Here is a 96719-nt window from a genome sequence, read left to right as displayed (position 1 = left end):
CGCGGCGCGCGCGCGCGCAATTGCGTGCGCAGCGACTCGTTCGCCGCCGTGTCGTCGAGCAGATGCACCGCAGCGGCGATGTAGCCGTCCTCATCAACGGCAATACCGTGTGGCAGATCGAGCAAACGCAGCATGCCTGCGGTTTGGCGCGACCGCAGGAACTCGCCTTCCCAGGTCACCACCGGAGCACCGACATGGCAGGTGTCCAGACTGGTCGCACCGCCGCAGAACCATGGCGTGTCGAGGATCAGGTCGGCGGCGGCCACCTGATCCAGGTAGTCCGCGTAGTGCGTACGCGGCCGCAGCTGCAGATGGCGCTGCGGATCCAGTCCATTGGCCGCGAACGCCGCGCCGACCCGCGCAAGAAAACGCCGCTCCAGCGGCTGCACGCCCGCTGGCCCGGTAAAGAGACCGATGCAGGCGCCGGTTTCGCGCGCGAGCCGTGCGAGCGTGACATCGAAGGAGGGAATCAGCTTGGTCAGGCTCTGCAGGCACAACAGCTGGGGCGGCTTACCCGATGCGCGCGGAGTCCAGCGCGAGCGGGCCTGCAGCGATGGCTGCCGCGGCAGCGCGCCGAGACCGGGTAAGCGCAGCAATGGTTCGTGATAGTGGGTATCGGCTTGCGGCGATTCCAGTGCCGCGCTGCTCAGGAATCCGCTGAAGCCATCGAGGCCGCTGCTGACCGGATGGCCGTAGGCGAGATATTGGCGCGGCGCCAGCGGCAGCGCGGCCAGCACATGCATCGCCGGATCCATGCCGACGTCGAGCAGCACGACGACATCGAGCGCGGCAGCGCGAATCTGCGCGGCCACGGCTAGCGGTGCGAGCGGCACGTGACGGTACTGCTCGACGCTGCGCGCAATCCGCGCCGTGGTGCCGTCGCTGATGTTGCCGCAGTGAAACGCCCAGCGCTCGAATCGCTGTGGGTCGAGTTCTTCGAGCCAGCGGCCGAAATACCGCGTGATGGTGTGTTCGCGCAGCTCTGCGCTGACGAAGCCCACGCGGATGCGGTCGACTACCGCGCGCGTCGCCGGCGGCTCGGCGAGTTCGCCGCCGGCCGCACAGACGATGCGCTGCACGAGTTCGCCAAAGCGGCGGCCGAGCGCGCGGTTGTCGCGTGGCTGGTAATGCAGCGGAAACGGCAGTACACGACCTATCGCGGCATGCGCCGACGCGATCTGTTCTGCCGTATCCAGGCGCAGTTCTGCATGGATACGTTCCAGTTGCACGCTGAAGCGCTCGCGCGCGGCATCGATCGCATCGTCGCTGCCCATCAGCGCAGGCAAGGCCAGTGCACCCAGCCAGTCTATGGTGCGCTGCTGCGTGTCCGGCATCACGGCAGCGCGGCGCAACGTGGAAACACCGGTATCGAAATCGCCCGCTTCGATCTGCGCCTGGCCGAGATCGGCGACAAGGCCGGCGCGCTGCGGAGTCAAGGCGACCGCGCGCTCGAGCGCAGGCAGCGCCGTAGCAAGGTCGCGACGCTGACGTGCCGCGCGCGCCAACGTACGCAACGCGGCCGCATGCACAGGATCGCGTCGCACCGCCGCCTGCGCCAGTTCCTGCGCGCCTGCGGCATCGCCGCCGGACAGCGCCAGATCGGCTGCGCCGACATAGAGGTCGATCTCGCCGGGCCGCAGCGCGATCAGCCGCTGCAGCAAGATCAATGCTGCCGCGTTGTCCCCGCCGCGCGCGAGCAGACCGGAAAAATTGCGCAATGCATCCGCATGACTCGGATCCAGTTCAAGCACGCGCCCGTAAGTGCCGGCCGCAGCACCGCGATCGCCGTCGATTTCCTGCAGGTAGGCCAGATGAAACAGCACCGCGACGTCGGCCGGCCAGCGCTGCGCTGCCGTCTGGAGCAGCTGCCGTGCGAGCTCTGCCTGTCCTGCCTGAAATGCGGTAACCGCGGTCTGCAGCCATAGACCTGGCTGCTGCGGCTGCCACTGCAGGCACTGCCGCAGCGGCGCCAGGGCCGCCGCGGCATCGTTGCGCTGCAGTGCTGACTGAGCCTGCTGCCAGGCCGCATCAAAGGCCGCGCGCGTACCGCTCATGCGTCCGGCAAGCGGCGCGGCAGGTGCTGCATCAGGCTGCCACCAGCAACGCGTTGACACGCCGTACAAAGCCGGCTGGATCGTCGAGCTGGGCGCCGTCCATGAGCTGGGCCTGTTCGAACAGTAGCTGGCTGAACTCACCCGCACGCGTCGGGTCGGCTTCGGCTTCGATGCGCTGGACCAGCACATGCTGCGGATTGATCTCGAGGATCGGCTTGCTGGCCGGCGCATCGTGCCCCGCTTCGCGCATCAGGCGCTGCATGTGCGAGGCCATGTCGTATTCGTCGAGTACCAGGCAGGACGGCGAGTCGGTCAGACGCTGGCTCACGCGCACATCGCGCACGCGCTCGCCGAGAAGCTCCTTGAGCTTGGCGATCACCGGCTCGGCGGCCTTGGCCGCGTCTTCACGCGCCTGCTTGTCGCCGCCGCCTTCGAGCGCGTCAAGATCGAGATCGCCCTTGGCCACGTTGCGCAGCTTCTTGCCACCGTATTCGCTGAGATAGCCGAGCATCCATTCATCGATGCGGTCGAACATCAGCAACACTTCCACATTGCGAGCGCGCAGCGCTTCGATCTGCGGGCTGCCCTTGGCCGCGCCGTAGCCGTCGGCGCTGATGTAGTAGATCGCTTCCTGGCCGACCGGCATGCGCGCGATGTAGTCGTCGAGCGAGACGGTGCGCGCCTGCCCTTCGGACGCGGTGGAGGCGAAGCGCAGCAGTTTCGCAATGCGCTCACGATTGGCGCCGTCTTCAGCGATGCCTTCCTTGAGCACGTTACCGAAGCTGTCTACGAAGGTCTGGAACTTTTCCTTGTCGTCGGCGGCGAGCTTTTCCAGCATGTCGAGCGTGCGCTTGACGCACGCGGCACGGATCTGCGCGACGAGGCGGTTGTCCTGCAGGATCTCACGACTCACGTTCAGCGGCAGGTCGTCCGAGTCGACCACGCCACGCATGAAACGCAGATAGGACGGCAGCAGCTGCTCGCTGGCGTCCATGATGAACACGCGGCGGATGTAGAGCTTGAGGCCCTTCCGCTCGTCGCGTCCGCTGAACATCGCGTCGAACGGCGGTTTGGACGGCAAATACAGAAGCAGGGTATAGCTCTGCGAACCTTCGACGCGGTTGTGCGTCCAGGTGGCCGCGTCGCTGAAATCGTGCGACAGCGACTTGTAGAAGCCCTGGTAGTCCTCGTCCTTGAGCTCGGACTTGGAGCGAGTCCACAGCGCCGCGGCGTGGTTGACGGTTTCAAACTCGTCGGTGGACTTGCCGTCCTTCTGCACTGGCAGGCGGATCGGGAAAGCGATGTGGTCGGAATACTTCGAGATCAGGTCGCGCAGCTTCCAGGCCCCGAGGAATTCGTTTTCGCCTTCCTTCAGGTGCAGGATGACGCTGGTGCCGCGCGGAGCTTCGATCGCGTCGATGGTGTATTCGCCGCTGCCGTCTGACTCCCAGCGCACGCCTTCGGCGGCCGGACTGCCGGCGCGACGCGTGATCAGGGTGACCTTGTCGGCGACGATGAATGCGGAATAGAAGCCGACACCGAACTGGCCGATGAGCTGGGTGTCCTTACGAGCGTCGCCGGACAGTGATTCGAGGAAGCGTCGCGTACCCGAGCGCGCGATAGTGCCGATGTTCTCGATGACTTCGTCGCGGCCCATGCCGATGCCATTGTCGCGCAGGGTCAACGTGCGCGCATCGGCGTCAAAATGGATATCGATACGAAGCTCCGCATCGCCTTCGGTCAGCGCCGGGTTGGCAAGCGCCTCGAAGCGCAGCTTGTCGCAGGCGTCCGACGCGTTGGAGATGAGTTCGCGCAGGAAGATTTCCTTGTGCGAATACAGCGAATGCGTGACCAGGTGCAATACCTGGGCGACTTCGGCCTCGAATTTGCGGGTTTGTGCAGTGGTCTCAGTCATGGTCTCTATCGTGTGTGAAGTGGACGTAGCCGCGTGTTTGGGGGCGCGGTCAGCAGTTTCAACGGCCAGGAAGGCCTAAATCCACAACGCAAAAAGCCGCCCGGGGGCGGCTTTTTGCTGATGACGCGGAGCAGACTACTCGGACTTCTCAGATTTCCCGGATTTGACAGGCTTGCCCAGGTCTTCCTGGATACGGGCAGCCTTGCCTTCCAGGCCGCGCAGGTAGTACAGCTTGGCGCCACGCACTTTGCCACGACGCTTGACCGACACCGAGTCGATCACTGCGCTGTGGGTCTGGAATACACGTTCCACGCCGGTGCCGTGGGAAATCTTGCGCACGGTGAAGGCGGAGTTGAGGCCGGCATTCTTCTTGGCAATGCAAACGCCCTCGTAAGCCTGCACGCGCTCGCGATTGCCTTCCTTGACCTTGACATTGACGACGACGGTATCGCCGGGGCCGAAATCCGGCAGGGAACGCTTGATCTGGGCGGCTTCGAACTGCTGAAGGAGGTTGCTCATGACACTCACCAATCTGGTCTGAATTATCTTTCCGGCGCCGGGCCGGCCCTTGGCTCTTGGTGCGGCGCAACCGTAGGCGGTTCCGCCGTACCGGCCGCGAGCCACTCGCGGCGAAATTCTTGCAGTAACTCGCGTGCCTGTTTGTCCAGCACAACCCGCGCGAGCAGATCGGGACGGCGCAACCAGGTCCGACCCAGCGATTGTTTCAGGCGCCAACGCCGGATCATCGCATGGTTTCCCGATTGCAGCACGGCGGGCACATCGCCCAGTTCGTGCTGCATCGGTCGCGTGTAGTGCGGGCAGTCGAGCAGTCCGTTCGAAAACGAATCCTGTTCGGCCGACGCCGCGTCGTTCAGCGCGCCTTGCTGTAGCCGGCCAACCGCATCGATCAGCACGGCCGCCGCCAACTCGCCACCGGACAGCACGTAGTCGCCGATGGATATTTCCTCGTCGACCTCATGCGCCAGCAAGCGCTCGTCCACCCCTTCGTAGCGACCGCAGAGCAGAATCAGTCGTTCCTGCCGCGCGAATTCCACTACTTTCGCCTGAGTCAGCCGCGTACCCTGCGGGCTCAGGTAGATCGTCCTTGCCGCTCCCGCTGCCGCCTGCCTTGCGGCAGCCAGCGCCGCACGCAGCGGCTGGATCAGCATCACCATCCCCGGACCGCCACCACAGGTGCGCCCATCGACAGTGCGGTAATTGTCAGTGGCGTAGTCGCGCGGATTCCACGCTTCGACGCCCAGCAGGCCGCGCTCCTGCGCCCGGCCGATGACACCGACCGCCGCGCATTGCCGCACAAACTCGGGGAACAGCGTGATGACGTCGATGCGCACCGCGCTGCCCTCGCTCAGAAATCCGGATCCCAGTCGACGACGATGCGCCGCGAATCCAGATCGACCTGCTTGATGTACTGCTCAAGTACGAACGGAATCATCCGCTCGCGCTCGCCGTCGCGAGCCACCAGCACATCGTTGGCTCCGGTCGCGAACAGATGTGAGACACGACCGAACGAAACGCCTTCCACGGTTACCACGTCCAGGCCTTCGAGATCGGTCCAGTAGTACTCGCCGTCTTTCGGCTTGGGCAGCGACGAACGCAGAACCCAGACTTCGGTACCGATCAGCGCCGCGGCCTGGTCACGGTCATCGACCCCAGGCAGCGTGGCCACCATGCCTTTGCCCTGTTCGCGCCCGCGGCACCCACGAATTTCCCGCTCGGCAACCGCGGATTTCAGAATCCATGGCTGATACCGGAATATCTGCAGGCGCGGGTCGGTCCAGGACTCGAGCTTTACCGCTCCAGTCGTTCCCGACACCCCGACTATCCGGCCGACGAGAACGCGGCGTTCGACTTCCGCGCTCATGCGTCGTGCCGCTTAGGCAGCCGCCGCAGCGACCTGCTTGGAAGCGCGTTTGAGCAACGCACGGACCTTTTCGGTCGGCTGCGCGCCCTTGGCGATCCATTCGTTCGCACGAGCGACATTGAGTTCCAGAGGAACTTCCTTGCCAGCGGCGATCGGGTTGAAGTAACCCAGGCGTTCGATGCTGCGGCCATCACGGGCATAGCGCTCGTCGGCAACCACGATGTGATAGAACGGACGCCCTTTGGCGCCGCCGCGGGACAGGCGAATCTTGACCATTGCTTGATCTTCTCTATGAGAATGGGCCAGTCGCGGACGCAACGAGCCCCAGGAAACGCGGCATTCTATGCGAAGGTCCGCGAAATTCAAAGCGGGGTCGCCAAGAATACCCCATCCAACGCGACCGGCCCAGCGCAACCTGCACGCCGGGGCCGGCGATCCCCGCTCAGCGCATCATGCCGCCGCCGGGAAAACCACCGCCACCCATGCCCTTCATGGCACCGGACATCTGGCGCATAAGGCCCTTGATACCGCCGCCGGCGAGCTTGGACATCATCTTTTCCATCTGCTGATACTGCTTGAGCAGCTTGTTCACGTCCGAAGGCTGCATACCGGAGCCGCGGGCCACGCGCGCCTTACGCGAGCCGTTGAGCAGGTCCGGATGGCGGCGCTCTTTTTTTGTCATCGAGTTGATGATGGCGATCATGCGGTGCACTTCGCGGTCGTTGGCCTTGGCCTTGACATGGTCCGGCAGGCTCGACACGCCGGGGAGCTTATCCATGAGCGAGCCCAGGCCCCCCATGCTCAACATCTGCTGCAACTGGTCGCGCATGTCGTTGAGGTCGAAGCGCTTGCCCTTCATGACCTTCTCGGCCAGCTTCTGCGCTTTTTCCTGGTCGACCTTCTGCTCGACCTGCTCGACCAGCGACAGCACATCGCCCATGCCGAGGATGCGCTGGGCAAGGCGATCCGGATGGAATGGCTCCAACGCCTCGGTCTTCTCGCCGGCACCGATGAACTTGATCGGCCGGCCCGTGATGTAACGCACCGACAGCGCGGCGCCGCCGCGCGCATCACCGTCGGTCTTGGTCAGGACGACGCCCGTGAGCGGCAGGGCTTCGGCAAAGGCCTTGGCGGTGTTCGCTGCGTCCTGGCCGGTCATCGCGTCGACGACGAACAGGGTCTCGATCGGCTTGAGTTCGGCGTGGAGCGCCTTGATCTCAGCCATCATGTCGGCATCGACATGCAGGCGGCCGGCGGTGTCGACCAGCAGCACGTCGGCGAAATTCCGCTTGGCCGCATCAAGCGCGCTGCGTGCGATCGCGACCGGGCTCTGATCGCCGCTCGACGGGTGGAACAGCACCTCGACCTGCTCGGCCAGCACGCGCAACTGCTCGATCGCCGCCGGACGGTAGACGTCGCAGCTGACGACCATGACTTTCTTCTTCCTGCGTTCCTTGAGGAAGCGCGCGAGCTTGGCCGTGGTGGTGGTCTTGCCGGCACCCTGCAGACCGGCCATCAGTACGACGGCGGGCGGCTGGGCAGCGAGATTGAGGTCGGTGTTGACCGTGCCCATGACTGCGGTGAGCTCGTCGCGGACCACGCGTATCAGGGCCTGTCCCGGCGTCAGACTCTTGAGCACGTCCTGGCCAACCGCGCGCACCTTTACGCGCTCGATCAGCGCCTGCACCACCGGCAGCGCCACGTCGGCTTCGAGCAGCGCAATACGCACTTCGCGCATCGACTCGCGGATATTTTCCTCGGTGAGGCGGGCGCGGCCGCGCAGGCGTTCGATGGTAGTGGACAGGCGCTGGCTCAGGGACTCGAACATGTGCGGCTTCAGTGCTGGGCAAAAGGACGGCGATTATAGCAGCGCGCTGCCGGCACGTTGGCGCGAGCGGCTTACATGGCGCGAAACAGCACGCGCGGCCGCCCATGCCTGTGCGAAACTCGCCCGATGCTGATCTCCGTACTGGCGGCCGTCGCGGTCGCCGCCTACCTGGCCGCCACCCTGCTCGTCGCGGTTCCGACCCTGCGCGGCACGCGCCTGCCGCGGTCGCTGGGCGTGGCTGTCGCCGCGGCTGGCGTGCTCGCCCACGCGGGCTACCTGCTGGCGGCGCATCGCGGCGGACTGGATCTGCATTTTTTCGCCGCACTCAGCGTTGTCGCCATGCTGATTGCGGGCACGACGCTGCTGGTCAATCTGGCCCGGCCGGTCGATGCGCTTGGCGTTCTGGTGTTTCCGCTCGCCGCAGCGCTGCTGGCAGTGGATGCCTGGATCGCGCCGCCGACCCAGCCCAACGCCATGGGCTGGCAGATCAAGCTGCACGTCATCGTCGCCCTGCTCGGCTACGCGCTGCTCAGTGTCTCCGCACTGCTGGCGTTGCTGCTGCTCGCGCAGGAGCGCGCGTTACGCAATCGCGACGTGGCCAGCCATTGGCTGCGGGTGCTGCCGCCGCTGACGCTGACGGAAAGCCTGATGTTCCGCCTCGTCGGCGTCGGCTTCGTTCTGCTGAGCGCCACCCTGCTCAGCGGCGTACTGTTCGTCGAAAACCTGTTTGCCCAGCATCTGGTGCACAAGACCAGCCTGTCCATCATCGCCTGGGTAGTGTTCGGCACCTTGCTCGCGGGCCGCTGGCGCTTCGGCTGGCGTGGACGCCGCGCCGTTCGCCTGCTGCTCATCGGCATGGCGGTGTTGCTGCTGGCCTTCTTCGGCAGCAAATTCGTGCTGGAACTGCTGCTTTCGCGCACGCCCTGAGCCGGTTTGTCGCGAGGCTTGCTGTCGATCGCACCGCAAGGGCAGAATCCCCCGGCCAGCATGCACTTATGCGATTGACTTGAGGCACTTTCCCCAGCCATGAAGTCCGATCCCGCCGCGGAACGCCGCCGCTTCACGCGCTTTACGTTCGAAGGCACGGTGCGCCTGTACTCGGGCACTGCCATGTGGGAAACCAAGCTCGTCGACGTCTCGCTCAAGGGTGTGCTGATCGAGCGACCCGTGCAGTGGTCGGGCAAGATCGGCGGCGGCTACCGCATGGATCTGCGCATCAACAACAGCGTGATCATCAGCATGGGGGTGTCGATCGCCCACATCATGCCGCATCGCCTGGGTTGCCGATGGGAAAAGATCGACCTGGACAGTTTTGCCCAACTCAAGCGCCTGATCGAGCTCAACCTGGGCGACCCGGCGCTGCTCAACCGGGAACTCTCCGCGCTGGGCAACTGAATCTATTGCCAGCCCTCGTCCGTCCAGCCAGCGCGTCGCCAATCCCAACAGGCTGAATGGAAAAGCAGCCTCGACCGTGGCTTTAGGTGCCGTGCTCCAGTAGGCTCCGGCATGTTGCACCGCATGAAAACGTCCGCCAGTCGTACCGAGCCCATGAGCACCTACCGGTCCCGCCGCCCGCCCGAACGCCTGCGTTTTGGCGCCGCAAACGACGCACCCGTGCCGAATGGCGAGCTGTTGGCCAGTCGCGATGGCACGCCGCTACTCATTCGCCCCATCCATACCGACGATGTTGCTGCGTTGCAGCGCGGTTTCTCGCGTCTGCAGCCCGAAGAAGTGCGCATGCGCTTCCTGCATACCTTGACGGAGCTGCCCGACCAACTCGCCCAGCGACTGTGTCGTCTCGATCCCGAGCAGGAACTGGCCTACGTACTGGTCGATCCGGCCGAGAGCGCGGAACCTGAAATCTACGGTGTGGCGCGCGCCTACATCGACCCCAATACCGATGGCGCCGAATTCGCGCTGATCGTGCAGCGTCGCTTCACCGGCCAGGGCTTCGGCAGCCTGCTGCTGAACCGCGTCATCGATGCCTGCCGCGTCCGCGGCGTGCAGGAAATCTGGGGCGATGTGCTGACCGAGAACCACGCCATGCTGGATCTCTGCGACGAGTTTGGTTTCCGGCGCGAAAGCGTGTTCCACGACGCGTCCCTGACCCGCGTCCGCCTGCATCTCTGAGCCCCGCAGTGGGCACCGCTGGCCCGGCGCTCTCCCTGCGCAAGCGGGCAACGCGCTAAGCTACGCGGTCCTGCCGCCGGCCGCCTTGGCCGGCGACGCCTATCTGTGCCGCGATGACTCCGACCCTGCTCCGCCCGCCGCTACCCAAATCCGCCAAGGTCCGCCGCTTCTGGGAGAGCCCGCCGGGCTCCAGCCTCGCACTGGTGCTCGAGGAAACCGGACGTCATCACGCAGGCCTGGTCGTGGCGGTCACGCGCGACACCCATTCGGCCCATGCTCTGGAAACGGAGTTGGCCAGCTTCACCAGCGGCAGCACCGAAGTACTGCACTTTCCCGACTGGGAAACCTTGCCTTACGACCTGTTCGCGCCGCACCCGGAAATCGTGTCGCAGCGCATCGCGACGCTCTACCGTTTGCCCGCGCTGACCCGCGGCCTGCTGGTGGTGCCGGTCGCGACGCTGATGCAGCGCCTGGCGCCGCGCAGCTACATCGGCGGCACGGGGCTTGCGCTGCAGGTGGGCCAGAAGCTCGAGCTCGGCGCGGAGCAGCGCCGCCTCGAGGCGGCCGGCTACCGCCATGTAACGCAGGTGCTGGAGCCGGGCGATTTCGCCGTGCGCGGCGCTCTGATCGACATCTACCCCATGGGTTCGGCCGAACCCTATCGCATCGAGCTGTTCGACGAGGAAATCGAATCGATCCGCAATTTCGATGCGGAAACCCAGCGGTCGCTGCACAAAGTCGACTCGGTGCGCCTGCTGCCTGGGCGCGAATTCCCCCTGACCGACGAATCGGCCAAGAGTTTCCGCACGCGGCTGCGCGAACGCTTTCCGATCGATATCCGACGCTGCCCGCTGTACCAGGACATCCGGGAAGGAACGACACCGGCCGGTATTGACTACTACCTGCCGCTGTTCTTCGCGCAGACCGAAACCCTGTTCGACTATTTCGCCGTCGATGCACTTTTCGTGCTCGGCGATGGCGTGCTCGAGGCCGCCGAGCAGTTCTGGCGCCAGACCGCCGACCGCTACGACCAGCGCGCGCACGACATCGAGCGTCCAGTGCTGCCACCAGCCGAGTTGTACCTCTCGCCCGAACAGTTACGCGAGCGGCTCAACCGTGAGCTGCGCGTAGACCTCGTCGCACGCGGCAGCAATGAACATGTCCAGGCGCTGGGCCTGCAGCCGGCGCCGGACCTGCCGATCAACCGCAAGGGTGAACAACCGGCCGAAGACCTGTCGCGCTTCCTGGCCGCCTACCCGGGGCGCGTGCTGATCGCCGCCGAATCGGCTGGCCGGCGCGAAGCCCTCATCGAACAGTTGCAGGCCGCCCACCTGCGCCCGCAGACCTTGGCCTCGTGGCAGGAATTCGCGCGCGGCGACGCGCGCTTCGCGATCGCGGTTGCGTCGCTGCAGGCGGGTTTCGCGCTGACCGAACCGGCGCTGGTCGTGCTCACCGAGCGTGAGCTTTTCGGCGAGCGCGTGCAGCAGCAGCGCCGGCGCAAACGCGCGGCGCGCGACCCCGAAACCATCATCCGGGATTTGACCGAGCTGGGCCTGGGCTCGCCGATCGTCCATGTCGACCACGGCGTCGGCCGCTACCAGGGACTGATCAAGCTTGACGTCGGCGGCAGCGCGAACGAATTCCTCGCGATCGAATACGCCAAGGGCGACAAGCTGTACGTACCGGTCGCCCAGCTCAATCTCGTATCGCGCTATTCCGGTACTTCCCCGGAACTCGCGCCGCTGCATTCGCTCGGCGGCGATGCCTGGGAACGCGCCAAGCGCAGGGCCGCGGAAAAAGTGCGCGACGTTGCCGCCGAACTGCTCGCGATCTACGCCCAGCGCGAAGCACGCCAGGGCACTGCGCTGGCGGTAGACCGCGTCGCCTACGAGCAGTTCGCCGCGACCTTCCCATTTGAGGAAACCCCCGACCAGCTCAGCGCAATCGACGCGGTCATCGACGATCTGGCCTCGAAGAAGCCCATGGACCGCGTGGTCTGCGGCGACGTCGGCTTCGGCAAGACCGAGGTCGCGCTGCGTGCCGCGTTCGTCACCGCCATGGCCGGCAAGCAGGTCGCCGTGCTCGTGCTGACCACGCTGCTGGCGCAGCAGCACTTTCAGAATTTCAGTGACCGCTACGCCGACTGGCCGATCCGCGTCGACGTACTGAGCCGCTTCAAGAGCAAAAAAGAAGTCGAGCAGGCCATGGTCAAGCTCGCCGAGGGCCAGATCGACGTGATGATCGGCACGCACCGGCTGCTGCAGCAGGACGTGAAGTTCAAGCAGCTCGGCCTCGTCATCGTCGACGAGGAGCACCGTTTCGGCGTGCGTCAGAAGGAACAACTGAAGAAGTTGCGCGCAGAAGTCGACATGCTCACGCTGACCGCGACGCCGATCCCGCGCACGCTGAACATGGCCATGGCGGGCATGCGCGACCTGTCGATCATCGCCACGCCGCCGGCACATCGCATCGCGGTCAAGACCTTCATTGCACCGTGGGACCCGGCGCAGCTGCGCGAGGCGTTCCAGCGCGAACTGCAGCGCGGCGGCCAGGTGTATTTCCTGCACAACGAAGTCGACACCATCGAGAAGATGGAGCGCGACCTGCATGCGCTGGTGCCCGAAGCGCGCATCCGCATTGCCCACGGCCAGATGCCGGAGAAAGAGCTCGAACAGGTCATGATGGATTTCCACCGTCAGCGCTTCAATGTGCTGCTGTGCACGACCATCATCGAGTCGGGCATCGACATTCCGAGCGCCAACACCATCATCGTCAATCGCGCCGATCGCTTCGGCCTGGCCCAGCTTCATCAGCTGCGCGGCCGGGTGGGGCGCTCGCACCATCGCGCCTATGCCTATCTGGTCGTGCCCGACCGGCGCCAGATGACGGCCGATGCGGAGAAGCGGCTGGAAGCACTCGCGTCGATGGAGGAACTCGGCGCCGGCTTCACCCTCGCGACCCACGACCTGGAAATCCGCGGTGCCGGCGAACTGCTCGGCGACGAGCAGAGCGGGCAGATGCAGGAAATCGGCTTCTCGCTGTATACCGACCTGCTGGAGCGCGCGGTCAAGGCGCTGCGCAGCGGCAAGGTGCCGGATTTCGAACTCGTCAGTGCGCACGAGGCCGAGGTCGAGCTACATCTGCCGGCCCTGATTCCGGACGACTACCTGCCCGACGTGCATGCGCGCCTGACCTTGTACAAGCGCATCGCGAGTGCACGTGATGGCGAACGGCTGCGCGAACTGCAGGTGGAAATGGTCGATCGCTTCGGGTTGCTGCCGGATCCGGTCAAGCACCTGTTCGCGGTTACCGAGATCAAGCTGCGCGCGACCGAGCTGGGCGTGCGCAAGATCGATTTCGGCGCGCAGGGCGGCCGCATCGTTTTCACGCCGCAGCCGAACATCGATCCGGTCGCCGTGATCCGGCTGATTCAGAGCCAGCCGCGCGTCTTCACACTGGATGGTCAGGACAAGCTCAAGGTGCGTCTGGAAATGCCCGGTGCGACCGAACGCCTGCGCTCGGCCAACGACCTGCTGACCGCGCTGGGCCAGCGCAAAGCCGCCTAGCGGGCTGTTGAAAAACAGCCTGCCAGTGCGATCCAGAATGGATCGCGCGAGCGTCGATCGCGTAAGCGATTGACGCTCGGAGAACGTGGGCAAGCTCGGCTTGCACCGTTCGATTGAGAAAGGCGCTTTGGCCCTTTCTCAAACAAGCTGTAGTTGTTCAGCGCCTTCGCGCGAACCGGCGCCACCACGAGACGGAGTTGATACCCATCCATGCATACCCGAGCCGAAGACCTGATACGCGCGTTGCGGCTGGAGCCGCATATCGAAGGTGGCCACTACCGGCGCATCTACGAGTCCTCGACACGCGTCGTCTACGGCGACAGCGCGCAGCGCGCCGTCGCGACCTCGATCTATTTCCTGCTCGCCGACGGTGAACTCAGCCGCTGGCACCGCGTCGACGCGGACGAGGTATGGCACTTCTACGAAGGCCAGCCACTGGAGCTGCTGCGCTACGACCCGGTCGAAGGCGCGCTGGTCACGCATACACTGGGTCCGGCCTCGCGCGATTCCGCGCCGGTGTTCGTCGTGCCCGCCGGCATGTGGCAGGCGGCGCGTCCGCGCGGCGCGTATACGCTGGTCGGCTGCACCGTCGCGCCGGGTTACGAATACCGGGGTTTCGCCCTGCTCGATCAGGCGCCCGAGGTCGCGCGCCGCCTCGGCGAGATCGACGACAACCTGCTCGATCTGGCTTGACACCATGGCCCTGAACGCGACGATCTACAAAGTGGAACTGCAGGTCAGCGACATCGACCACCACTACTACGCCACCCATGCGCTGACGCTCGCGCGACATCCGTCCGAAACCGAAGAGCGCCTGATGCTGCGCGTGCTCGCCTTCGCGCTGAACGCGCATGAAGCGCTGAGCTTCGGCAAGGGACTCAGCGACACCGACGAGCCCGACCTGTGGCGCAAGGACCTGACCGGCACGATCGAGCAGTGGATAGAGCTCGGCCAGCCCGACGAACAACGCCTGCGCCAGGCCAGCGGCCGCGCCCAGGGGGTGCGCGTCTACGGCTATGGCCGCGCGGCGGCCATCTGGTGGGACAAGAATGCCACGGCACTCAAGCGCATCCGCAACCTGCAGGTATTCGAAGTGGGTGCGGCGACCTGCGCCGCGCTGTGCGAAATCGCGGCGCGCAAGCTCGAACTGCAGTGCCTGGTGCAGGACGGCACGATGCAGCTCATGGGGGTTCAGCGCAGCATCGATGTGGAACTGCTGCAGCGTATGCCCTGAGGCCGGGCGACCGGCTGGTGTCGTGATTCAGTAGTTCGTTGAACAAAGAATTCGGATGGATTGACGCCGAATTCGTTCGATGAACTACGGAATCACCACACTAGTATTCCGTCACCGCCTCGCCGCCGGACAGGCGCAGGGTGAGCTCGCCCTGGCCTGTGTCGCGTACGCGTTCCAGCGACACGACGGCACGGTCCTCGGGCTTCAGGTCCGCCCGTACGAACACAGCACCGTTGCCGCGCAGCGCGGCGGTGTAGTGTTCGAACACCCGCTGCTTCAGCGCACCGACCAGGTCCAGTTCGCACTCGGCGCTGTCGGCCCAGGCGAAGTAGCGTTCTTCGCCACTATCCTCGTCCTGCTGCACCTCGAAGAAATCGACGAGTCGCTGACGCGCTCGGCGACCCGGACACGCCGTCGGATGCTCGGGCACGATCAGGTAAACGTCTTCGGGAAACAGCGCCGCGACCTGGTCAAGCTTCCACGCGCGCGACAGGCGCTGGCGCGCCGGCTGCAACTCCGACGCAAAGATGCGGAAACGGTCGAGGACGTCGTGGTCGCGCGTGCTCAGGTCGCTGCGCCGATCGAGGTCCGCCACGCCCTGCAACGCCTGCATCGTCCAGCTGTCGACACTGACGAACTGCGCTGGCGCGTAGAGCGCCACGGCCGGATAGCGCTCACCGGCAGCGCCGAGCGCGAACGGGCCAAACGTGCGCAATGCCTCGCGATAGGACTGCGGCAACTTGCGACCGAGTTGTTTTTCGAATGCGTCCAGGGTGTCCGCGGCTGGTGCGGCCGAACTGCGCAACTCCGCCCGCGCATCCAGCGGCGTCGTTGCGCGCGCGAGGGCGATAGCCTGGCGATATGCGGGCAGCAGCCCGTGCGCCTCCACCGCTGCCTGGAATTGTGCCTCGACGCCTTGCGGCGTGACGACGACGGCGCCGCGACCGCGCAATGCGCGAGTTGCGCCGGACAACATCCGCGCCTCGCCGCGCAGTTCGTAGGGGTGAATGCCCGGAGTGAGCTCGAGTGAAACCTGGCCGCGGTGACTGCGCGGCGTCGCGCGATCGAGATCGAGCACCGCCGCCTGACGTCCACCTATCCACAGTTCGCTATGTTCCGATACCTGGTCGGTACCGAGTTCGGTCGCGAGCACGAACGCGGCGGCGCCGGCCTTGACCGCGGCGCTCGGCGCGGGCGGCTCGCGCTCGCGATCCAACGCAACCGGCAGCAGGGTTTCATCGTCGCTGCCGGCATCGAAGCCGCCGACGCTCGCACCGTTCGTCCCCCAGCCAAGCACGCTGCCGTCGGCCAGACGCGCGAACGCGTTGTAGTCGCCGGCAAACAGAGCGGTGACGGGCTTCCCGTCCAGCGCGCCGACGCGGCGCAGATCGCCTTCCAGCTCGTCGCCGCCATCGCCGAGCGTGCCATAGACGTTGCCGCCACGCGCCCAGACGCTGCCGTCGCGCTTGAGCGCCAGCGTGTAGTCGTCGCCGGCGGCGATCGCGGCAACACTGTCGAGCCCATGCAGCAGCTGCGGCGCGCGCGCGACGAGATCCATCGCTGGTGTCGCGAGTTGAGCCGATTCGTTGACGCCCCAGCCCCAGACCCTGCCCTCGACGTCCAGCGCGAGACCGTGGAAGCGGCCAAGGCTGATCGCGGTGATGTGCTCGAGCCCGGCGATGCGCAGTGGCTGCGGCTGCGGTGGATCGGAGAAATCCAGCGGCCGCCAGCGGCCCGCCTCGCCGAGCAGTCCCCAGCGCGCGCTTCCCATGCCCCACACTGTACCGTCAGCGCGCAGCACGAGGCTGGTATCGCCCTGGGCAGCGACCGCGACTGGATCGGCGATGGTTTCAATGAGACGTGGCAGCCGCGCCTGCATGCGCGATTCGTTACGCAGCGGACCGCTGCCGAGCTGCCCCAGTTCGTTGCTGCCCGCACTGCGCAGCTTGCCGTCGCGGCCGATCGCAATGAGGTGCTGCTGGCCCAGGGCAACCGCACGGACGCGGCCCAGCGCTTCAAAGCGCCGCGGCACATGCGCCGGCATCTTGCACTGCTCGGTCGTGCAGGCGAGTTCGGCGAGATTGCCCCAGAGCCACAGTGCACCGTCCGCATCGATCGCCGCGGCGGAGTCCGAGGAGTCGTGATTGATCGCGATGCTGACGATGCGCTCGAGCCCGACGATGCGCCGGAACGACTTGCGTGGCCGCGAATCGTCGTCGCCGCGCACGCTTTCCGCATCGCCGCTGGCCCAGACCGTTCCATCGGGCTGCAGCCAAAGCACCTGGCTGCCGGCGACGATCTGCGCTGGCGTGGCAGCGGCGCTCACCGCGGGCAGACAGAGCAGCAGACGCGCGAGGATCCTGTACATGGCGTGATTCTTCCTGAATTGCGCCCAGTATAGGACAGCACGCCGAACGACCCGACCGACGCCGCAGGCCGGAACGGGCACCGCCGCATGATCGCGCGCCGCCCTGCCTGAACCAGCCCGGATTTCCGGGCTAATCCCGCTGGAGGTCCTGCAGGCGCGCGTCCTTGTCCTGCCACAGTCCGTTGAGCCAGTCCTGGAAGCGCGCGCGGAACGCGGCATCGTTCTGATAGTCGCCGGACAACAGGTCAGCCGGTATGGGCCGCGTACGTATGTGCACGCGAACCTCACGCACGCGTCCGGCGAGCAGGCCGTACAGCGTCGGCCGCCCGGCCGGGTAGACCACGCTGACATCGACCAGCGCCTGCAGCATCGGCCCCATCGCCTGCAGCACGAATGCGGTGCCCCCGGCACGCGGCAGCAACAGATGCCGGTACGGCGACTGCTGCAGCGCATGCTTGGTCGGCGTGAACCGCGTGCCTTCGACGAAATTCATGATCGAGACGGGCAGGTCGCGGAATTTTTCGCAGGCGCGCTGGGTCGCCTCGAGATCCTTGCCACGCCATTCCGGATGCTTCTCCAGCTGCGCGCGCGAATAGCGGCGCATGAACGGGAAATCCAGCGCCCACCAGGCCAGGCCGAGCACCGGCACCCAGATCAGCTGACGTTTCAGGAAAAACTTGAGCAGCGGGATGCGCGTGTTGAAGACCTGCTGCAGCACCGGAATGTCGACCCAGCTCTGGTGATTGCACACGACCAGATACCACCCGTTGCGCTGCAGATCCTCGCCGCCCTGCACGCGAATGCGCGTACCGACGAGGTGCTCGATCAACCAGCTGTTGACCGCTATCCAGCGGTGCGCCAACGCATTCAGCACGCCCGTGATGCGCCGGCGCAACGCGGGCCAGACCAGCGGCTTGCACAGGGCGAGCAGCAGCAGAGGGGTCGCATGCAGCACGGTGTTCAGCGCTATCGCAACCGACGACAGTCCAACGCGCAATAGCTCGGCGACGATCGAGAACATGGAAGGCATGGACGACGGCAACGGCCGGGGCCTGCAGCATACGCGACGGTGTCGCCGAACCACCAGAAACACGCTCCGCGCTCGACGGCGTAGGTGGACGGCAATGTGACAGGCTCTTCGACACTCCGCTCCCGCAACGGCACGGCATCACTCGCCGTCGGGCATCCGCTCACGCGGCTCCGCGAAGGCTCATTTGTCGATATCGGCAAAAATGCGGTCGGAAGCACCGCTCAGCTCTGCGAGTACGGCGACGTTCGTCTTGAGGATTGCGCCGCCCATGGCCTGCGCGTTCACGCCCATGTTGGCCGGCGTATCCGTGCTGCGGTGATAGTGCGGATAGCTCGCCCAGTCCGATTCGATCGCGAGTACGGTTTCCTTGTTCGCGTCCAGGTACGGCATGTGGTCGGAACCGAATGGGTTGGTGCTGATGGTCACGTTCAACGCCGGCACATAGGCCGCCGCCGCGGCACCGAAGCGGTTGAGGTAGGACAAGTAGGCCGACTTGCTTTCGTACAGCGCATCGAGCTGGTTGTCGGCGCTGTAGCCGATCATGTCCATGATTACGACCGACTTGACCTTGGCAAGATCGCCGCTGCTCTGCAGCGCCTGCACATGCCGCGTACTGCCGTACAGGCCTTGCTCCTCGCCCGCATAACACATGAACAGGATCGAGCGCCGCGGCTTGAACGGCAGCAAGGCGCGGGCGAGTTCGATGACGCCGGCGCAGCCGCTGGCATTGTCCTCGGCGCCTGGCGTGTTGGTCACGCTACTGCCGCTGCTGTTGCGCGAATCGTAGTGCGCTCCGACGACGATCCACTCGTTCGGCATCGAAGTACCGGTCCATGTGCCGATCACGTTCTGCCGCGTGATGCTGCCGCTGCCCGCACCGGGCATGCTGAAGCCCGGCGTGGTGACGGCAAGGCCAAGGCCCTGCATGCGTACGCCGATCCAGTCGCGCGAGGCATTCAGGCTCGTGGTGCCATAGCTGGACCGATCCCAGCTTGCGAGCTGGGTGACGTCGCCGAACCAGCGTGCAGCATCGATCTGATCGACGAGAGGAAGTACCAGCGGATCCGGCATCGCACCCAGCGGCGCATCGAGCCGGTACTGGCGTGCCAGGACATCGTTGTCGCCGAGGCGCCGCCAGGTTTCGTGGCCCGGTTGCGAAGGTGGCAGTTCCATGCCGGGCGGCAGACGACGCAACTGCCAGCGGCCACTCTGCACCAGCAACTGTCCGGGCGCCTCTTCATGCAGCGCGCAGCCGACTGTGCGCAGGGCCAGGTCGTGCTTGTCGATCGCTTCGATTTCGCCGAGCCGGGAGCCCCGCACGGCGAGCGTGCGCAGCGATGCAGCCTCGCCACCGACGACGAGCCGCGTACCCAGTTCCACCCACCAGCGCACGCCGACGCCGTGCTTGAACTGTTCGACATCCACTGCGCTGGCCGTCCGGATGTCGAGGACGACGGCGTGGTCCTGCGGCGCGGCGGCCGGCAGCGCGAGCAGCAAGCCAAGGACAGGCAGCATGGCGGTCTCCGAGGAAATCAAACGAGTCTAGCAGCGCGGCCAGGCACGATTGCGGCGACGCTCGCAGGCCCGGCCCCGCATCGCATCCAGCCGCAGTGTCGCGCGTGGGCCGTTGCAATGCCGCGCGGGCGCTGCCTGACCTTGGTCATGGTTTTGCCGGATCCGGCGAATTGGCTGGCCGTCGCGCAAAATTTCGCGGCCACATTGCTATACAGCGCTGCAGGCGCCGCCCGATGCCGGCCGCGCACGTCACCCAACACCTGGATACGAGCATGTTGCGAAAACTGCGTACATCGATACTTGTCATCGGCTTCATTGTTTTGCTTCCGACGACGTCGCTCGCACGCAATGTCAGCGATGACGCACAAGCCGGGGTCGACGCGCTGCTTGCCGCGGATCGCGCGTTTGCGGCAGCGAGCGCCAAGTCCGATCCGGTCACGGGACTCAGCGCGATGTTCGCCGACGACGTGGTCATGCCCGTGCCGGGCAATCGCTTCGCGCGCGGCCTGACCGAAGCGCGCGAGTACCTGCGCAGCACGCCGGACTATCAGAAGTCGCGCCTGGAGTGGACGCCACAGCGCGGCGGCATTTCGGCCGACGGGCAGCACGGCTTCACATTCGGGTACATGTCGCTGCGCAAGCCCGACCAGAGCGTGCAGCCTCTGAAGTACCTCGCCTACTGGGTGCGCCGGGACGATCGCTGGCGTGTGCTGGTCTACAAACGCAGCGGCAGCAAGTCGGCGCCGGAAACGGTCATGCCGATGCCGGCTGCACTGCCGGCGCAGCTCGTGTCAGATCGCAATGATCCGACGCGTACGCAGGAATACGCGCGCAGTCTCGACCAGGCCGAACGCGCCTTCTCCGACGAGGCACAGCGCATCGGTCTCGGGCCGGCCTTCGCCAAGTACGGCAGCAGCGATGCGATCAATCTGGGCGGACCGGACGACGCGCACGTCGTCGTCGGCGCGGACAGGATCGCCGTTGCGGTTTCCGCCGGCACCACACCCGGCACGAGTCCCGTGACCTGGGCGCCCGACGAAGTCATCGTCGCCGGCAGCGGCGATCTCGGCATCACGATCGGGTTCCTGCAGCCGACTGCTGCAGGCCCCGACGGCAACCGCAAGCCGATCCCGTTCTTCACGATCTGGCGCCGCCCCGACGCCAGCGCCGCCTGGCGCTACGTCGCCGAATAGCGCTACGGCGCACAGCACGCAAGCAGTGCGTGCCGGCTTCCATTGCCGTGCTGGACAACGGACGAAGCAAAAGCGGCATCGCATCCCGCACCCGTGTCACGAGGAGAAGCAAGGCGCGCCGACCAGCCCGGGCTAGCCTGCCTTTCTCACACCCGTTCGTAGCGAGACCGTCGAGACGCGTCCTGATGCGCGCCGCGGACTTCAGAGACGGCGAAGACATGGTCGACACTACGTCGAGCCGACACGAGGGCGCAGCGCGCGACGAGGTGAGCGCATCGGCGACCGCAGTAGAAGGAGTGTGAGAAAGGCGGGCTAGACTACGCGCGCTGCAGCCCGCAGCGCTCGTCTGCAGGACCGCATGCGCAGTCGCGCCGTCGCCGCTTCCGTCTGGCTGCTTTGCGCGGCCGCCGCCTCCGTATACGCCCTCGCGTTCTATCCCGGCTGGCTGTCGTTCGACAGCAGTTATCAGTGGTGGCAGGCGCGCAGCGGCGAGATCTCGAATATCAACGGCATCGGGATCGTACTGCTCTGGCGCGTCACGCTATTGTTGCAAGACGGCCCGGCACCGATGCTGTTGCTGCAGTTGATGCTGTTCTGGACCGGCGTCGCCTGGATCGCGTTGGCGCTGCCGGCCCGCCCTGTGTTCCGTCTCAGCCTCATCGCCGTGCTCGCGCTTGCGCCGGCGAGTTGGCTGCTCGCGCAAATCTGGTCCGATACGGCACTGCTCGCACTACTCGTGCTCGCGACAGGCGCGATCCTGCGTTATCGCGCGACGGGCTCGCGTGTCTTTGTCGCCATGGCGGTGTTCGCGCTCGCACTGGCCATGAGCCAGCGCCACAACGCCATGTTCGCAGTCGTGCCCCTGCTGCTGTGGCTGTGCGGCGCGGATGGTGCCATGCGCTGGCGCCGGATCGCCATCGCCGCGTCGTTGACGGCAGTGCTGCTCGTCGGCGTACAGCTGACGACACGCCTGCTGACGCGACAGTGGTTTCCCGTGCTGCCCTCGCTGACGCTGTGGGACCTGAGCGGCATGTCGGTGCACGAAAACCGAATGCTGCTGCCTGACTACGCGGTGGCGCCGCAGAGCAGCGTCGCCGACCTGGCCTCGGCGTACGTCCCCTGGAGCAACACGCCGCTGTTCGCAAGCCCGCGCGCCGGCGTGCGCTATCCATTCCAGCCCTGGCCCGAGGAAGAGCAGCGGCGCCTGACCCACGACTGGCTGACGACGGTCGCGCGGCACCCCAGTGCTTACCTCGCTCATCGGGGCGCGTTGCTGGCCGACTTGTTCGGCACGCGTGCACGCGAGCTACCGGCCGAGCTGACCTTTGTGCCGGGGCCGGTGCAATACCGTGACAACCCCGTGGTCGCGATGCACGACAGCGCGCCGCGCCGGCTGGCGCGGCACGCGTTGGACCGGCTGCGCGATACCGTCGCGTTCGCAGCCTGGCCGTACCTGCTGATCGGCGCGGTCGCGGCATTGCACGCCCTGCGCCGCCGCGATTCGCGCAGCGCGCCGGCGCTATGGCTCTGCGCCAGCGCCTGGGCCTATGCCCTGCCCTACGCGGTGCTCGCGCCGGCGGCGGAATTCCGCTATCTGCTGTGGAGCTGCATCGCCAGTCTGATCGCGGCGTGGATTCGCATCTGCGGTCACGCGTCGGACACGCGCGCCGCCGCTGACGCCGGCACGCATTGAAACACCCGGCTGCCGAATATGGATCGACTGCGGAGCCGGCAGCGTCCAATGCGTCGCCCACAGAGTCCACAAAAAATAGGGCAAACCTATTCCCACCTCATCGAGCGGGTACGGGCATCGGATGACGGCAAGGATTTCGCTCCGCCCGGAGCCGCACCGGTGCAAGCGCACCGATCAAAGCCGCACCAGTCCCTTGCGCACGGCATGCATGGCCGCCTGGGTACGGTCGGTGATGCCCATCTTTTGCAGGATCTGGCTGACGTAACCCTTGACCGTGCCCTCGGTCAGTGACAGCTCTCGCGCGATCGCCTTGTTGCTCAGGCCCTGCGCGATCAGCTGCAACACCGAATGCTCGCGCGCGGTCAGCGCAATGTCCTCTCCGGCCGGTGCGCGCAACCGCGCGACGAGCTGCCGCTGTACCGTCGCATCGAGCCACGGCACGCCCCCGGCGACCTGGCGCACGGCGGCGGCGAGATCACCGCTGAGCGCATCCTTGAGCAGATACCCGGTCGCGCCCGCCGCAAGCACCTCTCGCACGACGCTGTCCTCGGCAAAGCTCGTGAACACGAGGATTTCCAGCGATGGCCAGGCGGCGCGCAGGCCGCGGATGTTCTGCACCGGATCGCCAGCCGGCATCTTGAGATCGAGCACGGCCACGCGCGGCCTCAACGCCGCGACCGCGGCGATCGCGTCGCGCGCATTGGCGAAGTCGGCAACGACGTCGAGATCGTCTTCCTCCTCGAGCACCGCACGCAGGCCTTCGCGCACGACGGCGTGGTCGTCGATCAGTATCACGGCGATGCGATCGCTCATGGCGATGCTCCAGCGCTCCCCGTGCGATCACGCCGCGGCAGGCGCACGCGAACTTCGGTGCCGCGCGGCACGCGCGCGCCGATGACCGCTTCGCCGGACAGCGCCGCGGCGCGCTCGCGCATGCTGCGGAAACCCATGCCCGGCACATGCGCCGGCGCGATGCCGCCGCCGTCGTCTGCGACGGTCAGTTCGCAATAGCTGTCGCGCACGGCCGCGGCGATCCACAGCCGCTTGCCGCGCGAATGCCGCACCGCGTTGGAAACGGCTTCCTGGCAGCAGCGCAACAGTGCAGCCTCGGTTTCGATCTGCTGCGGTTCGTACTGGGCGAAATCCATGCACAGCTCCAGGTTCTCGGGAACCATTGCCGACAGCAGCTGGTTCAGCGCACCGGGCAGCGCGTATTGGCGCAGCTGTTCGACGCAGATCACGGCACGGCCACGGCGCGAACGCGTCACGGCCGGCGGCTCCGGCGGCTGCAGTTCGCGCAGCAGGTTGCGCATCTCCGCATGCGCCGTGCGCGCGAGCTCGTGCAGCCGTTCCACACGGCGCTGGCCTTCGGCCGCGTCGCGCTGCCAGACCGCCGACAAGGTCTGCGTGAGCAGGCCGATCGCTGAAAGGACCTGGGTAACGTTGTCGTGCAGCTCTCGCCCCAGGTGCTGGCGCTCGCGCAGTATCGCGTTGTCACGCGAGGCCGTGGCCAACCGCAGATTGTGCACGGCGACGGCAAGGATGTCGGCGATGATCTCCAGACTGCTCAGGTCCAGCTCGTCGAATCGCTGGCTGCCTTCGACATTGAGCACACCGATCACCTCGCCGCCGACCAGCAGCGGTACCGCCAGCTCCGCCAGCGGCAGGCACATGCCCGGCGGCGTGATGTAGCGCGGGTCGGCGGCGACATCGTTGACGAGCTGGCTGCGCTGCTCGCGCACCGCCGCGCCCATGATGCCGCGCGTGATCGGTACGCGGTCCTCGCCGCGGATCTGCCGTTTGTAGTCACCGCCGCGGATGCGGATCACGAGCACATCGCGCTGCTTTTCGTCGAGCAGCGGAATATCCACATTTTCAAAACCAAGCAACTCGTGGATCGCGTCGGCGCTGCGCTGCAGCAGCGCATCGACGTCGGCTTCGGCCTGGATGATGCCGGCGACATGCGCGATGAGACGGAACCGGTCGGTGCGACGGCGCTCGCTCTGATAGCGCCGCGCGTTGGTGATCGCGATCGCGGCGTGGCGGGCGAACAGTTCCAGTGCCGCGACGTCTTCGCGCTTGAAGCGCCGCGGTGGTGCTGCGCCGATGCCAAAGAAGCCGATGAGACGGCCGGACCAGCGGATAGGGATACCGACGACCTGATTGTCGGCCAGCTCCGGCAAGGTCATCGAGTCGAGATCGCCGTAACGCAACAGGGCGGTACGACCGCTCGCGAGCACGTGTCCCGCAAGGCCGACGCCGCGCGGCATGGTCGCGCCGAGTTCGCCCTCGGGCATGCGATAGACCGCTACGGTGCGGATCCAGTCGTGCTCCGCTTCGTACAGGCCGATCGTGCCGTCATCGGCACCGATGAGCTGGCAGGCACCCGCGACGATGCGCGTCAGCAGCGGCTCCAGCGCAAGCTCGGAGGAAATATCCTCGACGACCCGCCAGAGCAGGCCGAGCTGACGCGACTGACCTTGCACATCGGCGGCGAGCACAGTCATGCGACGAAACCGAAGGAGTGAACGTCCGTTGCTTCAGGCGACCGCGGCGGACTGCGGTCGATCTACCGGGGTGAACGCCCGCGATAGTACGCCTGTTGCGCGCGTCGCAGCCGACCTGCCGCAAGTCCGCGACGAAGCACCGCAGCAAATCCATCGCCGGCCCGCCGGCTCCACCGACCAGGCGCGTTCGCGTCAGGCCGGGTCACGACCTCGATCAGGGAGTTGCCATGAATAACGACGCAAACAATCGCCTCGACGCCAGCGAATCGGCCGCCATCGGTGCTGCCGCAAATCCCGCGTTCTCCACATCTCGGCTCCGCAACGGCGCTGCCGCGCACCGTCTGCTCGTGCTGGGTGCTTTCAGCCTCGCCGCCGCACTGAGCCTGAGCACGGCCCACGCGCAGCCCCCCCTCAAGCAAAAGACCACCGGCAGCAACATCGTGCGCAGCGTCGAGAAGAACGCCGGTGACGACGTGCGGCTGGAGCCGGTCGAAGTGATGCTCGGTGCTGTGCTCGATGCGCGCGGAGCCGCACGTGAGGCGGATGACGAACCCTCTGCCCTGCCCGATCTGCCCGTGCTCAGCGGCGATGCCTTCCTCGATGATGCGGCACTGGCCGCGACTCAACCGAAGCGCTGAGATGCGCCAGCGATCGAAGGGCACCGGGTGCGCGATTGCCCGGTGCGCGATCGCGGGGTTGCTCGCGCTGGCGGCATTCGCGCCGCCAGCGCGAGCACAACCGCAGATCGCGGCACTCGAACACGACGGCGCGCGCTACGGCAGCGTGGTGTTCGAGCGTTATGTCGAAAGCAGCCAGATACATACGCGCGAAACTGCGCGCCTGGGCATCAGCGCACTCAACGCGCGCGAATGGCGCAGCTATGAACAACGCAGCAGCGAAAGCAGCGACGGGCGCCCACTGACCCTGTCGCGACGCAGCCAGTCCGGCCCGGCGACATTGCAGGCCAGTGCGCGCATCGTCGGCAGCGAAATCCGGATCGAGCGTCGCGAAGGCGCGCAGGCGCGCCGCGCGGTATTGCCCGTGCCGGCGGATCTGCTCGTCGATGCCGGCCTGGTACGACGCATCGCCGCGCAGCCAACCGACACGGCGTGGGCCTTCGTCTACAGCGAGATCGATCTGTCCGCCGCGCGTGTCGTGCGCGTTCGGCTGAGCAGTGCCGGGCGCCACGATGGCGAACGGCTGGAACTGCTGCGCGAGACCGGCGACGGCGACGAAACCGTGCGCCGGCGCCTGTACTGGTCAACGACCCAGCAACGCCTGCTGCCGAGCTGGGACCTCGCCGGCGCGCGCTTCGACAGCCACGCCTGCGGCCAGGACTGCGACGATGCGGGAACACGCTACTACGACCTCATGGCCGGCCTTACGCTGGCCTCCCCGTATCGCATTCCGGCGGCGTCGCGACGCAAGACGCTGCGCTACGTATTCGAGAGCGCCGACGGCATTGCTCCGGAGCTGCCGGCGACGGGCGAGCAGTCGGTGAGGCAGCGCGGCGCGCGCAGCGTCGTCACCGTCTGCCCCGAGTGCGGCGACGAGGCCGCACCGGATGCCGGGACCGTCGCGCGCTATCGCGACGCCAACGCCTGGGTACAGAGCGACCACCCCACCCTGCGCGCACTGGCGCGAAGCGCTCGCGCAAACGGTTCGATCGACGGACGCATGCACCGGCTCGTGCGTTTCGTGCAGAAACACATGGACGGTGGCCGCCAGTCGCTGGGCTATGCCAGCGCGCTGCAGGCGGCGACGACCCGCAGCGGCGATTGCACCGAGTTCGCGGTCCTGCTGGCCGCGCTCGCGCGCGCCAGCCATATTCCCGCGCGGGTAGTCGGCGGCCTGGTGTATTCGAGCCAGTTCACCGGCAAGGGCAACGTGTTCAGCCCGCATGCCTGGGTGCAGGTCTGGAATGGCTCACGCTGGGTAAGCTTCGATGCCGGCATGGGCGAATTCGATTCGACCCACATCGTGCTGGCAATCGGTGACGGCTCTGTCGACGACTACGCCGGCCTGCTCGCCCGCGTGCGCGCGCTGCGGCTGGTCGATGCGGGACAGATCGCCGCGACGGCACCGTAACGGTGGTCGCGTCAGGCGGCCAGTCCGAACGGATCGTCGATGGAATGCGCCGGACGCGTGAACCAGCGCGGCCCGTGCGGCGTAAGGTAGAAATGGTCTTCGTGGCGAATGCCGAATTCTCCCGGCACGCAGATCATGGGCTCGTTGCTGAAGCACATGCCCGGTTCCAGCGGCGTCGTGTCGCCGCCCACCAGGTAAGGCCATTCGTGGATGTCCAGGCCGATGCCATGCCCGGTGCGGTGCGGCAACCCTGGCAGTGCATAGCCGGGGCCCAGGCCATGGCTTTCCAGGCAGGCACGCGCGGCGGCGTCGACCTCCTCGCAGGCGACCCCGAGACGCGCCGCGGCGAACGCGGCCGCCTGCGCCGCTTTCTCCACATTCCAGATTTCGCGCTGGCGCGCGCTCGGCGTGCCGAAGACATAGCTGCGCGTGATGTCGGACATGTAGCCGTGTACGAGGCAACCGGTATCGATCAACACCATGTCATCGCGCTGCAAAGGCTTCGGATGTTTGACGCCGTGCGGGAATGCGCTGTCGGCTCCGAACAGAACAATGCAGAAATACGAACCCGCCGCGCCGACGCGGCGATGCGCGTCATCGATGAACGCCTCGACCTCCGCCGCGGTGATGCCTTCGTGCAGCATGCTCGCGGTGGCCCGGTGCACGGCCAGGGTCATGTCGTGCGCGCACTGCATCAGCGCGATCTCGCTGTCCGACTTGCGCATGCGGCACGCGGACGTGACCGGCCTGGCGTTGACGAGCTGCCAATCGCCGGCAACCTCGCGCAGGCCATCGACGATGAAGAACGGCGTGCTTTCGCACAGCCCCAGCCGCCGCCCGTCCGCGCGATCGAGCGCATCGAGGCGCTGCCGCAACAGCCGGTACGGGCTTTCATGTTCGTGCCAGGTATGGATCACGCCGGGCAGCACCTGATAATCGCGCACCGTGCCTTCCTCGAACGCCGGCGCAAGATATTCCACGTCGCCGCGGGCCGGCAGCAGTGCACCGACGAGGCGCTCGCTCGAGCGCCAGACCAGTCCGGTGAAATAGCGCAGGCTGGTACCCGCATGCAGGTAGATCGCAGCCAGCCCTTGCTCGCGCATAAGCGCCTGCGCGCGGGCGATGCGCTCGCGATACTCGGCCGGTTGTATGGGTACTGCACCCTCGATCGACGGCCGCAGACTGGCCAGAGCGGCCTCGCGACCGGTTCCACCGATACCCAGGCTCATTGGAATTCCTTGCCGGGCGCCACGCGCCGAATGGTGGAAAATTAAGTCTGACTAAAATTGAAGTCAAGCCGAAATTGAGGTCTGGCAAAGCATCAGATCTGGCCAAACCGCGGCTTTTGCTCCGGCCAAGCGCCACACCCAGACCTGGCCTGGCGTCCGGATCCCGCCTGACTCCGGATTCCGCCTGACGCTAGAGATACCGACCGAATTCAGATCCCAATTCACCTCATATTTCGCCCAACTTCAGGTCTGGTCCAACCTCAGGCCACCCTCAACTTGAGGTCTCACCTAAGAACTCCCGACCTCGCCTGGCTTCCGGGCAATCCAGCCACGATCCCTGTCCGCCAGAATTGGCCGATGCACCGCCAGCGGCGAAGTCGCGCCGCTTCGGTCGCCACCGGTCCCGATGCCACATCCGTCCAGCGTTCCGGCAATCGGGCCGGTCCGTCGGGCTGCCGCCGCTGGCGGCCAGAGACGAGCGCGACTACCTTAGGCGCGGTACGGGAAGTGTCAGACGGGAGGCACCATGGAGCGTATCGGCGAACGCCTGCGCCACTATCGGCGCGAGGCGCGCAAGACCTTGCTCGATGTCGCGAGCGAGGCCGGTCTGTCGGTCGGATTCCTGTCACAGGCCGAACGCAATCTGTCAGGCGTGTCGATTTCCTCGCTGGCCAACATCGCCAAGGCGCTCAACGTCCCGCTGCGCCTGCTCATCGACCAGCCCGAACAGCGCTCCGCCGACTCGCACGCAGGGCAACGCCAGCGCTATTCCACGATCGGTCGCGGCCAGACTTACGAGCGGCTTTCCAGCAGCTTCCCGGGAAGCCAGATCAACGCGACGAAGATGTGCCTGCCGGTCGGCTACGAGTCCGAGACCGTCGCGCATGACGGCGACGAATTCGTCTACGTGCTCAGCGGCAGTGTGCGCTACAACGTCGGCGGCACCGACTATCTGCTGCAGCCGGGTGACTCGCTGCATTTCGACGGCCGCCAATACCACTGCCTGGCAACGGTCGGTGCGGTCGGCGCGGAAGTGGTTTCGGTTGGCACCCTGCCCATCTTCGACGACGCGCCGGCCGGGGACGCAACGATCGACAAGGACCGCTGAGCCACCCCGATCGAGTGCACATATGCACACGTGAACGCAACCATCGCGGATTCCGTTGCGCACTGCAGAAGGGGCCCGTGCGCCGTACCACACGCGCCGGGCCCGGCGTCACACAAACATGCTCCGCCAGCGGCTCGACACGCCATCGGCTCGCCAGACGCCTACGATGTCTGCCAACCTGTAGCCTCCGACCCTATCTGCCACTCTGCCGCGATGAACCCTACCCTGTTGCGCCGCCATCCCTCGGCCCTGCTGCTTGCCGCTCAGCTCATCAGCCTCGTGCTGTATCCACTGACCGCCGAAAACGAGGAAGGTCGCGTCCTGTTCGGCGCAATCGGACTGATCGCGGTGTCGCTGTCGGTATGGGTGGTGGATCGCAGCCCGTCGCGCACCTGGATTGCGCTGCTGCTCGCGGTGCCAGCCGTCGTGCTGACCGTCTCAGCCATCATCGTCGACAGCCGTACACTGCTGGTGTATTCGGCGCTGCTCGAATCCACGCTGTACTTCTATGCCGCCGGCAGCCTGATCGCATACATGATGCATGACCACCGGGTCACCAGCGACGAATACTTCGCTGCTGGCGCGACCTTCACTTTGCTGGCCTGGGGATTCGCCTACGCGTTCTTCGTCTGCCAGTCGTGGTATCCCGACAGCTTCACCGGACTGCGCGCGCCGACCGAACCGCGACGCTGGATGGAACTGCTTTTCCTGAGCTTCACCACCTTGTCCGGCGTGGGTATCGGTGACGTGATCCCGCTGGGCATGCCGGCGCGTGCATTGGTCATGCTCGAACAGTTTGCCGGCATCGGCTACATCGCTGTCGTCGTGTCGCGGCTGATCGGGCTCGGCATGCTGCGCGCCGCGCGCAGCAAGCTGCAGGACTGAGCGACACGATCCTTCCGTCTCAGACCAGCCTTCCGGCAATGCTCGCGTAGAAACCGAACAGCATCAGCAGCCAGAGCAAGCCGCCGAGGATAATCCACGCGATGTTCGCCCAAGTCAGTGCGCGGTTGCTCGCGCCGGAACTGTCGCCTTCGGCGCGGTTGGCCGCGTGCTGCGCCGACAGCAGCGGCAACGCAGGCAGCAGGATCGACAGGACGAGAACGACCAACAGCACGCTCGACGAGGAGTTTTCGGGCAAGACGCGGTCGCTGAGCCAGGACACCATCAACAGGCCCACGTAGATGGAAGCCGCCATGTGCGCATTCCAGTCGCTGCGCGCGACGGTGCGCCGCAATCGTTGGTCTATCCGGCGAAACAGTATGTGCGTGAAAAAGATCTGGAAGATCGCGCGCGGCACCGGCCAGAGCTTCAGGCCATTGAAGCGTTTGTACAGCGCCCAGTGTGCGTAGAACCAGTAGATCGAGTAGAGCCCGAACGTGAACACGAACAGCAGCAGAAATTTTCGCGAGGCGACGACGTAGAACTCGCCGGGCGCGCGTTCCACCGGCTCGTCGACGCGGGCAACCGGCGGCGCATACGGGTTTTCGGTCATGACAGCAGACGTGGCGCCGGCAAACGGCAGGAATCGCGACACTACCTGTAGCCCGGCGTGTCCGCACGTACGTTTTCGAACGAGAAATTCCGGATGACCTTCCCCGTGAGACCGGGGCGTGGCGAAGCCGAGGTAGCGCATTGGTGCAGCCAGGTTCAACGGCGTATCGCGGCCAATGACACCGGAATGTTCGCAAACGTATGCGTTGGCACAGTAGGGGCCAGCGTCAGCCGATATAGCGATACGGCATCCGGCGGCGCGCAGCGATCGTGCCCATCGGCGTCAACCGGCAGACCTCGCGCGCGTTGCAGGAATACGCAGCGCAGCTCATGGAGCGTGCGCCGATCCCGTATCCACGCTTTCTCCCACCGCGAGACGCACCATGCCGCGCCGATCACGCCACGCCGTTGCCGTACTGATGCTTTGCCTTTGCGCGAGCCCCCATGCCGACGCGGGCTGCGACTTCTCCACCATCGACGCCCAGATGCAGGCGGTGCTCGACGCGAACGCGCTTTCCGGCGGGGCCGTGCTGATCGGCCGCCGCGACGGCGTGCTGCACGAGCGATTTCTGGGCGACTACACCGCCGACACGGTCATCCCGATCGCCTCGGCAACCAAGCTGCTTTCCGCGACGCGCATCGTCCAGCTTGCCGGACGCGGCACGCTGGATCTCGATGCACCGGTATCGGCGTTGCTGCCTCAGTTCACCGGCATCAAGGCGACGATGACGCTTCGGCAGATGTTCTCCCACACCGCCGGCTACGGCGACGACGAGAACCACCCCGTATTGCGCACGAACCAGCCGTCGCTGGCCGCGGCGGTCGACACCATCGCCTGCTGTGTCGATCAGCCCAATGCCTGGACGCCCGGCGCGCAGTTTGCCTACGGCGGCATTTCCATGCACATCGGCGGACGCATGGCCGAAGTTGCCACCGGCCAGGACTGGCAGCAAGGCTGGCAGACCGCTATCGGCCAGCCGCTCGGCATCACGAGCATCGACTGGCAGGGACTCGGCCCGACACTCAACTACCGCATCAGCGGCAGCGCGCGATCCAATCTGCGCGACTACGGCCGCGTGCTGCAGATGCTCGCCGCCGACGGCGTCGGCAACGGACGGCGCGTGCTCGATCCGGCCTCACTGCCGCAGCTGTTCGCCGACCAGGTCGGAAGCCTGCCGATCGCCTATGCGCCGCCGAGCGCGCCGCCGCCGGGGCAACTGCGCTACGCACTGGGCAACTGGATCGAATCGGCACCCGATGCCGCCGGCCTCGCGACGCATTCGAGCCTCGGCGCGTTCGGCTTCTTTCCCTGGCTCGATCGCACGCGCGGCCTCTACGGCGTGTTCATGCTGCGTGGCGGCGCCAACATCAACGCGACTGCGCGCCCGGTCTACCTGCAGATGCTGCAGGACGCGCGCGTCCTGGCCGACAGCGGCACGTGCACGCCAGTCCGGACCGAGGACCCGATCTTGCGCGACGGCTTCGAATAGCTCGGCCGCGGCACGACGGCCAACGCCGGCGCTACCATGCCGCGACGCCTCCACCGTGGCCCATCCATGCCTGTCGTTCTGCTCGCCCAGCATCGCTTTGCCCACGCCGCCGGATCGATCTTCGGCCTGTGCATCGATCCGCAGCGCTTCCCGCAGGTCTTCCGCGGCTACGGCCCGATCCCGGCGATACGTGAGATCGTGCTGCTCGCGCCGCTCGCCGTCGGCAGCGAGCGCGAGATCCGCAACAGCGACGGATCGGTCCTGCGCGAACGCGTGACCGCGCTGCTGCCACCGCTGCATCACGCTTATACGCTCAGCGGATTCCGTGCGCCGTTCGCGTGGCTGGTGCGATCAGGCGCCGCCGACTGGCAGCTGCAGCCGCTGCAGGATGGAACACTGCTGACCTGGACGTATCGCTTCGAAACGACGTCGTTGATCACGCGTCCGCTCGCTGCCGTACTGCTGAAACGCTGCATGCAGCCGGCCATGCAGCGCTGCCTGCATGCCATGGACGCAATGCTCAGCGGCACCAACGTCGGCTGAACGGAATGGCGCAACGGAAGACGCCGGCTGGCCCGTCGATCCGCTAACCGCCGTGTCGGGCAATCAGGGGAAACCATCCCGTTGCGCCGTTCACGGAGCGAATCATGAAGTACCGCCGCTTGCGTCTGCTCAGTCTGTCGAGCCTGCTGCTGCCCTCCTGCGCCTTCGCGCAGGCGCAAAGCACCTACTGGAACACGTTCGGACCGGATCGCGCCGCCGGCGCCTTCCTCAACATCACACGCGAACATCGCACCAGTCAGAACGCGATCGGCATCGCCACCGACACGCAGCAGCGGCTGCTCGTGCTCAACGAATGGGACGAGTCCTCGACCACCAACATGGACTGCGCCGTGACCCGGCACCTGCGCCGCGCGCGCGCGCTCGACATGGACTACACCGGACCCGACGAACTCGAAGGCACGCGCCGCGTCGCGGTCGACATGGGCGGGACCGACATCGACAACTGCTCGTCGATCGACAGCGACCGCCTGGACCGCGCCGTGATCGCCGGCACCGGCGACACCGGCAACGGACTCGGCGGATTCCTCATCCGTCTGACCGCCGACGGCAGCTACGACACGAGCTTCGCCGGCGACGGCAAGTTCTTCCTGCGCAATCTCGCCGCGTTCAGCGGCGCACAGACGCGCATCAACCACGTAGTGGCGCTATCCAACAATCGCATCGTCGCCTGCGGTTCGGTCACGCGCGGAGGCAACGAACGCATGCTCGTGCTGCGCGTGACTGCCGGTGGCGATCTCGACGTCTCCTTCAATGGCAACGGCTTTCGCGAACTCGACTTCAACGGCGGCGCGGCCGACGACGGCGCCTGCGCGCGCCTGCTCGTGCTGCCCGGCGGCGATCTCCTCGCCGGCGGTGTCGTGGCCGACAGCACCGGCGTCGACGACTACGCGCTTGCGCGCTTCAACAGCGACGGCACCTCTGACACCGGCTTTTCCGGCGACGGGCTGCTGGCCCTGCCGCACGGTTCGCAGCTCGCAGCTACGCCGATACTCAGCGATCTGGCCTACGACGCGGGCCGCGACCGGCTGCTGTTTTCCTGCTGGCTGTCCTTCAGCGCCAATCTCCCGCCGACCGGCTGCGTCATTGCGCTCGACGAAGACGGCAGCTTCGACACGAGTTTCGCGAACGGCGGGCGTTTCACCTTCCGCTATTCCGACTACCTCGGCCTTACCGCCGCGCGCGAGAACGGCGGCACGCGCACGCGCCGGCTGCTCGTGCGCGAGGACGGCATGCTCTACGTGCTCGGCCAGCACGACAACAGCACCAATGACACCGCCACGCACGGCAACACCGATGTCGCACGGCTGCGCGTGCAGCCTGACGGCAGCGTCGGCCTGTTCGGCGCGAGCACGTTCCAGAGCTTTCCGAGCGTACGCCCGAGCTTCGGCAACGTCAGCAACGCCACGGCGCTCGCCACCGACGAGCGTAACGATGAGCGCCTCATGGACGCGATCTGGTATCGCGGCAACATCGTGCTGCTCGTCGATCGCACGCGCTATCCGTCCAACGTGTTCGATCACGACGCTGACGGCAACCTCGACGAGCCCGGCCCCGCGGTGCCGGTGATCGCCGCCCTCCCCATCGATCGGCTGTTCAGTGACGACCTCGAGTTCGACGGTGTGCCGACGGCCAGTGGCAGCCTGATGCCCCTGATCAGCGTCCCGGCCGGCTACGGGCGCTATTGCAGCGTGCGTGATCCCGCGACCGGCGACTACGGCCTGCTGTCGGGGGGGCCGGGCGACGATCCGTGTGCGACCCTGCTCGGCAACAACCCGAACAACCAGATCGAACGCGCCGGGCTGTATGCGCAGTCCGGCAACAACAGCGTCGCCGGCATTTGCGGCGGCTTCATCGCGCTGTACGGCGGTGCCGGTGCCAGCGCCATGACTGCCGCGTTCAATGGCGTCAACGGACAGAGCCAGTGCATCTTTGCCAATGTCCCCACTGGGATGCCGATCTTCGCGCGGCCGTATACCGGCGCCCATGTCGGCAACGCGCAGGCGTTCAATCACGACGCGTACGGAATTCCGCTCGACGTCAGCGACTTCGGCCAGCCCGCCGGACCCTACGATGCCTGCTATGTCGACAATCGCGGCCGCCAGCGCAGTATCGGCAACCCCAACGCGAATCCGTCCACCTGCCAGGGCGACGGCTCCGGCGTCGACGAACCCGCATCGGACATCCCGGTCACGGGTTCGCGCTTCGCCGTCGCGATGGCGAGCGGCCGCGTCAGCATGGCCGTGCCGCGGCACGTGCCGCTGTTCACGCCACCGGCCAACGATCCCTACCAGCGCGAGGTTTTCGTACGCCATCAGGTCGGCGCCGGCCGCTACGCGGAAATCTTCACCGCGTACTACGCGCACATGCAGGACACCGCCGTGAGGCGCGGCCAGAGCGTCGTCGCGGGCACGGTGCTCGGGCGCATCGGCACCACGGGCGCATCGAGCGGTGAACATTTGCACATTTCCGTGCACCGCCACCGCAACCTGACGTACCGCCAGACCTTCGAGTTCGATTTCTCGGGCGGCAACCGCATGGACCGCGACTCGAGCGTGTCGGCGGTCGATCCCTGGGGCTGGCAGGCACCCGCCGGCGTGGACCCCTGGGCCTGGCGCTTCCGCGTCAATCCGCAAGGCGATGCGCTGCGCAACGACGCCGGTACGTTCAGCACGAACCTGTGGCAGGCCGGCGAAGCACCGACGCTGAACTGAAGCGCACGGCGACGATGCCGCGGCTGCCCGTCCGCCGCATCGTCGCTTTATGCAGGTATCCACGCGACCGCCGCTGTGGCGGCCGCGTCAGCCCGCAGCGGCCTTCACCGCTTCCTGCGCGACGCAGGCGGCCAACGGAGCGGGCATGCCCTTGAGGTTCTCGAGCAGCCACTGCCGGATGGCCTTCTCCCCGACCGGCAAGGCGAACGTGCCGATCGCATCGACGAAGCGCTGGCTGACCGGATCGCCCGCATAGAACACGAAGCTGTCGTCCGCGTCTCGCGCGCCGATCAGGAAAGCGCGCCAGTCGCCGCTGCGCAACGACAGCTTCAGCGTGACGCCGCGCACCTCGAGCTGGCGCCCCACCAACGGAGCGAGGCGGGTCCTGTCGGCCTCGTCCAGACAGCGGTCGATGCCGGCGCAGGCATCGGCCGAGGCCAGTTGCGGCGCGAGCAGCAGCGAGAGCAGGACAGTTTTCATGGTAATTCCCCGGACGGCCGACGGCGCAACCATGGCAGCAAACACGGCGCCCGAAAAGCCATGCCCGATGCAGGTCCCACGCATCGACGCCGCCCCGCCTCAGCCGACCAGCGCGACCAGCCCCAGGCCGAGGTGGTACCAGCCTATGCCCAGGCCGAAGAACAGCAGGAGCAGCAGCATCAGCTGGCCGTTCAACGGACCGAACAGGAACTCGCGCAGGTGCCCGGTCAGTTCCTCGATCGCACGATCGCGCACCTTGGCCAGATCGATCCCGCCGCCGCCCGCCGCATCAGCCTTGTATTCCGCGCGGTAGGCGCTGAGCAGGCAAGCCTCGACCTTGACCGTCAGCAGTGCACGCGCCTGGCGCAGCACCCAGCCGGTCAGGCCGCCGCGGCGCAGTGCCGTTTCGTCATTGCCGAGGCTAGTCCGGATCACGCCCTTCAGCGCGCTTTCCGCCTGCGCCAATGGCAGGTTGGCCAGGCGCGTGCCGAGATGCTGGCCGATCAGGGTGATCGCACGGTCCACCAGCTGCTCGACGAGTCGCCACTGTGCCTCGAGCGCAAGCGCCGCATGTGCCACTCCGCGGTTCGCGCCGTGGAGTCCGAACGCGATGAAGCCGATCACCGGCAGCAGCAGCGGCACGAGGAACCGTGCGCCACGCAGCATCGATGCCGCCCCCCCGTCGAGCGTCAGCGCGCCGAGCAGCAGCGAGCCCGCCACCGCGAGCGCGCCGCCGAGCATGCCGAGAATCGCCCACAGCAGGGCGCGTGTCGGCACGTGCCGCACGACGGCCAGCGCGGCATTGCCCGCCCCCGCGAGGACGGACGAAGTCAGCGACGCAGGCGGAACCTCAGGTTGGCCAGACATGCGCATCCTTGTGAGTGATTGATCGGACAGTCCCCAGGCGCGCGCCCATCGCATCGCACGGGACGGGGAAGCAGGCGTGGACTTGGCGATGGCGCGAAAGCCGCGGCGCGCGCGTCCCCAAGCGGCCGCATCCTAGCGCAAGCACGACAGTACGCGACGCAGCGCGGCCGCATGCTGCAGCCGACCGTGCCGCCGCTGCAGCTATGATCGGCGACCGACGCGGCATCGGTCCGCCGTCGCGGCCACGCCGCCGTCCGGCGGATCCTGCGTCACGACACTGGAGATGCCCATGTACGCCGCCCACCGAATCCCTTCGCCGCCGCTGCCACCGCGTGACTGAAGCGCAGGCACTGAACCGGCGCGACGCCAGCGCCATCGCCCGCGCCTTCCTGCCACGGCATCGCTTCGGCAACCGGGCGTCCTACTACTACGTGCGCAGCAAGCTCGCCTCCGATCCGCTGTACGGCGGCGTCGTCGAGATTCTGCGCGACAGCCGCGCGCCGCTGCTCGACCTGGGCTGCGGCCTCGGCCTGCTTGTGCATACGCTGCGCCGCGCCGGCGTCGACCTGCCCTATCGCGGCGTCGACAACGACCTGGGCAAGATCGAACGCGCGCGCATCGCGGCGACGGCAGCCGGTCTCGGCGCTACCCAGTTCGAGAGCATGGACCTGAGCGCCACCCTGCCCGCGCACCAGGGCAGTGTCGCCCTGCTCGACGTGCTGCAGTTCCTGCCGGCCGCGGCGCAGGAACGGCTGCTGGACGCGGTGTTGCCCATGCTGACGCCGGGCGCCAGCCTGGTCCTGCGCACGGGTCTTGACGACGGCAGCTGGCGCGCGCGTGTGACCCGGGGCGTCGACGAGTTTTCGCGCTGGGTGCGCTGGATGAATGCCGCGCCGACCGGTTATCCGACGCGCGAAGCGCTGAGCCGGCGCTTCGCCGCGGCGGGTCTGAACGTGGAATTCTCGCCGTTGTTCGGCCGCACGCCGTTCAACAACTGGCGCGTCGTCGCGACGCGGCCAGCCTAGTCCACCGAAGCAACGGCATCGGCGCGCGTCGATGCAGCAGTGTGCAGATCCATCGCCGCGTCATCGCCACCCGGCGCAGGCAGCACGCAGCGATAGCCGTGCGCGGCGAGATGGACCAGCACGGCCTCGACGATGGCGACGCTGCGGCCGTGCGGCGCGCCCTCGTGCAGCAGGATGATCGCGCCGGGACTCAGGTCGCGGGCGATGCGCGCGACGACGCGTGCCGGATCCGCCTCGCGCGTATCGAAGCCTCGAGCACACCAGGCCACGCGGGTCAGGCCCAGCGGCTTCAACGCCGCGGCGACAAACGGATTGGCCATGCCGACGACGGCGCGGAACCAGCGCGGCGGCCGCCCGGCTATCGCGCCGAGCACAGCCTGGGCGCGATTGATCTGCGCACGCATCGCGCGCGGCGGCAGCGCCCAGAACCATTTTTCAGGATGACTGTAGCTGTGATTGCCGATCTCGTGGCCGCGCCGCAACATCTCACGCAGGCGTTCGGGCTTCGACTCGGCGCGCTCGCCGACGACGAAGAAACAGGCCTTTGCCTGATGGCGGTCGAGCAGATCGAGGATGGCGGCGGTGTCCTCCGACGGACCGTCGTCGATGGTCAGCCAGACCGTGCGAGCGCGCGCGGGCAATCGCACCAGAACCGGACTCAACAGTCGCGATCGCGGCCACAGCGTGGCCCAGAACAGCAGCGCCTGCGTGCCGAGGATCAGCGGCATTCCCCACTGCCAGCCGAGCAACCACCCCACCATGAGTCCGACTATCTGCGCCGCGGCAAACAGCCAGGCCCAGATCCATGGGTGCCGCGGCGGACGCTGCAGCGTCGCGGCAGCGGACGGCAACGCGCGGGTATCCAGCTCGACGATGGCGCTGCTCCACGAACGCGCCGCCACCGGCGCAGTGCCGCGCATCCTAGCGTATGCCGTTGCAAGCCGTTGCGCCTCGCCGTTACCGGCATGGCGTTTTTTGTCCGGCAGCCGTCCTGTTGCGGCATTTCGCGTCACCCTGCAAGCCGCCAGGATGGCCTACCATCCCACGCAGGAGTACCGCCATGTTCCATGCCTCTACCGCCCTCATCGTCATCGACGCGCAGGAATCGTTTCGCCATCGCCCCTACTGGAGCGATGCCGACAGCGCGGCCTATTTTGACCGCCAGCAAGCCCTGATCGACGGCGCACGCCAGGCCGGCATCCCGGTCGTGCAGATTTTCCATGTGGAACCGGAAGGCGCGTTCTCACTCGCCTCGGGCTGGGTGACGGCGCTTGCGCCGCTGCGCGTCGATGCTGCGGCGGTGTTCCACAAGACGCGCCACAGTGCGCTGGTCGGCAGTGGTCTCGATGTCTGGCTGACCGAACAGGGTATCCGCCGCCTGCTGATCAGCGGCATCCGCACCGAGCAATGCTGCGAAACCACGACACGGCACGCCTCGGATCTGGGCTATGCGGTCGACTTCGTCAGCGAGGCCACACTGACCTTCGCCATGCGCGACGCCCGGGGCCGCGACTGGAGTGCCGCGGAGATCAAGGCCCGCACCGAACTCGTGCTCGACCAGCGTTTCGCGCGCATCGTGACCGTCGCACAGGCACTGGCCGGCGGCGAACGCCTCGCCGCATGAGCATCGCGGCCGCCCGCATCGTGCCGGTATGGGTGGTCGTGCCGCCGCGCTGCCTGCTGCTCGACGTGGCCGGACCGGTCGAAGTCCTGCGCCGCGCCAACATCGAGCAGCAGCAGTGGCGCTTCGAGGTCCACTATGCCGCGGCGCGCTCGCGCCTGCCGAGCTCCGCGGGACTGCAGCTTGCACAGCTGCGGCCACTGCCGGCACAGCTGCCCGACGACGTCGTCGTGCTGGTCAGCGGCAATGTGGACGATGTGTATTTTGCGGAAACGCCGCCGCGGACGCAGGATGCCGCGGACGAAGCACGCATCGTCGACTGGCTGCGAACGCGCCTGCGTCCGTCGCACCGGCTGTTGTCGATCTGCTCCGGCGCGCTGCTCGCCGCGCGCGCCGGGCTGCTCGACGGCCGCGCGTGTACCACGCATTTCTCCTGCCTCGACGAATTGCGCGCGCTCGCGCCAGCGGCGCGCGTGATGGACAACCGCCTGTTCGTCGAGGACGGCAACTGCTGGAGCAGTGCCGGCGTCACCGCCGGCATCGACCTCATGCTGCACTGGCTGTCGCGCCTGGCCGGACCGGCCTGCGCGCTCGCGGTCGCGCGCCAGCTCGTGATCTACCTGCGCCGCAGCGGCAACGATCCGCAGCTGTCGCCATGGCTGGAAGGCCGCAACCATATCCACCCGGCGGTCCACCGCGTGCAGGATGCGATCGCGGCCGCGCCGCAGCAGGAATGGAATCTCGCCGCGCTCGCCCGCGCTGCGAATACGAGTCCGCGCCACCTCTCGCGCCTGTTCAACGAGCACGCCGGCATGAGCCTGCCGGACTACGTCAATCGATTGCGCGTCTCGCTCGCCCGCGAACTGCTGCAGACCACACGCCTGGACATGGAGCGCGTCGCCGAACGCAGCGGCTTTGGTTCCGCGCGACAACTGCGCCGCGCCTGGTCGCGCAGCCATGAGGCGACGCCGCAGGAAGCGCGGAAGTCGGGCGAAGGGTAAATTTGGATATGCGTAGCAAACGTCGGCCGAATGGGTCGGTGGGCAATTGCGGTCCGACGACGGACGGGCACCGCCGACACCATCCCCACCCAACCCTCCGGCCCGTCGCGCGTTCAGAACGATGAGAACCTGCGGTTCTGAGCCATCGTTCTTCACCCCCTTGAAGGGGAGGGCTTTTCTCCCTCCCCTTCAAGGGGGTGAAAGGTGGCCGTTCAGAACCGAAGGTTCTGGCCACCTTGAACGCCCAGCGGGCCGGAAGGCCGCGATGGGGATGGTGTTCTCCCGTCAAGCTCTGCTCAGTTCGGATCAAGCCTGCAGCAATAGCCTTCCTCGCGCGTCTCGACCGCTTCCGTCTCCACCGCACTGGTGAGCTGCAGCGACTTGATCGGCGGCGTGAAGCGCTCGTACGGCAGTTCCACGCGCGACCAGCTGAAGTCCCATTCGCGCACGCACTGGTCCTTCTTGTTCGGATCGGTCTGCACGAGATAGAAGTCCTGGGCGTCGCCGCTGCCGTCCCAGTCGCTGAAGGTGCTGCCGGCCATCACGAAGCGGTCGCGCTTGTTGTCGATCGCCATCAGCGTCTCACGCTTGTCGCTCTGGGTGCTGTAGCGGAACTGGCCGCCGACCGGACCGAGGCTGGCGTCGTCGGCAGTCAGCGCAAAGCCGTCGCCTTGCGTGAGCGCGCCGGCAATGGTGCCGGTCGCGACGATGGTCGGCACGAAGCCGGTCGAGTTCACGAGCGTCTCGACGACATCGAACGATGTGGCGCCGTCGGTCGCGTCGCGCCACACCGACTGGGCTTGCGGCACGCAGGCACCGGCATTGAAGCGGGTCAGGTAGACCGACGGATTGGCGGCCGTTGCCGGCTGCGTCGCACCGACCAGCACCGACTCGGCGGCAAAGCCGCCCGCGGTCAGGCGCGTGATACCGAAGTAGTCCTCGTTGGTGCTGTCGGTCGCTCCGAGCACGGCGTTGCACTGCGGCGCGCCGGTGCTGAGCACGCGGAACATCAGGCCGCGCCGGTCGAAGTTCCAGCTCGTGCCCCGCGCAGCGGAACCGGCGACGACGATGTCGGGCAGGTTCGAACTCAGCGAGCGGTTTTCGGTCACCGCGCGGAAGCGCAGCCCCAGCGGATGGTTGGGCTGGCTGTAGGCACGATCCCAGATCGGCGCGCCGGCCGTGGTCAGGCGCAGGATGCGCCCGGCTACCGCACCCGCGGGTGCCGGCAGGTTCTCGTCGCCGACCACGATGAGCTGGCTCGGCGGCGGCGGTACCGGCGACAGGGTCGGGCCCGCCTCGATGATGTCGTAGCCGATCGCGCGGCTGCCCGTGGTGGTATTGCCGAACACGCGCGTCCACACCGGCTTGCCGTCGCAGTTGATGCGCAGCACATAGATATGCGTATCGGTGCGCACCATGGAGCCGGTGAGCGCGAAACCGGTGCCGTCGCGCAGTTCGACGATCGCGTTCGCGGTCGTGCGCGTGCTGCCGCCGACGCGATAGGCGTATTGCCACAGCGCCGCACCGTTGTCGTCGACGCGCGTGACCAGCGCCTCGATGCCGGTGCTGACCCGGCGCGTGCCGGCAATGATGCTGCCGGTGCGCGGACAGTAGTTGACCGACTTGACGTCCTCGCCAGCGTCGTTCGCCGGACGTTCGCCGTAATAGGCTTCGAAATTCTGCGCCTGCGCGAGCGGTGCGATCAGGCCAGCCAGCGGCAGCGCGAGCGCGGCGAGCAACTGCGCGCGCAGCGGATTGCGTTTCAGGGATTTCATGCACGATCTCCGTTGACTTCGGGTTGTCATTGCGATGTGTATCGACGCACGACGGGCCCCCGCGCCGTGGCGTGAGGAAGTTCCGAACGCGGTGTAGGCTCGTACCCTTCCTCATGGTGAACCGGCGCAAGCAGAACGCGCGCCGGTGCTCGAGCAGACCTTTCAGCTGCCTGCCCCGTATCGAACGCCCTGCAGCGCGCAAAGCGAACGGCGCGCGTCGTCCGATTGGAGACATGTTAATACGTATATTTTGCATTTTGTTGATGCAATGCGGAAAAAATCATCGATGCATGCGGGTAATTTTCCCGCTCGTCCTTCCGATCCGGGCGAGCAGCCGGCGGGATCACAAATTTAATATATTTTTTACATTAAACAATATGCTGCGCAATTAACGCATTGCCGGCCCTGGTTCATACCTGACCGCGACAATTCGGGCATCTCGCAAGCGCGACGGACCCGCCGGCAGGTCCGGTAGGCAACCGCCGTCCCCTGGCCTAAGATCAGGGCCGCGCGCAGCCTGCCGGCAAGCGGAATGCCGCTGCGCACCGAGAGACCAGCCACGCCAGGTCTACCGCGCGGGCGCCGGAGGCGCTGGCGGCGGACGGGAAGAACCGATGTTCCGTATCCTCATCGCCAACAGCAAAGGCGGCTGCGGCAAGACCACGATCACGAGCACGCTGGCCGGCTACTACGCCCGGGCCGGGCGAGTGACGAGCCTCGTCGACTGCGATCCGCAGGGTTCTTCGCTGGGCTGGAACCAGTTGCGCGGCGCGCATCGCGCGCCCGTGCGCGCACTGGCCAGCAACGATCCGGTCCACGGCCTCGGTGCCGGCTGGGTGCTGCGTCTGCCCAGTGACACCCAGGTGCTGCTGATCGATACGCCGGCCGGCCTGCGGCCGCATGAGTTCGGCCCGTTCGCACGCCACGCGGATGTGCTGCTGGTGCCCGTCGTGCCCTCGCCGCTCGACCTGCGCGCGACGCTCGGCTTCCTCGACGTGGTGCGACGCCTGCCCGAGGTACGCCAGGGCCAGCTGCGCGTCGGACTCATCGCCAACCGCGTGCGCGAGCGTACCGTGGCCGTGCGCGATCTCGACGCGACCCTGCAGCGCCTGACCCAGACCTGCCTCGTGCGCATCCGCGATTCGCAGGTCTACCTGAAAATGGCCGCTGCCGGCATGAGCCTGTTCGAGGACGACAGCACCGCCGCGCGTGGCCATCGCGACGATTGGGCAGCGCTGATCGAATGGCTAACGCTACGCGAGCAGGAGCGCCGCGCGCACGGCAAGGTCGCGTTCCTGCCGACCGCGCGACCCGGCACCGGCTAGTGTCCCGTCCCGCAATTGCCATGGATTGATTCCGGCGTCTTGACCAGCTTCGCGATTGAACACCGCCGCGATACGTCGTTGCGCCCCGTCGCGCCAATGCGGTACGTCTCCTCGCCGCGCCTGGTCTCGCGGCGGAATTCGTCCGGAATTACATTTGACGAGATGGCGAAACCGGGGTCTAGCCTTCGAATCCGTCGGCAAAGATCGGCGTTTCGACCCACAGCGGGTTGTCCGCGTAGAACACGTCCCAGGTGCCGTTCGTGTCGTTGGGCACCTGCTGGTTCGACAATGAGTACCAGACTACGCCGGTGCCATCGGCGCTCAGGCGCGGCTGGTGCACGTTGCCCGAATCGCCGCCTACGCTGACGAGCGCGATGGTTCCCTCGATGAGATCGATGACGTAGACGCCGCCGAGCTCGGCACCGGCATATAGCCGGTCGGTCGAGGCGAATACGAGATAGCGGCCGCTGTAGTCGAAGTCGGGCTCGTCGTTGAACCCTTCGCGCGGCAGATTGCCTGCGGGGATGCTCAGCGCGATCGTCGAGTCGCTGCTCGGGATGCGCAGGTACAGCGTGCTCTCGGCGAATTTTCCCCAGTCCGGCAGCGAAGTCGCGCTGCTCGAGAACGCGAGCAGCGATCCGTTGGCGTTGAGTGCGGCTGTGTAGCTCGTGGCATCGTTCGCCTGCACGCCGCCGGGTCCCACGTTGATGCGCTGCGGCGGCAGGCTGCCGTCGCTCGCGACGAGAAACAGGTCGACTCGGCCGTTGGTGTCGCCGCCGACGAGATTGCTCGCGAGCGAGGCGAACAGCACACGGCTGCCGTCGCCGGAGATGCGTGAAGATTCGCTGCCGTTGTTGCTGTTGCCGTCGCCGGGCGTGCTGCTGACGCGCCGCTGCGTGCCGAGGCTCAGGTCGCGCACGTAGATGTCGGGCCGGCCGTTGGTGTCGCTCGCGCTGAGTTCGTCGCTCGATCCATAGGCGATGCGCCGGCCGGCGACATCGATCGACGGCGCATCGCAGCCGAACGTGCCGGCGCTGCCGTTGGGCTTGAGGTCGATGATCTGCAGCGTGTTCGCGTTGCGGTCGAGCAGATAGCAGTTGCGGAATCCCGAACCGGGGACCAGCGCACCGAACGACGCGAACACGATGCGCGAGCCGTCGCCCGAGATCGATCCGCCGAAACTCGCCGCCTCGCTTTGCGCACCGCCAGCCTTGACGCTGATGCGCGTCGTCGTGCCGAGCAGACGGTCACGCAGGAACAGGTCCGATGCGGCATTGGTGTCGCCGGCGACGAGATTGGTCGCGTCGCTGACGAACGTGACGTAGCGGCCATTCGCGGAAACCTCCGCAAAGCGGCTCTGGCTGTTGGCCTGGCCGCCCCCGGTGCCGACGCTGATGCGCTCGGCTGCCGCGGCGTCAGCGGCCAGGCCGATCAGGAAAGCGCACGCCAGGAAACGCGTGCGGGAAACGACAGTGCGATGCGACATGCCCACTCCGAGTACAGGGAACCCGGTGGCTTGTTACGCGGCGTCGCGGCAAAAACCTCAACGGTGCTTGCCGGGTCCTTCGCAAACGGCGGCAGTGGCAGCCGCGCGCGCACGCCGCGGCCGCACGACGGCGGATGACGGCGCTGTGCTACCAGCCTCGTCGGCCAGCCCCAGCGCCTCACGCCGCCGTCGCGTCAGACACTGCACCGTATAAGCGTAGGACCATTGCACGAGCTCGCGCAGATACCCCGCCGGAAAGCGGTGCACATCGACGATCGTGATCCAGCGAAAGCGTCCCATGTAGCGTGCCGGCCGGACGCCCGGCATGTCGGTGAGCTCGACGAATCGCTCGGGTGTCACGCGAAAACTGAAGCGCCAGCGCTCTGGTTCGCTGGTCTTGAACCAGGCGAAGTTTTTCTCGCCGACCGAGTAGACAAGGATATTGCTCGGCTCGCCGAGCAGCCGCTCGTGAGTCGCCGGCAAGCTGCGGCAGAACGCTTTGGCCTGTTCGACATTCATGACGATGCTCGCGCGCTCAGGTGAGGCGCGCCATCGTAGCGATGTCCGCAGCGGCCGTCTGCACGGCGCCCGCGACGCGAACACGTCGGCACATTGGGGGCAATGCCGCGCGACTGCGTCAAACCGGTTAGCAGCGTGACTGCCGGCGGACTCCGTGTTTTCACCTGAGTACAGAGACTTCGCCGCGTCGCAACGAACGTAGGGCACGCACGAAACCGGGCGCGCCGTTTAGCGTGAACTTAACCCAACCTACGAACCCGATCGTATTTAATCGGCACCGCAACAAACGGACCCGCCACAGATACCCGGCACTACGTCGGCGGACATGACCGTACCGACATCACAGGGAGAAATACCATGCGTCGCTGGCTTCATCGCGCAAGTCTCTGCTTTCTCGCCGCCGGCGCATTGCCGGCCCAGGCCGTGTACATCAACACGCGCGGTACCGGCCAGGCGCTGATCTATCCGTACTACACCGTCAACGCGGGGCAGCAGACCATCTTCTCCGTGGTCAACACGACCGACCGCGCCAAGCTTCTTTCGGTCGCGTTCCGCGAGGCTTACAACGGCCGTCTCGTGCTGCGCTTCGACGTCATCGTCGGCGCGCACGACACCTGGAACGCGACGACGTTCGCGCCGCAGGTGGACGTCACCAACGGCACCGCGCTGGGCGTGCGTGACGACAGCTGCACCATACCCCGGGCAAGCGAGTGGACCGGCGTCATCGGCGGCGCGCCGTACCAGGAATTCCTGCCGTTCGACTACACCGGCAGCGCCGCGGACGGCGGCCCGACGGGGGTGTCGCGCATGCGCGAAGGCTATTTCGACATCATCGAGCGCGCCGAACTCGGCGGCGCCCTCGCGACCGCCGCGAACGAGCGCAACTGCGCCGCGTTCGACCCGCTGACGGCCCTGGTCGGCAACCCGGCGCTGACCCCGCCCGGCGGCGGCCTGCGCGGCAGCTTCGCCGTGGTCAACATCGCCCAGGGCACGATTCTTGGCGGCAATGCCACCGCGATCGACGGCTTCTCCACGACGGTACTGCTCTCGGCGACGATACCGCCGATCGAATACGACACGTTTGCCGCAGTCAACGCCGGTGGCGGCAACGTCAGCGCGCAGGTTCCGGTCGGCGGCAAGCTCGTCGACCTGACGTTTCCGCCGGCGCGCAGCGTGGACGCCCTGTCCGCCCTGCTGATGACCGACTCGCTGCTGGGCGACGTGACGAACGAAGCAGGCCTCGGCAGTCATAGCGAGTGGATCATCACCGCGCCGACCAAGCGCTTCCACACCGACCCCGATCGTGCGCTAACCCAGATCGCACCGTTCACGAGCCAGTTCGGCTTCCCCCACGCCAACGCGTCGTGCGTGCCCTTCAGCGCTACCCTGCATGACCGTACCGGCCGCAGCATCGCCGTGCCGCCGGATTTCGTGTTCTCAACGTCGCCACCGCTCCAGCTGCCGCAGCACGCGCTATGCCATGCGATGGATGTCGTCAGCTTCGGTTCCCCGGTCGGCCCGTCAGGAACTCCGGTGCTCGGCTCGGCCTTCGGCACCCATGTCGGCAACCCGACGCCGGCCACGGAAACCGGCGCGCTCGAACTCAAGCTCGGCGACGTTGGAGGCACGCGCAGCCATCTGCCGGCAGGCAGCTCCGGTCCCGGCTTGCGCGGCCTGCCCGTGATCGGCTTCGAAGCCATCAGGTACGTCAACGCCAACGTGATGCCCGGCGTGCTCGCCAACTACACGCTGGGCCGCCCACTCAACACGACCGCGAACTGCACCAGCCCCAGCGGCGCGGCAATCGCCTGCCCCTGATCCCTCTGGCCGCGATGCCTTAAACCAGCCGTCCGCCCCAGGTGCGTACGGGGTGGCCACACTCGAAGCGCAGAGCTGGATGCTCTCCGCTTCGCTTGCGCCCTGACATCCTGTTGAACTCTCCCACGCTGCCGCACGTCGCCGTCGCGGATACGACGACGACGGCCTTCTCTGCTTTTTGATCTGATTTACTCACATGAGCCGCACCGGCAGACGCATCTGCCGTTCGCCGCGCCCGTCGAACGCGAGACAGGCACAGTCCTGTGCGGATGGCCCGCGATCCGTCGTTCCAGCGTGGTGAGCGTTGCCACCACCCCCATCGACCGGAGTGATCTCATGAAGCTGTTCCGCCCTGCGCTGCTGCTCGCCCTGCTGCCGTTGCTGTCTGCCTGTGCCGGCAGCCCCGAATCGCTGGCCAAGGACCTGCAGTCCGCGTTCGAGAAAGGCGACATCGATGCCGTGCTGGCCCTCGCTCAACTCGATGGCACGCCGTCGGACCTGCGCTATTTCATGATGGATCAGGTCATCGACTGCGGCGCGGCGGATACCGCCTGCACCGCCAGCGTCGCGCCGCTCGACGAGAAGTTCATCAAGAGCCTCGACGGCCTGGCCGAACAGGGTATGGAGGCTGCGATCAGGCCCGAAGGCCTGATCGTGTTGCAGATCCAGCAGAAGGACGGCCAGGGCAGTGGCAAGGCGCAGATGCCGTACGCCAAGGTCGACGGCAAGTACCGACTCGTCGCGCAACGCTACACCGCCGCGAAGCTGGCCGAAATGCGTGCGACGACGAACCAGCAGATACTCGACAAGATGCTCGCGGCCGGCATCTACGATTCCGCCGCGGGCGAACGCCGCACCGACTGGAAAGACACCGCCACCGAGTTGCCCGCCGACGGCGGCGAACCCGGCCAGGTACTGCTCAGGACCAGCACGGCACTGCATGCGGCCGTACTCGCCAATGATCCGGATGCCGCGGTCAAGTCCGGCGACGGCTTCGCCCAGATGGTGCTCGGCGACAAGGACTACGACGGCAAGCCCGTCGCCCTCGACGTGCGCAAGGCCAAGCTGCGCGCGCAGTCGATGCGCTTCCTGCACGACGTCAAGGTATCCGGCGGCTGGCTGCGCGGCGACGAAGCCGTGCTGCTCGTCGATGCCAAGGACGGCATCGGCTGGATCCGTCGCGGCGCGCTGTTCATGAGCAAGAGCGACGGTCAGTGGGGCATCAGCGGCAAGCAGCTCATCGGCTATCCGCAATAAGCCCGGCGACGCCTGTCCGGATTTGCGATCCAGGCATGGATCGCCCGAGGGCCGATCGCCAACGCGATCGACCCTCCGAGATCGCGCGCAAGCGCCGCCTGCGCCGTTCGATCGGGAAAGACGCTATTGCGCCTTCCTCAACGACCTGTCAGAGCTCGAAGCCGTTGCGCGAAATCACATCGCTCGGGGCAAGACTCAGGATTTCGAACCCATCCAGTCGCGCCTCGCCGCTCGCGCCGGCGCTCCTGGCCACGGCGAGATTCAGCACGCCATCGCTGACCGTCGCCACGTCGCCGAGACGCAGTGCTTGGCGCAGGCCCGCCCAGCGATACAGATCGAATCCCGCGAGCAGCGGCGTACCTTCGAGCGCCACGTCGATGCCGCGCGCGACTGCCGTGAACCAGCGCCATTCGGAAAAATGCAGTACGACCAGATAGCGTCCGTTCGGCACATTCACCGCATAGCTGAAGGCCGCGCCGCGCCGCGTCGAGCGGTACAGCGCATCGTCCTGCGTGCCGAGCAGCGTGGTCACGCCGCTGGTCAGCGCTTCGGTCGCGCCGCCGGTGAAGCCACTGTCGGCCGCGAAGGATTGCCCGGTGCTCACCGTCAGCGCGCTCCCGCCGCCGTTGACCGCATGCACCGCCGGTCGCGGCACGCCCACGCCGAGTACGAGCACGCTCGCGCGCGCCGTCGCGGTCAGCGCACCATCGTTCGCGCGCGCTTCGATGCGATACAGCCCCGTGCGTGCCGGCGTGAACCACGCCAGCGCCGGATCCGCCGCATCGACCTCGATAGACCCTGCGAGTGGACTCTCGATCAGCTCGAAGGTCACGCCGGCAACGGCCTGCGGCTGTTCGTCATCGTCCACCAGCGCACGCAGGCGCAGCGGTTCGCCGACGCGGGCGACGGGCTCCAGCCATAACGCCACGCGCGGCGCGCGATTCGCCGGCGCCGGATGCGTGACGCGCACGCTGCGCGAGAACGTCGTAGTGCCGCCGTAGCCGGCGAAGTAGCTCGTGCCGGTGGCCTGCAGCCGCAGCAGCGTCGTCGCGTTGGGCGGTATCGCCAGCGACGCGGTGCTGAAGCTGGTCGTGCCACTCGCTGCACCGCTGAGCGCGCCGAAGGTGTAGTCGATCGCCGTGGGCAGCGCATCCGCCGGCACCGTGCCCGCAGCGGTCAGGTTCGCCGCGCCCGTATACCAGCGCGGCGCCATGGTCGGTGTCGTCAGGACAACGCGCGGTCCGGTCGCGGCCATCGGCAGGCGCCAGCGCTGCGCCAGCATCCACGGCGCGAGCTTCGCGACCTTGTACGACTCGGTCCAGATGCCATGGTCGCCGGTCGCGAATTCGGTATACAGAGGATCACCGCCGCCGGCGCGCAGCGTCGCCACGCTCGTGCGCGAATTGGCGACCGGCACGGTGCCGTCGTTGACGGCATGGAAGTACCAGGCTGGCGTATTCCAGAGCCGGTCGCGATCGATCGCGCTGCTGACGACGCCGGCCGGACAGATCGGGATCGCTGCCGCCGCGACGGCGTCGTAGCGCTGCAGGAAGCCGATGGTGCCGCCGCCGCCCATGGAGAGGCCCGACACGTAGAGCCGCGCCGGATCGAAGCCGAATTCGCGCTGCACGTCGTCGAGCAGATCGGCGAGGCCGGCCGTCGGGTTGTCGTTGCCCCACCACTCCGGCGTCTGCGGCGCAGCCATGATGACGGGCTGTCCGAGCGTCGCCGCATCCTCGGCGAGCTTGAACGCGCCGTTCGCGCGATTGCCAAGTTGCGCCGTGTTGTTGTTGCCGGTCTCGCCGGCACCGTGCAGGAACAGCAGCAGCGGACAGCGCCGGCTCGCGCAGGCCGCCGGCACGTGGATGCGATACGGCAGCGCGAATCCGTTGCCGCCGTCGACCGTGACCGTGCGGTAGGCGAAATCGTTCGCCGTCAACGCCGAAGCCGGCGCCGCCGCGAGCAGACACAGGGCGATCACTGCTGCACGCATGAGTGGTACTCCGACGGGGATGTTCCTCGCGGCCATGCTAGCGATGCGGGCATTCAGGGTTGTGACGAACGTCGCGGAGCCTGCACTGGTTTTTTCGCTGCGCTGCAAGCTCATCGCAACGTCGGCGTGGCATACACTCCGGCCGGCAATTTGGATTTGTGATTGCCGCCACGTATTCCACTAACGTCGAAAGGGGAGCCATGAGCAGCCAACCTAGCCAACCGCGCCGACCGAACATCCTCGTCATTCTTGTCGACCAGCTGCGTTTTCCGCGCTTCGCCTATGGACCCGACGGCGGTTTTGCGCCCGCACTGAAGAACATTGTCGGCTTCCAGGGCGGCGACGCCGACCTCGATCCCTACCAGGAATATTTTCCGGGACTGACCGCGCTGCGCCGCAATGCCGTCGTGCTGCGCAAGCACACGATCGCCTCGTCGGCCTGCATCCCGAGCCGAGCCGCGCTGATGACGGGCCAGTACGGCACGCGCACCGGCGTGACCCAGACCGACGGACTGTTCAAGAACGGCGACGCGGAAAGTTTTCCCTGGCTCGCGGCCGACGGCATCCCAACCCTCGGCCACTGGTTTCGCGGCGCGGGCTACCGCACCCACTATTTCGGCAAGTGGCACGTCAGCAACCCGCCCGACCACAGCCTCGACGCGTATGGCTTCGACGACTGGGAGCTGTCCTGGCCCGAGCCGCACGGATCCAGCATCAACAACCTCGGCGCGTATCGCGATATCGGTTTCGCCGATCTGGTCTGCGGCTTCCTGCGCGGGCAGGCGCTGGGGCTGGACTACAACCGCAAGCTCGCCCAGCAATTGCAGAGCGTGCCGCTGGCACCGTCGCCGAAGCCGGAACAGAAACCCTGGCTCGCGGTCGCCTCGTTCGCGAATCCGCACGACATCGCGACCTATCCGGCACTACCGCGCGGCCTGGATCCGACCGCGCCGAAGTTCGGCCCGCTGACCGTGCCCGCCGCCGGCACGCCGGCCAATCCGCCAACGGCGGGCACCTTGCAGTTCGATCTGAATCCGCACGGCTTGCCGCAGGACAACGCGAAGATCGCGCCGACCACGAACGAGAACCTGCGCGACAACAAGCCCCACTGCCAGTACGACTATTCCTACAAGATGGGCCTGGCGCTCGCGAGCAAGACGGGCCTCAGCGCGAAGGAACAGGCCGGCCTCGATCCGGTCACCGCGGCGCTGCTGTCGGGCATTCCGTTCCAGCTCACCGCGAATCCCGAGGACGGCGCCACCAAGTTCCTGCAGTACTACGCCTGGCTGCAGCATCTCGTCGACGGACACATCCACCGCGTGCTGACCACGCTCGACGAGTCCGGTCTGCGCAACGACACCATCGTCGTGTTCATGGCCGACCACGGCGAGTACGGCGCGGCGCATTCGTTCCTCATGGAGAAATGGCATGCGGCCTATCAGGAGGCACTGCACGTTCCCGTGGTGGTGCAATCCGCGCGCTACAACGACAGCGACACGATGCGCCAGATCGACGCGCTGACCAGCCACGTCGACATCGTGCCGACGCTGCTCGGTCTGGCCGGCGTCGACGAGAACGAGGTCGAGCGCATCGCCGCGCAATTGCGCCAGCAGCGCCCGGTGCCGCCGTTCGTCGGCGCCAACCTCGCGCCGCTGGTACGCGGCGAGACTGACGTCGTCACCGAACCCGACGGCACGCCACGCGAAGGCGTGCTGTTCGTAACCGATGACGAAATCACCCAGCCGCTGAGCGGCACGGGCGATCCGCACCAGATCCACAACGACCGCGAGTTCGCGGTGTTCCTGGAACTCGTCGACGCCGTGCGCACCGGCGACAGCCGCGTGCCGCACAGCGGGCCGGTCAGCGACCTCATGCCCGGCCCGGTGCGCCAGCCCAACCACGTGCGCTGCGTGCGCTCGGGCGAGTGGAAGCTCGCGCGCTATTTCGACCCGAGCGGCGCGCACGCCGACCAGTGGGAGCTGTACGACCTCGACGGCGACGGCTGCGAAGCGGTCAACCTGCTCGTCACCGACGCGCCATTCCCGACGCCGATCGCCAATCCGCCGGCGCCGCATACCGATGCGGAAATTCGCCGCACGGCCGAACGGCTGCACAAGCTGCTCGATCGCTACGAGGCGGAAAAGCTGTCGTGGCCGAAGGCGGGTTGATCACACGCGAGAAGCCATCGTCGTAACGACAACCGCTGCAACCACAGGAAAAGCAGGCTGGGGCGAGCAACGCGAGCCCCAGCCTATGCAGAGACCTGCAGACGCAACCACTCTTCGCATTCCAGCCGCATCACCAGACAATCGTCCAACCCGAAGCGACGCGGCCCCACCGGCACGAAACCCAGGCGCGCATAGAACGCCTGCGCGCGTACGTTGGACGCGAGCGGATCGATGACGACGGCGCTGACCGCTGCATCGGCGAAGCAGCGCTGCAACGCCAGCTGCATCAGGCGCGTGCCGTGACCGCGGCCGAGATAGGCCGCTTCGCCGATCCAGATGTCGATCGCGCGCAGATCCGCGGCGATGTCGCCCCAGTAGTGACTGTCCTCGCGCGCCGGGTCGATGATCTGCACGAAGCCGATCGCGACGCCGTCGACTTCAGCGATGAGCTGTTCGCGCCAGTCGACCGCGCGCGCCAGTTCGGTTTCCCAGCCCCAGTCGTCGTTCGGATCCGATTCGAGCACATGCGGCTCGTCGTCCCAGTCACGCAGGCGTTCGAGGTCGGCCAGTGTCGCCGGCCTCAGCACTACGTTGGTCATGTCGATGCTCCTTGGCGAAGAAGTCGCCGGCAGCACGCATTACGCGGCCGTTCGCGCGGATGCGCGTCCCGTGCTGCCCGCAGCCGCGTCGATGTACTCCGACGACCCGGCCGATTCGTCAGCGGACGCCGCGCGGAACCAGTGTTCCGTCGCCGCGTCCGCCGGCACCAGGAATTCCACGCGCAAGCGTTCCACGCGCGTATCCAGCGGTGCATGCAGGCTCGCGATCACGACGAACAGCGCGAGGCGCACGTCGCCGAACCGATAGCGCAGCAGCACCACGGGCGCCGCCTGCGCGCCCGCGTCGCTCTGCAGCAGCTCGCGCACTTCGGGATTGGCTGCCAGACGCGCGACCAGTGCATCGAGTTCGGGCCGGCGCAGCTGCACGTGCTCGGCCATGTAGCGACGCAGCAGGCAGGCCGCCGCCTCGCTCCAGTTCTCCAGCCGGTCGCGCCGCGCGCCGGGTCGCAGCATGAGTTCGAACACGTTGTCGCGCGGCACGCTCACGAGCGGTTCGCCGCGCACCGCCGACCACAGTCGCGCCGCACCACGGTTGCCCTGCTCTATCCAGGCGCCATCGCGCAGCAGCAGCGCCGGAAACGGCTCATGCGTCTGCAGGAACGCGGCCATCGCGCGCTCGACCAGGTCGACCTCGACCTGCGACTGTGCGCCGCCTTCGAACACCGGCGCGAAACCGGCGGCGAGCAGTAGCTGGTTCTGCCGCGCCACATCCAGCCCCAGCGCCGCGCTCAGCGCGAGCACCACGCCACGACCGGGCCGCGCGCGACCGCTCTCGAGAAAGCTCAGGTGCCGCTGCGAGATGCCCGCGACCAGTGCGGTCTGCAGCTGGGAACGGCCGACGCGGCGCCGGCTCGCGCGCAGCAGATGGCGAAACGACTCGGCGGCAGGCAGCAGATCGTTCATCGTCGGGGCCACGCAGTGGAGCGAACATCATGCTAAGCCCACACGCGCCGCAAGTAGCCGGCGCAATGCAGCGCTTGCGCAGTGCTGCAACATGGTCGTCGCGGCTTCTGCGCACGCGCACATTCGTACGCCGTTGCACATTGTCCATTTCTTGCGAACTCGTCGCGCACGAACGGGGCTGCGGCTGAACGATTACCTGCGCGGTAATTGTCCGGCCGCGGCCGAGGCGCTGAGCTGGCGATGCGGCCGACCTGCGCCGCGCACGGAGATTTCGCATGAAAACCCTGATCGCTTCCAGCCTCGTCCTCGCCAGCCTGCTCGCCGCCACCAGCGCCGGCGCCACGTCGCATCCACGCTGCCGCGCGATACGCGGCGTCATCAACGACGTCCAGGTCACGGCCGGCTGCACCAGTCCCAGCGGCTTCTGCGCCGCCGGCACCATCGACGGCAATCGCGGCTTCCATGGCAGCACCTATTTCGTCATGGATGGCGCCGTGCGCGGCCCGGCGACGGCGCCCGGCACGCTGGCGACCTCGGGTCTTCTGACCTACACCTTCGGCAACGGCACGCTGACCGTGCGCGAAAGCGGGCTGTCGGGCCTCGTGCAGGACGGCGACGCCTACTTCACGGCGTTCCAGCAGGTGCAGTCCGGCACCGGCCGCTACGCCGGCGCGACGGGCTACTTCTACGTGCTTGGCCAGGCACTGCCGGACCACTTCGAAGCGGAAATCCAGGGGGAGCTCTGCACGCGCTGAACGCGCTGGAGGCGAAGTGAGGGAACGGGAGTGAGAAACGAGTGACGGCCAAGCACCGCGTCGCCGCATCACTTGTTTCTCACTCCTCTACCCAATTTCCTGATTTCCGCTGTCATCGTTGCCGCCCTGCCCGTATAGGACTCAGGCAAGTCCACTCACGCCGGAGTCTTCCATGTCCACGATCATCTGCCGCTTCGCCGCGGCATCGCTGCTGAGCCTCGGTAGCGCCTTCACGCTCGCCGCCGCTGCGACCGAAACCCACGATGCCTGGCGCAGCGCACAACAGGCGCGACTGGCCGCGCAGGACGACCGCGACAGCCGCATCGCCGCGGTGCTGCTCGCGCTGCCCGCCGACGCGAATGCGCCCGTTCCGGCCGCGACAACGGCGACGACCGATGCACTCGTGCAGGCCAATCCCGACGATGTGCTGTCGCTCTACCTCGCTGCACTGGTCTGCCAGTTGCAGCCGTCCTGCACGAGTGTGGCCTACGTCGACCGCCTGACCACGCAGGCGCCGGACAACGCCGTGCACTGGCTGCTGCGTCCCGCTGCTGCCGCGCCTGACGACACGCAGTTGCGCAACGCAGCGCAGGCGAGGAACGCGCAGCCGCATCTGGGCGAGCTGCGGGCCGTGCTCGGAAAGGCGCTGGGAACACCGACCGCGGCGACCGCAGCAGCGCGCGCCGCCGCGCTCGACGCGATACCGTTACCGCGTTTCGCGCCCGCGCTGAATGCCTGCAAGCGCGACGGTGCCGCGCGCCGCGAGGCCTGCATCACGCTGGGCCGTGCGCTGTTTGCCGACGCGCGCGGCAGCATCCTCTCGCGCATGATCGGCAGCGTGCTTCTGCGCCGGCTCGCCAAGGGCACAGCCGACGAGGTCGCCGCGGTGCAGTTCCGCCGCGACTACGTCTGGCTTGGCGAGCACCACATCGGCGAGGACACGCGTGACGAAGCGCTGCAGCAGGACCTCGTGCGCCACGGCGAATGGGAAGCCCTGCTGCGCGCCGCCGATCGCGCCGGTGTGGCGCGCACACCCGCCGCCGACTGGACCCCGGCCAATCCGCAGCAGCTGCTGCTGTCCGAGGAGCGCACGCCGGCCGGCGGCTAAACTGCACACAGCATCGCCGCAGGAACGCCATGCCCGCCTTCCCGACCACGCGCTGGAGCCTGATCCGTGCGAGCCAGCAGCCGCCGCGCGATGCCGCGGCGGCCTGGTCGGCGCTCGTGCGCGACTACCGTCCGGCCATCGTCGCCTACTTCCGCCGCGGCGCGCTCGCGCGCGATGCGGAAGATCTCGCGCAGGAGTTCCTGCTGCACTCCATGCAGGCCGGCTGGTGGTCGCGCGCCGACGCCGATGCCGGCAGCTTCCGCCGCTTCCTGCTCGCGCTGCTCAAGCGCTTCCGGCTCAACCGCGAGAACACCGCGCAACAGCGCCGCGAAGTGCTCGTCGACACGACCGGGCCGGGCGCTTTTCACGAACCTACCGCTGAGCAGGATTCGCCCGAAGCACAGTTCGACCTGCAGTTCGCGCTGTGCCTGACGCGCACCGCGCTGGCCGCGCTGCGCGAACGCTATGCGCGCGACGGCCGGGAGGCGCTGTTCGCGCAGCTCGAACCCTGGCTCGCCGAGGCACCGGCGCACGGTGAACTCGCCGCGCTCGCCGTGCGCCTGGAGATGCCCGCGAATACGCTGGCCGTGCAGCTGCGCCGGTTGCGCCAGCGCCTGCAGGAATCGATCCGCGCGGCACTGGCCGAGCTGTGCCTGGAACGCGCCCACGCGGATGCGGACCTCGCCGCGCTGCGCGACGCGCTGGCCCACGGGACATGACATGAGCACCTCCGACGACGATCTGCTGCGCCTCGCCCGGTCCGTGCTGCTGTCCGGCAGCGACGACGCCGCGTCGGCGCTCGATGCGCTCGATCTGGACGATCCGGCCCAGCGCCGCTTCGGCGACTACGAACTGCTGCAGCGCCTGGGCCGCGGCGGCATGGGCGTGGTGTTCCGCGCGCGCCAGCGCAGCCTCGGCCGCGACGTCGCGCTCAAGGTCATCGCGAGCGCGAGCGAAGATGCCGCTGCGGTCGCGCACCTGCTCGCCGAAGCGCGCGCCGCGGCGCAACTGCATCACCCGAACATCGTGCCGGTGTTCGACGTCGGCGTTGTGGACGATGTGCATTTTTTCTCCATGCCGCTGCTGCGCGGCACCACGCTCGCGCATACCCTGGCCGGACGCACGCTCACCGAAGCCGACGCGATCGCATTGCTGCTGACCCTGGCCGGCGCCGTCGCCTACGCGCACAGCCTGGGCCTGCTGCACCTGGACCTGAAACCGGCCAATGTGCTGCTGGACGACCAGGGCCGTCCGCTGATCGGCGACTTCGGTCTCGCGCGCACCTTCGACATCGGCAGCGGTATCGAGACGGCCGAATCCAGCGGCACGCCGGCTTACATGGCGCCCGAGCAGATCGATCCGCGGCTGGGCGCGCTGAGCCCGCGCAGCGACATCTACGCGCTCGGCGCGCTGCTGCACGAATTCCTGACCGGGCTGCCGCCGCACGGCGAAGGCGATGCATCCACGCTGCTGACGCGCGCACTGCACGGCACGAACGCCGGGCCGCGCGCGCGGCGGCCCGGACTCAGCGCCGACATCGATGCGATCTGTCGCTGCTGCCTGCAGCGCGATCCATCACGCCGCTACGCCAGCGTGGACGAACTCGCCGCCGATCTCGCGCGCTGCCGCGACGGCAACGACGTCAGCGTCCGACCACGGCGCTGGCCCGAACGCGCGTGGCGCGGCCTGCGCCGACATCCGGCATTGAGCCTGGCCATCGCCGCCGCGGTGTTCGCGCTGCTGCTCGGCCTGCTCGGCATGGGCTGGCAATGGCGCCGCGCAGAGACCGCGTTCCGCGCCGCCGAGCACGAGCGCGCCACCAGCGACGCGCGCGCCGACCGTCTGCGCCAGCTCGCCGGATTGCTGGCCGCGAGCTTTCCGGCCGCCGACATCGACGATACGGAACTGCGCCGCAGTGCGCGCAATGCGATTGCCTGGCTGACGCGCGAAGCCGGCAGCGACCCGACCGCGCAACGCGAGCTGCTCGACGCGTTCGCCCAGGCACTGCGCAGCGCCGGCAACGGCGAGGCGGTCGATATCCTACTCGACGAGATCATCCGCCAGCGCGGCGACGGCTATCGCCGCGAACAGCTCGCCGCATTGCTGGCACGCGGCGATCGCGACAGCCTCGTCGCGCTGCAGTTGCTGGCCGGCAACCAACCTGACGCGGCCAGCCGCGATCTGGCCGCGCGCGGTGCTGCCGCATTGTTGCGCGCACACCCTGACGACGCGGATGCGCTCTACGCGCTCGCGCTCGGCTGTAGCCTCGGGTCGATTTCCTGCATTGGTGACGAATACACCGCGCGCCTCGTCGCGTCGTCACCGGAAAACGCCGTGCACTGGATACTGGCGCCGCCCGGCGAGCCCGCCGCGCGCACACGGCAACGCCTGCACCACGCCGCCCGGGCCACGCAGTTCGACGACCATCTCGCCACCCAGGTGGCCTTGCTGCGCACGACGCTGGACCGCACGCCGCCGCCGGATGCGTTGCGCGTGCCACTGCTCGGCATGCTCGACGATGCGGAAATCCTGCCCTCGCTGCGCCGGCATGCGATCGACGCGGTGCCACTGCCACACTATGCGTCCGTCGTGGTGCTATGCCGCCCCGATCGGGAACCGGCGCGCAACGACGCCGCGCTGCGCGCCGACTGCAGCGCATTCTCGCGCCATGCGCTGAAGGCGCCGCGCGCATCGATCCTCTCGCGCATGGTCGCCAGTGCCATGCTGCGTCGCCTGCACAAGGGCAGTCCGATCGAACGCGAGGCGTTCGAGTACCGCCGGCAATATGTGTGGCTGGCCGAGACGGTTGCGCGGCAGCGGGTCGATCCCGAGCTGCTGCAGCGCGATCTCGCGCGCTACGGCGAGTGGGAAGCCTGGCTGCGTGCGGCCGATCGCAGCGGGATCGCACGCCTGCCAGACGCCGCCTGGGTACCGAAGAATCCGCAAAGCCTGCTGCTCAGTGAGGAACGCGGCAAGCCCGCACGCTAACGCGCAAACCGTCGCTGTGCCCGCGCTGAATTGCCGAAGGATCGCGACCCGGATGAGCGCACGCCGCCGCCTACAATCGCGCTCCTGCTTCCTCGCAGCCAGGTTCCGGATGCTCCACCCGCTACGCCTCATCCCTATCGCGCTCGGCGCGCTGCTCGCCGCCTGTTCCTCATCGCCACCGCCGCCACGCGCGTCCGCCGCACCAGCGGATGCCGACGCGACGGCGATCATCGCGGCGCCAGCGCCGCATGACACCGACAGTGCCGGCGATGACGCCAATGACCAGCGCTTTTCGTCGTACGCCCTGGCCAATACCGAAGTGCGCGAGATCCGCTCCGACCGCCTCGGACGTCGCTATCCGCTGCTCGTCAGCCTGCCGCGCGATTACGCCACCTCGGGCAGCAAGCGCTATCCCGTGCTGTTCATCACCGACGTCAACTACGCGTTCCCGCTGGTGCGCAGCATCGGCGCGATGGTCGGCGACAAGGGTGCCGGGCTCGAAGACTTCCTGCTCGTGGGCCTGGGCTACGCCGACGGCGACAGTCCGCCCTATTCCCGCCGCCGCGACTACACGCCGACGCGCAACGGTCCGCGCAACGCCGCGCCCGACGAATCCGGCCGGCCGCCGCTGCACGGCGAGGCCGAGTCCTACCGGCGCTTCGTCGCCGAGGAAGTGTTTCCGTTCGTCGAGGCGAACTACCGCGCCGACAGCGCCCGCCGCATCTTCGCCGGCCATTCCTACGGTGCGCTGTTCGGTGCCCATGTGCTGCTGACCGAACCGGCCATGTTCGAGCGCTACGTCCTCAGCAGCCCGTCGCTGTGGTTCGACCAGCGCGTGATGTTCGAGCGCGAGCGCCGCTACGCCGCGACGCATGCCGACCTGCCCGCCAAGGTTTTCCTCAGCATCGGCAGCTACGAAACGCTGGCGCCGAAATCCGGCGACCCGCGCTACAGCCGGACCCGGGACATGATCGCGGACCTGCGTGCGTTCGAGACGCAGCTCAAAGCCCGGCGCTATCCCGGCCTGCAGATCGAGTCGATCGTCGTGCCCGGCGAAGACCACCTGAGCGCCTATCCGGTAGCCATCACGCGCGGGCTGCGCTGGGCGCTGCCCGCGCCGCGCTGAAGCCGCGACCCGTCATCACAAAACTGAACCGGCACGCATGCCCGCAGACGCCTATGGTGGGCGTCGCCCACTTTGTGCGCTGTGCTGATCTGCAGCGCTGCGAAACTGCGCTAGGGAACCTCTGAACGAGGAAGAGCGCGTCTCGGCTTTTGAGTCCGGGGAGGTGAACAGTGATCGCTCAGAACCTCTGGTTCTGATTACTCTGAACGCCCAGCGTGCCGGGCGGCCAAAGGCCTGTAACGCGGGCGTTCGGAGGGGTGAGGAGGGATCGATCAGAACCTCAGCTTACGATCGCTCTGAACGCCCGACGGACCGGAGTGTGGAACTGGCGTAGATGCCAGAGCAGCACTCTGAAAATGTGTTCCGAACTTCACTAACTACTGGCGGGACCTACCCCCGGCCATTTGCAGGCCGACCAGGTTCCGCATCGACCGGGAGAACACCATGGCTAGTCTGAATTTCCAGCGGCGCACCGTCGCCGCCGCTCTGACCCTCGCACTGAGCCTCGGCACGGTTGCCGCCTTTGCGGCCGGCGCGAATCCCGCCGCTGGCGGCGTACAGCTCGCGCCGGGCATCAGCGCACCGGCCTACCAGCTTCGTGTCACCGGGCCTGCCGGCTTCCTGTTCGAGCGTACCTTCGTCAACAGCCAGGCCGTCGGCGTCGACGCGCCGGCCGGCGGCTGGATCGACGGCGACTATCGCTACGAGATCATCGGCGTGCAGACCTCGACGCGCCGTCGCGGCGACGACGAAACCACCAGCGCACGCAACGCCCAGCTCAGCGAGAGCGGCACCTTCGCCGTACGCGGCGGCGTGGTGCAGGTAGCCGATGGCGTATTCGCCTCGCGCCTGGACAACGGCCAGAACGCGTCGCCCGTGCCGAACGACCAGGTCATTGCCGACGATCTCATCGTGCAGGGCAGCACCTGCGTCGGCTTTGACTGCGTCAACAACGAGAGCTTCGGCTTCGACACGATCCGCCTCAAGGAAAACAACACGCGCATCAAGTTCGAAGACACCTCGACCGGCGCGTTCCCCGCCACCGACTGGCAGCTGACCGCCAATGACAGTGCTTCCGGCGGCGCGAACAAGTTCTCGATCGAGGACGTCACGTCGGCGACCGTTCCCTTCACCGTCACGGGTGGCTCGCCGAACAATTCCATCTTCGTCGACAGTACCGGCCGCGTCGGCTTCCGCACGGCGACTCCGGTGCTGGACCTGCACATTTCCGACACCGACACGCCCGCGCTGCGCATGGAACAGACTGCCGCCGGCGGCTTCACCGCGCAGACCTGGGACGTGGCCGGCAACGAAGCGAACTTCTTCGTGCGCGACGTCACCAGCGGCAGCCGCCTGCCATTCCGCATCCGTCCGGGCGCGCCGACCAGCTCGATCGATATCAACGCGAGCGGCAGCGTCGGCGTCGGTACCGCCTCGCCCAGCGTGCGCCTCCACGTTTCCGGCAGCGACGGCACGACCACGCAGATGCTGGTGCAGGAGAACAACGCGACCGCCACGGGACGCGACCTGCTGCGCCTGGAAAACAAGGGCCCGACACGGCTGCGCCTGAAGAACACCAACACCGGCAACGAGTGGAGCCTCAACGCGCACGATGCGGATTTCCGCATGACGCCGGCCGGTTCGGCCACGGTCGCGATGACGATCTTCCCGACCGGCAACGTGACCATCGCCGGCACGCTGACGCAGAACTCCGATCGCAACAGCAAGGAAAACTTCCGCGACCTCGACCACAAGGCGCTGCTGCAGAAGATCGCCTCGCTCGACATCACCGAGTGGAACTTCAAGTACGAGAATGATGCGATCCGCCACATCGGTCCGATGGCGCAAGACTTCCACAAGATCTTCGGCCTCGGCGAACGCGAGGACGGCATCGCCCCGCTCGACACCTCGGGCGTCGCGCTGGCCGCCGTGCAGGGCCTGCAGAAAGAACTCGCCGACCGCGACCGCCGCATCAGCGAACTCGAATCGCGGCTCGAACGCCTCGATGCGCTGACCCAGAAACTCGCACGCAACCAGGACGCGCAAGTGCAGGCGATCCCCGCCTCGCTGGCCGGACACTGCGATGCAGAGCCGGTCAACACCGGCCTGTAAAAACGGATCCGACGTGGTTCCTGAACCGCCCCTCGTGGGCGGTTCTTTTTTGCGCCGCGCCCGAACGTAGCGCGCTGCAATGCCATGCGGCAGCGCGCGCCGCCGCAGCCGAATCAGAAGATCACGACATCCGTGTCGCTGAAATTCTGCGTCGTGAGCAGCAGGTCGAACGCAATGGACTCGCCGGCCGTGCAGTCCGTGCAGGCATAGACGCGCGTCACCGCGTCCGCGGCGATCAGCCGCACGCGGCGGTCGTCGCCGGCGAACGCGACGTGCGGTGCGCCGACGAAAAATGCCATATCGGAAATCGCCAGATGCGCGCCCGCTTCCAGCGTGACGCGGAAACGCCGCTGTTCCTGCGCATTGACGCGCGGCACATGCACCGGATACCGCGGCACGTCGGGCATCCCGAACGCGTCGCCGGCCAGCACGGCGCGCACCGGAAACAGGGCCAGCGCGCCAACGCGTCGCGACGGCGCGAGTCCCGCCTGTTTTGCCACGGCGCGCGACAGTCCGATCCAATGCGTGCGGTGCGCATCGTCGCCGCCGACCTGGGCATCGTTGCGCGCGCAGGCCAGGCGCATTTCCATCGCGTAGTCGTACAACAGGTGGCGGGCGTAGGCGCCGTGCGCGCTCGGCGCGCGCTGGCCGCACAGGAACGCGCCGCTGTCGCCCATCGCATAGGCCGGCAGCAGCAACAGGCGCGCGGGCTCTGTGCCGGGCTGGGTCACGTTGAACAGCGCCTGGAAGTTGAACGGCCAGTTGCCCGAGACCACGAAGCGTGCCGCCGCAAGCCCGCACAGCAGGTTCAGCCCCAGCGCAACCACGATCGCGACGCCGTGCAACCCGCGCGCGAATACGACCTCGCGCCACTGCGCGAGTCCCAGCGCGACGGCACCCAGCGCGACCACGCGCAGCGGCGTAGTCATGTAGTACGTCGTCGCATACCGGATCAGCGCCGTGGTCAGCGCGAGCGCGGCAATCGCCGCCACGGCGATCCAGAACAGCCGGCGCTGCGCCGGATCGCGCCACACCCGCAGCCAGCCCGCGGCGCCGGCGAGCAGCTTTGTCGCCAGCAGCGTCATGACGGCCAGCACCGCGGCATCCGGCCAGGCCAGCAGGGTCTGCAGCCAGTAGTGCGCACCGCCGAGCGTGGCCTGGTACAGCAGCGGCACGGCGCTGAGGACGCTGCCGGTGCTCTGCCCGTCCAGCAGATAGGTACCGCCGGCGCGGAAGTCCGCGAAATCGTTATGCAGGCTCCAGAGCAGGTATGGCAGCAACGGCAGCAGACCGACAGCCAGTGCCGCCAGCCATGCACGCGGCGAAAATTGCCGCGTCCAGGCCGAGTGCACGAACACACCCAGACCTATCCAGGCCAGGCCGATACTGCTCGGGTGCGCATGCACTGCAAGCACGAAGCTCAGGCTCATGCCGATCAGCCAGCGCGTGCGCCTCTGCTGCACGAAACGTGTCGCGCAGAGCAGGAACGCGAGCACCAGCGGCGCCGTCAGCACATAGTGTTGCGGCAGCATCCATTCGAAATTCGACCAGGCCGGCAGCGCGAGCAGCGCGGCCCAGAGCAGGCCGGCACGCTCGCCGTGCAGCGCACGTCCGAGTCGCCAGGCCAGGATGACCTGGCTCGCCGACAGCACGCCGAGCAGTGCGACGACGCCGAACCAGCTGCGCCCCAGCGCGAGCAGCGCGGCGAGCAGCCAGTACCAGACCGGTCCGAGATGGATAGTGCCGGCCAGCACCGGCCCGGCCAGCGGCACTTCCTCGCCATGCAGGAAGCGCCAGGCCACGAACAGGTCGCGGGCGAAATCCAGATGCGTCGCCGCATACGGCACGCGCAGCAGATGCAGCAGCACCAGCAGTGCGAGCAGGACGGCGTGTCCGCTCCACCAGTGACGCGGCGTTTTCTGCCTCGCTGCGGTATCCATCGATGCACCCTTGTTACTTTATGTACAAATAAAATTGACGGCGCAGGCTGCCGCACAGACGCGCGATAGTAGCCTGAGGCCGGCGCGGCCGCGACCGCGCCGCGCTGGATCCGCTACGCTATGGCGCCCACGACGGTGCCTACGATGCAGCAGATCGTCGATTTCATCCTGGAGCTGGACAAGCTCAAGGGCGTCACGCGCAAGGTCAAGCCGACCGGCCTGGACCGCTACGAGAACTCGGCCGAACACAGCTGGCAGATCGCGCTGCTCGCCCTCTCGCTCGCGCCGTATGTGCACCACGCCGTCGACATGGATCGCGTCGTCGCGCTGCTGCTGGTGCACGACATCGGCGAGATCGACACCGGCGACACGCTGGCCTTCGCCGAACACGGCTGGGCCGAACGCAAGGCCGCCGAGCGCGTTGCGGTGGAGCGCATCTTCGGCCTGCTGCCTGCGCCGCAGGCACAGCGCTTTCTCATGCTATGGCAGGAATTCGAGGACGGCGTCAGCGCCGAGGCGCGCTTCGCGCACGCCTGCGACCGCGCCATGCCGGTGTTGCTGAACCTCAACAACCAGGGCCAGAGCTGGCGCGAGAATGGCATCAGCCACGCGCGCGTGATCGCGCGCGTAGGGCCGCCGATCCAGGCCGGCTGCCCCGCGCTGTGGACCCATCTCGAGGGACGTCTGCTCGCAGCGCGCGAGCTGGGCTGGTTCGGGGCCTGAGCCTTGCGCAGTGCGCTGCGAATCGCTGCGTTGCGTGCGGCGACAAGGCCAGCCTCAAGGCCACGGAGGGGATCCCGCCTCCAGCGCGTTCTGCAGCGTGTTGCCGCAATGATTGGCGTTGGGGCAAGTGCTGATCAGTGGCGCATCGAGCGTCGCATGGACGAGATTGAGGTAGTAGGTCTCGCCGCGCTCCAGGCGGCATAGTCCAGGAACGCTGGTGCCGACGATCCAGACCAGCGAGGCGCCGGGCGCTCCGCCATTGGTCGTGCAGAACTGACTCAGCGGCGCCTGCGGTGTGACCCTGAAATCGCCACAGCTCTTGCTGAGCGTGTACGACATCGTCAGCGCCTGCGGCTGTGTTTCCTCGAAGCGATACCGGCCCGCCGTTCCTATCGCCAGATTCGACGGCACGGTGAACTGCATCGCCATGTAGTAGCCCGGCGGAATGAACGGCCGCCGGTTGAGATTGGTGATGCCAGGGTAAGGCTTGAGCGGGGTTTCGTCGTTGAAGTAGCCGTAGATGTTCTCGAAATAGCGGGCGTCCTGATCGATGCCGTTGTTTACGGTGTAGTTGAACTCGACGTAGGCCTGCTCGAGACGCGTCAGTCCGATCGGCGCAATGCAGCCCGGCGTCGGAATGCCGGGGACGACGACCGTGCGCTGCGAAATCGCGGGCGCGGTGACGCCATTGCGGCGGCAGGTCAGCGCGAACGTGTAGCTGCCCGCAACCGGCAACAGCACCGCAGCGCTTTGCGTCGTCGCGCAACTCGCTGTGGTCGTGCAAATGTCGCCACTCGTCGGCCAGCCCGGCACTGCAGCGGGAAACGTGCTGGCGGAATAACTGCAGCTGTCCGCATCGGCGGACCAGGTCACGGTATGAGCCGCGCCGATCGCGCTGGACGCCGGCAGCTCGGCCGCATCGAGGCCGTTGAGGATGACCGGCGGCAGCGGCGGCGTGGTTTCGCCGCTCGGACAGCCCGTGCCAAAACTGCCATTCAGGACGAGACCGCCACCCGCGTCCATCGAGACACCATCCGTGTCGCTCGTGATTACGCAGGTCTTCGGCACACCGCCGGGCGCGGTCCAGTTCACGCGCAATCCGACCTGCGCCATTGAGGTGGCGGATACGCTTGCGGCAGCCAGCGCGGACACAATGACAGAACGACGCAATCGCGACATCGGTAACCCCCTGAGGTTGACTGGAGCCGTATCCTCGGGAATAGACGGGTGCGTTGCGCTAATGCTCAGTTAAACGATCAGCGCATTTGCGCGTAGCGGAGATCACGTGCGAACGGCCGGCATCGGACACGCTGCGCGCGCGACCAGGAAGATCATCTGCAGGCCGCTGCAAGCACTCGCCGCGCTTTCGCCGCAGCAACTACACCGGCACCACGTGTCGCGAAATCGGCGGTGAATCGTGATCACGAATACCCGCGAGCCCAGAACACAAAGCCCCGTCATTCGACGGGGCTAGCCTTGACGGGGCCTGATCCAATGGTGCCTGCTTCAACGGGGCCTGCTTCGATCGAACAGCGGGTGCTGGCGGCCCACTGCCGGCCGCGGTCCGCTATTGCTGCACGGGCCACAACGGATTCGGCGCAATCTTCTGGTTCTGGATCGTATTGCCGCAGTAACCCTGGCAATAAGTCGTCAGCGGCGCATTGAGCGAGGCATGGACGATGTTGAGGAAATACGTTTCGCCCGGCTGCAACTGGCAGACCGCCGCATTGCCCGGCGCATAACCCCAGGCGATATTGCCGTTGGACGCAGCATTGTTGAGAACGCAGGCATTCGTGAGCGGCGCGGTCGCGTTCACGCCGAAATCGCCGCAGGACTTGCTGATGGTCATCGACATGCGCGCTGGCGAAGTCTGCGGCTGGGTCTCCTCGAAGCGGAACGCGCCCGTGGTCTGAAGCGTCAGATTGCTGGGCACCGTAAACGCCAGCGCGGCGTAGTAATTGCGCGGCATGAACAGGCGCTGGTTCAGATTGACCACGCCCGGGAACGACTGCAGCGGCGTCCCCTCGGCGGCATACCCGAAGATGCTTTCGAAATGCGTCGCATCGGTGGTGCGACCGTTGCTGACCGTGTAGTTGAACTCGACGTAGGCTGTGCTCAGTCGCGTCAGTCCCGCCGGCGCGATGCAACCGGTGATCGGCGGAGCCTGCGGCGCCACCGCGACCGTGCGCCGCGACGTCGCCACCACGCTGGAACCGGTTCGCCGGCAGCTCAGGTCGAAGCTGTAGTTGCCGCTGGTCGCCGGAAGCGTGACCGGCACGCTGTGCGCACTCGCGCAGCTGGCGGCGTCGGAGCAGACGTCACCGCTCGTGGGCCAGCCGTTCACCGCTGCGGGCAGGCTGCTGGCGGAATAACTGCACTGGTCCGCATCGGCCGACCAGGTGAGCGAATGCGTGGCGCCCGGCACACTGTTGGAGGGCAGCTCGCTAGCGTCGAGGCCATCGGTGATGACCGGCGCGCTGACCGCCGGCGGCGCCGTCGTCGCGGTCGGACAGTTCGCCCCAAAGGTCACATTCGCGAGCAGGCTGCGGTTGGGCGGATCGAGATTCACGCCGCTCGCATCGGTGGAAAGCACGCAGGTCCTGATCGCTCCGTCCGGCGACGTCCAGTTCAGGCGCAACGTGGTCTGGGCGAACACACTGACGGGCAGCAGGGCGGCAACGATCGCGGCGAGGACAGACAGGCGCAGTAAGGGCGTCAAGAGAGGTTCCGGAGGGCGGGAAGCCGCGTATGGTGCGGCTTTGCGCAGGTCTCTGCGCTAACGGGCCGTTAAACACGGTAGTCCGCCGTCGACCGACCATCCCTGCAGGCCAGACATTTCCTGGCCCAAAGCGAGCTACCAACCGGGTTCTCCGCGTTCGGGCAGCACTTATCAAGCGCCATGCGACCGGCCTTCCGCGGTTGCGAATTGCCTTCAATAAGCGCGGCTAAGCGGGCAGGAGTGGTGAGGTCGGTGCGCGATTGAACCAGCTTCGGCATTGCGAAAGGACGAGCCATGCATCGCAGCGATTTCGAGCCGACGCATACAGGACCCGCTCCCTTTCTGCTCGGACTCCATTTTTCACGACACCCCGGAGTCGGCGATATCGAAGCTGTGTGACCGGCTGCTGGACTGATCAGTCCTGGGACTCCAACTCACGACTACCCACTGCGGGCGCCCCATATCGATCGCCGCCTGACGAGCCAGGTCGATGGATGGAAAGATCGGGCTCACGCGGATTTCGCAATCAGTCTCGCCCGGATCCAGACCTGCGCCGCAGAACAACTCGATCGGCTCCATTCCATAGGAAGCGAGTTCATCGAGCAGTGGATGCGCAAGACTCGGCAAGACCTGTTCCGGAGGCAACATGTGGACGGGCAAAGTGATGGCCAATTCGATCAACGCGACCGCAACACTCGCAACGCCTGCTGCCAGCTTGGCAAGATGTCTCGCCTCCCAGACGCCATGCGCTATCTCGAGCGCATTGATCGTCATTCCAGGGACATGCAAGGGGCCATGTTCTTCCGATGCGGCGATACAAGGATCGCCAAAGCCTATGCCCGACCTTGAGCTCTCCTCGCCGGCGACGACCCCCTGATTGAACGCATCGACATCGTCGCCCGAGACATTTTCGCCAGGCTCGGGGGAACTGAGGGCTGCGAAGCCCTTGGTGAATCCCTCAGCCCAGGCACGCGCAGCGCCGGGAGCGGGTAAGAACGGGTTACTGAGCATTTGATTTTCCTTCCGGACTGCTTGATGTGAACCGACGTTTTCCTACCCTCTCCGCGGATGCGCAGGAGGCCCAAGATGCAATTTCACTGACGCATTGAATCCAAGCTTTCCGGCATCGCTGAGCGAGTCGCGAATCCCCAGGGAGCCAGGCCCGGTCTGGGTGTTGCCTTTCGCCTTCAATGCCGGGTCACCGAAAATTCCCGTGGCGATATCGAATCCAAGCCAGAAGAAAACCGATGGATTCGCCATGCGGGCCGCGGCCACGACGGGATCCGCCTTCGCGATCGATGCCCCGACCGCGGCAAGCTCCAGATTCCTGTTCCGCTCGAGGGAAAACGAAACGGCCGTGCTGAATCCACCTTGTTGCGCCGGCAGCAGCGAGTCGTGCATTTTCTGTTTGTTCGGACCCGGCAAGGTATGCCCTTCGGCCGCGGCCATTCCGATATCGAAACCCCGTCGAGCGGGACCCGCAGGTTCCCGATTGCGGAGCTCTACCGCCAACGGGTCCTGATTGGCGATGGCCTCGCCCTTGGAGGCAAGAACGTCCAGAAATCCTTTCTCCTGGGTCGGCATTGGTGAAGGCGGCACGCCTTGTGGATACGGTTTTCCCACCTTTTTCGCGAACTCGGCGGGTGTCATTGCCGCGTCCACATGGTTGATCGCGTGCGACGCGGCCTCGGCGACAAGATCGAGGTCAGACTGATAGCCGCTGAACGCCTTGACGATATCGGCGAGCGTGACCGGCGCGGCGAACTCGTAGCGCGATGGATGCTGGGCGATGAACTCCATCAGATTCAGTCCATCGAGGATCGTGCTGCGCTGTTTGGCGCAGATGACCAGGATGTCCTGCACATGCTGGACCTGGGCCGAGTTGGGGGGGATCGGGCCATTGGCGATCGCTATCGGAGCGATGGTCGCCGAGTAGGGAACAGCGCTTTCCGCAGGATTGGTCTGAAAGGCCTTGAGCCACTGCTGCAGCATCATGTACAGCTCGTTGGGATCATCGAGCTTGCCCATGGACAAGCCGATGGGACCGCCTTCGTGATAGACGATGACGCTGAGTTCACTGTGATACTTCTTCTGTATTTCTTCGAACTTCTCCTTGGCTTCGGCCGAGAACGCCCCGTACGAACCGGAGAGCTCCGAAGCGATCGATTTCGAGTCCTCGGAATTCATCGTGTTGATCTGCATGACGCCGATGAAAATTCCGCCGCGCCCCATTCCTCGGACAAACATGTTGCCGAAGCGGCTCGAAAAGACGTCGTCCCGCCCAGCGATCTGCGCCGCAGGCGGCGTCAGGACGGGCTCATCGATCGACAGATTCTCCAGTTCGACCGTGGCAGTGATGGCCAGGAATAGCGAACTGGTATGTATCTTGGAGTTCTGGACAAAGTTCATCCGGCCGGAGGCGGAGAAGCATCCGGACCCTCCGCTGGCCTTGACATCGAGGCCAAGGGTTTTCTCCAGATCCGAAGTGGTGTGGATCCGCGAGATCCTGAATGACGTCGTCGCACCGCTTGCGTTGGTGACCCCGGAAACAACCCCGTCCACGACCTTGCCCATCGGGCTGCCCGTGGCCAGATCGACGCCGATACCGAAGTCATAGTTCTTCTTGTAGGGAACCTCTACCTGTACCTGTGCCATCACCCTATCTCATCCCTGTGCCGTAGTTTTAAAACGGGATAGCCACCGGAGGAAGCTGCGCCGCATCGGGTGGACCGGTCAGCAGGATCCGGAGCATCAAAGCTCGGAGTGTGTGCAAGGTCGCCATCGGATCGGCGTTCTGGACTATCGTTCGCCCCGCGAGAACCGGGAATACGCGTGACAGCACGTACGCTCCTGGGTCAACAAAGTAGTCGCGGCGCCGGGTGGAGTCCTTGTCCACCCGTGAAAAGTTCTGAAATGTCCTGAACGGGAGCGCTGTTGGAATGAATCCGCCGCAGGCGCGCTATGAATTCGGCGAGTTCGTGCTCGATGTCGGCAGGCAGCGCCTGTCGCGCAGCGCATCGGGCGAAGTCGTGCCGCTCGCGGCGAAAGCCTTCGACATGCTCGCGTTTCTGGTCGAACACGCCGGCGAGGCGCTCGACAAGGAAACCTTGCTGCGGACGCTTTGGCCGGGTGTGATCGTCGAAGAGAACAGCCTCGCGCAATGCATCTCGACGCTGCGGCAGGCGCTCGGCGAAACCCGGCACGACAATCGCTACATTGCGACCTTGGCTCGCAAGGGCTACCGCTTCGTCGCCCCGGTCACGCGCTGCGAGGCACCCGATGCGATGCCGGAGTCGCCCGCGCCAGCCCAGCGCACAGCGTCCGGAAGGTATCGTGTGCTGCTCGTCCTGGGCCTGATCGGAGCGGTGATGCTGGTCGCGCTGGGTGTCTGGCGCGATCCCGCCGAAGCGCCCGTCGCCGCGCCGGCAGCACCCACTCTGGCGGTGCTGCCGTTCAAGGCTCTGGTGCCTGCCGACAGCGATCCATCCCTGGAAATGGGCATGGCCGACTCCCTGATCGGCGCGCTTGGCGCTGCGGACGGTTACGCAGTCACACCGCTGAGTTCGGTGCGGCAATTCGCCCTGCGCGATGTGGAACCGCTCGCGGCCGGTCGTGAGCTCGGCGTCGGGCATGTACTGGAAGGTTCGCTGCAACGCAGCGCGGATCGTCTGCGCGTCTCGGTGCGACTGCTGCGCGTGGTCGACGGCCGGCTGCTGTGGACGCAGACCTTCGACGAGCGCTTCACCGACGTGTTCCAGATCCAGGACAGCATCGCCGCGCGCATCCGGACTGCGCTTGCGGTCGCCGCACCGTCGCGCGATCCAGTGCGCAGCGGTCGCACGCGCGATCCGGAAGCCTATGCCCTGTACGCCCGCGGTCGCTATGCGTGGACCCGGCAGACCGAGTCCAGCCTGCGCAGCGCCATCGGGCACTACGAACAGGCGATCGCGCGCGATCCGGAATATGCACTGGCCTATGCCGGCCTTTCCGATAGCTACGCACTGTTGGGCGTGCTCGGGATCGAAGCCCCGCACGACGTGTTTCCGCTCGCCCGGACCGCGGCCGAGCACGCACTGGCGCTGGATCCGGACCTCGCGTCAGCCCATTCCGCGCTCGGACATGTGCAGTTGCAGTACGAACACAACGCGACGGCCGCAGCGGCCAGCTATGAAAAGGCCTCCGCGCTCGACCCGGCGCTGGCGCTCAACGAGCACCGGCGCTCGCTGCTGTTTGCGATGCAGGGCGATACCGAACGCGCCCTGGCGACGTCGATGCACGCGCAACAGCTCGAACCACTGTGGCTCGCGGTGCGTGCATCGCCAGGCAACTTCCTCTACTACGCGGGCCGCTTCAAGGAAGCCATCGCGGTCGCGGAGAACGTACTGGCGCTGAATGACGATGCCGACAACGCGCGCTGCATGCTGATCCGCAATCTGATCGCCACCGGCGACCACGCGCGCGCCTTGCGCGAACTCGACCGCGCTCCCCTGCAGATGCCCGGCAGCCACGCGCTGCGCGCGCAGGCCCTGGCGCTGTCCGGAAATCGTGCCGAGGCCGCGGAGGAACTGGCCCGCGTCATGGCGCTGTCGGATCGACGCTATGTCGCCGCGTACGACATCGCCCTGATCCACGCCGCCCTCGCAGACAGCGAAAGCACGTTTCTGTGGCTCGAACGCGCGATCCAGGATCGATCCACCCTGCTGGTCTTCCTCGCGCAGGAGCCCATGTTTGCCGCGCTCCGCGACGACCCGCGCTTCGATGCGCTGGTCGCGCGAGTCGGTATCGCACGCGCGACGGGGAAGTGATTGATGCCGCTGGCTGCCCGTCCGTTTCGGCAGCATGCTCCCCCCGCAAGAGGTCGAGCATCATCGCAGCAGGATCCCAGGGCGACTGATAGAACGCATCGACCTGCGAGCAAGATTCCAGGGCAACGGGTTGGTCGCTGCGACGCACAGTCAGGTCAGTCAGGCCGGAACGCGGCCTTGCGCCGTCAGCAGTGGAGACCGCCGGCGCCGGCCTGGGCGATGCGCTTACATCCCACCCTTCATGCTCGTCTTCTCCACCTTCCACTGCCCGCCTTCCTTGCGCAGCTTCGAGGTGCCGGTCGACTTGGCGCCGGACTGGTCCACTGCGTCGATTGTCAGTTCGGCGGTGTCGCCGAAATCCTGGCCGCCGGTGACGATCGCGCTCTTGGGCGCGAAAGACTTCATCATTTCCAGCATCGCGCCGAACTTGGGGTCGCTCTTCTGCGCGCGCATCTTGTCGCCCTGTTCCTTGGTGACTGTGGCGAGCATGGCGTCGACATCGCCCTTCTGCATCGCGGCGAGGTTGGCCAGGAATACCTTTCCGGGCTCTGCGCCACCGGCGGGCAGCGCCGTGCCTTTTGGCGCTGCCGGCGCGGCGGCCGATTTCGCCGCGCCGCCCGCCGCCGCAGAAGCCGGCGTCGTGCTCGCGTAGGCGAGGTTGAAGCTCAGCGTGCAGTTCAGATCGTCCGCGTCGTCGTCCTTGAGCGAAAAGCTCGCCTCGATGCGCGTGGCGTCGTTCGCCTTGACGGTGATCTCGCCGATGTCGCCGCCGGAACTCGACACGCTCGTGCCGTCGCCGTTGTAATCGACCGCGGAAACCATCTTGTCCTCGATGCGTAGCTTGACGCTGCGCGCATCGTCAGCGGCGAAACGCTGGCTCGTCAGCGCCGCGCTCTTCTGCGCGGTCTTGGCCAGCGCAGCCTTGTCGATCGGAAACGTCGTCAGCGCGACGATGATGTCGATCTTGCTCTTGTCGAAATAATTCGGCTCTTTGAATACGACGCCGTCGACGAACGTGGTCGTCTGGCCGCCATAGCGGCAGTCGCCGCCGATGCTGTCGGCCTGGGCGGCGGACGCCGCGGCCAGCGCAACGAGTATGGCGGCTACGAAGCGCCGGCGAGCCGGACGGAACTGCGGGACGATGAGCTTCATGGCGTGCTCCAGGCGTTGGCGGTGGACGCGCTATCAAACGCGCTCGGATCCGAAAACGAACAGAACGCGACGCAAGGGCCACGCCGTGACTGCAATCGGCCGCCGCGTCGCGGCGAAAAGGGAACAACGCCCCGAGTCAGCTGCCCGGCCAGATCGCTCGCACGACCCAGGACCGGGGAGGCTGCGCGGCAGAGCGCCGACCGCCCTGCCGCGCGACATGGCCACACCACTCACGCGCGCTGCGCGGCAGATGCGTAACCCGCGTCGCCACCGAGGCGACGCCAGCCGATGAACTGCAGCAGGGCAAGGCCGAGTACGGCCGTGGCCTGTATCGAGACGAAGGCGATGCCGAGCGTGGTCGGCTGGAATGGGCCTTCAAGCAGCAGGTAATAGCTCGCGAGCGACCAGCAGACATTGATCTCGATGATGACCCAGGCGATGACCGTGTGCGGTCTGCTCTGGCGCAGCACCAGCGCCAGCAGCAGCAGGAACGGCAGCAGCACGAGCCCGGATGTGCGCAGCAGGTCGGCCGGCAGTGCGAACGCGGGCGCCAGCAGATCGGCGCCGGCGATCAGCAACAGCGCCGTAGCGCCGCTCGCGACCAGGTCGAGCAGCAGCGCGCGATGGAACACCCCCACGTCACATCCATTACATCGCAGGTAATACGCGAGCGGTTCGTGTGGGACCAGGTTGAAAAGAACAACACGGCCTCGCTTTTGGAGCCCCCTTGAGTCAAGGGGGCGGCCGAACGCGTAGCGGTCGGCCAGGGTTGTGGGGATCTGGTGGACGGCCCAAGTGCGTCGCTGCCATCGGTAGCGATGGCGCTCGTCGAACGCCAGCGCCGGCGGCTCACGCAGATGGACCTGGCCGCCATCGCCGACACCTCGACGCGCCACGTCAGTTTCATCGAGACCGGCCGCTCGCTGCCGAGCCGCGCCATGCTGATGCGCCTGGCGGAGCATCTCGACGTGCCGCTGCGCGAACGCAACCATCTGCTGACCGCCGCCGGCCTCGCGCCGATGTATCGCGAAAGCCGCCTCGACGAACCGGCCCTGCAGCAGGCCCAGGGCGCCGTCGAACTGGTTCTCAAAGGCCACGAGCCCTATCCCGCGCTCGCGATCGACCGGCACTGGAATATCGTCGCGGCGAACCGCGCGATCACGCCGTTTCTGGACGGTGCCGCGCCGCGGCTGCTCGTCGCGCCGGTCAACATCATGCGGCTCTCCCTGCATCCCGACGGCCTCGCCTCGCGCATCGTCAACTTCGGCCAGATCCGCGCGCACCTGCTGCACAACGCACAACGCCAGGCCGACGCGACCGGCGATCCGGTCCTGCGTGCGCTGTTCGAGGAGATCTCGTCCTATCCCGCACCGCCGGACGCTACCGATCACGTGCCGAGTCTCGCCGACACTGTCGCGATGCAGCTGCGCCTGCGCAGCGAGCAAGGCGTACTGTCGTTCATCAGCACGATCACGGTGTTCGGCACGCCGCTCGACATCACGCTGGCCGAGCTCGCGATCGAATCATTTTTCCCGGCTGATGCGCATACGGCAGCCGTGCTGCGCGCGGCGCTCGCGGACTGATCCGCCCGTATCAGGAGACGGTAGAACCGCGCACCACGGCACGCGTCGACGTCCGGCCGCACGGACCGCTCATTCCCGGTTCGCCGCGAGCATCTCGCCGACCTTGTTCGCGAGCACCTCCACCGTAAACGGCTTCGTGATCATGGCCATGTTGGAACCCAGGAAGCTCGCGCGGATCGCGGCGTTTTCCGCATAGCCGGTCGCGAACAGGATGGGCAACTCGGGGCGGTGCTTGCGTGCGACCTCGGCCAGTTCGCGGCCGTTCATGCCGGGCAGGCCGACGTCGGAAATCATCAGGTCGATGCGCCGCGCCGAGGCCAGGATCGGAATGGCGACCAGCGCCTCGGAGGCTTCCAGCGCGACGTAGCCCAGCTGTTCGAGTACCACGCGCACCAGCGTGCGCACCGCTTCGTCGTCTTCGACCAGCAGCACGCACTGGCCTTCGCCGTTGCTGTCGATCGCGGCCGGTTCGGGCGCCGGCGCAGCGGCTTCCCCTTCGCTGGCCGGCAGGTAGAGGCTCACCGTCGTGCCGACGTCCGGTGTGCTGTGGATGCGCACCTCACCGCCGCTCTGCTGGGCAAAGCCATAGACCATGGACAGGCCAAGGCCGGTGCCCTGGCCCAGCGGCTTGGTCGTGAAGAACGGCTCGAACACTTTCTCCACGAGTTCCGGCGCCATGCCTACGCCGCTGTCGGACACCGAGATCAGCACATAGCGACCCGGCTTGAGCGCCGGCTTGCCGGCGACCTGCGCCGCGTCGAGGCTGGTGACGCGTGTCTGCACCTGCAGGCGTCCGCCTTCGGGCATCGCGTCGCGCGCATTGATCGCGAGATTGAGGATCGCGCTTTCCAGCTCGCTCGCATCGGCGACGCCGGCCGGCAGCTGCGGGTCGAGCTCGAGTTCCACACTGATGCGCTCGCCCATCGTGCGCGTGAGCAGATCGCCGAGCGAATCGACCAGCCCGTTGATGTCGATCGGCTTGGAATCCAGCGATTGCCGGCGGGAGAACGCGAGCAGGCGCTGGGTCAGCGACGCGGCGCGGTTGGCCGAAGCCAGCGCGAGCTGCACGAACTGGCTGATGTCGCCGGTCTTGCCGCTGGCCAGGCGCATGCGCACGATATCGAGCGAGCCGATCACGCCGGTCAGCATGTTGTTGAAGTCGTGCGCGATGCCGCCGGTGAGCTGGCCGATCGCTTCCATTTTCTGGCTCTGCCGCAATGCCGCCTCGACGCGCGCGCGGTTGGCGATTTCCGCATTGAGTTCGGCCGTACGTTCGGCGACCTTGGCTTCGAGCTGGTCGGCGGAGCGGCGCAATGCTTCTTCGGACTCCACGCGCACTGTGACGTCGTGGGCAAAAATGTGGAAACCGTCGATCTCGCCGTGCTCGTTGCGGCGCGGCAGATAGCGCACCTCGGCCTCGCGCCGGCGCCCGTCGCGGTGCGGCCAGTTCAACTGCATCTGGACGTCTTCGCCGGCCAGCGCGCGATCCATGAACACCTTGCGCTGTGCAAACACGTCCTCGCCGGCCGCTTCGGCGACGGTGAGGCCGATCACCGTCCCTGGCGAACGATAGAGCCAGTCTTCATAGGCCTTGTTGGCGAAACGGTAGCGGTAATCCCGGTCGACGAAACCGATGAGCACCGGCAACGCGTCGGCGACGCGCCGCAGTTCGGCCTCGCTCGCGGTGAGCGCCTCGCGGCTCACGGCGAGCGCCCGCGCGCTCTGCGCCAGTTCGTCGAGGCGGTCGCGCATCGCGAATTGCCGCTGCCGATTGCGCAATGCGGTGTCGATCGCGCTCACCAACGAACGCGCACTCAACGGGCGCTCGATCACGACGATATTGCTGGCCAGATCCGAGAGCTGGCGCGCCCGATTCGGCGGGCCGTATACCCAGCTCGACTGGCGCGCCGCAAGCAGGATCACCGGCACGTCTGACCACGGCGGCTGGCTGCTCAGCGCCTCACGCAATTCCGCAAGATCGCTGCGCACGCCGTCTTCGGTGAGCAATATCGCACCGGTGTGATCGTCCAGCGCCCGCGCGACGCAGGCGAGGTCCGCGCAGATGCTGACGTCGTAGCCGCCGTTGCGCAGCAGCAACGCGACGTGATCGGCATCGCGCCCGTACGGCGCGCAGGCCAGGATGCGGTGACCTTCCGGAGCGGTTCTATGTGCCAAGGTGCCGGTCTTCGATCAGCGGCTCGCGTGAACCGATGTATTCCGGCGTTCCCGTCATGACGCCGCGGAACTCGACCAGCGGACCACTCAGGCGCACGCCCTGCGTATCGACACGCAGTTCGCGGATGCTGTCCTCGTGCGCGCCGCCCCGATTCTTGATTACGGAGATCGCCTTGCGCATCCGCCCCTCGGCCTCGAAATACCGCGTCAGGATGACGGTATCGGCGATGTAGGACACATTCAGCGTGGCCGTCGCGATGGTGTCGATCAGGCCACTCTGTGGATTCACGAGAATCGTGACGACGCCCTGCTGGTTGAGGTAGGACAGCAGCTCATGCATCTGCAGGATCAGCTGTTGCGTATGCGGCATCGCAGCCATGTAGCCGTTCAGGCTGTCGATCACGATGAGCCGGCAGCCGCGTTGCTCCACGGCGTTGCGGATCAGCGAAGCGAACTCGCCTGGTGACATCTCCCCCGGATCGATCTGCTCCAGCACCAGCAGCCCCTTTTCCAGGGGTTCCATGAGGTCCAGCTTCATGGCCTTCGCGCGGGTCAGCAAGGTGCCGACACGTTCGTCGAACTCGAAGATCGCACTGGCTTCGCCACGCTCGTAGGCGGCCCGCACGTACTGCAGCGCGATCGTGGTCTTGCCCGTGCCCGCCGGCCCGGTGATGAGCGTGCACGTCCCACGCAGCGGCCCGCCGTCGAGCAGGGCGTCGAGTTCGCGCACGCCGCTGGACGTGTTTTCCCCGACGAAGGGTGCATGGTGGTCAGACGCGACCAGGCGCGGAAACACCTCGATGCCACCGTGCCGTATGCGCAGGTCGTGATAGCCGGAGATGAAATCGATGCCGCGCAGCTTCTGGACTTGCAGGCGGCGCAGCGCCTTGCCGAAATCCGGCGTGACGCGTTCCAGCGTAATCACGCCATGGCAAAGGCTGTGCAGATGGGCGTCACGCTGACTGGCATCGGCGCTGAGATCGTCGAGCAGCAACACGGTGATCCTGCGCCCGGCGAAATACTGCTTGAGCGCCAGCACCTGGCGCCGGTAGCGCAGCGGATCCTGCGCCAGCAGGCGAAGTTCGGAAAGACTGTCGAATACCACGAGCACGGGGTTCGTCGCCGCGACCTGCTCCTGGATCAGGCGGATTGTGCCGCCGAGCTCCAGCTCCCAGGGATGCAGGACTGTTTGGTCACGCGCCTCGCCGAGCACTTCATCGACGGTCGCGAGTTCAAACAGGGTGAGCGCACTGAGATCCCAGCCGTGCGACTGCGCGACGGCGTCGAGTTCTTCCGCGGTTTCCGACAGGGTGACATAGAGCCCCCGCTCGCCGCGGCGCACGCCGTCGAGCAGAAACTTCAGCGCCAGCGTCGTCTTGCCCGATCCAGGCGTACCTTCGACCAGATAAAGGCGATGCGGCGCAAACCCGCCGCGCAATATCGTATCCAGTCCCGCAATGCCAGAGGAAACTCTCGGCGGCGTATCAGTCATGCAGATCTCCTGCGAAGCGCTCGTCGTGGGCGAGGCCGCTCGGACATCGTGCTTGCCGCGCGCACCGATCGAACCGTGATCGTGGGCCGGGCAGCGACGGTCATGTCGCCTGCGTCCGTCGTGGTCGACGGACTTCACGCGCATCCGTGCAACCGCAGGCGATCCTCGCGAGCCGAGCATGCGTACGGGTTGGTGACGGACTCGTGATTAAGGCCGGCCAGATCGCGCTGCGGTTCAGCCTCTCCGCACGCGCGCCGCACAGCTGCACCTATGAACGATTGCCGCGCAGCCGCTCGCCGTTGTGGCGCCGGATTGCGTAGAGGCCGTGGTTCCACGCCTTGAGTCCGCGCACGCACCAGCCGGTGCCCGCATCGCGCGCGCGTTCGAACTCGACCTGCGGCGGAAACTGCGTCTCCCAGCCGCCGAGATCGATATAGATCGCGTCGCTGGCCGGACCCGTGCCGTACAGCACAAGGTTCCAGCCATGCCAGCCGGCGAGTTCGCCGTCGCGATAGCGTACGACCACATCGGAGCGTGCCGACGGAAACACCAGCGCCTGCGTGCCGCGCGCGCGCAGGTAGCTGCCGATCGCCTGCAGGCGCCGGTTCTCCGGCGTGGAACCGCCGAGCGCCAATGCAAGCAGCTCGGGCAGGACTTCCTCGAAGCGCCGCGCGCGCGTCGGCACCATGCTGCCTCGCACGAACTCGGCGAAGAACCACTGCTGCGCCGCCGGCAGACGCAGATCGAGCACACCGCCGAGTTCCGCATTCGCCGTCACCGTGCCCAGGGTCATCAGGAACGGATGGCCGAGCGCCGCGTTGGTGTGGATCGCCTCGCGCAAGGTCGGCGAGAAACCGGCGCAGAACGGCAACAGCGAACGCGCCTCGCGCACCGAGAGCAGAACAAAGCAGCCGCGCGGCACGTCCAGCGCCGTGGCGATGTCCTCGCGCATCAGATCGCAGAACTCCACGTACAGGTCGTCGCGCAGGTTGCGATAGGCGTTGAGCTCTTCGGCGAGCACGCCACTGTCATCGCCGTTGGCACCGTTGGCGACCGAGAAATAGCGCGCGCGCGGCAACGGCGTGCCGTCGCCGGAGAAGCGCCGGAACTGCGTGCGCAGGAACATCGGCGGCAGCCTCGATGCGACGGTATCCGACGTGAGGTCGCTCCGACACTCGATTCCACAACCGTCATCCAGCTCGAAGAAATGCGGTGCGCAGACGCGCAGCAGGGCCAACCCGTCGGGGCTCACGGATTCCGCGTTGATCTGGCGCAACTGCCCCTTGAACGTCGTCAGCGGAATCGTCCGTACACCGTTGCCGACAAGGCCCTGCACCATGCGGTGTGCTCCGGAAGTGAATGGATCGCGGCCGGCACGCGCTTCATCGCGGGCGGCGGTCGCCTCTTCCTTGTGCAATCTGGGGACCGGGCCTCCCACGCGCGCACGGCGTGCCTGTCGCCGGAAATAATCCGCCGGCGTTCGCACGGAGACGTTGGGAACACCTCCCGCGCCGTCGCAGCGGACTCCCCCCGGACCGCGTGACCCGGCCCGCGTGGCGTGCGCCGAGCCGTGCTCGGCGCGGCCGCAATCAATCCGCAATCACGTTGTAGCCGCGTCCTTCCAGGCAGCGCGACACGATCGCGCGCTGTTCGTAGGAACCCTCGACGCCCCCGGCGATGCCATAGCTGGTCGCGCTCCACGCCGCGACATGCGCGACATCATGGCCACGCAGCCCGACGGCGAGCGCGAACAGCGCGCCGATCGCCGCGCCCGCCGTCGCCGCGCCGGCAGCCTGCGCGGCAGCGGGTCGCTGCTCGGCAAGGTACTGGCAATCGGCCAGGTCGGCCTCGTAGCTGCCGCGGCTGATGCCGGAATCGACGACCGGCCGATAGTTCACGGGCGCGCAGCCGGCGCACAGCACCAGGACAATGATCAGCAATGGTTTCATGACGATTCCCTCAGGTTGAGCCTGGCCCGAGAATGGCGGCAGGCGCCGCGCGCTCTTGCCCAGCTTATACGCGCGAACGCGCATCCCTGAGGAACGCTACGCGGTAGCGCGAGCGCACAGGCCATCGGCCCTGCCACCGGTGTGCGGCCGATCGTGCGGCGAGCAGCGCGTCATCTGGGGCGCCCGCGAGGGTTGACGACACGGCGGCCAATCAGTGCCACCCGTTGCACGCGTTCTGGACAGCGCAACAGGACTGGCTGGACGAGTTGATCGTTGTGAGCACTGTCGCGTGAACGTTGCGCTGGTGCGTCGCGTACACCACGCGACGATCGCGCGTCGGAAAATGACGAGCCGCAACACCATCGACCGTCCCGGCCGAACCTTACCGCGTTCGCTTCACGGCGTTTCGATCGCGTCAGTCCGTCGAACCGGACTCTGCGCCGCACCCGTCGCGGCCTGCAAGCATTGGCGCAAAGCCTTTCCGGCGACCCGATGTTCCAGGAAGCCGGGCTGGATGAGCTGAGTACGCAACCTGACTTCGCGATCAGGTCCGAACACGATGCCTTCGCCGTGTTCCGCGTGGCCGGGCAAGCGCAGCCCTGCCGCTCGCAGACGAGTGATCACGTCGCCTCGCGCGGCAAATCCCATGCGGTCGTCGTAGCCTGCTGGCGTCAGCACGAAGACTGACTTCGCCAGCAAGCACGTGTCAGCAACGATTTCGCCGATCTCCCAGGCGATCCCGTCTTGCAGCGACGGCACCACGATGATGTGGCTCGCCGCCTTGGCCAACGCATGGAAATCATCGCGCCAGCCGGCATCGCTCGATTCGAATCGCGTCGCGCCGATCGTTCCCGCATCATCGTCGCCGATCGCCAGCAGCTCGCCATGGCGCTCGCCATGCAGGCGAAACGCATCGTCCAAGGTCGTCGTGTCCGGCAGCAGCATCTTGTAGAAGAAGAGAATGGTCGCCAGAAAACCATCCCTGCGCGGGTTGCGTACGCGAAATCCCGCGTCGACGGCAAATGGCCGCAGGAACAGGATTCCGTTGAACGTAGCAAGTCGCCGAGACCGTTCGTCGAGTGACTGAACGGGAACGTCGGCGACCGTGCGCTCACGGAATTCTTCATTGCGCTTGAATTGGTTCGAGCGATCATCGGCACGCTTCGCCGGCGTGCCGATCAATAGCAGCAAGGGAACCAGAACGACCAGGTAGACGAGCGTGGCATCTCCACCTGGCCGGCTGCCGAAGACTTCCACCTTCAGCACCATGTAGATCGCCATAGCGAGGATGGCCACGCCGATCGCGCGCATGTGTTTGCTCCGAGTGCGCTCGCCTGCCGCCGTTGTGACGATCCGTCCGGCGCACGTCGGACTATATGTGCGCCCGGCGCACCGGATCTCCCACTGAAGACACTGCGCGTTCAGCCGCCCCCGACAGGACGTGTGCGTACCGCGGTGCGCTGCTCACCACGCCCGCGAACTGTTCGGCGCCCGATACCACACCACCAGCCCCGCGGCGAGCAGCAGCGTGCCCATCCAGCCCAGCGCGCGCGGCCAGACCGGCCGGCGCCGCAGCACGTCGACCTGATCGATGAAGATCGTCTCGCAGGCGCCGTTCTCGCTGTCGTCGCGGCTCGTCGACGTACCGCGCGTGAAGGCGAAGCCGGCCGTGTGGCTGTAGCTGGCCAGCTGACCTTGCAGCCGCACCTGATCGCCAACGCGCAGGTTGCGGATCGTGCGCGCGACCGCGGCGTTGTCGGTCAGCAGATGATTGTTCGAGATCGCACGCACATGCGCCTGCGTCACTGGCGTGCCGCCGGGATAACTGAAATAGCAGGTGAACTGCGCATTGTGGAACGACATGTGCTCATACGCTCCGTCTGCCGCGTTGGCGCCCCAGGCCAGGCACAGGTCGGCGACGTTGAGATGATCGTTCGTATCCGCATGGATCGTGTCCCACCAGGTCTTCGTGTCGTGGCGGTTGACGACGAGACCGGCAATGTCGTAGTCGAACACCGGATCGATGCGGTAGTCGACACCATCGGCGTGCACCGAGAACGGCTTGACCCGCGTCGCCGTCTGCCGCGGCTCCTCGCGCACGTCAGCGGCGATTTCGGCGGGCTTCGGCGTGGCGCCGCGATAGACGAACGCGGCGACCAGCAGCGCACTACCGGAACACAGCAGCAGGCGCGCGAGCGACATCAGCGTGCGGTCCAGCCACAAGCCGCCGGCACTACTTCAACCGGCACCGTTCGATCCGTCTGCATACACGATCTCGTCTGCTGTCCCCGATGACAGGTACGCGACGATAGCGCAGGAGCGTGGACGCCCGACAGCGATCCCGCACCCGCGCCAGATCATGGCTGCCGTCGCGACGCGGCGTGGACACCGGTCGTTGCGGCGCCGAGTCGCGCGATCGCTCAGCCGACAGCTAGTGCGTGCCCGGAGCCATGCAATTCTCCCAGCCCACCACCGAAAGGCTCTGGTAGCGGCCATCGTACGACAGCGCCTCGATGCACGAGCGCCGGTCCGGGCTGTAGAAATACACATGCAGGTAGGCCGAATGGACCGACCGCGCATGGCTGTAGCCGCGCTTGAGCAACGCCGCCTTGGCCTCCTTGGCGGGCGACCCGGCCAAGTCGGCAAAACCGCTGTCGTCGCGGTTCTCCGGTTCCTTGCTGCCGCTGGTGCCGAAGATGGCGCGGCAGCCTTTGTCGACGACGATCCCGGTCGAGGTTCGCTCCCAGTTCTCGCCCTCGATGCAGGGCGTCCTGCTCAACTGGGCATCGACCCATACGCGTCCGTCGCCCGGCACGTCGCAGCGGATGCGCGCACCGTCGTACGACTCGCAGGTCACGTTCGGCCCGCGCGCCGCGGCAGGACCGGCGAACGTGGCACACAGCACGAATACGAGGAAGCCACGCGGGGTTTTCATCGGAAAGGCCTTGGTTCGAGTGGAACGGGGCGACCGCCATCCGCGGCCGAGCCGGCAGAGCTGCGCCGCTGCGGACATGCGGGGACTTGCCGGAGAACATCCACGCAGCGCTGCGCACGCCGGGGCCAGCAAGTCGATGCGATGGGTTCGCCGAACCTCGTCGGCGCGGCGGGACGCCGCCATTCGCGACGGCCCCGCCGGAGTGATTCGCCTATCGCGGGTTCTGCTGCACGCCGTCGCCAATGTCGTAGTAGTCACCCTTGTCGGCGACGAAGATATGCAGGCCGAGCGTCACGCCGGTAGGCCGGTCGAACGCGCCCATCGCGATCGCGATCCGGTCCCGGTGCATCGCGTCCCAGAACAGCGCCGACCCGCAGCGCGAGCAGAAGCCGCGACGCACCTTTTCCGACGACTGGAACCACGTCAGCGCATCGCCGCCTTGAATCGTCGCATCGGTGCGCAGCACGTCGGTGGAGGCCCAGTAATGGCCCGACTGCTTGCGGCATTGGGTGCAGTGGCAGGCATCGGGCGGATGCAGCGCAGCGCTGACCTCGAAACGCACGGCGCCACAGAGACAGGATCCGGTATGCATCGGCAGTCACTCCTTCGGACACGGGCGCGGCGATTCTCGCATCGCCGTGACGCGCGACGGAAAGGAAAGAGGTCGCCGCTTCACAGGGACCGCGACGATACCCGACACTTCGCCATGGCCGGCGCGCGCTTCTGATCGGCGCAAGCGCCGCCAGATCCCTCCCACCGCCTGCGAAACCCTCATGAAACTGACCCAGATCATCCCAATGCTGCCCGTGCGCACCATGCCCGCGAGCGTCGCGTTCTACGAAAAGCTCGGCTTCCAGGTCGAGGACCGCAACGACGAATGGCGCTGGGCGATGCTGGCCTTCGACGACTGCCGCCTCATGGTCGACGAATCCATCAACGTCCATCCCCCTGCGCCGCGCCAGTCCGTGCTGTACCTGTATCCCGACGACATCGTTGCGTATCACCGGATGGTGCGCGCCAACGGCGTGGCGATTCCCGACCTCGACACGACGTTCTACGGCATGACGGAATTCCGTCTTGACGATCCCGATGGCAACCGGCTGTGGATAGGTCAGGAACGGGCATCCGACGGCTGAGTCGCGCGATTCCACGGCATGCTGGACAGCCCTGCATGCAGACGCCGCGCGCGGACAAGACGCGTGCTGTTGCCGCGTTCGCGCGTTCGCCAAGCCTCACGCGAACTTTCGAGCCCGCCCACGCACTGAACCCGGCCCGCCCGCGTCGCCGCATCCCGGCCACGCGGAGACTCACCACCCCATCAAGGCAACGACATGACTCCTCTGGCACTGATCGCAACGCTCGCACTGGCCGCCGGCACACCAGCCGGGAAACCCGATCCGGCCACCGTCGATGCGATCAAGGCCACCTGCTTCGACTACATCGACGGCCAACTCGAAGCCAACCCTGATCGCGTCGCGCGCGCGCTGCATCCCGACCTCGCCAAGCGCGCCGTGATCGGCGACACGCCGTACGAACGCTTCGGCCTGCGCCGCATGAGCAAGGAGGAACTCGTAGACCTGACAAAGCAAGGCGCACTGAAGACACCGAAAGAAAAATGGGACCGCACCTGCACCATCCTCGACATCACCGGCACCGCGGCGTCGGTACGCCTCGAAACGCCCTGGTTCGTCGACTACTTCCACATGGGCCAGTTTGGCGACAAGTGGCTCATCGTGAATGCGCTGTGGTACAGCAAGCCGAAAGGTAAATAGGCTCGAACACGAACCGCCATCCGGCAGCCGCCTGCAGAAGTCCGTGGCTATCGCACGTCACGGAGCCGACGAAACCGGTGGTGGATATTTGATACACGTCACGCCTACGCAATCCGGAGGCCGCCTGAAGCAGTCCGTGGCCATCGCGCGTCACGGAGCCCATGAACACGGCTTTTAATAGCCCTCCCCTTCAAGGGGAGGGTTGGGTGGGGATGGTGTTCGCGTGAGCGTAGGGCGTGGCGCAAAACGCTGTACTGGCTTTAATGGAAGCGCGCTTTGCCGACGATGCAAGATCAACCCCATCCCCACCCAACCCTCCGGCCCGTCAGGCGTTCAGGGCGATGAGAACCTTCGGTTCTAAGCCATCGTCCTTCACCCCCTTGAAGGGGGTGAATGGGCAACCGCTCAGAACCGAAGGTTCTGGTTACCCTGAACGCCCAACGGGCCGGAGGGCTTTCACGACCGGCGCTACTTGGCTCGGCATCTTGTTCGAGGCGATTGGGGGTTTTCAGCGGCACACGCCGTGATCCCTGCCCGCATCCCCCTGCGTATGCGAGGGCAATCCCCACGGAGTGCCCGCCATGCGCCAGTTCCTTCTCGCCGCCGCCCTGTCCTGTGCCGCCTTCAGCGGCAACGCCTCGGCGGCCGATGGCGCGCTCGATGCCACCTTCGGCACCGACGCGGAATTCCCAGGCTACGGCTTCTACATCAACCCCAACGGCACGCCGAATTTCACGCTCGACCATGTCGGCGCCATCGTCAAGGCGCCGGACGGCAAGATCTGGGTCGTCGGCCGCATGAAGGCGCCCGGCGCCTATCGGCTGAGCCTGACCCGTACCGACGCCGACGGCTATCCCGACATGGAATTCGGCGACCAGGGCCTGCGCAGCGTGGTCGGCCCGTGCGCCGACTTCAGCGTCAGCGATGCGACGCTCGATGCGCAGGGCCGGCTTGTCGTCGCGGTGGACGAATGCCCCGACTTCACGGTCTACCGCTTCCTGCCCAACGGCGATCTGGATCTCACCCTCGCGGGCAGCGGCGTGCTCAGCGTCCCGTTCAACCAGGGCGGCGGTGACGAAGACCGTAGCCAGAAAGTCGCCACCACGCCGAACGGCAATATCCTCATCGCCGGCACCGTGACGACCCCGACCACGCGCAACCTCGGCATCGCCCACTACACCGCCGCGGGCCTGCCCGTCGCGGGCTTCGGCACCGCCGGCAAGCTCACCGTGCCGATGGAATGGTCGGTGCCAGAGATTCCCGGCGTCACCGGCCTGTATCGCATGGCCGACGGCCGCATCGTCGCCACGGGCCATATCTCGGAGACCTCGCAGGCCGTCTCCGACAAAAAGCAATTCGTGGTCCGCATGCTGACCAACGGCGCGATGGACCCGTCCTTCGGCAACGTGTCCGCCGGCCTGTCCAAGATCAACCTCAAAAGCCCACTCGGCCTCACCGAATCGCCGCGCGTCTATGCCTCGCTGATGGAATCCAACGGTTCGGTCATCCAGGTCGGCAGCATGCTGTCCAACCAGGTGAGTTCCGGCAGCGACATCTTCCTGTTGCGCTGGCGTCCCGACGGCCAGCTCGACACCAGCATCGGCCCGAACGGCGTGCGCCAGTACGCGCTGGACTTCGCCGGCCCGAACCCCGGCGACACCGAGAGCAACTGGGAATCCGCCAACAGCATTGCGCACCAGGCCAACGGCCAGTACGTGATCGTCGCCAGCAGCCGAGTGGGCGAATACGCCGCCACCGCCCTCGTCCGCCTCAAGCGCAACTTCGCCGTCGACACCACCTTCGGCAACGGCGGCAAGATCCAGCACACCATCGAAGTCTCCACCAACAGCCAGCACGGCCAGGCCGCCGACCCCATCCTGATGCAGCCCGGCCGCATCGTCGTCGGCGGCGTCGTCTTCACCGGCATCAACGGCCGCATGCAAATGATGATGGGCATGACGCACGATGAGATATTTGCGGATACGTTGGAGTAAGGCGTCGGCACCGAGCAGCAAGTTCGGCGTTGCCGCACATGCCGCTCGGATATTCACCGCGGGCAGCGCCATCCGCTTACATGCACGCCCCGTTGCCGCTCCGCGCAACACCCCGAATACTCGCGCCGCGATGGCGCCCTTGCCCATCGCCGCCGGCCGGCGTCCCAGGCCAAACCCAAGTCCCGGTTGCGTCGCCCGTTAAGACGCCCGTTCGTGAGCCGCAAACACTTCGTCGGAAGACGAATCCAGGTCGAGGACGGCGAGTCCATCGACCGCGCCCTGCACCGCCTCGAAATCAGCCTGCAGTACGAATACAAATGCTGGACCAAGAAGCGCTACGGCTACTACGAGAAGCCTAGCGCGCTGCGCCGCAAGAAACGGAAAATGGCGCAGATCTGCCAGATCCGCTCAGGTCCCTATCAAGGCGCCAACCAGCGTGCGTACTGGCATCAGTTCCTTCACCTGAAACAGTTGATGGCACGCACGGGGCCGATCAACAGCGTCAGCCGATAGTGCCGCCGCTGGCAACGACGCGGCATTCGCTGCCGCGCCGGTCGTCAACGGACCGGCGCGGCGTCAGGCCGCTCGATCACCAGCCATCGACGTGGAGCCGCCAGAATGGCCCGGCCCTCGAACAACAGACCCACTCAGGTCAGTTCGGAATCACGCAGGTCGTCGTGTTGTTGGTCGGATTCCAACTGCACGTGATGACGCCACCGTTGGCCGCCCCAGAGCTGATGGGAATGCCCAGCGACCGCATGTATTCGATGAACGCAGCCATGTCCGGGCCTTGGCCCGGGGGGAAGTACCAGCGGCCGGTGTAGTCCTGGGGATTGGAGCTGCGATCGGGCAGCCAGTGGCCGCTGTCGTCTCGGGCACTGTCCTTAACGTAGACCGCGTTCTCCCCCAGCGTGGCACGGACCTGAACCTTTGACCCGTCGTCGAACACGATGTCAATCGTGATCACGATGCCCTGCGTCATGGCGAAATACGCATCCAAGTGGCCAGCGATATACGACAGCGGGCCAGCCAAAGAACTGTTTGGATTCATCTGGAAAATCTGCTGCGTGCTCGCCAGGTCGAGCAGTTGATTGCGCAGCGAACCGTCCAGGAGGAAATCGTGTGCGGTCGGCTTTCCCGGCAGATAGGTCGGGAAGGACGTGCTACCCACGTCGGCCGTAACCGAACTCTTGAACGTGCCGTTGGTTCCCCGCCACACCAGACTCATCTGACCGGCCATGTCCACCAGGTCGGACGTAATGGCGACTTCTTCTGTCTGGAGGGTGCAGCCCGCGTTGGTTTCGTTGCCGGCCTTGGGCGCCTCGGACTTGGCCCCGTTGCCACCGCCGACGTTCGGGGCAGAACCGCAGTAGTTGCGGTATTTCTTGATTGCGCCATTGGCGGGATTCCACACGATGTGCGCTGTCGGGCTGGCGCCCAGCGTGCGGGCTTTGCTGTACATCTGCGTGTCGGAACAGTTGACGCATTGGACGGCCGCCGAGACAGAACCAACGACCAACAGCAAGACCACACCACCGATTGCTCTGAGTGCTTGATGCACGATGAATCTCCTTAAGGTATACAACTCCACTGATGCGGGGGCAGTGTAAAGGGCCTTTCTTCCCAATGAAACCGGCCGCGGCGGTACCGCGAAGCCGCTACGCCGGCAAACGGCTATTCGATGCCGGCCTCAGTGGACGGGCACCTACTCGATTTTCGGGGTTCAACGGGCTCACGCGCTGTGCGGATGCGGTTCGCGTGCCCCACCCCGCGCCCGCTCAAGCCCGACCGCTTACGCCACACTCGCCCCGCCTCGCGTAGCGGACTCGAACGGTCGCCGCGCAACCGTACGCCACTGCATCCACTTGTCACTTATGCCATTAGTGCATTTATATTGCACGACATTGCAGCAGCTGAAAAAATCGCCGCGGCGACGCGCTATCGGCCGTCCGCACCCTGCGGCGCTGTCTGGTCGCGTGCGTCGCCGAGCCGCAATCGCACAGGGACGATTGCTCACCCAAGGAATTGCCTACAAGGATATTTTCGTGAGCCAAGATCTCGTGTCACTCAGCTTCACCGCCGAACAGCTGGCCGCCGCGGACGCCGCCATCACCCAACTGGAAACCATCTTCGCCGGCTTCATCGCGCTGACGCCCGACGAACGCCGCAGCCTGAACCGCATGGGCAACCAGTCCAAGCCGTTCTGCGAAAACACCATCCTGATGATGGAACAGAACCTCCCGCTGATCCCGCCCATCCTCAACCCCGCCAGCGCGCGCCAGGACATGCTGGCCCTGCAGCAGATCTCGCCGCTGCTCGATCGCCTGGAGCGCCTCACCGAGCGCGGTTCCGATACCGAGGCCGCCCTCGGCAGCGACATCATGGCCCTCGCCCTGGCCGGCTACGGCGCCCTCGGCGTGGCCGGCAAAGGCCAGGGTCTGGACAGCCTGCGCAAGCAACTGTCCGTGCGCTTCGCCAAGACGCGGCGCAAGCCCGATACGGCCGACAAGGCCAAGACCGGCAAGACGGACGATGACGCCGGGAACGAGGGCGGCGGCACGACCTGACCGGGCCGCGCCGACCGCTTATCCGTCGCGCCATGTCCACGGACCTTTCAACCCGTGAAACCGCGGGGCGGTGAATGAGCGGCGCCGTACGCCATTCCAGCAACAACGCGATTCATCGCGGTACGAACCCCGCGCCGGTCCGCCGAACGGCCGGCGCGGGACCGCGTGCGGAGCCGGTGCGCCACGCGCTCGGGACCGCATAGCGGGGGACATCGCATGGGGCTGACGCACCCCTCGCCGCTCGCACGCCAAGCGACACCGCCCACGGGAGTCCGGAGCGGCGCAGAGCGATTCCGGAAGGCCGCGCAACCAGTCCCGATGCGGTCAAACCGCTTCCGGATACCTGAGAGGCGGCTCCGGAAGCAGTCAGACTGCCAGCGGATACCCGGAAACGGATTCCGGAGGCGGTCCCAGCGCTTCGGCTGGCCCTCCGACGGACTCCGGAAGCGCTCAAAGTGACGCCGAATAGGGTCGACGCGATTCCCGAAGCGGTCAAAGCGCTTCCGGACAGGCGCAAAGCCTCTCCGTTCGGGATTTCTGCAATAGCCGCTGACCGCAGCAGCGTAAGGGCGACAGCGGCGGCACACGCCGCGCTCGCCGACGCGAAACAGCCGCCTCGCGCCAACCACCAGCGCCGCTGCGACACGGCACCCACGCAGTCCCCGCCGCAAGCGTCGCACCACCCGTTGCGTAACGAGTCGCGTGCCCTGCCCCGCTCGTGCCATCGCGACGCCGGACGCCTACATCACCTCGGGAGGCTCCATCACCGCGAACAACCCCAAAGCATCGCGCGACAGAATCGCAATCGCCTCCACGAACGCCACATGCGTCTGCTCGTCCGGCGACTCCACCGCCGTCGTCAGCAATGCCTCACTGAGCAGACTCGCCGCCTTCAGGCGCGACATGGCTTCGTCATGCACCGCGCGGCGCTGCTTGGGGGTGTCCACGGCGAAGGCGAACAGGACGTGTTCGGCGTTGCGGAATTCGGTGGGAAGGGGGTGGAAGGAACCGATGGGTTTCATGAGCCCATCTCCACGCCCGACCGGGTTTCGACTGAACTTCCCAGGCTCCGCCGACATAACCACAGGGAATGAAAGACTATTTCGCCGCACATACATGACCTCCCGTCGCTGATCGCTCCAATTGAGCCGTGTTCCGATGCGCCACAACGTCGCGCAAACAAATACTATAGTCTCTGGCACTAAAGTACTAGTCCTAAGACGGTAACGGGGATCCTTTCGGAACCCCACCATGACCTCATTCGAGAAAGCGTTGGGCCAAGTGATCGCCGAAGAACGCAAGCGGCAATGCCTTACTCAAGAGGCGCTCGCCGATGCATGCGGAATCCATGTCACCTACATCAGCCAACTGGAGCGCGGGCTAAAGTCTCCGACAGTTCGAGTGCTCCGATTGATCGCAAAATCGCTGAACACGAGCGCCTCCACTTTGCTCACGAGAGCGGAACACGACTAGTCCAATCGCTTATGCCACTACGTTCCATTGATGGCGTCCACGCAACGAACATCAAACCGTCACTTGTCGGACGTGCGCAATATGAAGGCCGAACGAGTCTTCGATATTTGTAGTAGTTGAACCTGGCCGGTTATGTACGGACCTACGTTAAAAAAGTGAGTAGCACGATGGCTTCGAATTCCAATGAGTTCACCCTGCGCCTGAAAGCGATAAAGCTGCGCAATTTCCGCTGCTTCAAGGCGCTGTCGGTGGATTTCCACCCAGACCTCACAGTACTCGTAGCGAACAACGGCCAAGGAAAAACATCGGTGCTGGATGCCGCGGCCATTGCGCTAGGGCCTTATGTCGGCGCGTTTGATGATGGCAAGGACCGCTATTTCAGCAAAGATGACATACGGCTAATACGGGATGGCGAAAGTAACAGTATGGAACTAGCTGAAGGCGGTGTCGCCATCGAAGCCGACGGAGTGATTGAGCACAAGCACGTGGCCTGGACGCGCGAAATGCCTACGTTGAAGGCACGCAAGCGCAACAAAGGCGTGCAGGTACTCATCAACTATGCCGAGAAGCTGCAGCGATGTGTTCGACATGAAGCAGAGAATGACCGGAGCGACGAGGCCGCTAGCGGCATCAGTACCACAAGCCTCCCGCTCGTCGCCTACTATCCGACCGACCGGCTCTGGAACGTGCGCCGCCTACCTTACAAGAAACTGCCACGCACCTCGCGCATGGTGGGCTATACACACAGTTTGGAATCCGGCTCCGATTTTCACCTCATGGCAGACTGGATCCGGTACTGGAGCACCAACGCGCTGAAACGGAAGGTGGAAGCACAAGCCACCGGAACTTATCAGTCAAATTCGGTATTTGACAACGCGCTCGAAGCAGTCAGGAAGGCGGTCAATATATGCCTAGCACCCGCGGGCTGGGGCAACTTCGACTTCAGCCTCGCGCGCGAAGAACTCGTCGCCACACATCCAGATCATGGTGAACTGCCGGTCGCAGTCCTCAGTGATGGCATCCGAAGCATGTTGACGCTGGTTGCCGACATCGCATTCCGCATTGTGAAGCTCAATCCGAACCTTGGTCCATTCGCAGTCGCAAATACTACCGGGATCGTTTTGATTGACGAGATCGACATGCATCTGCATCCGTCATGGCAACAGACCGTACTCGGCTCTCTGCGCGAAGCGTTTCCGAGGATCCAGTTTATTGTCACCACGCACAGTCCGCAGGTCGTGACTAGCGTGCCTACAGAATCGATTCGCATACTATCGGAGAACGGCGTTTCTGCTGCGCCAGCGGGAACCGAGGGCGCCGAGTCGTCGCGTGCGTTGAAGCAAGTATTTTCTGTCGAAACTCGGCCGCCGAGCAACGATGCAACGAAGGAACTTCTGCGCTATCTGGCGCTTGTCGACAAAGGCGAGTGGGAAAGCCACGAGGCACGGACGCTGCGAGGCAAGCTGGATGAACGCTATCAGGGTGAGGAGCCCGCTTTGTACCAGGCCGACCTGATCATCGAGAACCAGAAGTGGGAACGCGGTCAATGAAGCGCGTTCCAAAAGGCACATCGCCACGTTCGCTTGATAGCTTCAAACGGGCCAGCCCACGTAGCACCTGGGACCAAATGCGCAGCGACGCGCTATGGGGAGGAAAAAACGCATACGCAGAATGCCGCGCAACATCTCTCTCGAACCAGGGAGGACTCTGCGCATATTGCGAAGTGGACATCCGCGACAGTCATCCGCTGAAATGTCGCGTCGAGCACTTTCACCCGAAGGCCGATGTATCGGACGACATAAACTGGGCGCTGGAATGGGCCAATATGCTGGCCGTCTGCGCCGGAGGTAGCCGGCCGGAACTGCCGGAAGGCGTCCACTACAGACAGTCCATTGCCGAAAATCTAAGCTGCGATGCGCACAAAGATCGGATGATAACAACCGGGAAGTTGGCAAAAACCTGTGAAGGGCTCATTCTCAATCCGCTACAAATCCCGGCGTACCCAAATCTTGTCGCGGTTAGCTGGACAACCGGGAAGCTAGTGGCAAATACGCAGGCTTGCGACGCTCTAGATCCGTGGCCGGGCAACCAGTGTGGCTCCCTGGCCGAACTGGTCAATGAAACTATCGCGGTTTTTAACCTCAACTGTGATCGGCTTACGTCGCATCGCAAATTGCTGGTCTTCGACATAGAACGCAATAAGAGGAAAATGCGTCAGGATGGCCTTACTGCGGACGATGCATTTGCCACTTTGGCGCGAAAGTATTTTGCCGGCAGACGCTGGCCTGCGTTCTTTTCGACTATCCGGCATTGCCTTGGATCAGCCGCCGACGCCTACCTTCGCGAAGCCGGCTACGATGGGTAGACTGGCGCTCACCCCAAGCCAACCAAGTGCGACCGCATTGGCGAACACCCAGAATTGAGGACCAGCAAACGGTGTTTGATTGGCTTACTTGCGCTATTCAGGAAGTTAGCCTGACTGTGCTAATGGGATACACCGGCCCAAGCAGGTTCAGCAGAATGGTTCAAGAAGTGATCTGCTCCTTCTCCACCAGGAATGCCGCAAGACGCGTCCGCCTTCGCTTTTTCGCGCGCTCCGAATTACCGAAGCTCCGCTGCGACATCGACCGATCCCTGCTGGCCGGTTGCCGCTGTTTAAGTACAAGGACTTGCTCTGAAGCTCCCTGACCGGCCGCGCTGATTCAGTCTCTGGCGCTGAATTTTCTGATCGACCTGTAGCGCGCTGGCACCAACCCGCAACTATTCTTTTACGCTGCAATTTTGCAGTGTACAGATAGCAATAGTAGCTAAATGATGAGCTATGCTGGCTGTAGTTTAGCCTTGCCTCAAGCGACGACCCGGGCACAGAAAATTTCTCCCTGAAAACTATTTGGAGCAGCTACTGTGAGTGATGACAAGACGAAGCAAGATGGGCTTAAGAGTTTTGTTCCAGAGTCGGTTTCGTTCCTCCGAGCAGCGGTAAGTTCAATCCCTGTTATAGGTAGCGCGCTGGATCACCTGCTGTTCGACAAGGCCGATGCGATCCGAATTCGTAATATCGAAACACTGATGAATTCAACTGCGGATCGCGTTAGGGAAATTTCTGAAGAAAAGCTCAACAAAGACTGGTTTTCGTCTGAGGAGGCGCTTTCGGCGTTTAGGCTGCTATCAGAGCGAGCGAGCTTTGAACCCGACAAGCAGAAGATTCGAGACCTCGCGCATCTCGGTGTGACTTGCGGTTCGAAAGAGCACTCAAGTGATCCGATGAAGTTGCTGATTCTTGAGCATCTTTCTCACTTGACATCGATTCAGCTTCGATTGCTTCAGATTGTAGCTTCGACACCTGTAAAGAAGGGCGAGACAAGATCAGAAACCGTCGTCCAACACGTTGATGCACGTTGGGCAAATGACATCGCTGCAGAACTAAAAAAGGGTCCGTCATTCTGGACCGGAACGCTGGATGTAATTGCGCATTTAGAGGTATTGGAGGCGCTCAATCTCCTGAGAACCGCCCCGATTTCATTCAACGGGCAGCCTGGATTCTCGTTGACCAGACTGGGTGAATTGGCAGCGAATTTTGCGACGATCGCAGATCTGGAGAAGGCTGCTACGAACGTGAAATCCAGTAGCTAGTAGCTTAGAGTGATTTGGTGCCGGCAATCACCGCCATCGCGTCTGGCGTGGCCTCAGCAATAACCGAACCGGCGGGAATGTCCTGGGGTGTGGCGCCCGATACGGCCAAAGCGACCACCTCGCCAGTCGGCGAGCGTGCCGTGCGGGCAAGCTCGCGATGTGCGGCGAAGCTCGCCGAGGTGCCATCGGGACGCGTGACGACAATGGCCAGCGTGTCGCGCGTCGCGATGTGATCCGGCGAGGCGGTGAACAGCACGCCGAGACCGCGGCGGGCGATGGTGAAAACTTCCGCGACGGTACCGATCAACGTCGTCGTCATGGCAGCAGCCCGAGATCAGATGTCGTCGCGTTCACGGCCTCACGCGTTCGGCATGGCGCTGGTACGCGTGCGTGGCCGGAATCGCTGCAAGGACGGTAGCCTGGCGGTATCGCCGTGGGCGAATCAGCGCGCATCAGCACTCGCTAAAAGGCAACGGTATCTCGTGCTCGCCAAGCACGACCTTGTAGTGCGTCAGATAGCTCCAGAGCGCATTGCGCAACGCATTGAGTTCGTCGTAGGCGTCCTCGTCGAGCACGCCGCGCGCCGCTTCGCACGCCTCATCCGCCTGGCGGCACAGCGCGTACAGCGAGTCGCCTTGAACCAGCACGCCGGGAAAGTGCCGGCCCGGATGCCGCAGGACGGCTGCATTGGTGGCGTCTGAGTAGATCTCGACAATTTCTGTGCGCATGGTTGGTACTGACTCCTGTGCTGCGTTGCGACCTCGTTACCGGGCGGCTAGGAACCGTTGGAAAACGGGATCAGGTCCACCGCGAAAATCCACCACTGATAGGAACCGCCCATACGCGACTGGCCCTCATCCGTTTGCAATCAGTCGCCCTGCTTCGCATTGCGCCAAGCCGCGCAACGACGTGCACCGCATCAATACCCGAGACAACTCTGCTGCGCTTGCTTGTCGAACACGCTGCGGTCGTCGAATTGCGCGGCATAGATGGACGGCGGCGGCAACGACGCTCCGCTGTAGAGCCAGCGGCGCTTGTCGGCACTCGACAGGATCGGGATGCGATGCGCCCAGCACCAGTCGAGCAATTCCTGCTTGTTGCTGATCGTGATGAGCGAGCCGGTTCGTGGCACCAGCAGGTCAACATGCGGATCGGCCGTTCCGAAGCAGGTCATGCTGCAGTAGGCCACTTCGGTGGCGGGTATCGAAACGCTACGCCGCCAGGACAGGCTCGGTGAGAGGTCGATGTGCCCAGGTGAGGG

83 protein-coding genes (1 of these 83 cut by a window edge) are annotated in these 96719 nt (G+C 66.1%); 40 read left to right on the top strand and 43 right to left on the bottom strand.

Annotated features, from left to right (window positions below):
- The 7 genes from RUU78_RS24050 to ffh all read right to left on the bottom strand — a co-directional run.
- A partial coding sequence (locus tag RUU78_RS24050) for a tetratricopeptide repeat protein (RefSeq protein ID WP_313920307.1) occupies positions 1-2054 on the bottom strand: 2054 nt, incomplete at its 3' end.
- 31 nt (positions 2055-2085) lie between these two features.
- Positions 2086-3969 carry a molecular chaperone HtpG gene (gene htpG / locus RUU78_RS24045; RefSeq protein ID WP_313920306.1) on the bottom strand — a complete coding sequence of 628 codons (1884 nt, stop codon included), beginning with the start codon at positions 3967-3969 and terminating at the stop codon, positions 2086-2088.
- Between the two features lie 135 nt (positions 3970-4104).
- Entirely contained in the window at positions 4105-4488 is a 384-nt protein-coding gene (gene rplS / locus RUU78_RS24040) for a 50S ribosomal protein L19 (RefSeq protein ID WP_313920305.1), read from the bottom strand.
- Between the two features lie 23 nt (positions 4489-4511).
- Positions 4512-5321 carry a tRNA (guanosine(37)-N1)-methyltransferase TrmD gene (gene trmD, locus RUU78_RS24035; RefSeq protein ID WP_313920304.1) on the bottom strand — a complete coding sequence of 270 codons (810 nt, stop codon included), beginning with the start codon at positions 5319-5321 and terminating at the stop codon, positions 4512-4514.
- Between the two features lie 14 nt (positions 5322-5335).
- The gene (gene rimM, locus RUU78_RS24030; protein ID WP_313920303.1) at positions 5336-5851 is read right to left on the bottom strand and encodes a ribosome maturation factor RimM; all 516 of its coding nucleotides are present in this window, start codon (positions 5849-5851) and stop codon (positions 5336-5338) included.
- Positions 5852-5863: 12 nt separating this feature from the next.
- Positions 5864-6127, bottom strand: coding sequence for a 30S ribosomal protein S16 (gene rpsP / locus RUU78_RS24025; protein ID WP_313920302.1), 264 nt, complete (start codon positions 6125-6127; stop codon positions 5864-5866).
- Between the two features lie 166 nt (positions 6128-6293).
- Positions 6294-7679, bottom strand: a complete 1386-nt coding sequence (ffh, locus tag RUU78_RS24020; RefSeq protein ID WP_313920301.1) for a signal recognition particle protein — start codon at positions 7677-7679, stop codon at positions 6294-6296.
- A 126-nt stretch (positions 7680-7805) separates the two neighbouring features.
- Between ffh and ccsA the strand changes: the two genes are divergently transcribed.
- The 6 genes from ccsA (at position 7806) to RUU78_RS23990 (ending at position 14609) form a co-directional block, all read left to right on the top strand.
- Positions 7806-8606, top strand: coding sequence for a cytochrome c biogenesis protein CcsA (gene ccsA / locus RUU78_RS24015; RefSeq protein ID WP_313920300.1), 801 nt, complete (start codon positions 7806-7808; stop codon positions 8604-8606).
- Positions 8607-8705: 99 nt separating this feature from the next.
- Positions 8706-9074 (top strand): PilZ domain-containing protein, encoded by a 369-nt coding sequence (locus tag RUU78_RS24010; RefSeq protein ID WP_313920299.1) that lies wholly within the window; start codon positions 8706-8708, stop codon positions 9072-9074.
- A 123-nt stretch (positions 9075-9197) separates the two neighbouring features.
- Positions 9198-9809 carry a GNAT family N-acetyltransferase gene (locus tag RUU78_RS24005; RefSeq protein WP_313920298.1) on the top strand — a complete coding sequence of 204 codons (612 nt, stop codon included), beginning with the start codon at positions 9198-9200 and terminating at the stop codon, positions 9807-9809.
- A 113-nt stretch (positions 9810-9922) separates the two neighbouring features.
- Positions 9923-13375 carry a transcription-repair coupling factor gene (mfd, locus tag RUU78_RS24000; RefSeq protein ID WP_313920297.1) on the top strand — a complete coding sequence of 1151 codons (3453 nt, stop codon included), beginning with the start codon at positions 9923-9925 and terminating at the stop codon, positions 13373-13375.
- 210 nt (positions 13376-13585) lie between these two features.
- Complete coding sequence (locus RUU78_RS23995) at positions 13586-14068, top strand: cupin domain-containing protein (RefSeq protein WP_313920296.1); 483 nt, start codon at positions 13586-13588, stop codon at positions 14066-14068.
- Between the two features lie 4 nt (positions 14069-14072).
- Complete coding sequence (locus RUU78_RS23990; protein WP_313920295.1) at positions 14073-14609, top strand: YaeQ family protein; 537 nt, start codon at positions 14073-14075, stop codon at positions 14607-14609.
- A 100-nt stretch (positions 14610-14709) separates the two neighbouring features.
- Here RUU78_RS23990 and RUU78_RS23985 read toward each other — a convergent pair whose 3' ends face one another.
- The 3 genes from RUU78_RS23985 to RUU78_RS23975 form a co-directional block, all read right to left on the bottom strand.
- Complete coding sequence (locus RUU78_RS23985) at positions 14710-16977, bottom strand: hypothetical protein (protein ID WP_313920294.1); 2268 nt, start codon at positions 16975-16977, stop codon at positions 14710-14712.
- Between the two features lie 130 nt (positions 16978-17107).
- Entirely contained in the window at positions 17108-18007 is a 900-nt protein-coding gene (locus RUU78_RS23980) for an acyltransferase (protein WP_313920293.1), read from the bottom strand.
- Between the two features lie 180 nt (positions 18008-18187).
- A complete protein-coding gene (locus RUU78_RS23975) occupies positions 18188-19522 on the bottom strand; it encodes a M28 family peptidase (RefSeq protein ID WP_313920292.1) in 1335 nt (444 codons plus the stop codon).
- A 272-nt stretch (positions 19523-19794) separates the two neighbouring features.
- On the opposite strand from RUU78_RS23975, the gene RUU78_RS23970 reads away from it, so the two are divergent.
- Together RUU78_RS23970 and RUU78_RS23965 are read left to right on the top strand one after the other, a co-directional pair.
- Positions 19795-20715 carry a DUF4440 domain-containing protein gene (locus RUU78_RS23970; protein ID WP_313920291.1) on the top strand — a complete coding sequence of 307 codons (921 nt, stop codon included), beginning with the start codon at positions 19795-19797 and terminating at the stop codon, positions 20713-20715.
- A gap of 358 nt (positions 20716-21073) precedes the next feature.
- Entirely contained in the window at positions 21074-22408 is a 1335-nt protein-coding gene (locus tag RUU78_RS23965; protein ID WP_313920290.1) for a hypothetical protein, read from the top strand.
- A 174-nt stretch (positions 22409-22582) separates the two neighbouring features.
- Here RUU78_RS23965 and RUU78_RS23960 read toward each other — a convergent pair whose 3' ends face one another.
- A complete protein-coding gene (locus RUU78_RS23960) occupies positions 22583-23221 on the bottom strand; it encodes a response regulator transcription factor (protein WP_313920289.1) in 639 nt (212 codons plus the stop codon).
- On the bottom strand, positions 23218-24915 hold the full coding sequence (locus tag RUU78_RS23955; protein WP_313920288.1) for a GAF domain-containing protein: 1698 nt from the start codon (positions 24913-24915) through the stop codon (positions 23218-23220). Before RUU78_RS23955 ends, RUU78_RS23960 begins: the two co-directional genes overlap by 4 nt.
- 227 nt (positions 24916-25142) lie before the next feature.
- Between RUU78_RS23955 and RUU78_RS23950 the strand changes: the two genes are divergently transcribed.
- Complete coding sequence (locus RUU78_RS23950) at positions 25143-25553, top strand: hypothetical protein (protein ID WP_313920287.1); 411 nt, start codon at positions 25143-25145, stop codon at positions 25551-25553.
- 1 nt (position 25554) lies between these two features.
- Positions 25555-27003, top strand: a complete 1449-nt coding sequence (locus RUU78_RS23945) for a transglutaminase-like domain-containing protein (RefSeq protein WP_313920286.1) — start codon at positions 25555-25557, stop codon at positions 27001-27003.
- Positions 27004-27014: 11 nt separating this feature from the next.
- Here RUU78_RS23945 and RUU78_RS23940 read toward each other — a convergent pair whose 3' ends face one another.
- Positions 27015-28232 carry a Xaa-Pro peptidase family protein gene (locus RUU78_RS23940; RefSeq protein ID WP_313920285.1) on the bottom strand — a complete coding sequence of 406 codons (1218 nt, stop codon included), beginning with the start codon at positions 28230-28232 and terminating at the stop codon, positions 27015-27017.
- A gap of 526 nt (positions 28233-28758) precedes the next feature.
- Here RUU78_RS23940 and RUU78_RS23935 point away from each other — a divergent pair.
- Both RUU78_RS23935 and RUU78_RS23930 read left to right on the top strand, forming a co-directional pair.
- The gene (locus RUU78_RS23935; RefSeq protein ID WP_313920284.1) at positions 28759-29340 is read left to right on the top strand and encodes an XRE family transcriptional regulator; all 582 of its coding nucleotides are present in this window, start codon (positions 28759-28761) and stop codon (positions 29338-29340) included.
- A 213-nt stretch (positions 29341-29553) separates the two neighbouring features.
- Positions 29554-30225, top strand: a complete 672-nt coding sequence (locus RUU78_RS23930) for a potassium channel family protein (RefSeq protein WP_313920283.1) — start codon at positions 29554-29556, stop codon at positions 30223-30225.
- Positions 30226-30244: 19 nt separating this feature from the next.
- On the opposite strand, the gene RUU78_RS23925 is transcribed toward RUU78_RS23930, so the two are convergent.
- Complete coding sequence (locus tag RUU78_RS23925) at positions 30245-30877, bottom strand: hypothetical protein (protein WP_313920282.1); 633 nt, start codon at positions 30875-30877, stop codon at positions 30245-30247.
- Between the two features lie 340 nt (positions 30878-31217).
- On the opposite strand from RUU78_RS23925, the gene RUU78_RS23920 reads away from it, so the two are divergent.
- The 3 genes from RUU78_RS23920 (at position 31218) to RUU78_RS23910 (ending at position 35599) form a co-directional block, all read left to right on the top strand.
- The gene (locus RUU78_RS23920; protein ID WP_313920281.1) at positions 31218-32324 is read left to right on the top strand and encodes a serine hydrolase domain-containing protein; all 1107 of its coding nucleotides are present in this window, start codon (positions 31218-31220) and stop codon (positions 32322-32324) included.
- 66 nt (positions 32325-32390) lie between these two features.
- Complete coding sequence (locus RUU78_RS23915) at positions 32391-32867, top strand: SRPBCC family protein (protein WP_313920280.1); 477 nt, start codon at positions 32391-32393, stop codon at positions 32865-32867.
- Positions 32868-32971: 104 nt separating this feature from the next.
- Positions 32972-35599: a peptidoglycan DD-metalloendopeptidase family protein gene (locus RUU78_RS23910; protein WP_313920279.1), complete on the top strand. Its 2628-nt coding sequence runs from the start codon at positions 32972-32974 to the stop codon at positions 35597-35599.
- 87 nt (positions 35600-35686) lie between these two features.
- Here RUU78_RS23910 and RUU78_RS23905 read toward each other — a convergent pair whose 3' ends face one another.
- Together RUU78_RS23905 and RUU78_RS23900 are read right to left on the bottom strand one after the other, a co-directional pair.
- Complete coding sequence (locus tag RUU78_RS23905) at positions 35687-36079, bottom strand: hypothetical protein (protein WP_313920278.1); 393 nt, start codon at positions 36077-36079, stop codon at positions 35687-35689.
- A 99-nt stretch (positions 36080-36178) separates the two neighbouring features.
- Positions 36179-36946 carry a hypothetical protein gene (locus tag RUU78_RS23900; protein ID WP_313920277.1) on the bottom strand — a complete coding sequence of 256 codons (768 nt, stop codon included), beginning with the start codon at positions 36944-36946 and terminating at the stop codon, positions 36179-36181.
- Positions 36947-37296: 350 nt separating this feature from the next.
- On the opposite strand from RUU78_RS23900, the gene RUU78_RS23895 reads away from it, so the two are divergent.
- On the top strand, positions 37297-37971 hold the full coding sequence (locus RUU78_RS23895) for a methyltransferase domain-containing protein (protein WP_313920309.1): 675 nt from the start codon (positions 37297-37299) through the stop codon (positions 37969-37971).
- On the opposite strand, the gene RUU78_RS23890 is transcribed toward RUU78_RS23895, so the two are convergent.
- Entirely contained in the window at positions 37968-38891 is a 924-nt protein-coding gene (locus RUU78_RS23890) for a polysaccharide deacetylase family protein (RefSeq protein ID WP_313920276.1), read from the bottom strand. The two genes, RUU78_RS23895 and RUU78_RS23890, sit on opposite strands and share 4 nt — an antisense overlap.
- Before the next feature lie 140 nt (positions 38892-39031).
- On the opposite strand from RUU78_RS23890, the gene RUU78_RS23885 reads away from it, so the two are divergent.
- Together RUU78_RS23885 and RUU78_RS23880 are read left to right on the top strand one after the other, a co-directional pair.
- On the top strand, positions 39032-39595 hold the full coding sequence (locus tag RUU78_RS23885) for an isochorismatase family protein (RefSeq protein ID WP_313920275.1): 564 nt from the start codon (positions 39032-39034) through the stop codon (positions 39593-39595).
- Positions 39592-40593 (top strand): helix-turn-helix domain-containing protein, encoded by a 1002-nt coding sequence (locus RUU78_RS23880; protein ID WP_313920274.1) that lies wholly within the window; start codon positions 39592-39594, stop codon positions 40591-40593. The genes RUU78_RS23885 and RUU78_RS23880 overlap by 4 nt, the downstream gene beginning before the upstream one ends.
- Positions 40594-40889: 296 nt before the next feature.
- On the opposite strand, the gene RUU78_RS23875 is transcribed toward RUU78_RS23880, so the two are convergent.
- Positions 40890-42368: a hypothetical protein gene (locus RUU78_RS23875; protein WP_313920273.1), complete on the bottom strand. Its 1479-nt coding sequence runs from the start codon at positions 42366-42368 to the stop codon at positions 40890-40892.
- Positions 42369-42982: 614 nt separating this feature from the next.
- On the opposite strand from RUU78_RS23875, the gene RUU78_RS23870 reads away from it, so the two are divergent.
- Positions 42983-43693 carry a ParA family protein gene (locus RUU78_RS23870; RefSeq protein ID WP_313920272.1) on the top strand — a complete coding sequence of 237 codons (711 nt, stop codon included), beginning with the start codon at positions 42983-42985 and terminating at the stop codon, positions 43691-43693.
- A 178-nt stretch (positions 43694-43871) separates the two neighbouring features.
- On the opposite strand, the gene RUU78_RS23865 is transcribed toward RUU78_RS23870, so the two are convergent.
- Both RUU78_RS23865 and RUU78_RS23860 read right to left on the bottom strand, forming a co-directional pair.
- Positions 43872-45179, bottom strand: a complete 1308-nt coding sequence (locus RUU78_RS23865) for a hypothetical protein (protein WP_313920271.1) — start codon at positions 45177-45179, stop codon at positions 43872-43874.
- 57 nt (positions 45180-45236) lie between these two features.
- On the bottom strand, positions 45237-45698 hold the full coding sequence (locus tag RUU78_RS23860) for an MmcQ/YjbR family DNA-binding protein (protein WP_313920270.1): 462 nt from the start codon (positions 45696-45698) through the stop codon (positions 45237-45239).
- Between the two features lie 357 nt (positions 45699-46055).
- Between RUU78_RS23860 and RUU78_RS23855 the strand changes: the two genes are divergently transcribed.
- Together RUU78_RS23855 and RUU78_RS23850 are read left to right on the top strand one after the other, a co-directional pair.
- Positions 46056-47516 carry a hypothetical protein gene (locus tag RUU78_RS23855; protein ID WP_313920269.1) on the top strand — a complete coding sequence of 487 codons (1461 nt, stop codon included), beginning with the start codon at positions 46056-46058 and terminating at the stop codon, positions 47514-47516.
- Positions 47517-47852: 336 nt separating this feature from the next.
- Positions 47853-48773 carry a hypothetical protein gene (locus RUU78_RS23850; protein WP_313920268.1) on the top strand — a complete coding sequence of 307 codons (921 nt, stop codon included), beginning with the start codon at positions 47853-47855 and terminating at the stop codon, positions 48771-48773.
- A gap of 148 nt (positions 48774-48921) precedes the next feature.
- Here RUU78_RS23850 and RUU78_RS23845 read toward each other — a convergent pair whose 3' ends face one another.
- Entirely contained in the window at positions 48922-50766 is a 1845-nt protein-coding gene (locus RUU78_RS23845) for a malectin domain-containing carbohydrate-binding protein (RefSeq protein WP_313920267.1), read from the bottom strand.
- 200 nt (positions 50767-50966) lie between these two features.
- On the opposite strand from RUU78_RS23845, the gene RUU78_RS23840 reads away from it, so the two are divergent.
- Positions 50967-52934: a sulfatase-like hydrolase/transferase gene (locus RUU78_RS23840; RefSeq protein WP_313920266.1), complete on the top strand. Its 1968-nt coding sequence runs from the start codon at positions 50967-50969 to the stop codon at positions 52932-52934.
- A gap of 83 nt (positions 52935-53017) precedes the next feature.
- On the opposite strand, the gene RUU78_RS23835 is transcribed toward RUU78_RS23840, so the two are convergent.
- Both RUU78_RS23835 and RUU78_RS23830 read right to left on the bottom strand, forming a co-directional pair.
- Positions 53018-53533: a GNAT family N-acetyltransferase gene (locus RUU78_RS23835; protein WP_313920265.1), complete on the bottom strand. Its 516-nt coding sequence runs from the start codon at positions 53531-53533 to the stop codon at positions 53018-53020.
- 39 nt (positions 53534-53572) lie between these two features.
- Positions 53573-54457 (bottom strand): helix-turn-helix domain-containing protein, encoded by an 885-nt coding sequence (locus tag RUU78_RS23830; protein WP_313920264.1) that lies wholly within the window; start codon positions 54455-54457, stop codon positions 53573-53575.
- Between the two features lie 275 nt (positions 54458-54732).
- Here RUU78_RS23830 and RUU78_RS23825 point away from each other — a divergent pair, with 275 nt between their 5' ends.
- The 6 genes from RUU78_RS23825 to RUU78_RS23800 all read left to right on the top strand — a co-directional run bounded on the left by RUU78_RS23825 (position 54733) and on the right by RUU78_RS23800 (position 62546).
- Positions 54733-55212 (top strand): hypothetical protein, encoded by a 480-nt coding sequence (locus RUU78_RS23825; RefSeq protein ID WP_313920263.1) that lies wholly within the window; start codon positions 54733-54735, stop codon positions 55210-55212.
- A 172-nt stretch (positions 55213-55384) separates the two neighbouring features.
- Positions 55385-56320 (top strand): hypothetical protein, encoded by a 936-nt coding sequence (locus tag RUU78_RS23820; protein WP_313920262.1) that lies wholly within the window; start codon positions 55385-55387, stop codon positions 56318-56320.
- 29 nt (positions 56321-56349) lie between these two features.
- Positions 56350-57039: a hypothetical protein gene (locus tag RUU78_RS23815; RefSeq protein WP_313920261.1), complete on the top strand. Its 690-nt coding sequence runs from the start codon at positions 56350-56352 to the stop codon at positions 57037-57039.
- 1 nt (position 57040) lies between these two features.
- A complete protein-coding gene (locus RUU78_RS23810) occupies positions 57041-59308 on the top strand; it encodes a serine/threonine-protein kinase (protein WP_313920260.1) in 2268 nt (755 codons plus the stop codon).
- Positions 59309-59417: 109 nt separating this feature from the next.
- A complete protein-coding gene (locus RUU78_RS23805; protein ID WP_313920259.1) occupies positions 59418-60434 on the top strand; it encodes an alpha/beta hydrolase-fold protein in 1017 nt (338 codons plus the stop codon).
- Positions 60435-60878: 444 nt separating this feature from the next.
- Positions 60879-62546: a tail fiber domain-containing protein gene (locus RUU78_RS23800; protein WP_313920258.1), complete on the top strand. Its 1668-nt coding sequence runs from the start codon at positions 60879-60881 to the stop codon at positions 62544-62546.
- A 113-nt stretch (positions 62547-62659) separates the two neighbouring features.
- On the opposite strand, the gene RUU78_RS23795 is transcribed toward RUU78_RS23800, so the two are convergent.
- Positions 62660-64486, bottom strand: coding sequence for a glycosyltransferase family 39 protein (locus tag RUU78_RS23795; protein ID WP_313920257.1), 1827 nt, complete (start codon positions 64484-64486; stop codon positions 62660-62662).
- Positions 64487-64630: 144 nt separating this feature from the next.
- On the opposite strand from RUU78_RS23795, the gene RUU78_RS23790 reads away from it, so the two are divergent.
- Entirely contained in the window at positions 64631-65209 is a 579-nt protein-coding gene (locus tag RUU78_RS23790) for an HD domain-containing protein (RefSeq protein ID WP_313920256.1), read from the top strand.
- Positions 65210-65263: 54 nt separating this feature from the next.
- Here the strand turns inward: RUU78_RS23790 and RUU78_RS23785 are convergent, their stop codons facing one another.
- From RUU78_RS23785 to RUU78_RS23770, 4 genes are all read right to left on the bottom strand, one after another.
- A complete protein-coding gene (locus tag RUU78_RS23785; protein WP_313920255.1) occupies positions 65264-66301 on the bottom strand; it encodes a hypothetical protein in 1038 nt (345 codons plus the stop codon).
- Between the two features lie 475 nt (positions 66302-66776).
- On the bottom strand, positions 66777-67928 hold the full coding sequence (locus RUU78_RS23780; RefSeq protein ID WP_313920254.1) for a hypothetical protein: 1152 nt from the start codon (positions 67926-67928) through the stop codon (positions 66777-66779).
- A 360-nt stretch (positions 67929-68288) separates the two neighbouring features.
- Positions 68289-68939, bottom strand: coding sequence for a hypothetical protein (locus RUU78_RS23775; protein ID WP_313920253.1), 651 nt, complete (start codon positions 68937-68939; stop codon positions 68289-68291).
- 42 nt (positions 68940-68981) lie between these two features.
- Positions 68982-70583 carry a hypothetical protein gene (locus RUU78_RS23770; RefSeq protein ID WP_313920252.1) on the bottom strand — a complete coding sequence of 534 codons (1602 nt, stop codon included), beginning with the start codon at positions 70581-70583 and terminating at the stop codon, positions 68982-68984.
- A gap of 284 nt (positions 70584-70867) precedes the next feature.
- Between RUU78_RS23770 and RUU78_RS23765 the strand changes: the two genes are divergently transcribed.
- Positions 70868-72733 carry a winged helix-turn-helix domain-containing protein gene (locus RUU78_RS23765; protein WP_313920251.1) on the top strand — a complete coding sequence of 622 codons (1866 nt, stop codon included), beginning with the start codon at positions 70868-70870 and terminating at the stop codon, positions 72731-72733.
- Between the two features lie 225 nt (positions 72734-72958).
- Here RUU78_RS23765 and RUU78_RS23760 read toward each other — a convergent pair whose 3' ends face one another.
- Both RUU78_RS23760 and RUU78_RS23755 read right to left on the bottom strand, forming a co-directional pair.
- Positions 72959-73885: a hypothetical protein gene (locus RUU78_RS23760; protein ID WP_313920250.1), complete on the bottom strand. Its 927-nt coding sequence runs from the start codon at positions 73883-73885 to the stop codon at positions 72959-72961.
- A 230-nt stretch (positions 73886-74115) separates the two neighbouring features.
- Positions 74116-74523, bottom strand: a complete 408-nt coding sequence (locus tag RUU78_RS23755; RefSeq protein WP_313920249.1) for a hypothetical protein — start codon at positions 74521-74523, stop codon at positions 74116-74118.
- Between the two features lie 144 nt (positions 74524-74667).
- Here RUU78_RS23755 and RUU78_RS23750 point away from each other — a divergent pair, with 144 nt between their 5' ends.
- A complete protein-coding gene (locus RUU78_RS23750; protein WP_313920248.1) occupies positions 74668-75468 on the top strand; it encodes a helix-turn-helix transcriptional regulator in 801 nt (266 codons plus the stop codon).
- Positions 75469-75537: 69 nt separating this feature from the next.
- Here the strand turns inward: RUU78_RS23750 and RUU78_RS23745 are convergent, their stop codons facing one another.
- The 8 genes from RUU78_RS23745 to RUU78_RS23710 all read right to left on the bottom strand — a co-directional run bounded on the left by RUU78_RS23745 (position 75538) and on the right by RUU78_RS23710 (position 84611).
- Complete coding sequence (locus RUU78_RS23745) at positions 75538-77643, bottom strand: PAS domain-containing protein (RefSeq protein WP_313920247.1); 2106 nt, start codon at positions 77641-77643, stop codon at positions 75538-75540.
- On the bottom strand, positions 77633-79135 hold the full coding sequence (locus tag RUU78_RS23740; protein WP_313920246.1) for an ATPase domain-containing protein: 1503 nt from the start codon (positions 79133-79135) through the stop codon (positions 77633-77635). The genes RUU78_RS23745 and RUU78_RS23740 overlap by 11 nt, the downstream gene beginning before the upstream one ends.
- A 268-nt stretch (positions 79136-79403) precedes the next feature.
- Positions 79404-80474: a hypothetical protein gene (locus RUU78_RS23735; protein WP_313920245.1), complete on the bottom strand. Its 1071-nt coding sequence runs from the start codon at positions 80472-80474 to the stop codon at positions 79404-79406.
- A gap of 250 nt (positions 80475-80724) precedes the next feature.
- Complete coding sequence (locus tag RUU78_RS23730) at positions 80725-81084, bottom strand: hypothetical protein (protein ID WP_313920244.1); 360 nt, start codon at positions 81082-81084, stop codon at positions 80725-80727.
- 396 nt (positions 81085-81480) lie between these two features.
- Positions 81481-82395 carry a hypothetical protein gene (locus RUU78_RS23725; protein WP_313920243.1) on the bottom strand — a complete coding sequence of 305 codons (915 nt, stop codon included), beginning with the start codon at positions 82393-82395 and terminating at the stop codon, positions 81481-81483.
- A gap of 153 nt (positions 82396-82548) precedes the next feature.
- Positions 82549-83307, bottom strand: a complete 759-nt coding sequence (locus RUU78_RS23720) for a hypothetical protein (protein WP_313920242.1) — start codon at positions 83305-83307, stop codon at positions 82549-82551.
- 208 nt (positions 83308-83515) lie between these two features.
- Positions 83516-84019 carry a DUF3011 domain-containing protein gene (locus RUU78_RS23715; RefSeq protein WP_313920241.1) on the bottom strand — a complete coding sequence of 168 codons (504 nt, stop codon included), beginning with the start codon at positions 84017-84019 and terminating at the stop codon, positions 83516-83518.
- A 211-nt stretch (positions 84020-84230) separates the two neighbouring features.
- Positions 84231-84611: a GFA family protein gene (locus RUU78_RS23710; RefSeq protein WP_313920240.1), complete on the bottom strand. Its 381-nt coding sequence runs from the start codon at positions 84609-84611 to the stop codon at positions 84231-84233.
- Positions 84612-84792: 181 nt separating this feature from the next.
- Here RUU78_RS23710 and RUU78_RS23705 point away from each other — a divergent pair, with 181 nt between their 5' ends.
- From RUU78_RS23705 to rpsU, 4 genes are all read left to right on the top strand, one after another.
- Complete coding sequence (locus RUU78_RS23705; RefSeq protein ID WP_313920239.1) at positions 84793-85155, top strand: VOC family protein; 363 nt, start codon at positions 84793-84795, stop codon at positions 85153-85155.
- Between the two features lie 195 nt (positions 85156-85350).
- Positions 85351-85791: a nuclear transport factor 2 family protein gene (locus tag RUU78_RS23700; protein ID WP_313920238.1), complete on the top strand. Its 441-nt coding sequence runs from the start codon at positions 85351-85353 to the stop codon at positions 85789-85791.
- 581 nt (positions 85792-86372) lie between these two features.
- Positions 86373-87785 (top strand): hypothetical protein, encoded by a 1413-nt coding sequence (locus RUU78_RS23695; protein ID WP_313920237.1) that lies wholly within the window; start codon positions 86373-86375, stop codon positions 87783-87785.
- 213 nt (positions 87786-87998) lie between these two features.
- Entirely contained in the window at positions 87999-88298 is a 300-nt protein-coding gene (rpsU, locus tag RUU78_RS23690) for a 30S ribosomal protein S21 (RefSeq protein ID WP_313920236.1), read from the top strand.
- 139 nt (positions 88299-88437) lie between these two features.
- Here the strand turns inward: rpsU and RUU78_RS23685 are convergent, their stop codons facing one another.
- The gene (locus RUU78_RS23685; RefSeq protein ID WP_313920235.1) at positions 88438-89346 is read right to left on the bottom strand and encodes a hypothetical protein; all 909 of its coding nucleotides are present in this window, start codon (positions 89344-89346) and stop codon (positions 88438-88440) included.
- 484 nt (positions 89347-89830) lie between these two features.
- Between RUU78_RS23685 and RUU78_RS23680 the strand changes: the two genes are divergently transcribed.
- Positions 89831-90352 carry a hypothetical protein gene (locus tag RUU78_RS23680; RefSeq protein ID WP_313920234.1) on the top strand — a complete coding sequence of 174 codons (522 nt, stop codon included), beginning with the start codon at positions 89831-89833 and terminating at the stop codon, positions 90350-90352.
- A gap of 740 nt (positions 90353-91092) precedes the next feature.
- On the opposite strand, the gene RUU78_RS23675 is transcribed toward RUU78_RS23680, so the two are convergent.
- On the bottom strand, positions 91093-91374 hold the full coding sequence (locus RUU78_RS23675) for a hypothetical protein (protein WP_313920233.1): 282 nt from the start codon (positions 91372-91374) through the stop codon (positions 91093-91095).
- A gap of 229 nt (positions 91375-91603) precedes the next feature.
- On the opposite strand from RUU78_RS23675, the gene RUU78_RS23670 reads away from it, so the two are divergent.
- From RUU78_RS23670 to RUU78_RS23655, 4 genes are all read left to right on the top strand, one after another.
- Positions 91604-91825, top strand: coding sequence for a helix-turn-helix transcriptional regulator (locus RUU78_RS23670; protein ID WP_313920232.1), 222 nt, complete (start codon positions 91604-91606; stop codon positions 91823-91825).
- Positions 91826-91992: 167 nt separating this feature from the next.
- Positions 91993-93375, top strand: coding sequence for an AAA family ATPase (locus RUU78_RS23665; RefSeq protein WP_313920231.1), 1383 nt, complete (start codon positions 91993-91995; stop codon positions 93373-93375).
- Entirely contained in the window at positions 93372-94190 is an 819-nt protein-coding gene (locus tag RUU78_RS23660; protein WP_313920230.1) for a retron system putative HNH endonuclease, read from the top strand. The genes RUU78_RS23665 and RUU78_RS23660 overlap by 4 nt, the downstream gene beginning before the upstream one ends.
- Before the next feature lie 539 nt (positions 94191-94729).
- Positions 94730-95458, top strand: coding sequence for a hypothetical protein (locus RUU78_RS23655; RefSeq protein WP_313920229.1), 729 nt, complete (start codon positions 94730-94732; stop codon positions 95456-95458).
- Between the two features lie 4 nt (positions 95459-95462).
- On the opposite strand, the gene RUU78_RS23650 is transcribed toward RUU78_RS23655, so the two are convergent.
- The 3 genes from RUU78_RS23650 to RUU78_RS23640 all read right to left on the bottom strand — a co-directional run.
- Positions 95463-95765: a hypothetical protein gene (locus RUU78_RS23650; RefSeq protein WP_313920228.1), complete on the bottom strand. Its 303-nt coding sequence runs from the start codon at positions 95763-95765 to the stop codon at positions 95463-95465.
- Positions 95766-95910: 145 nt separating this feature from the next.
- The gene (locus RUU78_RS23645) at positions 95911-96186 is read right to left on the bottom strand and encodes a hypothetical protein (RefSeq protein ID WP_313920227.1); all 276 of its coding nucleotides are present in this window, start codon (positions 96184-96186) and stop codon (positions 95911-95913) included.
- A gap of 191 nt (positions 96187-96377) precedes the next feature.
- Positions 96378-96719 carry the 3' portion of a hypothetical protein gene (locus RUU78_RS23640; RefSeq protein WP_313920226.1) on the bottom strand. 183 nt of this gene lie beyond the right edge of the window, so only the last 342 of its 525 coding nucleotides appear in the window; its start codon lies off the right edge, out of view; the stop codon is at positions 96378-96380.

It is taken from the genome of Tahibacter sp. (assembly GCF_032229445.1).
Taxonomy (GTDB): Bacteria; Pseudomonadota; Gammaproteobacteria; order Xanthomonadales; family Rhodanobacteraceae; genus Tahibacter.
This window is presented reverse-complemented; position numbering and strand designations above follow the sequence as displayed.

Excerpts from the sequence above, each read along its gene's own strand:
- htpG (WP_313920306.1), bottom strand. The coding sequence starts at position 3,969 with ATGACTGAGACCACTGCACAAACCCGCAAATTCGAGGCCGAAGTCGCC.
- rplS (WP_313920305.1), bottom strand. The coding sequence starts at position 4,488 with ATGAGCAACCTCCTTCAGCAGTTCGAAGCCGCCCAGATCAAGCGTTCC.
- rimM (WP_313920303.1), bottom strand. The coding sequence starts at position 5,851 with ATGAGCGCGGAAGTCGAACGCCGCGTTCTCGTCGGCCGGATAGTCGGG.
- rpsP (WP_313920302.1), bottom strand. The coding sequence starts at position 6,127 with ATGGTCAAGATTCGCCTGTCCCGCGGCGGCGCCAAAGGGCGTCCGTTC.
- ffh (WP_313920301.1), bottom strand. The coding sequence starts at position 7,679 with ATGTTCGAGTCCCTGAGCCAGCGCCTGTCCACTACCATCGAACGCCTG.
- ccsA (WP_313920300.1), top strand. The coding sequence starts at position 7,806 with ATGCTGATCTCCGTACTGGCGGCCGTCGCGGTCGCCGCCTACCTGGCC.
- RUU78_RS24010 (WP_313920299.1), top strand. The coding sequence starts at position 8,706 with ATGAAGTCCGATCCCGCCGCGGAACGCCGCCGCTTCACGCGCTTTACG.
- RUU78_RS24005 (WP_313920298.1), top strand. The coding sequence starts at position 9,198 with ATGAAAACGTCCGCCAGTCGTACCGAGCCCATGAGCACCTACCGGTCC.
- mfd (WP_313920297.1), top strand. The coding sequence starts at position 9,923 with ATGACTCCGACCCTGCTCCGCCCGCCGCTACCCAAATCCGCCAAGGTC.
- RUU78_RS23995 (WP_313920296.1), top strand. The coding sequence starts at position 13,586 with ATGCATACCCGAGCCGAAGACCTGATACGCGCGTTGCGGCTGGAGCCG.
- RUU78_RS23990 (WP_313920295.1), top strand. The coding sequence starts at position 14,073 with ATGGCCCTGAACGCGACGATCTACAAAGTGGAACTGCAGGTCAGCGAC.
- RUU78_RS23985 (WP_313920294.1), bottom strand. The coding sequence starts at position 16,977 with ATGTACAGGATCCTCGCGCGTCTGCTGCTCTGTCTGCCCGCGGTGAGC.
- RUU78_RS23980 (WP_313920293.1), bottom strand. The coding sequence starts at position 18,007 with ATGCCTTCCATGTTCTCGATCGTCGCCGAGCTATTGCGCGTTGGACTG.
- RUU78_RS23975 (WP_313920292.1), bottom strand. The coding sequence starts at position 19,522 with ATGCTGCCTGTCCTTGGCTTGCTGCTCGCGCTGCCGGCCGCCGCGCCG.
- RUU78_RS23970 (WP_313920291.1), top strand. The coding sequence starts at position 19,795 with ATGTTGCGAAAACTGCGTACATCGATACTTGTCATCGGCTTCATTGTT.
- RUU78_RS23965 (WP_313920290.1), top strand. The coding sequence starts at position 21,074 with ATGCGCAGTCGCGCCGTCGCCGCTTCCGTCTGGCTGCTTTGCGCGGCC.
- RUU78_RS23960 (WP_313920289.1), bottom strand. The coding sequence starts at position 23,221 with ATGAGCGATCGCATCGCCGTGATACTGATCGACGACCACGCCGTCGTG.
- RUU78_RS23955 (WP_313920288.1), bottom strand. The coding sequence starts at position 24,915 with ATGACTGTGCTCGCCGCCGATGTGCAAGGTCAGTCGCGTCAGCTCGGC.
- RUU78_RS23950 (WP_313920287.1), top strand. The coding sequence starts at position 25,143 with ATGAATAACGACGCAAACAATCGCCTCGACGCCAGCGAATCGGCCGCC.
- RUU78_RS23945 (WP_313920286.1), top strand. The coding sequence starts at position 25,555 with ATGCGCCAGCGATCGAAGGGCACCGGGTGCGCGATTGCCCGGTGCGCG.
- RUU78_RS23940 (WP_313920285.1), bottom strand. The coding sequence starts at position 28,232 with ATGAGCCTGGGTATCGGTGGAACCGGTCGCGAGGCCGCTCTGGCCAGT.
- RUU78_RS23935 (WP_313920284.1), top strand. The coding sequence starts at position 28,759 with ATGGAGCGTATCGGCGAACGCCTGCGCCACTATCGGCGCGAGGCGCGC.
- RUU78_RS23930 (WP_313920283.1), top strand. The coding sequence starts at position 29,554 with ATGAACCCTACCCTGTTGCGCCGCCATCCCTCGGCCCTGCTGCTTGCC.
- RUU78_RS23920 (WP_313920281.1), top strand. The coding sequence starts at position 31,218 with ATGCCGCGCCGATCACGCCACGCCGTTGCCGTACTGATGCTTTGCCTT.
- RUU78_RS23915 (WP_313920280.1), top strand. The coding sequence starts at position 32,391 with ATGCCTGTCGTTCTGCTCGCCCAGCATCGCTTTGCCCACGCCGCCGGA.
- RUU78_RS23910 (WP_313920279.1), top strand. The coding sequence starts at position 32,972 with ATGAAGTACCGCCGCTTGCGTCTGCTCAGTCTGTCGAGCCTGCTGCTG.
- RUU78_RS23905 (WP_313920278.1), bottom strand. The coding sequence starts at position 36,079 with ATGAAAACTGTCCTGCTCTCGCTGCTGCTCGCGCCGCAACTGGCCTCG.
- RUU78_RS23900 (WP_313920277.1), bottom strand. The coding sequence starts at position 36,946 with ATGTCTGGCCAACCTGAGGTTCCGCCTGCGTCGCTGACTTCGTCCGTC.
- RUU78_RS23890 (WP_313920276.1), bottom strand. The coding sequence starts at position 38,891 with ATGCGCGGCACTGCGCCGGTGGCGGCGCGTTCGTGGAGCAGCGCCATC.
- RUU78_RS23885 (WP_313920275.1), top strand. The coding sequence starts at position 39,032 with ATGTTCCATGCCTCTACCGCCCTCATCGTCATCGACGCGCAGGAATCG.
- RUU78_RS23880 (WP_313920274.1), top strand. The coding sequence starts at position 39,592 with ATGAGCATCGCGGCCGCCCGCATCGTGCCGGTATGGGTGGTCGTGCCG.
- RUU78_RS23875 (WP_313920273.1), bottom strand. The coding sequence starts at position 42,368 with ATGAAATCCCTGAAACGCAATCCGCTGCGCGCGCAGTTGCTCGCCGCG.
- RUU78_RS23870 (WP_313920272.1), top strand. The coding sequence starts at position 42,983 with ATGTTCCGTATCCTCATCGCCAACAGCAAAGGCGGCTGCGGCAAGACC.
- RUU78_RS23865 (WP_313920271.1), bottom strand. The coding sequence starts at position 45,179 with ATGTCGCATCGCACTGTCGTTTCCCGCACGCGTTTCCTGGCGTGCGCT.
- RUU78_RS23860 (WP_313920270.1), bottom strand. The coding sequence starts at position 45,698 with ATGAATGTCGAACAGGCCAAAGCGTTCTGCCGCAGCTTGCCGGCGACT.
- RUU78_RS23855 (WP_313920269.1), top strand. The coding sequence starts at position 46,056 with ATGCGTCGCTGGCTTCATCGCGCAAGTCTCTGCTTTCTCGCCGCCGGC.
- RUU78_RS23850 (WP_313920268.1), top strand. The coding sequence starts at position 47,853 with ATGAAGCTGTTCCGCCCTGCGCTGCTGCTCGCCCTGCTGCCGTTGCTG.
- RUU78_RS23845 (WP_313920267.1), bottom strand. The coding sequence starts at position 50,766 with ATGCGTGCAGCAGTGATCGCCCTGTGTCTGCTCGCGGCGGCGCCGGCT.
- RUU78_RS23840 (WP_313920266.1), top strand. The coding sequence starts at position 50,967 with ATGAGCAGCCAACCTAGCCAACCGCGCCGACCGAACATCCTCGTCATT.
- RUU78_RS23835 (WP_313920265.1), bottom strand. The coding sequence starts at position 53,533 with ATGACCAACGTAGTGCTGAGGCCGGCGACACTGGCCGACCTCGAACGC.
- RUU78_RS23830 (WP_313920264.1), bottom strand. The coding sequence starts at position 54,457 with ATGAACGATCTGCTGCCTGCCGCCGAGTCGTTTCGCCATCTGCTGCGC.
- RUU78_RS23825 (WP_313920263.1), top strand. The coding sequence starts at position 54,733 with ATGAAAACCCTGATCGCTTCCAGCCTCGTCCTCGCCAGCCTGCTCGCC.
- RUU78_RS23820 (WP_313920262.1), top strand. The coding sequence starts at position 55,385 with ATGTCCACGATCATCTGCCGCTTCGCCGCGGCATCGCTGCTGAGCCTC.
- RUU78_RS23815 (WP_313920261.1), top strand. The coding sequence starts at position 56,350 with ATGCCCGCCTTCCCGACCACGCGCTGGAGCCTGATCCGTGCGAGCCAG.
- RUU78_RS23810 (WP_313920260.1), top strand. The coding sequence starts at position 57,041 with ATGAGCACCTCCGACGACGATCTGCTGCGCCTCGCCCGGTCCGTGCTG.
- RUU78_RS23805 (WP_313920259.1), top strand. The coding sequence starts at position 59,418 with ATGCTCCACCCGCTACGCCTCATCCCTATCGCGCTCGGCGCGCTGCTC.
- RUU78_RS23800 (WP_313920258.1), top strand. The coding sequence starts at position 60,879 with ATGGCTAGTCTGAATTTCCAGCGGCGCACCGTCGCCGCCGCTCTGACC.
- RUU78_RS23795 (WP_313920257.1), bottom strand. The coding sequence starts at position 64,486 with ATGGATACCGCAGCGAGGCAGAAAACGCCGCGTCACTGGTGGAGCGGA.
- RUU78_RS23790 (WP_313920256.1), top strand. The coding sequence starts at position 64,631 with ATGCAGCAGATCGTCGATTTCATCCTGGAGCTGGACAAGCTCAAGGGC.
- RUU78_RS23775 (WP_313920253.1), bottom strand. The coding sequence starts at position 68,939 with ATGCTCAGTAACCCGTTCTTACCCGCTCCCGGCGCTGCGCGTGCCTGG.
- RUU78_RS23770 (WP_313920252.1), bottom strand. The coding sequence starts at position 70,583 with ATGGCACAGGTACAGGTAGAGGTTCCCTACAAGAAGAACTATGACTTC.
- RUU78_RS23765 (WP_313920251.1), top strand. The coding sequence starts at position 70,868 with ATGAATCCGCCGCAGGCGCGCTATGAATTCGGCGAGTTCGTGCTCGAT.
- RUU78_RS23760 (WP_313920250.1), bottom strand. The coding sequence starts at position 73,885 with ATGAAGCTCATCGTCCCGCAGTTCCGTCCGGCTCGCCGGCGCTTCGTA.
- RUU78_RS23740 (WP_313920246.1), bottom strand. The coding sequence starts at position 79,135 with ATGACTGATACGCCGCCGAGAGTTTCCTCTGGCATTGCGGGACTGGAT.
- RUU78_RS23735 (WP_313920245.1), bottom strand. The coding sequence starts at position 80,474 with ATGGTGCAGGGCCTTGTCGGCAACGGTGTACGGACGATTCCGCTGACG.
- RUU78_RS23730 (WP_313920244.1), bottom strand. The coding sequence starts at position 81,084 with ATGAAACCATTGCTGATCATTGTCCTGGTGCTGTGCGCCGGCTGCGCG.
- RUU78_RS23725 (WP_313920243.1), bottom strand. The coding sequence starts at position 82,395 with ATGCGCGCGATCGGCGTGGCCATCCTCGCTATGGCGATCTACATGGTG.
- RUU78_RS23715 (WP_313920241.1), bottom strand. The coding sequence starts at position 84,019 with ATGAAAACCCCGCGTGGCTTCCTCGTATTCGTGCTGTGTGCCACGTTC.
- RUU78_RS23710 (WP_313920240.1), bottom strand. The coding sequence starts at position 84,611 with ATGCATACCGGATCCTGTCTCTGTGGCGCCGTGCGTTTCGAGGTCAGC.
- RUU78_RS23705 (WP_313920239.1), top strand. The coding sequence starts at position 84,793 with ATGAAACTGACCCAGATCATCCCAATGCTGCCCGTGCGCACCATGCCC.
- RUU78_RS23700 (WP_313920238.1), top strand. The coding sequence starts at position 85,351 with ATGACTCCTCTGGCACTGATCGCAACGCTCGCACTGGCCGCCGGCACA.
- RUU78_RS23695 (WP_313920237.1), top strand. The coding sequence starts at position 86,373 with ATGCGCCAGTTCCTTCTCGCCGCCGCCCTGTCCTGTGCCGCCTTCAGC.
- RUU78_RS23675 (WP_313920233.1), bottom strand. The coding sequence starts at position 91,374 with ATGAAACCCATCGGTTCCTTCCACCCCCTTCCCACCGAATTCCGCAAC.
- RUU78_RS23670 (WP_313920232.1), top strand. The coding sequence starts at position 91,604 with ATGACCTCATTCGAGAAAGCGTTGGGCCAAGTGATCGCCGAAGAACGC.
- RUU78_RS23665 (WP_313920231.1), top strand. The coding sequence starts at position 91,993 with ATGGCTTCGAATTCCAATGAGTTCACCCTGCGCCTGAAAGCGATAAAG.
- RUU78_RS23660 (WP_313920230.1), top strand. The coding sequence starts at position 93,372 with ATGAAGCGCGTTCCAAAAGGCACATCGCCACGTTCGCTTGATAGCTTC.
- RUU78_RS23645 (WP_313920227.1), bottom strand. The coding sequence starts at position 96,186 with ATGCGCACAGAAATTGTCGAGATCTACTCAGACGCCACCAATGCAGCC.